General features: G+C 44.8%; 89 protein-coding genes (1 of these 89 only partly in view). 29 read left to right on the top strand and 60 right to left on the bottom strand.

The features are described 5' to 3' along the window. Positions 1–473: 473 nt before the first annotated feature. Positions 474–1,277 carry a CDP-diacylglycerol--serine O-phosphatidyltransferase gene (gene pssA, locus MHN00_RS07850; protein ID WP_014950059.1) on the bottom strand — a complete coding sequence of 268 codons (804 nt, stop codon included), beginning with the start codon at positions 1,275–1,277 and terminating at the stop codon, positions 474–476. A gap of 376 nt (positions 1,278–1,653) precedes the next feature. On the opposite strand from pssA, the gene xdp1 (MHN00_RS07845) reads away from it, so the two are divergent. From xdp1 (MHN00_RS07845) to prsT, 3 genes are all read left to right on the top strand, one after another. Next, a complete protein-coding gene (gene xdp1 / locus MHN00_RS07845; protein WP_239300845.1) occupies positions 1,654–2,589 on the top strand; it encodes an exosortase-dependent surface protein XDP1 in 936 nt (311 codons plus the stop codon). Positions 2,590–2,771: 182 nt separating this feature from the next. Next, positions 2,772–3,638, top strand: a complete 867-nt coding sequence (gene xdp1 / locus MHN00_RS07840; RefSeq protein WP_014950061.1) for an exosortase-dependent surface protein XDP1 — start codon at positions 2,772–2,774, stop codon at positions 3,636–3,638. A gap of 105 nt (positions 3,639–3,743) precedes the next feature. After that, positions 3,744–6,557 carry an XrtA/PEP-CTERM system TPR-repeat protein PrsT gene (gene prsT, locus MHN00_RS07835; RefSeq protein WP_239300844.1) on the top strand — a complete coding sequence of 938 codons (2,814 nt, stop codon included), beginning with the start codon at positions 3,744–3,746 and terminating at the stop codon, positions 6,555–6,557. Positions 6,558–6,575: 18 nt separating this feature from the next. Here prsT and dld read toward each other — a convergent pair whose 3' ends face one another. After that, on the bottom strand, positions 6,576–8,279 hold the full coding sequence (dld, locus tag MHN00_RS07830; RefSeq protein WP_202286121.1) for a D-lactate dehydrogenase: 1,704 nt from the start codon (positions 8,277–8,279) through the stop codon (positions 6,576–6,578). A 37-nt stretch (positions 8,280–8,316) separates the two neighbouring features. After that, positions 8,317–10,026 (bottom strand): L-lactate permease, encoded by a 1,710-nt coding sequence (locus MHN00_RS07825; protein ID WP_239300843.1) that lies wholly within the window; start codon positions 10,024–10,026, stop codon positions 8,317–8,319. A 160-nt stretch (positions 10,027–10,186) separates the two neighbouring features. On the opposite strand from MHN00_RS07825, the gene MHN00_RS07820 reads away from it, so the two are divergent. Beyond that, positions 10,187–11,092, top strand: coding sequence for a LysR family transcriptional regulator (locus MHN00_RS07820; RefSeq protein ID WP_014979761.1), 906 nt, complete (start codon positions 10,187–10,189; stop codon positions 11,090–11,092). A gap of 62 nt (positions 11,093–11,154) precedes the next feature. On the opposite strand, the gene MHN00_RS07815 is transcribed toward MHN00_RS07820, so the two are convergent. From MHN00_RS07815 to rluD, 5 genes are all read right to left on the bottom strand, one after another. Continuing rightward, positions 11,155–12,282 carry a DcaP family trimeric outer membrane transporter gene (locus tag MHN00_RS07815; protein WP_014976971.1) on the bottom strand — a complete coding sequence of 376 codons (1,128 nt, stop codon included), beginning with the start codon at positions 12,280–12,282 and terminating at the stop codon, positions 11,155–11,157. A gap of 180 nt (positions 12,283–12,462) precedes the next feature. Next, positions 12,463–12,783: a hypothetical protein gene (locus MHN00_RS07810; protein ID WP_014950067.1), complete on the bottom strand. Its 321-nt coding sequence runs from the start codon at positions 12,781–12,783 to the stop codon at positions 12,463–12,465. 231 nt (positions 12,784–13,014) lie between these two features. Next, positions 13,015–15,591: an ATP-dependent chaperone ClpB gene (gene clpB / locus MHN00_RS07805; RefSeq protein WP_014950068.1), complete on the bottom strand. Its 2,577-nt coding sequence runs from the start codon at positions 15,589–15,591 to the stop codon at positions 13,015–13,017. A 249-nt stretch (positions 15,592–15,840) separates the two neighbouring features. Beyond that, on the bottom strand, positions 15,841–16,596 hold the full coding sequence (gene pgeF / locus MHN00_RS07800) for a peptidoglycan editing factor PgeF (RefSeq protein ID WP_039228263.1): 756 nt from the start codon (positions 16,594–16,596) through the stop codon (positions 15,841–15,843). A gap of 16 nt (positions 16,597–16,612) precedes the next feature. Continuing rightward, entirely contained in the window at positions 16,613–17,596 is a 984-nt protein-coding gene (gene rluD / locus MHN00_RS07795) for a 23S rRNA pseudouridine(1911/1915/1917) synthase RluD (RefSeq protein ID WP_014950071.1), read from the bottom strand. A gap of 186 nt (positions 17,597–17,782) precedes the next feature. Between rluD and MHN00_RS07790 the strand changes: the two genes are divergently transcribed. Continuing rightward, entirely contained in the window at positions 17,783–18,547 is a 765-nt protein-coding gene (locus MHN00_RS07790) for an outer membrane protein assembly factor BamD (RefSeq protein WP_014950072.1), read from the top strand. A gap of 109 nt (positions 18,548–18,656) precedes the next feature. Here the strand turns inward: MHN00_RS07790 and MHN00_RS07785 are convergent, their stop codons facing one another. The 3 genes from MHN00_RS07785 to MHN00_RS07775 form a co-directional block, all read right to left on the bottom strand. After that, on the bottom strand, positions 18,657–19,400 hold the full coding sequence (locus MHN00_RS07785; protein WP_075177093.1) for a ChrR family anti-sigma-E factor: 744 nt from the start codon (positions 19,398–19,400) through the stop codon (positions 18,657–18,659). After that, complete coding sequence (locus MHN00_RS07780; protein WP_014950074.1) at positions 19,393–20,004, bottom strand: sigma-70 family RNA polymerase sigma factor; 612 nt, start codon at positions 20,002–20,004, stop codon at positions 19,393–19,395. Before MHN00_RS07780 ends, MHN00_RS07785 begins: the two co-directional genes overlap by 8 nt. Before the next feature lie 118 nt (positions 20,005–20,122). Beyond that, a complete protein-coding gene (locus MHN00_RS07775) occupies positions 20,123–20,698 on the bottom strand; it encodes an LON peptidase substrate-binding domain-containing protein (RefSeq protein ID WP_014950075.1) in 576 nt (191 codons plus the stop codon). Between the two features lie 256 nt (positions 20,699–20,954). Here MHN00_RS07775 and MHN00_RS07770 point away from each other — a divergent pair, with 256 nt between their 5' ends. From MHN00_RS07770 to MHN00_RS07750, 5 genes are read left to right on the top strand one after another with little or no spacing between them, the layout of a single operon-like run. Further along, positions 20,955–21,410, top strand: a complete 456-nt coding sequence (locus MHN00_RS07770) for a nuclear transport factor 2 family protein (RefSeq protein ID WP_239300841.1) — start codon at positions 20,955–20,957, stop codon at positions 21,408–21,410. Beyond that, positions 21,407–22,126 carry an SDR family NAD(P)-dependent oxidoreductase gene (locus tag MHN00_RS07765; protein WP_014976977.1) on the top strand — a complete coding sequence of 240 codons (720 nt, stop codon included), beginning with the start codon at positions 21,407–21,409 and terminating at the stop codon, positions 22,124–22,126. Before MHN00_RS07770 ends, MHN00_RS07765 begins: the two co-directional genes overlap by 4 nt. A 10-nt stretch (positions 22,127–22,136) precedes the next feature. Then, positions 22,137–23,402 carry an FAD-dependent oxidoreductase gene (locus MHN00_RS07760; protein WP_061486140.1) on the top strand — a complete coding sequence of 422 codons (1,266 nt, stop codon included), beginning with the start codon at positions 22,137–22,139 and terminating at the stop codon, positions 23,400–23,402. Beyond that, positions 23,399–24,142: a DUF1365 domain-containing protein gene (locus MHN00_RS07755; RefSeq protein ID WP_080752360.1), complete on the top strand. Its 744-nt coding sequence runs from the start codon at positions 23,399–23,401 to the stop codon at positions 24,140–24,142. The genes MHN00_RS07760 and MHN00_RS07755 overlap by 4 nt, the downstream gene beginning before the upstream one ends. Positions 24,143–24,144: 2 nt before the next feature. Next, the gene (locus MHN00_RS07750; protein ID WP_014976979.1) at positions 24,145–25,401 is read left to right on the top strand and encodes a cyclopropane-fatty-acyl-phospholipid synthase family protein; all 1,257 of its coding nucleotides are present in this window, start codon (positions 24,145–24,147) and stop codon (positions 25,399–25,401) included. An 87-nt stretch (positions 25,402–25,488) separates the two neighbouring features. Here MHN00_RS07750 and MHN00_RS07745 read toward each other — a convergent pair whose 3' ends face one another. Beyond that, entirely contained in the window at positions 25,489–26,418 is a 930-nt protein-coding gene (locus MHN00_RS07745; protein WP_239300839.1) for a flagellar motor protein MotB, read from the bottom strand. After that, on the bottom strand, positions 26,418–27,179 hold the full coding sequence (gene pomA, locus MHN00_RS07740; protein WP_014950082.1) for a flagellar motor protein PomA: 762 nt from the start codon (positions 27,177–27,179) through the stop codon (positions 26,418–26,420). The genes MHN00_RS07745 and pomA overlap by 1 nt, the downstream gene beginning before the upstream one ends. Before the next feature lie 412 nt (positions 27,180–27,591). Between pomA and xseB the strand changes: the two genes are divergently transcribed. The 3 genes from xseB to dxs are packed head-to-tail and all read left to right on the top strand — an operon-like array spanning position 27,592 to position 30,667. Beyond that, complete coding sequence (gene xseB, locus MHN00_RS07735; RefSeq protein WP_014976981.1) at positions 27,592–27,834, top strand: exodeoxyribonuclease VII small subunit; 243 nt, start codon at positions 27,592–27,594, stop codon at positions 27,832–27,834. Positions 27,835–27,863: 29 nt separating this feature from the next. After that, complete coding sequence (locus tag MHN00_RS07730) at positions 27,864–28,754, top strand: farnesyl diphosphate synthase (RefSeq protein WP_014950084.1); 891 nt, start codon at positions 27,864–27,866, stop codon at positions 28,752–28,754. Between the two features lie 32 nt (positions 28,755–28,786). Continuing rightward, the gene (dxs, locus tag MHN00_RS07725; RefSeq protein ID WP_014976982.1) at positions 28,787–30,667 is read left to right on the top strand and encodes a 1-deoxy-D-xylulose-5-phosphate synthase; all 1,881 of its coding nucleotides are present in this window, start codon (positions 28,787–28,789) and stop codon (positions 30,665–30,667) included. 135 nt (positions 30,668–30,802) lie between these two features. On the opposite strand, the gene MHN00_RS07720 is transcribed toward dxs, so the two are convergent. The 10 genes from MHN00_RS07720 to lpxD form a co-directional block, all read right to left on the bottom strand. After that, positions 30,803–31,303 carry a phosphatidylglycerophosphatase A gene (locus MHN00_RS07720; protein ID WP_014950085.1) on the bottom strand — a complete coding sequence of 167 codons (501 nt, stop codon included), beginning with the start codon at positions 31,301–31,303 and terminating at the stop codon, positions 30,803–30,805. Between the two features lie 41 nt (positions 31,304–31,344). Beyond that, a complete protein-coding gene (gene thiL, locus MHN00_RS07715) occupies positions 31,345–32,310 on the bottom strand; it encodes a thiamine-phosphate kinase (protein WP_014950086.1) in 966 nt (321 codons plus the stop codon). A gap of 48 nt (positions 32,311–32,358) precedes the next feature. Continuing rightward, the gene (gene nusB / locus MHN00_RS07710) at positions 32,359–32,781 is read right to left on the bottom strand and encodes a transcription antitermination factor NusB (protein WP_012518940.1); all 423 of its coding nucleotides are present in this window, start codon (positions 32,779–32,781) and stop codon (positions 32,359–32,361) included. 12 nt (positions 32,782–32,793) lie between these two features. Then, positions 32,794–33,267, bottom strand: a complete 474-nt coding sequence (gene ribE, locus MHN00_RS07705; protein ID WP_014950088.1) for a 6,7-dimethyl-8-ribityllumazine synthase — start codon at positions 33,265–33,267, stop codon at positions 32,794–32,796. A gap of 174 nt (positions 33,268–33,441) precedes the next feature. Next, entirely contained in the window at positions 33,442–34,542 is a 1,101-nt protein-coding gene (gene ribBA / locus MHN00_RS07700; RefSeq protein WP_014950089.1) for a bifunctional 3,4-dihydroxy-2-butanone-4-phosphate synthase/GTP cyclohydrolase II, read from the bottom strand. A gap of 20 nt (positions 34,543–34,562) precedes the next feature. After that, positions 34,563–35,225, bottom strand: a complete 663-nt coding sequence (locus tag MHN00_RS07695; protein ID WP_014950090.1) for a riboflavin synthase — start codon at positions 35,223–35,225, stop codon at positions 34,563–34,565. Positions 35,226–35,245: 20 nt separating this feature from the next. Beyond that, on the bottom strand, positions 35,246–36,385 hold the full coding sequence (gene ribD / locus MHN00_RS07690) for a bifunctional diaminohydroxyphosphoribosylaminopyrimidine deaminase/5-amino-6-(5-phosphoribosylamino)uracil reductase RibD (protein WP_101565220.1): 1,140 nt from the start codon (positions 36,383–36,385) through the stop codon (positions 35,246–35,248). 50 nt (positions 36,386–36,435) lie between these two features. Continuing rightward, entirely contained in the window at positions 36,436–36,885 is a 450-nt protein-coding gene (gene nrdR, locus MHN00_RS07685) for a transcriptional regulator NrdR (RefSeq protein WP_012517538.1), read from the bottom strand. Positions 36,886–36,983: 98 nt separating this feature from the next. Then, positions 36,984–38,240 (bottom strand): serine hydroxymethyltransferase, encoded by a 1,257-nt coding sequence (gene glyA, locus MHN00_RS07680; protein WP_101565222.1) that lies wholly within the window; start codon positions 38,238–38,240, stop codon positions 36,984–36,986. A gap of 154 nt (positions 38,241–38,394) precedes the next feature. Further along, positions 38,395–39,423 carry a UDP-3-O-(3-hydroxymyristoyl)glucosamine N-acyltransferase gene (gene lpxD / locus MHN00_RS07675; protein ID WP_239300837.1) on the bottom strand — a complete coding sequence of 343 codons (1,029 nt, stop codon included), beginning with the start codon at positions 39,421–39,423 and terminating at the stop codon, positions 38,395–38,397. A 292-nt stretch (positions 39,424–39,715) separates the two neighbouring features. Here lpxD and ettA point away from each other — a divergent pair, with 292 nt between their 5' ends. Together ettA and MHN00_RS07665 are read left to right on the top strand one after the other, a co-directional pair. Then, on the top strand, positions 39,716–41,383 hold the full coding sequence (gene ettA / locus MHN00_RS07670; protein ID WP_014950094.1) for an energy-dependent translational throttle protein EttA: 1,668 nt from the start codon (positions 39,716–39,718) through the stop codon (positions 41,381–41,383). 210 nt (positions 41,384–41,593) lie between these two features. Continuing rightward, on the top strand, positions 41,594–42,001 hold the full coding sequence (locus tag MHN00_RS07665; protein ID WP_014950095.1) for a PilZ domain-containing protein: 408 nt from the start codon (positions 41,594–41,596) through the stop codon (positions 41,999–42,001). Positions 42,002–42,109: 108 nt separating this feature from the next. On the opposite strand, the gene radA is transcribed toward MHN00_RS07665, so the two are convergent. Then, a complete protein-coding gene (gene radA / locus MHN00_RS07660) occupies positions 42,110–43,477 on the bottom strand; it encodes a DNA repair protein RadA (protein ID WP_239300835.1) in 1,368 nt (455 codons plus the stop codon). Positions 43,478–43,666: 189 nt separating this feature from the next. On the opposite strand from radA, the gene MHN00_RS07655 reads away from it, so the two are divergent. After that, on the top strand, positions 43,667–46,192 hold the full coding sequence (locus MHN00_RS07655; protein ID WP_039231636.1) for a PilZ domain-containing protein: 2,526 nt from the start codon (positions 43,667–43,669) through the stop codon (positions 46,190–46,192). 171 nt (positions 46,193–46,363) lie between these two features. On the opposite strand, the gene serB is transcribed toward MHN00_RS07655, so the two are convergent. Then, positions 46,364–47,347, bottom strand: a complete 984-nt coding sequence (gene serB / locus MHN00_RS07650) for a phosphoserine phosphatase SerB (RefSeq protein ID WP_039231744.1) — start codon at positions 47,345–47,347, stop codon at positions 46,364–46,366. A gap of 118 nt (positions 47,348–47,465) precedes the next feature. On the opposite strand from serB, the gene MHN00_RS07645 reads away from it, so the two are divergent. Next, complete coding sequence (locus tag MHN00_RS07645) at positions 47,466–48,182, top strand: hypothetical protein (RefSeq protein ID WP_014950099.1); 717 nt, start codon at positions 47,466–47,468, stop codon at positions 48,180–48,182. 17 nt (positions 48,183–48,199) lie between these two features. Here MHN00_RS07645 and MHN00_RS07640 read toward each other — a convergent pair whose 3' ends face one another. The 10 genes from MHN00_RS07640 to rpoE all read right to left on the bottom strand — a co-directional run bounded on the left by MHN00_RS07640 (position 48,200) and on the right by rpoE (position 57,689). Further along, complete coding sequence (locus MHN00_RS07640) at positions 48,200–49,021, bottom strand: TatD family hydrolase (protein WP_156078588.1); 822 nt, start codon at positions 49,019–49,021, stop codon at positions 48,200–48,202. Between the two features lie 115 nt (positions 49,022–49,136). After that, a complete protein-coding gene (gene pdxH, locus MHN00_RS07635) occupies positions 49,137–49,775 on the bottom strand; it encodes a pyridoxamine 5'-phosphate oxidase (protein WP_014950101.1) in 639 nt (212 codons plus the stop codon). 226 nt (positions 49,776–50,001) lie between these two features. Next, positions 50,002–50,913, bottom strand: coding sequence for a GTPase Era (gene era / locus MHN00_RS07630; RefSeq protein WP_239300861.1), 912 nt, complete (start codon positions 50,911–50,913; stop codon positions 50,002–50,004). Positions 50,914–50,932: 19 nt separating this feature from the next. Further along, positions 50,933–51,619 (bottom strand): ribonuclease III, encoded by a 687-nt coding sequence (gene rnc, locus MHN00_RS07625; RefSeq protein ID WP_239300833.1) that lies wholly within the window; start codon positions 51,617–51,619, stop codon positions 50,933–50,935. Further along, a complete protein-coding gene (gene lepB, locus MHN00_RS07620; protein WP_014950104.1) occupies positions 51,619–52,521 on the bottom strand; it encodes a signal peptidase I in 903 nt (300 codons plus the stop codon). The genes rnc and lepB overlap by 1 nt, the downstream gene beginning before the upstream one ends. Further along, positions 52,521–54,317, bottom strand: a complete 1,797-nt coding sequence (gene lepA / locus MHN00_RS07615; protein ID WP_014950105.1) for a translation elongation factor 4 — start codon at positions 54,315–54,317, stop codon at positions 52,521–52,523. Before lepA ends, lepB begins: the two co-directional genes overlap by 1 nt. A gap of 323 nt (positions 54,318–54,640) precedes the next feature. Beyond that, positions 54,641–55,102: a SoxR reducing system RseC family protein gene (locus MHN00_RS07610; RefSeq protein WP_239300831.1), complete on the bottom strand. Its 462-nt coding sequence runs from the start codon at positions 55,100–55,102 to the stop codon at positions 54,641–54,643. 18 nt (positions 55,103–55,120) lie between these two features. Next, on the bottom strand, positions 55,121–56,305 hold the full coding sequence (locus MHN00_RS07605) for a MucB/RseB C-terminal domain-containing protein (RefSeq protein ID WP_239300829.1): 1,185 nt from the start codon (positions 56,303–56,305) through the stop codon (positions 55,121–55,123). Positions 56,306–56,429: 124 nt separating this feature from the next. Further along, positions 56,430–57,011: an RseA family anti-sigma factor gene (locus MHN00_RS07600; RefSeq protein WP_110289209.1), complete on the bottom strand. Its 582-nt coding sequence runs from the start codon at positions 57,009–57,011 to the stop codon at positions 56,430–56,432. Between the two features lie 99 nt (positions 57,012–57,110). Beyond that, positions 57,111–57,689, bottom strand: coding sequence for an RNA polymerase sigma factor RpoE (gene rpoE / locus MHN00_RS07595; RefSeq protein ID WP_012518957.1), 579 nt, complete (start codon positions 57,687–57,689; stop codon positions 57,111–57,113). A 197-nt stretch (positions 57,690–57,886) separates the two neighbouring features. Here rpoE and nadB point away from each other — a divergent pair, with 197 nt between their 5' ends. Continuing rightward, positions 57,887–59,572 (top strand): L-aspartate oxidase, encoded by a 1,686-nt coding sequence (gene nadB, locus MHN00_RS07590; RefSeq protein WP_014976996.1) that lies wholly within the window; start codon positions 57,887–57,889, stop codon positions 59,570–59,572. 315 nt (positions 59,573–59,887) lie between these two features. On the opposite strand, the gene MHN00_RS07585 is transcribed toward nadB, so the two are convergent. The 3 genes from MHN00_RS07585 to MHN00_RS07575 all read right to left on the bottom strand — a co-directional run bounded on the left by MHN00_RS07585 (position 59,888) and on the right by MHN00_RS07575 (position 61,542). Then, on the bottom strand, positions 59,888–60,760 hold the full coding sequence (locus tag MHN00_RS07585) for a MaoC/PaaZ C-terminal domain-containing protein (protein ID WP_239300827.1): 873 nt from the start codon (positions 60,758–60,760) through the stop codon (positions 59,888–59,890). A gap of 13 nt (positions 60,761–60,773) precedes the next feature. Continuing rightward, positions 60,774–61,169: a hypothetical protein gene (locus MHN00_RS07580; RefSeq protein ID WP_239300825.1), complete on the bottom strand. Its 396-nt coding sequence runs from the start codon at positions 61,167–61,169 to the stop codon at positions 60,774–60,776. 121 nt (positions 61,170–61,290) lie between these two features. Continuing rightward, entirely contained in the window at positions 61,291–61,542 is a 252-nt protein-coding gene (locus tag MHN00_RS07575; RefSeq protein ID WP_014950112.1) for a succinate dehydrogenase assembly factor 2, read from the bottom strand. A 187-nt stretch (positions 61,543–61,729) separates the two neighbouring features. Between MHN00_RS07575 and MHN00_RS07570 the strand changes: the two genes are divergently transcribed. Next, on the top strand, positions 61,730–62,776 hold the full coding sequence (locus MHN00_RS07570; protein WP_239300823.1) for a glycine cleavage system protein T: 1,047 nt from the start codon (positions 61,730–61,732) through the stop codon (positions 62,774–62,776). A 59-nt stretch (positions 62,777–62,835) separates the two neighbouring features. Further along, positions 62,836–63,351 (top strand): peptidylprolyl isomerase, encoded by a 516-nt coding sequence (locus MHN00_RS07565; RefSeq protein ID WP_014979789.1) that lies wholly within the window; start codon positions 62,836–62,838, stop codon positions 63,349–63,351. 67 nt (positions 63,352–63,418) lie between these two features. Here MHN00_RS07565 and MHN00_RS07560 read toward each other — a convergent pair whose 3' ends face one another. Continuing rightward, a complete protein-coding gene (locus MHN00_RS07560; protein WP_014950115.1) occupies positions 63,419–63,757 on the bottom strand; it encodes a P-II family nitrogen regulator in 339 nt (112 codons plus the stop codon). A gap of 2 nt (positions 63,758–63,759) precedes the next feature. Then, the gene (nadE, locus tag MHN00_RS07555; protein WP_014950116.1) at positions 63,760–64,596 is read right to left on the bottom strand and encodes an ammonia-dependent NAD(+) synthetase; all 837 of its coding nucleotides are present in this window, start codon (positions 64,594–64,596) and stop codon (positions 63,760–63,762) included. A 413-nt stretch (positions 64,597–65,009) separates the two neighbouring features. Between nadE and MHN00_RS07550 the strand changes: the two genes are divergently transcribed. Continuing rightward, positions 65,010–65,555, top strand: coding sequence for a GspH/FimT family pseudopilin (locus tag MHN00_RS07550; RefSeq protein WP_039228301.1), 546 nt, complete (start codon positions 65,010–65,012; stop codon positions 65,553–65,555). Positions 65,556–65,593: 38 nt separating this feature from the next. Here the strand turns inward: MHN00_RS07550 and MHN00_RS07545 are convergent, their stop codons facing one another. Continuing rightward, on the bottom strand, positions 65,594–65,986 hold the full coding sequence (locus MHN00_RS07545; protein ID WP_039231609.1) for a prepilin-type N-terminal cleavage/methylation domain-containing protein: 393 nt from the start codon (positions 65,984–65,986) through the stop codon (positions 65,594–65,596). 78 nt (positions 65,987–66,064) lie between these two features. On the opposite strand from MHN00_RS07545, the gene MHN00_RS07540 reads away from it, so the two are divergent. From MHN00_RS07540 to MHN00_RS07525, 4 genes are read left to right on the top strand one after another with little or no spacing between them, the layout of a single operon-like run. Beyond that, a complete protein-coding gene (locus MHN00_RS07540; RefSeq protein WP_168463235.1) occupies positions 66,065–66,619 on the top strand; it encodes a prepilin-type N-terminal cleavage/methylation domain-containing protein in 555 nt (184 codons plus the stop codon). Further along, positions 66,613–67,248 (top strand): potassium:proton antiporter, encoded by a 636-nt coding sequence (locus tag MHN00_RS07535; RefSeq protein ID WP_239300821.1) that lies wholly within the window; start codon positions 66,613–66,615, stop codon positions 67,246–67,248. Before MHN00_RS07540 ends, MHN00_RS07535 begins: the two co-directional genes overlap by 7 nt. Then, positions 67,238–68,209, top strand: coding sequence for a hypothetical protein (locus MHN00_RS07530; RefSeq protein ID WP_239300819.1), 972 nt, complete (start codon positions 67,238–67,240; stop codon positions 68,207–68,209). The genes MHN00_RS07535 and MHN00_RS07530 overlap by 11 nt, the downstream gene beginning before the upstream one ends. A 47-nt stretch (positions 68,210–68,256) precedes the next feature. Beyond that, positions 68,257–68,517, top strand: coding sequence for a hypothetical protein (locus tag MHN00_RS07525; protein WP_014950122.1), 261 nt, complete (start codon positions 68,257–68,259; stop codon positions 68,515–68,517). Between the two features lie 81 nt (positions 68,518–68,598). Here the strand turns inward: MHN00_RS07525 and MHN00_RS07520 are convergent, their stop codons facing one another. The 11 genes from MHN00_RS07520 to murJ form a co-directional block, all read right to left on the bottom strand. Then, positions 68,599–69,063, bottom strand: a complete 465-nt coding sequence (locus MHN00_RS07520; RefSeq protein ID WP_014950123.1) for a type IV pilin protein — start codon at positions 69,061–69,063, stop codon at positions 68,599–68,601. A gap of 2 nt (positions 69,064–69,065) precedes the next feature. After that, positions 69,066–73,136: a PilC/PilY family type IV pilus protein gene (locus MHN00_RS07515; RefSeq protein WP_239300817.1), complete on the bottom strand. Its 4,071-nt coding sequence runs from the start codon at positions 73,134–73,136 to the stop codon at positions 69,066–69,068. A gap of 8 nt (positions 73,137–73,144) precedes the next feature. Continuing rightward, the gene (locus tag MHN00_RS07510) at positions 73,145–73,708 is read right to left on the bottom strand and encodes a PilX N-terminal domain-containing pilus assembly protein (RefSeq protein ID WP_239300816.1); all 564 of its coding nucleotides are present in this window, start codon (positions 73,706–73,708) and stop codon (positions 73,145–73,147) included. Beyond that, on the bottom strand, positions 73,705–74,562 hold the full coding sequence (locus MHN00_RS07505; RefSeq protein WP_014950126.1) for a PilW family protein: 858 nt from the start codon (positions 74,560–74,562) through the stop codon (positions 73,705–73,707). The genes MHN00_RS07510 and MHN00_RS07505 overlap by 4 nt, the downstream gene beginning before the upstream one ends. Beyond that, positions 74,559–75,209, bottom strand: a complete 651-nt coding sequence (locus tag MHN00_RS07500) for a pilus assembly protein PilV (protein WP_080590400.1) — start codon at positions 75,207–75,209, stop codon at positions 74,559–74,561. Before MHN00_RS07500 ends, MHN00_RS07505 begins: the two co-directional genes overlap by 4 nt. 395 nt (positions 75,210–75,604) lie before the next feature. Beyond that, positions 75,605–76,549 (bottom strand): 4-hydroxy-3-methylbut-2-enyl diphosphate reductase, encoded by a 945-nt coding sequence (gene ispH, locus MHN00_RS07495; protein ID WP_014977011.1) that lies wholly within the window; start codon positions 76,547–76,549, stop codon positions 75,605–75,607. Positions 76,550–76,551: 2 nt separating this feature from the next. Next, on the bottom strand, positions 76,552–77,019 hold the full coding sequence (gene fkpB, locus MHN00_RS07490; protein ID WP_014950129.1) for an FKBP-type peptidyl-prolyl cis-trans isomerase: 468 nt from the start codon (positions 77,017–77,019) through the stop codon (positions 76,552–76,554). A gap of 14 nt (positions 77,020–77,033) precedes the next feature. Next, positions 77,034–77,582 (bottom strand): signal peptidase II, encoded by a 549-nt coding sequence (gene lspA, locus MHN00_RS07485; protein WP_014977012.1) that lies wholly within the window; start codon positions 77,580–77,582, stop codon positions 77,034–77,036. After that, positions 77,575–80,394, bottom strand: a complete 2,820-nt coding sequence (ileS, locus tag MHN00_RS07480) for an isoleucine--tRNA ligase (RefSeq protein WP_239300815.1) — start codon at positions 80,392–80,394, stop codon at positions 77,575–77,577. The genes lspA and ileS overlap by 8 nt, the downstream gene beginning before the upstream one ends. Positions 80,395–80,663: 269 nt before the next feature. After that, on the bottom strand, positions 80,664–81,584 hold the full coding sequence (ribF, locus tag MHN00_RS07475) for a bifunctional riboflavin kinase/FAD synthetase (protein WP_239300814.1): 921 nt from the start codon (positions 81,582–81,584) through the stop codon (positions 80,664–80,666). A 116-nt stretch (positions 81,585–81,700) separates the two neighbouring features. Next, positions 81,701–83,260 carry a murein biosynthesis integral membrane protein MurJ gene (murJ, locus tag MHN00_RS07470; protein WP_239300813.1) on the bottom strand — a complete coding sequence of 520 codons (1,560 nt, stop codon included), beginning with the start codon at positions 83,258–83,260 and terminating at the stop codon, positions 81,701–81,703. 450 nt (positions 83,261–83,710) lie between these two features. Between murJ and rpsT the strand changes: the two genes are divergently transcribed. Then, positions 83,711–83,974, top strand: coding sequence for a 30S ribosomal protein S20 (rpsT, locus tag MHN00_RS07465; protein WP_014950134.1), 264 nt, complete (start codon positions 83,711–83,713; stop codon positions 83,972–83,974). A 183-nt stretch (positions 83,975–84,157) separates the two neighbouring features. Here the strand turns inward: rpsT and MHN00_RS07460 are convergent, their stop codons facing one another. The 4 genes from MHN00_RS07460 to MHN00_RS07445 form a co-directional block, all read right to left on the bottom strand. Next, positions 84,158–84,910 carry an SDR family oxidoreductase gene (locus MHN00_RS07460; RefSeq protein ID WP_239300812.1) on the bottom strand — a complete coding sequence of 251 codons (753 nt, stop codon included), beginning with the start codon at positions 84,908–84,910 and terminating at the stop codon, positions 84,158–84,160. Further along, positions 84,910–86,040: a phosphotransferase family protein gene (locus tag MHN00_RS07455; RefSeq protein WP_239300811.1), complete on the bottom strand. Its 1,131-nt coding sequence runs from the start codon at positions 86,038–86,040 to the stop codon at positions 84,910–84,912. Before MHN00_RS07455 ends, MHN00_RS07460 begins: the two co-directional genes overlap by 1 nt. A gap of 183 nt (positions 86,041–86,223) precedes the next feature. Further along, entirely contained in the window at positions 86,224–87,054 is an 831-nt protein-coding gene (locus tag MHN00_RS07450; protein ID WP_239300810.1) for an SDR family oxidoreductase, read from the bottom strand. A 127-nt stretch (positions 87,055–87,181) separates the two neighbouring features. Further along, positions 87,182–88,081 carry a bile acid:sodium symporter family protein gene (locus MHN00_RS07445; RefSeq protein WP_239300809.1) on the bottom strand — a complete coding sequence of 300 codons (900 nt, stop codon included), beginning with the start codon at positions 88,079–88,081 and terminating at the stop codon, positions 87,182–87,184. 119 nt (positions 88,082–88,200) lie between these two features. Between MHN00_RS07445 and MHN00_RS07440 the strand changes: the two genes are divergently transcribed. From MHN00_RS07440 to MHN00_RS07430, 3 genes are all read left to right on the top strand, one after another. Then, the gene (locus MHN00_RS07440) at positions 88,201–89,106 is read left to right on the top strand and encodes a LysR family transcriptional regulator (protein ID WP_239300808.1); all 906 of its coding nucleotides are present in this window, start codon (positions 88,201–88,203) and stop codon (positions 89,104–89,106) included. A gap of 103 nt (positions 89,107–89,209) precedes the next feature. After that, positions 89,210–90,007 carry a UDP-2,3-diacylglucosamine diphosphatase gene (locus MHN00_RS07435; protein WP_239300806.1) on the top strand — a complete coding sequence of 266 codons (798 nt, stop codon included), beginning with the start codon at positions 89,210–89,212 and terminating at the stop codon, positions 90,005–90,007. A 165-nt stretch (positions 90,008–90,172) separates the two neighbouring features. Beyond that, positions 90,173–91,960 (top strand): lysophospholipid acyltransferase family protein, encoded by a 1,788-nt coding sequence (locus MHN00_RS07430; RefSeq protein ID WP_275444204.1) that lies wholly within the window; start codon positions 90,173–90,175, stop codon positions 91,958–91,960. 76 nt (positions 91,961–92,036) lie between these two features. Here the strand turns inward: MHN00_RS07430 and dapE are convergent, their stop codons facing one another. The 4 genes from dapE to lon form a co-directional block, all read right to left on the bottom strand. Beyond that, positions 92,037–93,212 (bottom strand): succinyl-diaminopimelate desuccinylase, encoded by a 1,176-nt coding sequence (dapE, locus tag MHN00_RS07425; RefSeq protein WP_239300804.1) that lies wholly within the window; start codon positions 93,210–93,212, stop codon positions 92,037–92,039. A gap of 534 nt (positions 93,213–93,746) precedes the next feature. After that, positions 93,747–95,639 (bottom strand): SurA N-terminal domain-containing protein, encoded by a 1,893-nt coding sequence (locus MHN00_RS07420; RefSeq protein WP_239300802.1) that lies wholly within the window; start codon positions 95,637–95,639, stop codon positions 93,747–93,749. Between the two features lie 313 nt (positions 95,640–95,952). Next, a complete protein-coding gene (hupB, locus tag MHN00_RS07415) occupies positions 95,953–96,225 on the bottom strand; it encodes a nucleoid-associated protein HU-beta (protein WP_012518978.1) in 273 nt (90 codons plus the stop codon). A 322-nt stretch (positions 96,226–96,547) separates the two neighbouring features. Continuing rightward, a protein-coding gene (lon, locus tag MHN00_RS07410) for an endopeptidase La (protein WP_039228334.1) crosses the window boundary here: on the bottom strand, positions 96,548–97,515 show its 3' portion. 1,384 nt of this gene lie beyond the right edge of the window; 968 of the gene's 2,352 nt are visible here — the last part of the coding sequence; its start codon lies off the right edge, out of view; its stop codon occupies positions 96,548–96,550.

Genomic DNA, 97,515 nt, shown 5'->3' with positions numbered 1-97,515 from the left:
CCTGCCGCCAGCGTTCAATCTGAGCCATGATCAAACTCTTCAATTAAATATATCGAAATATGAATCGTCGTTGTGACACTCTTAACGAGTGCCCACACAGATTGTCTTGTCTAAATTTTTAAAGAACGTTACTAGCTTTTGCTAGCTGCCTCTCCCGAAGCGGATGCGTATCTTACAGCGCATCTTTTTTTTGTCAACAACTTTTGTTTATTTATTTTTAAACTTGGTTTTTGACATCCTCATCAGTTGTTAGCGTTTTGCTGTTCCCTGTTGAGGAGGCGCGCATTCTACGCATTCCTGTAGCATCGTCAACACCCTTTTTTAAATAAATATAAAAAAAGCGACCATTCGGTCGCTTTTTAATCTATTAGTACATTAAGCATGCGTTTACGCTTGTATATCCTTATTCTATCAGCTCAAAAAGGCATATCCTCTTTATTATTGAGCGAAGACATCTGATTATTGCTACGTAATCATTCCTGCTTATTGTCTACACTTTCATTGCTTTTCTTTTTATCGGCATTGAAGTCTGCATCTTCTTCATGATCGCCCACTACATCGTCTAACGTTACTTTCTCAACGGTACGAAACGTATTGATAGGTCCAGCTAACGCATATAGTGCAAAAACGAGGAACAATACTAAAGCGGGTTCTGTTGCCACAACAACGAATATCAGAAGAACTAAAAGAAGGCCTACAAATGGAACCTTACCGTGCCAATTAACTTCTTTGAAAGAATTGTATTTAAAGTTACTCACCATCAGCAAACCTGCCAAGCCAGTTACTGCAGCAACTATTAAACCATAGTCGGTACCAACAGCATCATACTCAACTCCAACCCATACAAGACCAGAGACAACAGCCGCAGCAGCCGGACTTGCGAGACCTTGGAAGAAACGCTTATCGGCAATACCAACTTGCGTATTGAAGCGAGCTAAACGAAGAGCTGCACCCGCTACATATATAAAGGCCGCTAACCAGCCTAACTTGCCCAGCTCAGTTAACCCCCAATTATAAGCAACAAGTGCAGGTGCCATTCCAAATGAAACCATATCTGCCATTGAGTCATACTCAGCACCAAAGTCGCTTTGCGTGTTCGTCATTCTTGCCACACGCCCATCTAAGCCATCAAAAATCATAGCAACAAAGATAGCCACTGCCGCGGCTTCGAACCTGCCGTTCATTGACGAAACCACAGCAAAGAAACCCGAAAACAACCCTGCTGTTGTTAATAAGTTGGGAAGTAAGTATATCCCTTTACGTTTTTGATCAGACATATGTCCTCATACTTCTACATATACAATTGCACTAATTATTTCATAGATATGCAGGAACGCATAGCAAAGTAAAAAGGCTGCCTCGTTCCTTTACATAACGCCGTTGCAAAACGTTATTAGCTTTGCATTGATTACACGTACTCCTACCACAATGCCGGCGCTTGGCTTCTATTTATTCAGGACCGCGTATGCTCACGATCAAACAAACAACTAATAACTAGGTATACGGTTACATACCTTAAATAGCTCACCGTTCATATATCATACAAGTCCATGTTGAAATTAGGTACTACCAAGTTTGTGTTCGCATAATGTGCGCACACATCACTCGGCGTGTACTTGAAGTGCTTTGCGCTTCATATATAGGAAAGCAATTATGCGAACGCTACAAAAAACGTTTTCTTTGCAAACTGTACTATTACTTTCCACAGCTTTGCTATCTACCCTGAGTGCTAATTCAGCATTCGCTACCTACTATAAAAAGCAAAGTTATTCTCACTGTGGGTCATCGAGCCAAAGCTACGAACAAAGCAATGTATGTAACTCTCCGTTGGGAGAATACACCTACGATCTAGTCGATGACAAAGTGACACAAACCAATCAGACGAATAATTCCTTTGTTCAAATAGACGGATTAAATATTAATATGTCCGCCTTTTCGGACACACAAGGAGTTACCGGCGAAACAGTCGTTGGCGCCAAGTTAGAAAAAATCTCAGATAAATGGGCTTACGGCATAACAAACAATGATGAAGCATACTATCGTGGCGACGCTGACCACGCTATTGACAATATCAACTATTACTCTCAAGGTAGCGCGAACGCTTATTATAGTGGTATGACTAACGTAGAACGTGACTATGACTTCGTGTTGTTATCTTTCGACTCTGCGGTGACACTAACGGGCGCAAGTTTTTCATGGTTTTACAGTGGCAGCGACAGCCAAGTATCTGTTGCAGCACTAAGTAATACTTCGAAACTAACCTCAGGTGTTAACACGTGGAGCGATATTGTCGCTAACGCCTTAACTTCAGCCTCATTTGATATTGAAAACTGTGAATATTTAGATCACCGCGCTGACTTTACTTTCACTGAGTCCGCTCAATATTGGTTGGTTGGCGCTTATAACACCGTATTCGGAAATATTGGCGGCCATGTAGGTAATGATGCCTTTAAGCTTGCTAATGTTGGCTTCTCTGTAACAGAGTCTGCCGGTACGCCAACGCCAACAGAAGTTTCTGAACCTGGCACCATTGGCTTACTCATGGCTTGTTCACTTCTCGTGATGTGGCGTCGCAAAAAATCCATTTGAAGAAATTAGACTTTAGATCACTGACAGGTTGGAAAATCTGTCAGTTTTTTTTACCCTCTCTCATATCGTCCCTTTTCAAATTATAACATTAACTTAAAAATCATAAACTTAAACAAACTGGCATGAAATAAGCATAACATTAGAAATAATCATCTAATTTTGCTTTTTGGGTAGTTCAAAATATGAAGTTTTCTACATCGCTGACAATACTATTACTTGCTGTTAGTTCATCAGTTTTCGCTACAGATTCAAGCCTCAACAGTGCAAAGTATGATGCACAATACACACTCGCCAATTCTAATGGCAGCGCTAATTACTCACAAACGACCAATGCGCAAAACAGCAATACCTCAATCGAGATCAACGGCGTTACAGTTGATGTAGGAATCACTGCTTGGTCAAACTCTGCAGGACACGCCGACGACAAACTTGCCCAGGGCAATATTCAAGGTTGGTGGAACTGTACGCTTGGTCATAATGGTTGTACTTTAGCAAATAGACACGTTGGCTACGGAATTAAAAATAGTGATTATTCTTGGGGAGGTGATAGTCACGCAGTTGATAATAGCGGTGACGGCGGTGGCAGAGATTTTGATATGTTCTTACTGTCATTTAGCGAGTCAGTGACTCTTGAAAATGCAGCCTTCACTTGGGTAGTCGGCGACAATGATAGTAAAGAAGTTACTGTTGCGGGTCTTAATAGTATTGCGGCATTTGAGAGCGGAGCCAACTCAACTTGGAACACTGTTACAAGCGCTATTGTTGAGAATACACTAGGTCACTATGGCGTAGGTTCAAAAGGCTCAAACGGTTTGTACGAATCAACATTTACGAAGCTAACTGGTAGTGCAAAATACTGGTTAATAGGTGCATACAATACCATTTTCGACGATAACGCTAAGAGTAACTTTAACAGCGTACAATTAAAACTGTCTTCCATTGGTGTGTCAATGACTCAACCAACCGCAGAAGTTAGTGAGCCTGGCGCCCTAGCACTGATGGGGTTGGGTTTAGGTCTTGTTCTTTATAGACGTAAGCGCCGCGTTTAATTGTTTAAAAACGCATAGAAAACACGTATCTTTAGAAGGTGGCTTAGGCCACCTTTTTTTATGCTATTTTTAAGCCAGCGGCTAGGCTAAGTTTCGAAGGTATATATGGATTTTTTTAATAATAAAAAGCGTGTTGTACAACGCGCTATTGTCTCTGCAGTTGCCTCATCATTAATCGCTTTTAACAGTTTTGCTTCTACGTCAGAAGACTACGAAAAAGCACTGACCGCGTTTAATCAAAACGAATACGACGAAGCCTATATCCACCTTAAAAACAGCTTACAAAAAGATCCTGAAAACCTTGCTGCAAAAATCCTAATGGGCGAAATACTGCTTATTAATGGCTACTTAACTGCAGCAGAAATGGAGTTTGTAGAAGCGTTGGAAATGGGTGCAGATATCAACCTTCTGGCAGAGCCTCTCGGCAACACTTGGTTGTTTTTGAACAGGTACCAAGAAATTGTAGACTTCTCTGATCTAAACAAACTGTCAGGTGATGCGGAGCGCGAGTGGCTGATGATACGTGCAACTGCGTGTATTAGACTGCAAGACGAGTCGTGTGCCCTACGTGATTACAATACAATTGTTTCACGCACGCCTAATTTTGTACCTGCAATAAATGGCTTAGCCTCCATAGCTCTTCAAAATGAAGATTTATCCAAAGCGACCTCGCTTATCAATAAAGCCATGTCGTTAGAACCAGAAAATGCAATAACATGGCGATTGAAGGGGCAACTCGCATACCGACAGGGTGATACAGACGCTGCAACCGCACACTTACAAAAAGCACTGACTTTTAATCGAGACGATCCCATTGCATTACGGAATCTTGTTGATTTGTATTTAGAAGCGAAAGACTACGACACGGCAAAACTGTTCGTAGATGAGATAATCCAAGATACACCCAATGATCCGCTGGCAATTTTACTTAATAGCTGGTTACAAAGCAGAGATAACCAGCAAGCTATCGATAACGAAAAACTAAAAGAACTTAACGACTTCATGGCTCAACTGGATCCTGAGCTTATTACCTCACAGCCCATGTTGCTTTACATAAGTGGTTTAACTAACTTCTTTAATAACAACATGGAGACAGCCGCGAAAGATTTTAACGCTTATTTGCAACAAGAGCCTGATGACTTACAGGCGGTATTGATGTTGAGCCAAGTTTACATGGCGACTCAACAAGATAAGCAGGCCCTTGCCCTGCTTGAACGTCATCAGGATGCGTTAATGGAAGACCCAGACTCAGCACTGCTTTTAGGTGACTTATTTATTCGCCAAAACAAAGCCTTTAAAGCCGAGCGACTTTTGCAAAATCTTGAATATAAATACCCGAATGAAAACAAGCTCCAGCTATTTAAGATTAAATTAATGGCTGCTAGAGGTAAGCAAGATGAAGCGCTATCGATTCTTGAAAATAACTTATCTACCTACAAGGATAATGCCGGCTTTCTTTTCACTTATTCATTGATGAATTTACAAGCTCAGCAGTTTAAGAATGCATTAAAAGGCGCTGACTTACTAAGCGCTTTGTTTCCAAACGAAGCAGAAGTTTTCAATCTTAAAGCCGGTATATTGATTAGACAGGGTCGATTAGAAGAAGCCAAGATCAACATAGAAAAAGCGCTAGCGCAAAACCCGACGCTTTTCCCTGCGAAATTCAATTTAGCAGCCACGGAAAGCCGTTTAGGAAATGTCGATAAATCTAACCTGCTAGTAGAAGAGTTACTTGCTCTGTCTCCCCAACATAATGAAACGCTGATGCTGAAAGCGTTCAATTTAAGCAAAGCAGGAAATCTAGAAGAAGCTAAGCAAATTTATCTCGATATATTGACGCTTACACCTTCAAATACTGGAGCGAGAGAGCGCGTTTCGTCTTTGTATCAACAACAAGGCGACACAAAAAATGCGCTCTATCACTTAGACCTCTTAATCAAAGACGATTTCGACAACGCCGATTATCTCCTTCGAAAAGCAGCGCTTCAGTTAGAAGCAGGTCAACGTGCCGATGCAGAAAAAACGCTAAGTATTGTGAGGAATTTTATCAATGACGATGCCGGCAAGCTTATCGCATATGCTGATCAAGCTCGGAGTGTTGATAATAATGAAAACGCCTTAGACGCCATGGCCCGAGCGTATGAAATAGCGAATACAAGTACGTTTGTCACGTTGCGCTATGTGAGCCTACTGCTCGACATGCAAAACAACGACAAAGCACAATCATTGCTAACAACCATTCCCGCAAACCAACAACAAAATCCGGTTTATTATTTCTTGAAAGGCCGTCTGGCAGCAAATAAGGGAAACAGTGAACAAGCTATCAAAGAGTTTGAAAAAGCGTTAGACGTAGACGCTACTTTTGCACAGGCTTTTGTTGCCATTTACAACTACGCACTGAACGATCAGTTTGTCGATGTATTCTTGAATACGGCAAGAAAACTGGTGAGCGAGAATGAAAACAATCTGCTGGCAAAAAACCTGTTGGCGCAATACTTATTCTTCATTCAAGAGTTCGATGAGTCGATAGCGCTTTACAAGGAGCTTGTTGAGCAACCAAACTTACTCAACCCTGCTGAGGCTTACAATCGCCTAGCGATCATGCATATCGAGGAATCGCTAGTCACTGCAAAAAACTATGCACGTCAGGCCTACGAGCTTCAACCAAACTCAGCAAAAATATTGGATACCTACGGTCACATCAAAGCGCTACAAGGAGACTATGAAGGCAGCCTTAAAATGCTGAGGGATGCGTTCGCCAGAGACGCCAACGACCCAAATATTCGCTATCACCTGGGCTACACGCTAGCCAAGCTCAATAGAATTGAAGAGGCGAAGAAAGAGCTAGAATATGCAGTAAAAGTGGAACGCCCTTTCTTTAAGCGTCCTCAAGCAAGAACGCTATTAGAGAGCCTATAAGGCTCTCTTCGCATGCAGCTATAGACAGCACGAACAGTTGCGTTTGTGCTTTTCCATTTTGCCAATACCAGGGTTAAACGTATTGGTTGGATCTAAGTCTTTGTAAAATTTCTGCAAGTTACTTTCGGCTTCATACAAATGACCTACATTGTGTTCAGCCGGATACTTAGCGCCACGACTGTCTAATAGTGCCAACATATCTGCTTTTACTTTTTTGGCGTCGCTGCCTTTTTTAAGTATATAATCTTGATGGAAGACATGGCAGAAGAAATGTCCATAATAAAGTGACTTTTCAACGTGTTTGGCGATGTGCTCAGGCAGGTTCTCGACCCATAAATCATCATTGCGGCGCAATGCGATGTCCAATGCTAAGATATCTCCTACTTGCTTATGGTGTAACGTTTGATAGCGAACCGCGGCGCCAGCTGCAGCAAAACGTAATAAAAACGCCTTAGACGCTTCTTCTTCATTACAAGTAATGAAGTCACCATCTAGCTTCTCTTCGTTAAACAGCTTGGCCAAAAGCGTTTTAACCTCTTCGATCCCACCATCGCTCATTTTAAGGATTAGATGATGCTCGTACTTGTCGCGGTAAGTTCTTATACTCGAGGGTATTTGGTCAGAAAAGAACTTACTACCGAACTGCATCAATCTATCGCTTAGGTAAGGAGGAAGCAGAGGTAACTTGTTGAGCACGGCATCCACCCGCCCTTTGAGTGCAAACATTTTAGGTAGCGAGTCAGTTCCCAAACGCTGAATACTTATGATGGTATCTTTTCCGTAAACATCTGCAATATCGAACATTTCTCTATGAAGATATTCACCCACCTCAGGAACGTTTTTACATTGAGTCAGTATGTCTCTGCGAATACGAGTAAGTACAGAGGCATCATTCGTACCGATATAAAACGTTTGTTCTTCATTAGGCACTTCGAATGTATCCAAACGCACCGCGAACACAGCAATTTTACCTGCGCATCCACTGGCTTCGTAAAGCCGTGTTGGATCGGCATTAAAGCGGCTCGGCGTATCAGCATTTACGTCTCTAACGATGTGTTCATAATCACTTGCCGACGCTTTCATACTGGTTTCAGGTAGAGATTTTGGAAAGTTGCCAGAAGAAAGGTTTCCGATAATTTCTTCTGGCGTGTCGCCTAAATCTATCCCTAGGTGATTAACAAGCTTTAGCTCTCCGCTTTTATCCACCTGAGCGAACAGCGATAACTCAGTATAGGCAGGTCCCCTTTTGACAAGTGCCCCACCTGAGTTGTTTGCAACACCACCGACAATAGACGCACCTAGGCATGACGAACCAATTACAGAGTGAGGCGCACGCCCGAGTGGCTTTAGTGCCTTTTCAAGTTTGAACAGTGTTGCTCCCGGAAAGCTCAATACTTGCGTTCCGTCGTTAACCAGAACAATATCGTCCATTGCTAACGTATTTATAACCACCACTGGTCTATCGTAGTCGCTTCCACTTGGTGTTGAGCCTTCGGTCAAGCCGGTTTTCGCGGCCTGCATAATAATGATGCAGTTATATTCAACGCAAACCTTTAGCACTTCCCAATATTGCATTAGCGTATGTGGAAAAAGTACAGCCAATGCTTCGCCCTCGCCTGACCGCCATCCCTTGCGATAGTGCTCAGTTTGACGCGTTCCTACGGCAAGGTTGCTTTCCCCTAGCACGCGTTTAAAAGCGTCAATAATTGGGGTTGTTTGCATGTATAACTCCTTAGAACAGTGCAATGCGTATTAAAAATTAGTTTGTGCCGACTAATGGACCGCCGACTTCAAACACATAAACCCCCAACCATACTAAAATACCTGCAAATGCAACGTAATATATAGTTGGGATAACAGTCTTTCTTAAAGTAGCTCCCTCTTGCCCCATTAATCCTACCGTTGCCGACGCAGCTACAACATTGTGTATTGCAATCATGTTTCCGGCAGCCGCCCCAACGGCTTGCGCTGCGATAATTAGTGCAGGTGACAATTGAAGGCTTAGTGCTGCTTCGAACTGAAACTGGCTGAACATCATATTTGATACTGTATTCGAGCCTGCGATAAATGCACCTAATGCACCAATAGTAGGGCTAATTAATGGGAAAGCTTCGCCAAACATATTGGCGAACAATTGCGCGCCAGCTATCGGCATACTGACGATGTCGGCGCCATTCACACCTGAGTTTATAAAAAGCCTAACCATAGGAATTGTGAACATCAATACAAAACCAGCACTTAGCAACGTTTTGCTGGAATCATTGAAAGCCTTAAACAACACTTCTCCCTTGGATACCTTTTTACTTTGAATGATTACTGCAACCAATGCACCTATTAACAACAACCCACCAGGAAGATATAGCGGACTGATTGATGCACTTACACCGGTTTCACCCAGTATGTTGTCAAATGAGAGTGTCAGCGACGTAGTAAATTCTTTTATTGTTGGAAACACTCTGGATATAACGAGCAAAAGTGCAACAACTAAATAAGGGACCCAAGCAGTAACCCAATGCATGGCCTTTTGTGACGTTATGTCGTCTGCTTTTATTTCCAAATTACCCAGCCAACCTTTGTCCCATGACGCTTTCGGCGGGAAATCCCATGTTGCTTTAGGCATCAAGAAACCATTTTTAGCTGCAGTAACAACCACTGCCAAGCTCACCAATCCTCCAATCAACGATGGAAATTCAGGGCCTAATACAATGCCGGTAAATACGTAAGGAATGGTAAAGCTGACGCCCGCGAATAAGGCGAAAGGTAGAATTTGTAACCCTTCGCGCCAAGATTTGTTGGAGCCAAAAAAGCGAGTGAGCATTACAGCCATTAAAACTGGCATAAATGAGCCAATAATTCCGTGGATAACTGCCACTTCAGAGGTGATTAGTTGAATAAACTGCTCCCATTGCCAGCCTTGAGCCTGCAAAGTCTGACTGATCGCTTGGCCGTCTAAGCCTTTGTTTACACCAATGACAATAGGCGTTCCCACCGCGCCGAAAGAGACGGGTGTGCTTTGGATCATCATACCAATAAGTACGGCAGCCAATGCTGGAAAACCGATGGCAACAAGCAAAGGAGCCGCTATAGCGGCCGGCGTGCCAAAACCAGAAGCACCTTCAATAAAAGTTCCGAAGCACCAAGCAATGATTATTGCCTGGACTCTTCTATCAGGTGAAATGTTGGTGAAACCCTGGCGGATAACATCAATTGCTCCAGTATATTTCAATGTGTTGAGCAGAAAAATTGCTCCAAATACAATCCACAAAACAGATACTGTAATCACTAAGCCTTGTAGAATTGAAGCGCCCACCCGTACTGCCGACATATCCCATGCTAAAAGTGCCATAAGTGCTGTACTTGCTAATACAACTGGCATTGCTCTTTTCGCAGACCACTGTAAACCCAATAGCAGCACTGCTGAAAGCGTTATAGGTAGCAACGCTAATAATCCAAGGGTTATCTCATTCATGAGTTTTCCTCTTATTATAATTAGTTAATTATTCGAGTTTCTAACGTTAGAAACTCGATGTTAATGCAGGGTTAAAATTTAGGTATGCGACTGTACTAATTTCTCACGTGTTGATATATATGCATTAAAGACAAAGTTTATTTCCATTTTTGGACTAATAGTGGCAAAAGCAGACGATATTATCCTTTTTGTGAACGTAGTTGATGAAGGCTCTTTTTCAAAGGTCGCTCAAAAACTCAACCTAACTAATTCTGTAGTAAGTAAGCGTATCGCACGATTAGAGTCAGATTTGAACGTTCAATTGCTTTACCGCTCTACACGAAAGCTCAATTTAACTGATGCAGGAAGAACACTGTACAATAAGGCGAGAATCGCCAATTTAGCCATTCAAGACGCAGAAGATGCCGTCAGTGGTTACAGTGATGAAGTGCGTGGAAAAATCCGAATTACTATGCCCAATGTATCAGCAAAACTGGTCTTAAATCGCGCAATTGCCGAGTTTTGCAATTTACACGAAGAGGTGGATGTAGAGCTTGCAATTACCAATCGCGTTACCAATATCATTGAAGAAGGCTACGATCTCGCCATTCGTACAGCCCACCTTGAGGACTCCTCTCTTATTGCTAAACGCCTTATAGATTCAAAATGGATAGTATGCGCAAGCCCCACATATCTTAAAAACAAAAGCCGCCCAAATCATCCTGATGACTTAACTGAACATAATTGTTTAATTTACAAGTACGATAGCACTGGCCCAGACTTCTGGCCGTTTCATATTGAAGGAGAGCTTCATAACGTTCAAATTGGCGGGCGAATACAGTCAAACAACTTGGATGCGTTAAGGCAAGCCGCTATTGCAGGTGTGGGGGTAGCATTTCTTCCCAAGGCATTAGTGCATGAAGATATCGAAGATGGGGCGCTTTCGCCTCTACTTGTCGAGTACGTAACTAAGACTATGGGTATTTATGCCGTTTATCCTCGTTCGCGTCAGCCTGACAAAAAGCTAAAGCTACTGGTCAACTACCTTCAAGAGGCGTTTAGCAATAGAAGCGCCTATTTTTATTGATAAACATTGAAGTAATCTCCGTTTACATCAAAAACATGGCGCTAAACATAATTGAAGCGATCTTAAAACGCGAACTTAGCTGACGCTTGGATGTAATTGGAGTCAATGCTGTCTATATTGTCATCATTGATAGAATAAGCACCAAACTCTAGGCCAACATCAAGGCGCGGCGCTACCGTATCAATAACATTCACCGCCCAGTGCGAACGTTTGCGCCCCAAAATATCTGTTTTAGCTGCTCCATAAAATACAGTGCTGCGGAGGGTTTCAGTCCAAAAATGGCGATACGCTACGGTATAAGCCAGCGTACTTTCCGTTTCCAATGTTTGAGTTGCAGGATCCTCAACAACATCAGCAGTCATGCCGGCCGCAGCATACCGACCGGGCTTACCCGCGGTTAATTGAAAACGTAGATCATCTTTTGCAAAAAGTGGTATTTTGCCTGCGATATTTACTGCTGCTGTAACTTCTTCAACCCCTCCTTGATCGACAAGTCGTATTACAGAGCCGAAAGCATATTGCCCATATTGACTATCTAAATTGTATCGTACAACAAAGTCGGGTGTAGACTCATCAGGGTCAGCGGCTACACCTGTAAGCCCTACAGCATTGGCAGGTGCGTCGGTATCACCATCCCCAATGGTCTCTGGGCTTTCGATGGCAAATTGCCAGTTTCCAGAGGTGTATCTAACCTGAACTTGCCTTGCAAACACTTCTCCTACATGAGGACCACCAAAATCTAACGACTCAGGAATAACGTGAAGCGGCATAAAGGTGCTCCAGTTTTGCCCCGCACTCCAGTTCTTATAGGTGATGAAGAAGTGACGTAATCTCAAGTTAGTAGAGTTACTTACCGCTTCGTTACCGCCTCCGCCATACATATCGACTTCTATAAAAGTACTCACCTCCCCTATAGAAACGCCCATATTTAAGCGTGACTCTCCTACATTGAAACCTGTGTGTGATGTCTCTATTGCTTCCCCGCCAGGAAAATTACCAATCCAATAATCCTGATAAGCAATATCCCCTTCAACATGCCTGACATCTACTTTGGCATAACCTCCAACACTAACCTTAACGTGTTCGTTACCGACCTTCCCGTTGAACAACTCTATGCCGTGAGAAGGGTTAAGAATTAGCGCTAATGCACAAGCAGATAAGCGTAGGGTGTATTTATTGTTTGTTTTCATTATTCGTCCTAATAGCTGAAACTATTTAACATGTCGTTAACGGGCGGATAATGTATTCGTTCGTGCTCAGAGGATAAACCGAGTTTAGAATATTAACTTTTTCCTAAATTCGCATAATCAGAGGTTTACTTTTTGAATGTTAATTGTGTAAAGAGATGAAGAATATTGAGCATAAATCGCTCAATAGAAAAATAATAAAAGGCTACTTGTTGCTAACACGATAAGTGAAAGTAATGATATTGATTGAAGTGTCTTACCCCAACTTTGCGAAAACCAACTTAAACACAAAGACAGAGAAAACACAGTAAGTGCAGACATAATAGTATCTGCAGGCGAGAATGTCGCTTGATTTACACTCAATGCAAATACGGCAAAACCAGTACCTATGGCACCGACTGCGCTCACAATCATGCATAATATGAAATGCGCACAAAGCTTAGCTATATCTCGGGGCATTGAGCGCGCAGAAACTACCGCTTCGTTTGAATTATATAACTGCATCGCAACCTCTTAACCCTCTCAATAATAAGGTAATGATAATCGTTATCATTATTAAATCAAGAAAATTAATTAGCTGTATTAGGAAAATTCATTAAACAAGAAAGCGTAATCTGTCGCTCTTCGACCAGTGGCTTTTTAGTAAATCGTTTTTTGTTATGAAGCTGCCGATTAATGGTCTTTCGCGGAATCTACTGGCAATAAAAAAGGCACTGTCTCCAGTGCCTTTTGGTTTTAATTGCTGACAACGAAAAGTCCGCTGTCATCTGCATCAATACGAATGGTTGATTCCGGTATTAATTCGCCAGCAAGTAATTGATGCGCGAGTGGATTTTCCACCTGCACTTGTATCGCTCGCTTAAGCGGACGTGCGCCAAACACTGGGTCGAAGCCCGCGTCGGCCAATTTATCCATAGCCGCGGCAGACAGAGTAAGCTTATATCCTTTTTCTGCGAGCCTAGCGCGAAGCGAGGCAAGCTGAATTTTAGCAATAGATTTTATTTGCTCCTTCCCTAATGGATGGAATACCACAATATCATCGACGCGGTTGATGAACTCCGGTCTGAAGTGTTGCCCTACAACACTCATTACCGACGCTTTCATATCGTCATACTGACTTTCGTTGTGCTTATCTTGAATGATATCTGAACCTAAGTTGGACGTCATGATCACAACGGTATTTTTAAAATCTACAGTACGTCCTTGTCCGTCAGTCAACCGGCCGTCATCTAGTACTTGAAGCAGAATATTGAATACATCTGGATGTGCCTTTTCAACCTCATCCAACAAAATGACCGAGTATGGTTTGCGACGCACCGCTTCGGTTAAGTAGCCACCTTCCTCGTAGCCAACATAGCCAGGAGGTGCACCCACTAAGCGTGCTACCGAGTGTTTTTCCATAAATTCTGACATATCGATACGCACCATGGCATCTTCAGTATCGAACATAAAGCCTGCCAAGGCTTTGCAGAGCTCAGTTTTGCCCACGCCAGTTGGCCCTAAAAATAAGAATGAGCCAATAGGTCGATTTGGATCCGCAAGCCCAGCACGTGAACGGCGAATTGCGTTTGAAACCGCTTCAACCGCTTCTTCTTGTCCAACAACCCGTTTGTGAAGTACGTCTTCCATACGCAACAGCTTCTCACGCTCACCCTCAAGCATTCGCGCTACAGGTATACCCGTCCATCGCGAAAGCACATCTGCAATTTCAACGTCCGTCACTTTATTTTTGAGTAACGTCGTCTCGCGAGTTTCGTTTTCAGCCGCTTGCTCTAACTTTGCTTCAAGCTCTGGAATACGGCCGTACTGAAGTTCCGACATACGATTTAAATCAGATGCACGTCGCGCTATCTCCAAGTCAAGTTTAGCCTGCTCAAGCTCCCCTTTAATGGTTTGAGTGCCCTGCATGGCGTCTTTCTCATCCAGCCACACTTTCTCAAGCTCTGCGTACTTGGTTTCCGCTTGCTCACGCTCTAACTCAATCATCTCAAGTCGCTTATGGCTCGCATCATCTGTTTCTTTGGCCAGAGCTTGCTCTTCCAATTTTAGCTGGATGATACGACGCTCTAGACGATCCATCTCTTCGGGCTTGGAGTCTATTTGCAATCGAATGCTAGACGCAGCCTCGTCTATAAGATCAATGGCTTTGTCAGGCAATTGGCGGTCGCTAATATAACGATGCGACAAACTTGCCGCTGCAACGATAGCGGGATCAGTAATATCTACCGAGTGATGGAGCTCATAGCGCTCTTTTAAGCCACGCAGAATAGCAATAGTGTCTTCAACGCTCGGTTCTTCAACTAATACTTTTTGGAAACGACGTTCAAGTGCTGCGTCTTTTTCAATGTACTGACGATATTCATCCAGTGTTGTAGCACCAACGCAGTGAAGTTCACCACGGGCTAACGCAGGTTTAAGCATATTACCTGCATCCATCGCTCCATCGCCCTTCCCTGCACCTACCATAGTGTGCAGTTCGTCAACGAATAAGATCACGCGGCCTTCTTCTTTAGCCAGCTCATTAAGCACTGCTTTAAGGCGTTCTTCAAACTCACCGCGATATTTAGCTCCCGCCACTAACGCGCCCATATCAAGGGCAAGAACACGCTTGTTCTTTAAGCCCTCAGGCACTTCGCCATTAATGATGCGCTGAGCCAACCCTTCAACAATAGCCGTTTTACCCACACCCGGCTCACCAATGAGTACTGGGTTGTTTTTGGTTCGACGCTGCAGTACTTGAACAGTTCGGCGAATCTCATCATCTCGACCAATGACCGGGTCGAGCTTGCCTTGTTCTGCTCGCTCGGTTAAATCTGTCGTGTATTTTTCAAGCGCTTGACGTACATCTTCAGCATTAGGATCCGTGACCTTCTGACCACCACGCATGTCGTCTATTGCGCTTTCAATAGCTTCTTTAGTGATATTCAGGCTTTTGAGGATTTCCCCCAAGCGCCCTTTATCTTGTAGCGCCGCTAGAACAAAGATTTCTGAAGTGATGTATTCGTCTTTTCGCTGCTGCGCTATCTTGTCACAAAGATTTAGCAAAATGCCGCTGTCTTTACTTAATTGAACATCTCCCCCAATGCCTTCAATACGAGGTAGGCGCTCAATAGCTTGGCTCAGTGCTGAGCGTAGCGCATTTACATTGATGTTTGCTTGGTCAAGCAAAGGGCGTACTGACCCGCCTTGCTGATTTAGCATGGCAGTCATTAAATGGACAGGTTCAATGTATTGATGATCTCGCCCCAATGCGAGTGATTGAGCATCGGATATTGCGAGCTGAAATTTACTGGTAAATCTATCTAGTCTCATAATCTCAACCTAATTAATGAACAACTATACCTGCGTTAACACGCCGCGATTACGAACATTTTAACTCTCGCTGAGTGGGTAATGATCTATGCGGAATGGTATTCTTTATGTTCTAGTTATGTAGGCTGCTCAATTGCGATTCAAGTATGAGATTAAAAAGTTAGCCAAAAAGATAACAAATAATGTATGAAGTTTGATCTAGCGCAACTGTTTGATCAGACTAAAACTGCCGCCTTTTTTCGAAACAATTTAAAGCAGGCCTATTACGCTAACTATACGCCCAGTCGTGCGCTTGTTTTGATGCGTAGCTCTTCGATGGGAGTAAAAACGCTGTTCGTCAGTGTAAGTGCACAAGTTACTTTGTGTAATATTCTCAACGCCAGCTTGCTGCAATTGCACCTGTGCCACTAGAGGCAGATCTAATAAGTACTTCCCTCTATTAGAGCTATTAGCAATGGCACCGTCTATATGGCGAAACTTACTCGCCAACTGTACATCAACTTCGTAGCAGGGCCCGCTGATTGCAGGACCAACCCAAGCGATGAGTTTTTTTGCATCGCTGCCAAAGTGTGAAACAGCACTTCCGATAATGTTAGTATCGAGACCTTTCCAACCAGCATGTACTGCCGCCACTTCTTGACCGCTTTCATCACACAATAAAATGGGCACGCAGTCTGCGGTCATCACCGCACAAAAATGCGATGTTGAAGAAGAATACGACGCATCAGCGGTGGTATCTGCGCTCGGCAATGACACCACGCGGTTGCTGTGCACTTGCTCCAACCATGTGATCTTTTCACTATGTGGAATTAGGCTTCTATTGGCTTTCACTAGTAGGAGGTCGTCCCCCACGTGGGCGCCAACGTTCAAACCTGCAAAATCACCTATGCTTGTACCTCCCATTCTTGTCGTTGTGTATGCAACAACATTTGCGGGACATGACCACGCTGGAGTAATCAAATCCAGCGTGGATGATATAGGTGAATTTGCAGCTGACAATGTCATAAGTTCGCCTTACTTATTAAAGCATATCTTGTGGATTGTCCGCGGTGTCCTTTTTCACGGCTTTAAGCAAGTCCTGCATATCTTGAGGTAGGGGAGCTTTCCACGTCATCCACTCTTCAGTTTCAGGGTGAAACAGCGAGAGCTGTGCGGCGTGCAACGCCTGACGTTGGAATCCGCGAAGCGCAGCGATAAATTCTTCTGACGCCCCTTTAGGAAGACGAGGACGCCCGCCATAAACTTGGTCGCCAAGCAAAGGATGCTTAATGTGGGCCATGTGTACGCGGATTTGGTGCGTACGGCCAGTTTCAAGCTTCAAACGCAGGTGCGTGTATGCGCGAAATTTTTCGATAACACGAAAATGAGTGACCGCTGGTTTGCCCATTTCACGTACTGCCATATGCGTACGTTTTGTTGCGTGTCTACCAATAGGCGCATCTACAATACCACCAGCGACCATCGTACCTAAGGCAACGGCTTCGTATTCACGACTCATTTCCCGACGTTGAAGTTGGTCAACAAGATGCGTTTGAGCAGGAATTGTTTTTGCTACTACCATTAACCCCGTCGTGTCTTTGTCAAGGCGATGGACAATGCCCGCACGTGGAACTTTGTCTATCTCTGGACAATGATTTAACAAGGCATTTAGCACGGTACCGCTTGGGTTCCCTGCACCTGGATGCACAACCAAATCTGCTGGTTTGTTTATGACTAGGATGTGTTCATCTTCATAAACAATGTTTAACGCGATGTCTTGCGCTTCGCTCGTTACTTGTACATCCATTTCGGCCTGTACAGTAACAAGTTCATCCATTTGCATTTTGTGGCGAGGCACGGTGATTACTTCACCGTTTACAGCAACATTCCCATCTTGGATCCAAGTTTTTAGCTTAGAACGAGAATATTCAGGGAACAAATCAGCCAAAACCTGATCTAACCGTAAACCAAAATGCGCAGCTTCCGTTGAAGCTTCTAATTGTATTGTGTTCGGCGACTGTGTCATAACACCATTGATTACGTCTAAAAAAGGGTATTATAACAAGTATTCACGCTGTACACTGCCTTGTTTACGTTTTTGTATGGTTTTTCTCATCGTTAGTACGTTAGAATGCAATTAAAGTGTTGTTGTTTAACACATGAGCTTAGACAGCGAAGTATTAAAACTGTTTAGCAGGAAAATAGAATTATTATGAAATCATTTCGTCTACTGGCCCCCGTTTTATTGGGTGCTATGGTATCTGTCGCAGGATGTAGCTCTTCAGATAATGAAGAAAAAGCCGTATTAGCTAACATGGGTGCGCAGCAACTGTACGACAGAGCAAAGCAGAGCATGGAAGTAGGTAACTTCAGCGCTGCAGCACAAACGTTAAGCGCGCTAGATTCGCGCTACCCGTTCGGTCCCCTATCCCATCAGGTACAGCTAGACCTTATTTATAGCTATTATAAGTCAGGTAAAAACGAAGAAACGCTTGCCACTATCGACAGATTTATTCGTCTGAATCCAAACCATTCAGATGTTGATTACGCGTATTACATGCGTGGATTAACTAACATGGAATCAGATAGCAACCTTTTCCAAGAGTTAATGAATATTGACCGTACGGATAGAGACCCGTCGAAGTCTCGTGCTGCGTTTGAAGATTTCCGCAGACTGATTCAACAATATCCAGATAGCAAATATGCCGCAGATGCGAAACAGCGCATGGTTCATATTAAAGACCGCTTGGCTCGCTATGAAATCGCTATTGCACGTTTCTACATGAGACGCCAGGCTTATGTCGCTGCAGCAAACCGTGGTCGCTATGTTATAGAGCACTTCCCGAATACCACTCAAGTGCAACAAGCACTCGAAATTATGGTTTCAAGTTATGAGCAGCTTGGCCTAGATGAATTGCGTAACAATGCGATGAAGACACTAAAGCTTAACTACCCTGACAGCGAATTTATTAGCTAGATTTGGCTATTCTGTTTTGCTAGAGCTTTATGCAACCAATAAAAAAACGCACATTTGTGCGTTTTTTTGTATCTAGATGTCACATATTGAGCGTTCGCTTGATAGATTACTAGCGGAAAAACAAGTGACTAAAAGGGTTTAACAATCTTGCAAGGCCCGAAGTAAAGTGCAATGGCTGATCGACAATGCTAAATACAAGGCAGCCTTCTTTACCTTCGGATTTTGGCGTGTGCGTTTTATCACCATCCATGAAAATAAAGTCGCCAGTATCATAACGACTTAGCCCATCACTGAACTCACCATCAATGACTAATGTATATTCCGTTCCACGGTGCGTGTGCTCAGGTACACTACCACCACTTCCCATAAAGATAAAATTAGCTACACCTTGGTTTCCAAGGTCAACTGGCGCCTGCCACAGCTTCCCGACCAAACTTGACCAGTTACCTGTCTTATCGATGTAGCGGTGAAGTGTTCTAGGTAAAGTGAATACCCTTCCATCTAACTCGATGGTATTTGCGCTTGCCTGCGCCTGCAAGGCCGCCCGCCTCTTTACGGGCTCACGATACGCTGTGGGCTGTTCCATCAAAGCATTATTTTGTTTCGATGATGGGAGCTGCGTAATTTGGGATAGCATGTCACCAAACTGAAGCGACATTTCAGCTCTGTCGCTTGCCGATGAATTGGCGTTCGAAACCATTTGAGCAGCAAGACTTTCCGTTTCAATTTCAACAAAACGCTGACATTTCTCACACATGTCACAATGTGCAGAGACCATCAGTGATATAGCAGGTGACAATGTGCCCTCAACAAAATCTTTAAGTTGCTGGGCACTTGGGTGAAACCTAATCATTATCGTTTAACATGACCTTTAATCGTTGAAGTGCCAAACGTGTCCGCGACTTTACTGTACCTAATGGAATTGAAAGCTCATCGGCGACTTCTTGTTGTGACTTGCCATCAATATAGATAGCTTCAACCACTGCTTTCTGTTTTACAGGTAGTGATTCGAACAAATAGCCAATCTGCTCTAAAGTAACTTGTTCGTCAAGTGGCGCCTCGTTTGCATCGGCTGTTTGTTCGCATAAAACCGGCCATAGATCGTCAGAACAAACATCCTCTTTTCTATTCTGCAGCTTTCGAAGCATATCAAAGCGAATGTTGCGTGCGATTGTGAAGATCCACGTTGACGGAGAACCTTTTTCTGCATTGAACAGGTGCGCTTTCTGCCATACATTCGACATAGTATCTTGTACCAGTTCCATGGCCAGTGCCTCATTACCCATCTGTTTCAGTGCATAAGAACGCAGCCGAGGCGCGAAGTAGTTAAACACTCTCGCAAATGAACGCTTGCATCGGGTGTCTGCAACCGCGACAAGGTAATCAGACATTTCAGTTGCACACTCTTTAGGCTTGATTGTGCTGTTACTTTGTTCCAAAGGAATTCCAACTAACATAAGATTCGTCCGCTTTTCCGTTTTGGTTGTATCATTCTACGGCGTTATGACTTAAAACGTTTGCGAAAATCGCTAATATTGGATTACGAATTTGTAATGTCTTTATCCGACTCAACGACTAAGCGATTAGTGCAGAGAGATAGTTCAGTAAACTGGTGCATTCTCTTTGCGCTAAAAAGTGCTGTTTTTGCGAGCCGTCTACTGGCAATAATTCTAACCACCGATTTAATACCCAATTAGGGCAATCAAACTTTGGTGATTCATAAAGCGATGCCAACTCTTCGTAATTTCCAAATATTTCTTTAAGTCGCTCGTCCATAGGCGCTATTTGTTGAGGAGCCAAATCGCACTGCCAAGGTTCTAACACCTTGCAACTACCGGTACGAAGACCATCTTTTTCAACTTCTATGCTACTTACCTCAACTAAATGAGAACCAGCAACCTTTATGCCAAGCAACCCATCATCGAGCATGTCGAAGTCAACAACCTGCGCATAAGTACCTATTTTATGAATATGCTCATTCAAATTTTTGTCACCGTTAGCATTAAGCATACACATCACAAAGCCTTTATTTTCAGCACATGCCTGCTTAACCATTCGCACGTATCGTGGCTCAAAAATGCGCAATGCCATTCTACCTTCCGGCAAAAGGTGCGCAGATAAAGGAAATAAAGGAAAACGTTCTACACTCATACTCAGCACTTCCGAAAACACGAAAATAATTACGCAAGTGAGAACAATTAGGATCGAATGGGAAAATTTTTCACATATAAATGGAAAAACATGATCTTTAGCACGACGATTAATGTAATTTAGTTTTTAAATAAAACATTAACAGATTTCATATCAGAGACTTGCAATTTGAACGTGAAAATAACCGCGAATTTTTTTAAGCGTCGACATTACCGATATGCAAATCTGATTTTGAATTATGAGTTAAGGAAAGGCCATGGACGTCATTGGACGCTTTTGTAAAATTTACACAGACATATGTCAAATTTCTCCAGACGACCTAGAACATATCTATGCCGACGACATACTGTTTATCGACCCAATCACTACACACCATGGCATTGATGAAGTAAAACGCTATTTTTCCAACTTATTGACGCAGGCCGAAAGCTGTAAGTTCGACATTGCGGACATTTTTACTTGCTCGCCCAATGGCACAAAAGAGCATCCATCAAGTCATTCAAAGGTTACCCATATCGCAAACTGGACGATGACCCTTACGCTGAAAGATAGTGATAAGCAAATTACGCTAGATGGCACCACGCAACTTGGTGTCAGCGATGACAGCATTATTTACCACAAAGATTATTACGACCTGGGCGAAATGGTCTATGAGCACGTACCCATCCTAGGTTTTGTCGTAAAAAAAATTAAAGGGAAGCTAGCAAAGTGAAAAGTATTCTAATTACTGGCGCCACCTCGGGTATTGGTAAAGCATTAGCAATAACTGCTGCAAACAGCGGTTATCAAGTGATTGCCTGTGGTCGAAATGAAGACACACTCAACGAGCTCAGTAAGTACAATAATATTAGCGCATGCCAGTTCGATGTCACTGATCTAGACGATACTCGACGGGCGCTAGCAACGGTTAAATTTGACATTGCTGTACTCAACGCTGGTACCTGCGAATATGTAGATATCGACGACTTCGAGCCAGACATGTTTCGCCGCGTATTCGAACCTAATTTCTTTGGCGTTGTTCATTGTGTAGACGCTCTTCTTCCACGACTTAAGCAAGGCGACAAGCTTGTGATTGTTGACAGCATGGCTCGCCTACTCCCTTTCACACGAACGCAAGCGTACGGTGCGAGCAAAGCTGCCCTACATTATTTTACTAAATCATTAGAAGTAGACCTTCACCACAAAGGCGTGAAAGTGCAAGCGGTGTCTCCTGGATTTGTAGAAACGCCCCTGACAGATAAAAACGATTTTGAAATGCCAATGAAAATTAGCGCTGAAGAAGCCGCTGACGCTATGCTTAAAGGAATAGAGGGCAACAAACAAACAGTTTTCTTCCCTCGGTTCTTTGGTTTTATTCTGCGCTTTATGCATATACTGCCAACCCCACTGCAAAAGCGATTGTCGTTGGCAATGAGAGAAAAACAATAAGAGAAGATGAATGAACAATAAGATTGCCATCATTGGCACAGGTATTTCTGGTTTGACCTGCGCGCACCTTCTAAATAGGCAGCACGATATCACAGTGTACGAAGCAAATGACTATATAGGTGGTCATACTGCAACGAAGAAAATAAGCGACAATGGGGAAACTTACCATATCGATACAGGCTTTATCGTTTTTAATGATTGGACCTACCCTAATTTTATAAAGCTCATTAATCAGTTAAATGTTGAGTATCAACCAACAGAGATGAGCTTCTCTGTAATGAGTAAAAAGGCAAACCTCGAATACAACGGCAATAACTTAAACAGTTTATTTGCACAGCGGCGTAATATTTTGAGGCCTAAATTTTGGCGCATCGTGAAAGATATATTGACGTTTAACAAAGCGTGTAAAGCGATGGTCGCAGAAAACCGTGATACTTCTTCACTTACGTTAGAAGACGTCATTAGAGAATTAAAACTCAGCGATGACTTTGCACGTTATTATATCTTGCCTATGTGCGCCGCAATTTGGTCCAGCAGCTTAGAGCAAACGAGAAAGTTTCCACTCACGTTCTTTTTGCAGTTTTTCAACAACCATGGCTTGCTCAATATTACCGACCGTCCTCAGTGGTACACAATTAAAGGTGGGTCAAGCCAATACATTCCGCCTTTAATCGCACCATTTGAGTCTAAGATAAAACTATCGACGGCCGTTCTGTCGGTAGCGAAAAGCGATGATAAGTGGCAGGTTACCGACTCTTCAGGCAACGCTGCGATGTATGATCATGTGGTATTTGCATGCCACAGTGACCAAGCGTTAAAAATGATTCACTCACCGACTTCGCTGCATCGAGATATCCTTGGAAATATCCCTTACGCAGAAAACGACGTGGTGATGCACAAAGATATTTCACAGCTGCCTAAAAGAAAATTAGCTTGGGCGAGTTGGAATTACAGCTTAAAAGAAGACGCAAGTGAGGAAGCCCGCCCCGCTTCTGTCACTTATAACATGAATATTCTTCAACGCCTTGAAGCACAAAGCACCTACTGTGTAACGTTAAATAATACTGCGGAAATAGACCAAAAGAGTATTCTTCGAAGCTATCAGTACGCACATCCGCAATACAGTGCCAGCATGGTCAACGCCCAAGCAAGAAGAAATGAAATTTGTGGCGTAGACAACTTACATTTTTGTGGAGCCTACTGGTATAACGGTTTTCATGAAGACGGCGTAACTAGCGCACTTGATGTTTGTTCTCGCTTTGGTGAAGCCCTGTGATAGAAAGTGCCATCTACAAGGGTAAGGTTTATCACCAACGGTTTAAGCCTACTCAGCATAAATTTGACTATGACATTTATTTATTTTGGCTAAAGCTTGAGAGCAACGAACTCGAAATCTTGTCCAGCTCGTTAAAACGCTTCTCTGCATACGACAAGGCTAGAGTGCGTTTCAAGCGTGAAGACTACTTAGGTGATCCCTCTTTACCTCTAGGTCAGGCAGTAATAGACAGAATGACAGAGTTAAACGGAGGGAAGACGCTTCAAGGCGATGTCTTTATGCTGGGACAACTTCGTATGTGGGGGCTGTATTTCAGCCCGGTGAATTTCTATTACCTACGCAATGCCGAAGGTAAGTATACACATATGCTTGCCGAAGTAAGTAACACGCCGTGGAATGAGCGTCATCACTACCTTGTAAATCTAGATACTCAAGACGATACGCCAAAAGCTTTTCATGTTTCCCCGTTTAATCCAATGGATATGACCTACAAATGGTCGATATCGCAGCCGTCGGCTAGACTGTCACTTGCGATGGACTGTGTAAGAGACGACAAAGAGTTCAGTGCAGGGATAAATTTGACTAAATTTACTTTAGATAATGCGAATCTATCTGCGGCACTTAAACGTATACCCAGTATGACAATAAAAACTGTGGCTGGAATTTATTGGCACGCGCTTAAACTATTGCTTAAACGAACGCCACTGTATACACACCCAGAAAAAAGTCAGGAACAATAACAATGTCTTTTGGTGAATCTGTACTACTGACCACCTCAGAGGTCTCCTTTGTAGATAAAGCGTGTAGAACTCTATTCCTACAATGCTTAAAACAACTGCCTTTTGGCAGTTTAACCATTCAAGAAAACGGCGATGTCGTTGCGCGTTTCGGCACAGACGAAAGCGATTTGCGAGCAACGGTAAATATCAAGGATGTACAAGCCTATCGACGCTTATTGCTTGGCGGAAGTGTGGGCGCCGGAGAAGCATTCATGGATGGGTTATGGGACAGTGACGACGTAACAGCCGTGGTAAGAGTGTTTGCTAGGAATTTATCTACCCTTGACGAATGGGAGAATAAATTTAAATGGGTGACTATGCCCATCAACAAGATTCAACACTTTGCACGTCGAAATACAAAGGACCAAGCCAAGAAAAATATCGAGGCGCATTACGATCTGGGTAATAAGCTTTATACCCGCTTCCTTGACCCAACAATGATGTATTCGTCAGCCATATACCCAGATCCGAATGCAACTCTCAATGATGCACAAAATTACAAGCTCAAAGCCATTTGCGACAAGTTACAGCTTAGCGAAACCGATCATCTTCTAGAGATTGGCACGGGCTGGGGCGGGCTAGCCGTCTATGCTGCTAAGCATTATGGTTGCCGCGTAACGACCACTACCATTTCAGAAGAGCAGCATGCATGGGCAAAAGAATGGATTGCCCGAGAAGGACTTGAAAGCAAAATCACTTTGCTGAAAAAGGATTATCGCCTACTTGAAGGCAAGTACGATAAGCTCGTATCTATCGAGATGATTGAAGCTGTAGGCAAACAATTTTTAGGAAATTTCTTTGAGAAATGCTCGTCACTTTTAAAAGACGACGGCCTAATGCTGCTTCAGTCAATAACCATTGATGACAGACGTTACGACAGCTATTCAAATAGTGTCGACTTTATTCAGAAATATATCTTTCCGGGTGGATTTTTACCTTCTCAGCACCAGCTTAACGCTCACCTGAAAAAGTATACTAATATGATGATTCGTGACTTACACGACATCGGGATTGACTATGCGAAAACATTGAACCATTGGTATGAAGCATTTATTTCTGCAAAAGATGAGCTTTTAAACGACGGTTATGACGAGCGTTTTATGCGAATGTGGACCTACTACCTGAAATATTGTGAAGGTGGTTTTTTAGAAAGAACAATCAGTACCGTTCAGCTTGTGATTTCAAAGCCTCATTACAGACTTGATTTGGCTCGTGTTTAACAACGCTAATTATCGATAGTAGTGACAAAAAAAGCGGCGCCCTTGTGGCGCCGCTTTCTTGTTTGAAGCTGACACTAGGTCAAAGCACTACTCATCTACAACTGATATAGGCTTCGACAGCATTGGCTTACCCTGATTGATATTAATTTCAACGCGGCGATTTTGCGCTCGGTCTGAAGGTGTAGTGGCATTTTCTACAATTGGATCGGTATCTGCCTTACCCACTACCGACATACGACTTTCGTCAAACCCTGGCGCGGTCCGCATGGCTTCAGCGACCGCGACAGCGCGCTGCGCTGACAAGTCCCAATTAGAACGATAGAGCTCATTAGCAATATGCTGGCCGTCACTGTGCCCTGAAATTTCGATTTCTCCAGGCACATCCGCCAACAGCGTACCTATTTTTCTCAACACCGGTTGGAATTGGGGCTGCAAAAAGGCCGAGCCCGCCGAGAAGGAACCGTTCTCACGAATTCGAATGGTTAACTGCTGACCCAACGATTCCATTTCCACCGAACCATCTAGAATTTGTTTTTCTAATTGCTGCGCTACTTTTTTCATCAGTTCAGCCATTTGCGACTGATCGGTGCTTTGCTCAGCCGATGAAGACGACTCAGTAGCCGTTTGTTGAGATTGTCCGCCACGCTGCTCGCCACGCTGCTTCTGCCTTCCGCCGGCAGAGTCTTCGTTACCAGCCTGAAATTCCAGCATTTGTTGGGTCATTTCGTTGGTTTGCTGCTGAATGGACTCAATAGGCGTAGGGTCAGGCTTGCCAGGTCGAAACTCCATTGCAATAACACTGGTACCCTTTGGAATATCTCTTACTTCAATTTTATTTTGCACACCAAAAGCAAACTTCATAGAGCCCGCAATTTGTTTAAACTTCAGTACGTCCATTTCCGAAAAAGAAAGAAGGAGTACGAAGAAGCACATAAGCAACGACATCAGGTCTGCGAAGGTTCCCATCCAGGCTGGAAGCCCCTCGGGGGGACATTTTGGGCATTCTTCTTCGGCCATTACTCTTCCTCTGCGCTTCCGCGTTTACTCGCCGCAAGGTAGTTCTTTAATACCCCTTCGATAACACGTGGGTTCTGGCCATCGGCTATACCCACAATACCGTCAAGAACAAGACTCTGGTTTAACTTCTCTTCACCGGCTCTTACCGCCAGTTTAAAGGCAATTGGCAAACACACGACGTTGGCAAAAAAGGCACCATAAAGCGTGGTTAATAGCGCTACCGCCATAGCAGGACCGATGGCTTTAGGGTCATCCATGTTTGAAAGCATGGCAACCAGACCGATCAAAGTACCAATCATACCCATCGCAGGCGCTACGTCGCCCATTCCTTTAAATATAGAAGCGCCGAACTCATGCCTTTCCGTTGTCATAGAAATATCTTTAGCTAACGTTTCTCTCACCACTTCAATGTCGTGGCCGTCAACCAACATGTCCACACCTTTTTGCATGAACTCATTTGAAATTTCCGCTTCTTCTAGTGCCAGAAACCCGCCTTTTCGCGCAGCGTCTGCCATTTCAACAATCTTCTCGATAAGCTCTTCAGGCGTTTCAATTTTGAACATGAATGCTTTGCCAGCAACTTTACCCGCACTGAAGAATTGGCCCAACGTAAACTGAGATAGGACAACAAATAGTGTTCCCCCGAATACAATAAGTATTGATTGCACGTCGATGAACATGCCCAAGCTGCCGCCCAGAATCATAGCCATCACTATGAAACCAATGGCGCCCAACATACCTATGACGGTTGCTAAATCCACTCACTCTTCCCCATTTATGCGCAGTCAGTGCTGTTAGTGTACAAATACCCTATCGGCAAAAGATAGAAATACTAAAACGACATTATTGAAAAATATCACATTTATTTGTTTATTATGAAGTAGGTTCTATGTAAAAGCGCTGCTTTGTCTGTTTTTATAAACTAAAAACATCTAGCGCTTTTTCAGCGCCTTACGTTTTCCTTCACAGTAAATAACACGGTTACTTCTGAAAGGTTACTGAGCCTTGCATCGAATATAGCACAATTTGCTTGCATGTTGCCTTTTGAACTGGATGAAAAAAAAGCTATGTTACTGTGATATAGGCGATATACGGACAAACCATTTGACCCTTGTGCAACCCTCGGTTAATGTGCGCGGTATACGTATTTTGGCCACTATATTGAGTGTTTTTATGACGACAGAAAAAGCATCAGCGTCTTTTGAAGAAACTTTATCAGAACTAGAAGCTATCGTTAACGAAATGGAAAGCGGTGATCTGCCTCTTAATAAAGCACTAGAAAAATTTGAACGCGGTATAGCACTTTCCCGCCAAGGCCAACAATCTCTTGAAAACGCCGAGCAAAAAGTAAAGATACTGCTCAGTGAACAAGGCGAAGAAACGCTCCACCCTCTTCCTGAAAGTGAACAGCCATAAATCGTTCATTTTTAACTAACAGGCAATCTATGAATTTTTCTGCTTTGCATCAGCAAGTTAAACAACAAACTGATGCATCTCTTCTTACATTAATTGACGAATTACCCGATTACGCGCCGCGCTTGAAAGACGCAATGCGTCACGCCTTGCTTGCTGGCGGTAAACGGATGCGGCCACTACTTGTTCAAGTGGTAGGTAACACCCTAGACGTGCCCAAAAAAGACCAAATGGCTATTAGTATGGCTATTGAATGTGTGCACGCCTACTCGTTAGTCCACGACGATTTACCAGCCATGGACGACGACGACTTGCGCCGCGGTATGCCAACCTGCCATATCGCCTTTGATGAGGCTACCGCTATTTTAGCTGGCGATGCGCTGCAGGCACTTGCATTTACAGTGTTAGCTGATGCGCCATTAAGCACGTATGCTGAAACAAAGCGTAGCCAGTTACTGTCTGTACTTGCGAAAAGTGCGGGTTACATAGGTATGTGCGGTGGGCAAGCTATCGATTTAGCCAGCACCGGCAAAACCATCTCGCTAGAAGAACTAAAACAGCTGCATAGATTGAAAACCGGTGCATTGTTAAAAGCCTGCGTAGAAATGGTCGCCATTGTTAGTGAAGGCTTACTGCCTCAAACTAAAATTGACTTAATGGCTTATGCCGCGGATATTGGGCTAGCTTTCCAAGTTCAAGACGATATTTTAGATGTGGAAGGCAGTAGCGAAAAATTAGGTAAACCCGCGGGGTCAGACGAAGCGTTAGGGAAAAATACCTTTCCAGCCAAACTTGGTATTACAGGCGCTAAACAAGAATTAGAAATGCTTCACGATAATGCACTTCAAGCATTGGCGCGTTTACCCTACAATACTGACAGTTTAATTGCGTTTAGCGAGCTTTTGGTAAAACGCGACCATTAGCCACGCGCCATGTTGAAAAAGATAATAAGTACATGAGTTTAGATCTCCAACATTACCCAACGCTTGCGCTTGCGCAAACACCCGATAAATTGAGGCAGTTGCCCCAAGACAAATTACGCGAGCTCGCCGATGAGTTGCGTGAGTACTTACTTAACAGCGTAAGCCAAACCAGTGGGCACTTTGCATCTGGTTTAGGCACAGTGGAACTGACCGTCGCTTTGCACTATGTGTACGACACCCCCTTCGATCGACTGCTGTGGGATGTAGGTCACCAAGCTTATCCGCACAAAATCCTTACAGGCCGTGCAGAGCGCATGAGCACCATTCGCCAAAAGAATGGTCTGCACCCTTTCCCATGGCCGCCTGAGAGCGACTACGACACCTTTGCAGTTGGTCATTCGTCTACATCGATTAGTGCAGGGCTGGGCATGGCTGTGGCTGCCGAAAAAGAAGGCAAAAACAGAAAGGTTGTAGCGGTAATTGGCGACGGTGCTATGACCGCTGGTATGGCGTTTGAAGCCCTTAATCACGCTGGTGATATCAAGAAAGACATGGTAGTTGTACTTAACGACAACGAAATGTCTATTTCTGAAAACGTAGGTGCGTTGAACAGTCACTTAGCTCGCTTGCTCACAGGCAACTTTTTCAACTCTATACGCGATGGCGGCAAAAAGCTGCTAAGCAATGTACCTCCTATTAAGGAGTTTGCCAGCCGTGCAGAAGAACACATTAAAGGCATGGTTGTCCCGGGCACGATATTTGAAGAGCTTGGCTTTAACTACATTGGCCCTATCGATGGCCACGACGTAAATGGTGTTGTCGATACTCTACGCAATATGCGCAAGTTTGACGGCCCGCAGCTACTTCACGTAGTCACCAAGAAAGGTAAAGGTTACGCGGTTGCTGAAGAAGACCCTATCAAGTTCCACGCGGTACCAAAATTCAATCCGGCTGACAATGCTTTGCCAAAATCTAAGCCTTCAGCCCCTACCTACTCTGCAATCTTTGGGAAATGGCTGTGTGATATGGCGGCACAAGACCCTAAGCTAATGGCGGTAACGCCAGCCATGCGCGAAGGTTCAGGCATGGTTGAGTTTTCTCAGCGTTTTCCAGAGCAGTATTTCGATGTTGCGATTGCTGAACAGCACGCGGTGACCTTTGGCGCGGGCCTTGCCAAAGACGGTATGAATGCGGTTGTTGCTATTTATTCGTCGTTCCTGCAGCGCGCCTACGACCAGCTCATTCACGATGTGGCGATTCAAGACTTACCCGTATTGTTTGCCATTGATAGAGCCGGTATTGTTGGCGCAGATGGCCCTACTCACCAGGGGGCGTTTGATATCGCTTTCCTGCGCTGTATTCCGAATATGGTGGTTATGGCGCCTTCAGATGAAAATGAATGTCGTCAAATGCTCTACACGGGCCACAAGCTACAAAAACCAGCTGCTGTTCGTTACCCTCGCGGTGCTGGCATGGGTGTCACGCCTGACGAAGCTATGACAGAGCTTGAGATTGGTAAATCTCGTACGTGTCGAGAATCATCAAAAGGCAAGTCTGAAAGTATCGCCATTTTAAACTTTGGCTGCCTACTGCCCTACGCGCTTGAAGCTGCAGAGGCGATTGACGCTACCGTTATCGACATGCGTTTCATTAAGCCGTTAGACGGCGACGCAGTATTAAAAGCTGCCAGTGAGCACAGTGCACTTATTACGTTGGAAGACGGCTGTATTATGGGTGGAGCTGGTAGTGCGGTGCTTGAACACTTGCAGCAAAATGGCGTATTAAAAGCGGTGAAGATGTTAGGTCTGCCTGATAGCTTTATATTACAAGGCACTCAGCAGGAAATGTACAAAGAGCACGGCTTAGATGCTGAAGGTATTATTGCGGCGGCTAGCAGTTTAAGTGCTAACTAATTAAGCTTTAAAATCATTACTAAGACATTAAAAAGCCCGCTATTTTGCGGGCTTTTTCGTAAATAGTTTGCTCACCGTCAACTGGCTTTCCTTTGAGGTAAGTCTAACAAAATGGCGGCGAATATTCGTAATGAATTAAAACAAAGCCAATGCGGCAGGCCAAAACGCTATGAGTAAATGTAGACAACCGCATGCCATGGCGCCAGCGATAAGATCATCAAGCATAATGCCTGTACCGCCGTGTAAGCGCTTATCTATGATACCTATTGGCCAAGGCTTCAAGATATCGAAAAGCCTGAATAGAACAAAGCCTACAAGTAAAGAGGACGCTGAAATAGGTACAAACAGAAAGGTCACAAACATGCCCGCTATTTCATCCCACACTATAGAGCCATGATCGTGAACCTGCATATCGTCAGCAGTCTTGCCACACAGGTAAATGCCTACAACTGAGAATATCAGCGTAAGCGCGATAAAGGAAATTAGGGAAATCTGGCTACAGGCAATAAGTAGGGGCAACGCAGCAAGTGAGCCAAAGGTTCCCGGCATGAAAGGAATAAGTCCACTGCCAAAACCTAGTGCAAGAAAATGCACGGGATTTTTCATACTCACTCTAGCGCGAAACTCAGCCTGCATGCTTTTTCCTTTTTATTGCTTTTGTCGGACAAATAGGCCGCCTAAAAGGCGTGCTCGTAACCTGACACGTTAACAGGTGTGTACTTTTCGTTGTCTTTGAGCAATGAAAGTGTGCCGTTATGACCGGTTAATTGGCCAATACATGTGGCTTTCACGTTTGTGCTTGCCAACGAGGTTTCAAGACTTCCGCGCTGCTCTTCACTTACAGTGAAGATAAGCTCATAGTCATCGCCTGCAGACAGCGCGTATTCGATAGCTTGCTCTGGTGTAACCGCACTTGTTAATGCTCGTGACAACGGTAAACGCTCTACATGAACATTTGCACCGCAATTAGACGCTTTTAGGATATGACCTAAATCTGAAATTAAACCATCAGAGATATCAATGCACGACGTTGCAATACGTCGGATAGCTGTGCCGACCGCTACGCGAGGAGTTGGGAAGTAATGACGATTTACCAAGACATCTTTCGCTTCACCACTTACACTCAGCTTATTTTGCAGGATGTCTAAACCTGCACCTGCGTCACCAAGCGTTCCCGTGACATAAAGCCAATCACCTGGCTTAGCGCCGCTACGCGTTAGCTCAGAACCTGGCGGTATAAAGCCTTGAGCTGTAATCGTGAACGCCATTGGGCCTTTAACCGTATCGCCACCGATAAGCTGTACAGAATAGTACTGAGTTAGCTCATAAAGGCCCGAAACAAAGTCATCTAGCCAAGCTTCGTCCACTTCCGGTAATGACAGAGATAAACTAATCCACGCTGGCTCTGCGCCCATTGCGGCAAGATCGCTTAAGTTTACCGCCACTGTTTTATACGCAACAGACTTCGCCGGTGCGTCTTTCAAAAAGTGCACACCTGCAACCAGAGTATCTGTGGTAACGGCAAGCTGTTGGTTTTCAGGAACCGTTGTTACAGCACAGTCATCACCAATACCAATAACAACGTCTTTGCGTTTGTGGCCGCTGTTTGAAAAGTAGCGGCCGATAAGATCAAATTCTTTCACGGTAATTTTTAAACCCTTTTAGCGGCAGTCCATGCCGCCACGGTAAGGTTAGTCGCGCTCGTCTTTGCGCAATGTGCGCACTGCTTTGTCCAGTGCACCATTAATGAATTTGTGACTTTCTTCAGCACCAAATGCTTTAGCAAGCTCAATCGCCTCATTAATAATTACGCGGTAAGGGACGTCAATGCGCTCGGTCAGTTCCAGCGTCGCAATGCGCAAGATTGCTTTTTCAATAGCGTCTAACTCTTCAGGCAAACGGCCAAGATAAGGCTTGATGGTCGCATCAAGTTTGCTTGCGTTGTGTGCAACACCGCGAAGCAGAGCTTGGAAATACGCCATATCTACCTTTTGCATGTCGTTACTGGTGGCTAGCGCCAGTTCAACCTGCTGAATATCGTTGTGACTCATTTGCCATGAATACACGCCTTGCAGAGCGAGTTCACGGGCTTTACGACGAGCTGAAACTTTCACTTAATGTTTACCTTAAAGCTTTTCAACAGCATCGATAACGTTAACCATTTCCAGCGCACCAAGTGCAGCTTCTGCACCTTTGTTGCCCGCTTTGGTTCCTGAACGCTCGATAGCCTGTTCAATTGAATCTGTTGTAATTACGCCAAATGATACGGGTACACCGTATTCAAGAGAAACTTGCGCAAGACCTTTGTTGCATTCGCCTGCTACAAAATCAAAGTGTGGCGTACCACCACGAATAACCGCACCTAGTGCGATGATGGCGTCAAATGACTTTTTCTCAGCTAATTTCTTAGCTACTACAGGTAACTCGTAAGCACCAGGTACACGTACTAACGTGATATCGTCATCACTCACTTCACCGTGACGCTCTAGTGTATCTAGTGCACCTTCAAGTAAGCTTTCAACTACAAAGCTATTAAAGCGTGATACAACGATAGCAAATTTCTTACCGGTTGCTCTGATATTACCTTCAATTACCTGCATGGATTCATTCCTCGAGAAAAAACGGCGCGAAGTATACCACAACTGCGCCCAAACTAAATCGATTGTTTCTTTAACTTCAACTATTCGTAAACGGGTAGGTTAGCTTGACTCAATGTGGGAAGGGAGTGCTCGTCGCAAACCCTATCCACTTTAGCTCCGCCCTACAGCTAAGTACTAGTCGTGCACGTACTCCACTACTTCAAGGCCGTAACCTGAAAGTGCGTGATATTTAATTGGCTTACTAAGAAGACGCATTTTGTGTACGCCCATTGATGCTAGAATTTGACTGCCTACACCAATAGTGCGTGACGATCCCTGCCAGTCAGCGCCAGTCGGGCGCTCGCCTCGATCTTCTGCGGCAAAGCGGCGTACCTGACTTTCAATATGCTCTTCTTTACCTAATAGCACCAATACGCCACCGTCTTCTGAAATTTTGCGCATGCCATCTGCAAGCGTCATCGAGCGATGAATACCGCGGGTAGATCCAAGAAGATCACTAAACGTATTGTGAAGATGTACACGTACAAGTGTCGGCTCATCTTCTTTAATTTCGCCTTTTTTAAGTGCGAAATGAAGTTGGTTGTCGATGCTGTCTTTAAACGTGTGAAGCTCGAAGTCACCATACTCGGTTGGCATATTGCATTGAGCGACCTTTTGAATGGTGGTTTCGTTGAGATTGCGATATTCAATTAAATCAGCAATGGTGCCGATTTTAAGATTATGTTTTTCAGCAAACTTTTCTAGTTCTGGACGACGGGCCATCGTGCCGTCTTCATTGAGGATTTCTACAATAACCCCAGCAGGCTCTAACCCTGCCAAACGCGGTAAATCTACACCAGCTTCAGTGTGACCTGCGCGGTTTAACACGCCACCGTCTTTAGCAATTAGCGGAAAAATATGACCCGGCTGTACAATGTCTGTCGCTTTCGCGTCTTTCGCTACAGCAGCTTTAATGGTTGTTGCGCGATCTGCCGCCGAAATGCCTGTAGTCACGCCGGTTGCCGCTTCAATAGACACAGTGAAGTTGGTAGAAAACTGTGCTTCGTTTTTATCCACCATAAGCGGAAGATTCAGGGTGCGACAGCGCTCTTGCGTCATTGGTAAACACACTAAACCGCGAGCGTGGGTTACCATAAAGTTAATGGCTTCAGGCGTCACATGCTCTGCCGCCATTATCAAATCGCCTTCATTTTCCCTGTCTTCGTCATCCATCAAGATAACCATTTTACCTTGGCGAATGTCTTCAATTATTTCTTGTGTAGTGTTAAATGCCATGTTGTGTGCTTCTTGTAGGGTTATTTTCTCAAAAATCCGTTCTCGGCAAGAAATGCCATGTCAATGCCTTTGCTTTTTGGCTCGGCGGCTTTGTCGCCCAACATCAATCGCTCTAAATAGCGCGCAATAACATCAACCTCTAAGTTCACCGCTGTGCCCACCTTATAGCTCCCCATAATGGTTTCTTGCAATGTATGAGGAATGATCCAAAGCATAAATTCTGCGCCATTAACTTCGTTAACAGTTAAGCTGATACCATCAACGGTGATACTACCTTTATGCGCAATATATTTAGCCAAGGCTTCTGGCGCTTTTACCCAGAACTCTACGTAGTCTGAGTGCTTAATGATTTGTGTAACCTCGCCTACACCATCAACGTGACCGGAAACGATATGACCACCTAAACGGTCGCTTGGACGCATCGCTTTCTCAAGATTCACCGTAGAGCCTGCGCTGTAATGTGCAAAGCCTGTTAATTTGATGGTCTCTGCCGACACATCTGCACAATAATAATCGGGGCCCATATCAGTAACTGTTAAGCAAACACCATTGGTCGCAATACTGTCGCCGAGTGCGACATCAGACATATCAAGCGTAGGCGATGAAACGGTAAGTCGAATATCGTTGCCACGGTTATCAAGCTTCTTGATTGTACCTAGCGCTTGAATAATTCCTGTAAACATAAAGTTCCTCTTTAATCGCGTTAACCACGGGTGTTGCTAACATCAGGACGGAAGATAAGCTTAATATCGTTACCCACTTGACGATTTTCAATAAGCGAAAGCGAAATACATTCATTTAGCGACGTGAACGCGGGTAAATTAACCATACTGACTCCCTTATCACCTAAAAGCTTAGGCGCTTGGTAGCAAATAAGTTCATCCACCAGCCCTTCTTGCAATAATGCACCGGCAAGGCCTGGGCCTGCTTCCACCCACACTTCATTATATTGCTTATCGCCTAGTGCTGACATAAGTGAATGTAAATTGAGTTTACCGTCTTTTTCGTCCAGTTGGAGATAGTGCTGAGTAGCGGTGTCTGGGTGAGCCTGTGACGTCGCCGTGAACGTAATATTGCCGTCGTTAAAAAGTGTGTAGTCTCTACTAAGCTTACTTTTGCTATCTACAACCACACGGGCTGGCTGGCGGATATGATCTAGTGGATACTTTTCAAACTGAGCCTCTTTTTCACGAACTAAGAGGCTAGGATTATCAGCTTGTACCGTACCCGAACCCGTCAATACTACGCAACTTTGTGCACGATACTGTTGCACATCCCGCCTTGCTTCTGCACCAGTAATCCACTGACTTACCCCATTTTGAAGGGCTATTTTTCCATCTAGGCTAATGCCTAATTTCACGCGAACAAAGGGCCTACCGGTAAGCATGCGTTTAATAAACCCAGGGTTTAGCGCTGCGGCCTCAGCAGCCATCACTTCGCTTACCACTTCGATGCCTGCTTCCTGCAGAATGCTAATACCGTTACCGCATACGTTTGGATTCGGGTCGGTCATAGCAATAACAACACGCGCTACCTTTGCTTCTACCAAGGCAATAGCGCAAGGCGGTGTGCGACCAAAATGACTACAAGGTTCAAGTGTAACGTATGCCGTCGCGCCCTTTGCGCCCTGCGGACGTGCGTTAGATGCTTGTCTTAATGCATGCACTTCGGCATGGGGTGTACCAGCTTGAATGTGATATCCCTGACCGAGCAATTGATTGTTTTCGTCAACAATTACACAGCCTACGCGAGGGTTAGGAGAAGTGGTAAAACGCCCTTGTTGGGCAAGCTGAATGGCTTTTGCCATCCAAAAATAATCGTTTTTAACCGTATCGTGGTTCACTTGGATTCCTGTTGTAGCCCTAAGTGTCTGATGTTTGGGAGGTCGCCGACTTAATCTCCTAATCGTGCAATCTCTTCTCCGAATTCACGAATATCTTCGAAAGAGCGATAAACGGAGGCGAACCGGACATAAGCAACTTTATCGAGTTCCTTGAGGGCTTTCATAATTAGGTTGCCGAGCAATTCACTGCTCACTTCGCGTTCACCGGTTGCGCGCAACTGTGACTTAAGTGAGAGGATACATTGTTCAACTTTTTCTGTGCTCACAGGGCGCTTTTCGAGTGCGCGTTGCAAGCCTGCACGAAGTTTATCTTCGTTAAACGGTTCACGAGAACCATCGCGTTTAATAACGCGAGGCATAACGAGTTCGGCACTTTCAAAGGTCGTGAAGCGCTCGTGACACACCATACATTCACGGCGTCTACGCACCTGTTGCCCTTCTGCAACCAAACGAGAATCAATGACTTTTGTTTCTTGTTCTGAACAAAACGGGCAAAACATGAATAATCCTTAAATATTGCGTACTTAGATATCTAAATTGAACCTAGACTAGTTAGTCCAGCATTAGTACCAAAGTACGCAATAAAACACAAACCTATTTATTTATAAACAGGGAATTGTGCGCAAAGTGCAACCACTTCGTCTTGAACACGTTTGATAACAGACTCATCGCCCATGTTATCTAGAACGTCGCAAATCCATGTTGCAACTTGCTTAGCTTGTTCTTCTTTGAAACCACGGCGAGTAATCGCTGGGCTACCAATACGAAGACCGCTGGTTACAAACGGTGAACGCGGGTCATTTGGCACTGAGTTTTTGTTTACCGTAATATTTGCGGCACCAAGCGCTGCGTCAGCATCTTTACCGGTAATGTCCTTGTCGATAAGGTCAAGAAGGAACAAGTGGTTGTCAGTACCGCCAGAAACGATGTTATAACCGCGCTCTTGCATTACAGAAACCATAGCTTTCGCATTTGCAACAACCTGCTGCTGATACACTTTAAATTCTGGCTGTAGTGCTTCTTTGAATGCAACCGCTTTAGCTGCGATCACGTGGCAAAGAGGGCCACCTTGGTTGCCTGGGAATACCGAGCTGTTTAGCTTTTTGTAAATCGCTTCATCGCCGCATGAAGAAAGGATTAAACCACTACGTGGGCCAGCAAGGGTTTTATGAGTAGTCGTTGTTACCACGTGAGCGTGAGGAAGCGGATTTGGATAAACGCCCGCTGCTACAAGACCTGCTACGTGCGCCATATCTACGAGCAAGTAAGCGCCAACGCTATCAGCGATTTCACGGAATTTTGCCCAATCAACAATGCCAGAATACGCAGAGAAACCACCGATAATCATTTTCGGCTTGTGCTCTTTAGCAAGTGCCTCAACCTGAGCGTAATCGATTTCACCGGTTTCTTTGTTCAGACCATACTGAACAGCATTGTAGGTTTTACCAGAGAAGTTTACGTGTGAACCGTGAGTAAGGTGACCACCTTCAGAAAGGCTCATTCCCAATACCGTATCGCCTGCGTCAAGTAGTGCCATGAATACGGCAGAGTTAGCTTGTGAACCAGCGTGCGGTTGAACGTTCGCGTAGTCTGCACCAAATAGTGCTTTTGCACGATCGATCGCAAGTTGTTCAACAACGTCTACGTGCTCACAACCACCGTAGTAACGCTTGCCTGGGTAGCCTTCCGCGTACTTGTTAGTAAGCTGCGAACCCTGTGCTTCCATTACACGTGGGCTACAGTAGTTCTCAGAGGCAATTAGCTCTATGTGATGTTCTTGACGCTCAACCTCTTTAGACATTGCATCGGCTAATTCAGGATCGAAGTCGGCTATATTCATTTCGCGAGAAAACATGGGGGCTCCTTAACTGCGGTTTTTATATGGCGTTACGCACTGATTGCTCAAATTCGAGCCATATTCTAGTCATTTTCGGGGGCTTGTATACCGCTTTGTGACCAAATTAATATAAATGGCGCAGGTTTAACGAAATACCTGCGCCAGCGCGAGATCAGACCTGTTTTTCCAGGGCTTTAACACGGTCAAATAAACTACCAATTTTGGCAAGGCGAACCGTATTTTTGCGCCAGTCACGGTTGGTTTGTGCTGGCTGGCCAGAAGAATAAACACCCGGTTCAGTGATATCTTGTACAATCATGGTATAGCCAGTCACCTGAACATTATCGCAAATGCTAATGTGGCCATTAATGCCCACTCCACCACCGATAATAACGTGCTTGCCGATATGACAGCTACCAGCAATACCTGTAGCGCCGCAAATACAAGAGTGATCACCAATAATACAGTTGTGGCCAATTTGTACTTGGTTATCGATAATAACGTTAGTGCCTAAGATCGTATCTTCCATGGCGCCGCGGTCAATGCTGCTGCTTGCGCCAATCTGACTGTCGTCACCAATGCGAACCGACCCTGTTTGTGGGATAGGGATCCAAACGCCTTTATCGTTTGCGTAACCAAAGCCTGCCGCACCAATAACTGTTTGGCTATGAATTGTCACGCGCTTACCAATCACAACGTCATGATAGATAGTTACGTTCGGGTGAATGGTACAGCCTTCACCAATATGGGTACCTCTACGAATAACCGTATTCGCGCCAACCGTAACTCTATCGCCTAAAACCACGTTCTCTTCAATGATTACATTGTGGCCTAGCGATACATCACTGCCGATGCGGGCAGATGGCGCAATAACCGCTGTATCAGCAATACCTGTCGCTACCGCTGGGGTAGTATCAAACAACTGAGCGATGAGGGCGAACGCTGCATGAGGGTTTGCCACAACCAACGCTGGAACTGGGCTATCATCTTTTAAGTTTTTGTGCAGAATTACCGCACCAGCCTGAGTATCTTTTAACTGCGGCTTGTATTTAGGATTTGTTAGAAACGAAATTTGGTGCGATGCTGCACCGGATAACGTACCTACTGCAGAGATAGTAATGTTTCCATCGCCCTGCACTTCCCCACTTACATGTTTGGCAAGCTCTTCCAGACTGTATGTGCGTTTATTCATAGCGGTCATCATAATTACCTGTTCAGAGATATGAATAGTGTTGAGTCTATCGCTTTGGGTTATTTATTGCTGTTTGCTAGCTCACCCTAAAGCCCATGTTTACTCATGCTTATAAAAACAAGTTTACCTTAAATCAACTCGCCAACCGATGCATAAATCGATCTTTTTGGCATGAGTGATTAAAATATCGCCAAGCACAAATACACTAAGCGTAAGTAACTGGCACAAACTACCCTGTTACGAGTAGAATAGACCACAATCACTTTTTTATTTTTCACCGCTTATTCAGCGAGGATAGAGCATGGCGCAATACGTTTACAGTATGCATCGCGTGGGCAAAATCGTCCCACCTAATAGACACATTCTAAAAAATATCTCACTTAGCTTTTTCCCAGGCGCCAAAATTGGTGTGCTAGGTCTAAACGGTGCAGGTAAATCTACCTTACTTCGCATTATGGCCGGCGTAGATACCGACATCGAAGGTGAAGCTCGTCCTCAACCGGGCTTAAAAGTGGGCTACCTTCCACAAGAGCCTCAGCTTGATGAAACAAAAGATGTTCGCGGCAATATAGAAGAAGCCGTCGCCGACGTTAAACACGCATTAACTCGCCTAGATGAAGTATATGCAGCTTATGCAGAAGCAGACGCTGATTTTGACGCCCTTGCTAAAGAGCAGGGCGAGTTAGAAGCTATTATTCAAGCCAAAGATGGCCACAACTTAGAAAATGCATTAGAGCGTGCTGCTGATGCCCTTCGCCTTCCAGCGTGGGATGCGGACGTTAGCAAACTATCTGGTGGTGAACGCCGCCGTGTAGCGCTGTGCCGCCTACTTCTAGAAAAGCCTGAAATGTTGCTTCTAGACGAACCCACTAACCACTTAGACGCAGAATCAGTCGCATGGCTAGAGCGTTTCCTTCACGATTATGAAGGTACGGTAGTCGCTATTACCCACGATAGATACTTCCTTGATAACGTTGCAGGTTGGATTTTAGAACTTGACCGTGGTGAAGGTATTCCGTGGGAAGGTAACTACTCTTCTTGGTTGGAGCAAAAAGAAAACCGACTTGAGCAAGAAGAGCGTACCGAAACGGCGCGGATGAAGAGCATGAAACAGGAACTTGAGTGGGTACGCTCAAACCCGAAAGGACGTCATGCTAAAAGTAAAGCTCGTATGGCCCGCTTTGAAGAACTATCTACCAGCGATTACCAAAAGCGTAATGAAACCAATGAGCTTTTCATTCCACCAGGTGAACGCTTAGGTGACAAGGTTATTGAAGTAAGCAACCTTAAAAAGTCGTATGGCGATCGCGTACTTATCGACGACTTAACGTTTAAAGTACCAAAGGGTGCCATTGTAGGTATCGTAGGCCCTAACGGCGCGGGTAAATCAACCTTGTTCAGAATGCTTACCGGTGCTGAGCAACCTGATTCAGGCACCATCGATTTAGGTGAAACCGTTCAAATTGCTGCGGTAGAACAGTTCCGCGACCACATGAACGAAAACAACACCGTGTGGAAAGAAATTTCTGACGAACAAGACATTATTCGCATTGGTAACTTTGAAATTAACAGCCGCGCCTACTGCAGCCGTTTTAACTTTAAAGGCACTGACCAGCAGAAGTTCATCAAAGACTTGTCAGGTGGTGAGCGTAACCGTGTTCACCTTGCGAAACTGCTTAAAGCAGGCGGTAACGTATTGCTACTGGATGAGCCAACCAACGACCTAGACGTAGAAACACTTCGCGCCTTGGAAAACGCGTTGTTGGAGTTCCCAGGCTGTGCCATGGTTATCTCGCACGACCGTTGGTTCCTAGACCGTGTAGCAACACACATTATGGACTACCGCGATGAAGGTAACATCAACTTCTTCGAAGGTAACTACTCAGACTACGAAAGCTGGTTGAAGCAAGAATTTGGACAAGATGTGGTTGAACCGCACCGCCTTAAATATAAGCGTATGTCTAAATAACACAAATTCAGAGATGTAAGATCTGTATCTCTGCTTTACGCCTAAAGCCGCTATCGCTGATAGCGGCTTTTTTATTTGTTCGCTTTTCATTGCGAACCCACGCAAATTAGCCAATACTAATACCAGTCCGCATAGGTCATTACCCACTCAGTGGGCAATTATCTACGCGGACTGATATAACAGCGTTAATGATAACTGGGTATTTGAAAAATGACGGATAAGCGCCAATTTCAACGGGTGTCACTGAATGTAAATGGCACACTGGCACACAATGACGTTAGTATTGATGTGGTAGTCAGCGACGTATCGCTTCAAGGCATTAAACTTCAAGCTACCGAAACGGCGTTGTCACACTTACCCTTCGACAGTCACGACCCTTACACTGCTACCTTCCAAGCAAATGAAGACAGTCCTGTAATAACCCTTTCTATTTCGCAGTTGTATCGTCATGCCGACAGTAGAAAAGAACGGGTTTCATTAGGCTGTAAAGTTGAGCGAATGGATGTAGACAGCATTAGCGCCCTTCGTCGTTTAATTACTTTAAACAGCGACGACGCCAGTATTGAAGAGAAAGACCTGAATGCATTAGTTGATGCGGTTTATCAGGCGCCACATTAACCTTTAAAAAACGCGTTTCACTCGTTTAATGCAGGAAAGGCCCATTTAATAGGCCTTTCAATTTAACAGGCACCGTCAACACTTTACTTAAATGTTGAGCCTTTCGCATTACTCAAGCGCGTCTAACGCCTCAGATAAGCGCGCTACCGGCACCACTTTCATACCATTAATGGCTTGCTTAGGCGCATTGGCTTTTGGCACGATCGCCCGCCTAAAACCATGTTTCGCTGCTTCGATAATGCGTTCCGTTCCGTTAGGAACCGGGCGAATCTCGCCGGCTAGCCCGACTTCGCCGAATACAATTAAATCTCTGGGCAGCGAGCGATTTCTAAAGCTTGAAATCATGGCCAATAATAAGGCTAAGTCTGCACTGGTCTCTGATACTCTTACACCACCTACCACGTTGACAAAAACGTCTTGATCGTTCATTTGCACATTGCCATGGCGATGCAAAACCGCGAGCAGCATAGACAAACGGTTCTGATCCAACCCTACAGCGATTCGCCTTGGGTTCGACATCTGCGAATAGTCTACCAACGCCTGTATTTCTACAAGTAACGGGCGGGTGCCCTCCCAAATAACCATAACGCTAGACCCTGGCGTTTCATTGTCACCTCGACTTAAGAATATGGCCGATGGGTTGCTTACTTCTTTAAGGCCTTTTTCTGTCATGGCAAACACGCCGAGCTCATTTACCGCACCAAAGCGGTTTTTATGACTTCGAAGCGTACGGTAGCGACCATCACTTTCTCCTTCCAGCATCATAGAGCTGTCGATACAGTGCTCAAGAACTTTCGGACCCGCCAAGTTACCGTCTTTTGTTACATGGCCAACAATGAACATAGCAATATGATTTTGCTTGGCAAAGCGTGTTAAATACGCCGCGCTTTCTCGTACTTGCGACACACTGCCTGGCGCAGACTGAACGTCTGACACGTGCATCACCTGAATAGAGTCGATAACCATAATTTTAGGCTTTTTCGTAAGGGCTAAATCGCAGATAGTTTCCACGTTTGTTTCGGCTAACATCATAAGCTTGTCGTCAGGTAGATTTAAGCGCTTTGCTCGCATAGCGACTTGCTGAAGCGACTCTTCCCCCGTGACATAAAGCGCGGTTTCACTTTTTGCCATCTGACACATTACTTGAAGCAGAAGCGTACTCTTTCCCGCTCCTGGCGAGCCACCAATTAACATAGCTGCCCCAGGGACTATTCCGCCCCCTAACACTCTATCTAGCTCTTTAAATGTTGACGAGAATCGCGGTAGTGATTCGAGATCTATTGCATTTAATGTCTCAATTTTGGCAGCGGTTTGCCCAGCATAGCCTGACGTGGTTTGGCGTGCGACACTTTTGGCACTTGCAACCACAAACTCACTTATCGTATTCCACGCTTTACACTCCGAACATTGACCTTGCCAGCGAGGGAACTCTGCACCGCAGTCAGAACACACATAAGCAGTTTTACGTTTTGCCATATTCCAGTTTTATCCATTGCTTAAAAAGAGTATTCTAACACTTAACAACGGTGAATTAAGCACAAACCTAAGGTCAGTTCTCCTCCGGTAAAACGGTACAAAAGTATAACGATTTTAGGGGTTAATGAGTTTTGCTGATTTGCCGATAACAACTAAAATAATGATACTAAACAACAAAGTTGCGCATTCATGAGTCAAGATTTAAAGCAATATGCTGATATTATTGAACAGCTAAAGCCCATGGTTAATGAGCCTGAGTTTAACCAGGTATTGCTTCAAACTGCATCTGATGTGCCGAAAGAAAAGCGCTTCCTCATCAAAATGGAAGTGAAACGCTTAGCCAAACCCTGTATGCGCACCATAGACTTGCGTGGTCATGTTGACGGAAAGTGCAATAAATATGTACACGAAGGACGTAGCCATTACATGGATGACGTCGCTGTTGACAAGTTTGAAGAGCAGTTGAGGGTATTTGGCCGATATACTTACGGTGTTTACGAAGCGGTACAAAACACCGAAAACAACTTTCGCTTAATGCGCGAAAAAGAACTCGCACAAGAACGCGCTGATAAAGAAAATCCTGAACTCAAAAAGCGCTCAGCAGTATTGGAGCAGTTTAAAGTTCCTACCGTAAACTTGCTTGATTACAGACAGCGCAACGCTGAACGCATGAACTTCGCTGTGGCGGTAGAATTATTCAATAGCGCCAATCAATCAATGCGCGGTTTGAGTGTTGATATATCTCTTGAAGGCTTACAGGTAAAACTCTCTAAAGACGCGTTTTTCAAAAAAGGAGAAACGCTGTTTATATTCTTTAGGGGCTTAGAGAATGAATTTGCCATGGACAAAAAGAATGGCATTGCATATAAGCTCGTAAAGATAATAACTAAAAACGATGTTAACTATCTTGCCTTGCAACGAGATAAAGAAAAGCCAAGCCCCGCATTCGACAAATTCTTAGAAAGCTTTATACACGGCAATAAACGCCGATATAAAGTTAATATGAGCAATACGATTGAGGCGATTACCAGTAAGATTTGTGAGCAGTACTTTTCGCCGCGTAGCCCCACGCTGCCGGTGTATATAGACGTCATTAATAAAACGCTGGTTCCCCGGTTTGCTATGGTTAACGAAGTGAACCGCGAAACCGTGCAGTATTGGCAAGACGAAGACGATAACTGTCGATTGAACTTCTTACTCACCCAGGAAAGGCTTATGCGCTTATTGCAGAAGTCAGAAGAAGTAAGAGAGATTTTCGTATTTAGTTTTACTCATTTGCAGAACGACAAGGTCTACTTTTACTCAGCGTCTTACGAGGAACTCTTGCAAAAAGACGTACTAACCCGAGTATTTTTAGGGTTTGGCTCTAAAAAAGCGAGTTGGCGGGTATTTAAAATAACCTTAACAGAGGTTGACCCTGAGCAGGCCCATATTCCGCTTTCCATTCCGGATTCTGTAGGTAATAAAGTTAAAAAACTGAACACTCCGCCATCGGCTCGACTAATGTCAAAGCTGAAAAACCTGCGATTCTTGGCACACGTAACCGATGTAACCTCAGTAACAGGGCAAGAGACCTACAACGAGTTTAAGTTTAATCGAGAAAACCTCTCTCATCTGCGAAATTTTGGGCATCCGCGCAATCGCGCTCCTTCGAATGTTCAGGTTGTCAGGTTTAAATATGAAGAGCAACGCATTGAAAGTCGCTATCAGCTGAGAACCCAAATTGAAGCTCGCTTCAATAATGAAGAACTGGTGCACAAAGGGATCAGCGAAGATATTTCGGTGCATGGACTTGGACTTCGTATAGAGTTGAGCAAAGAATATAAAGGTAATTTAGAGGGCAAAGTAGAAGTCGCCTTCCCTCGTCTGCAAGAAATTGCCAGTTCCTTTGATGTCATGCATTTGCAATACGAAATCATTTATCACAACGTCGACAAGAACATTCTTCATTTAAAAACTATGCCGGGCGACGAAGGCAAAAGTGCTAGAAACTTCTTTGAAGAACTGATTAAAAAGAACAAAGGCAGCCTTAAAGTAGAGAACGACGAAGAAGAAGTACCAGGCATGGGACAGGCGCTTCGTTGTATTAATGCGCGAAACGCTACTTCCCTATCCTTCTTAATGAGTAAGGAAGGTGTTCGCTACACTCCACAGGCTTGTATTGTCGGAAAGCAGGACGAACGCATAACCACGCTAACCACGCAATACGCCGAACGTGGTCAAGTGAATTTAGAGTTTCTCTTTAGAGACAGAAAACAAGATATACCTTTTGTACAAAGTGGCATTAAGGCCGTTAAGCTTGAAAATATGCCGTTGCGACAGGAATTATTTATCTCATTCGATGCATCACAAAAAGAGCCGCGAATGGCGATCATTCCTCGCTATTCCGATAAATTCGAAAATAACGAGCAGCGCCGAGCGTTTATTAGAGAAGCTATGGTTCGCGGCCAGTTCGTAGCTATTCATGTCATGCTAACCACAACCGGCAAGCCAGACATGACCATGCTGCAAACGGAAATCAATTACGTCACCATGTACGCCATGCACCGGGCCCGTGAGCTAGAGAAGAAAATGTGGAGTATTGCAGCGTGCTCTCACCTAGTCGATGTCACAGATGAAGTACTTATAAGATACGGCTTTACAGTGGAAGACATCACGGCAAATAAAACGTTAAAAAGTGCGGTTCAACCTAAAGCTATTGCGCGCAACGCGTAGTGAAATAGCAAAGCTTATCAATTTAAATGAGCCCGTAGGTTAAGACCCATCACGGGAGGATTTTAATCACAAGATTTTGGAAACTTGTGGCTGGTGAAAGGTAACCGATAAAGTGTGAAGCGCTAGTTTTATTGCCCCAAAACTAACGCTTGTATTACAGACTCTCGCTAACTACTTGTCTAGAAAATACAGAAGGCTATGTAAACTGCCAATGCGGATTGCCACATCTGCCTTTTCATTAACCAGTGGCTTACCGTGACACGCCACGCCTAGCGCTGATTCAGCCATCATGACCAAATCGTTAGCTCCATCACCCATAGCAACGGTTTGTTTGGCTGAAATTTGCCACTTCTCGGCAAGGGCGTTTACGGTTCGCGCCTTAACGTCTGCATTGACAATTTCACCCTCTACTTTTCCAGTCAGCTGCTCGTTTTTCACCGCAAGCGTGTTAGAAATGGCAAAATCGAGTCCAAGCCTTGCTTTTAGGTGGTCAGCGAAAAAGGTGAATCCACCTGAGGCGATCGCTAATTTCCAATTATGCTGTTTCAAGTGAGTAAGCAAGGCTTGAATGCCGGGCATGATAGGTATGCTGTCACGAATTTGATTAAGGTGACTAACTGGCACGCCTTCCAAGCAGGCCACTCTATGCGTTAAGCTATCATTAAACGCAATTTCTCCACGCATTGCCTTAGCGGTAACTTCTGCCACCTGCTCGCCAACACCCGCCAATTTAGCTATTTCATCGATACATTCAATCGCGATGACAGTGCTATCCATGTCCATGACCAGTAGTCCTGGCTCAGACAATGAGGGGCGAGAGCCCTGCAAACCAACATCAACATTATATGCCTTGGATACGTCGCCCAGCAGTGGCTTAATCTGCTCAAGTTCAGTGTTTTGCAAAGCACCTCTAATTTCTATTACATCATCCCCCATTTGCTTGTGTAAATGATGGAAAGCAGCGCTTGAAGGAGTAAACACATCGTTGAGTTTAATTAAAACGCTGTGCAGTAGATAAGGTGTTACAGCTTGACCAATAACGGTTAACGTATGTGAATACGCACTGTCGTTGTGACTATTGCTAACTACATGAGACAAAAAAGAAGCTAAATGGATATCGTCATTATCGATATTATTAAGAAGAGTGTCTTTCATAACGCACACAGAAACTGCGGTGATTGGCAAATGGTGCTCTAATGCTAACCAATTAGGCTAACTAATAAAATATCTCCTTTTAAATTATTTCGAATTATCCTACTGTTAGGCAACCCTCGTGACTTTATGGAAAAGCGAATTGGTAGACGGGCTAAGCAAAGCAGCTTCACAAACAAAGAATGACTCGCATTCGTTGTACACAGTTCTAAAGCGATTGTTCCACACAATAGTAGTGAGTGCGGTGTTTGCTTTGATAGTGGTATTGCTTCTGTTATTCCAACAATACCAAAACGACTGGCTTACCGTGCAAACTCGCTTCTCTGGTGAGAGCATAGCAAGGCAGTATGCAAAACTGCTACAACCTGCCTTTATCGCTGACGCACTTTCGAATCAGGAAACTGAGAACAATGTAGATTCCGCGCTATCTGATACTCTCACTCAACGGGAGTATATTGAAAGTGTCGCCTCTATTTTGGTCGACGAGCCACACATTCTTGCCTTGTCTGTGTTTGATAAGGACGGGAGGTATATTGCTCCTTTGCCTCAAATTGCCAGTGTGGTGTCGATGAGTCAGTCGCAAAGTGTAACGCCGCTAACCTATGTTGGCGTTATCACTGACGATAATGAAAATTTACTAGGTTATGTGAATATTCACATGAACACGCAGGCTGTCCTCGAGAGTCCACTGACATTGCGTTACCAGCTTGCTCTTATTGCGTGTATTCTCGTCTTTTTAGCGCTCATGCTAGGTATTTACCTAACCCGGGCCTTTTATAAATCTCGCCCATGGTTTATTCAGGTAATCGAATCAAAAAGAAATAAAGAGAAGCGCTAGATAGCTAATTTGGAAGTCTATGCTTCACTTCCAGCATCAATATCAAATAGTCGAGTGTAGTTCGCTGTGGTGGTGGACACTATTTCTTTATGTGACATGCCATAGCGGTCGCTTATAACATCAACGACATCTGATAAATAACGAGGTTCGTTTGCTTCTCCTTGTCTACCGCACATGGGCATATCAGGGGCATCCGTTTCTAAAAGCAATTTATCAAAATGGTGTTCTAACAAAAAACCAAGGGTGTTTCGTGTTTTTTGAGCACGCTCATAGGTAATCGTACCGCCTATACCTAGGTAAAACCCTCTTTCAATATACCCTTTGGCCGCTTCAATACTTCCTGAAAAAGCATGTACAACGCCTATACCTTGGTATTTGGTTTGCTTCAATGCTTCAACTAGCAGATGATGACTTTTTCTGTGATGTAAAATTACGGGTAACGATACTTTATCGGCAAGTTTCAAGTGGTTATGTAGCGCTTCCTTTTGAAGCGCTAATGGCACGCTTATATGCCCATCGATACCTGTTTCCCCCACGGCTTTTACCGAAGGGTGCAAGTTAGCCGTAGCGTCCTCAAGTTGACGAAGACTCTTCTTGAGTGTTTGCTCTGGCTTTTCAAGCTCACTGCCAGTTAAAAAATAAGGATGGAGTCCAAGCGCAGTATCAATAGATAAAAGGCTTTCATAGCGTTCATTGAGCGCTTGTAACGCCTGCCAAGATTCGGGGGTAATGCTAGGCGCCATGATGCGGGTAAGCCCTGCGGCTTTGGCGCTTTCTAATGCAACTCTAAGATCTTTCTTTTGTGCAAGTAAGTCGAGATGGCAATGACTATCAATCACGGTTTAGATGCCTCCTTGTTACTTATCTCGCCGCACGCTATCTACAAGCTCAATAGTTAAACGGGCTCACATTCTAGTGAAGTACTTTAGCGGGAACGAAAGGTGAACGTATTCCCTACGGCATAAGGCGCTGTGTTACCCACGCGCCATCTTCAGTTTTGTTGTATTCAAAGCGGTCATGTAGCCTATCTTCTCCACCTTGCCAAAACTCAATTTGATGAGGCACGATCCTGAAACCGCCCCAAAAGTCCGGCACGGGAAGCTCTTTGTTAGCAAACTTATCTTTTAACTGCTTAAACTGGGTCAGTAGAAGCTCCCTGCTGCCAATAGGTTTGCTTTGTTTTGACGCGTACGCTGCTAGCTGACTGTCTTTCGGTCGCGAAAAGAAATAAGCAGCATTCTCAGAAACAGAAAGCTTTTCAACGCTGCCACATACGCGAACCTGACGCTCCATAAAAAACCAGGGAAAGTGGCACGACACTTTAGGGTTTACCGCTAACTCTTGTGCCTTACGGCTGCCTAAGTTAGTGAAAAACACAAAGCCCTTTTCACTGACATCTTTTAACAAAACAATACGCTGAGAGGGTTGGCCGTTGGCATCGACGGTGGCAACCGTCATTGCAGTAGGATCAGGAATTCCGGCGTCTATGGCGTCTTTTAACCATTTATCGAACATGATAAATGGACTTGAAGTAATATCTGACTCACTCAAACTGCCCTTTGAGTACTGCCTGCGCATATCTGAAATTGCCATATACCGCTCCTAAAAAGAAGTTGTTGTGCCTGCTAGAGATGTTGAAACCGAGTAAATAAACCACCGTGTAAATGCTCACATAAGCGCATCTAACTGAGGTAGTTGTCCACAAGCCATCAGCTACACCACTTGGCGAAAATGCTGACTCACTATCTTTGCTAATATAACGTGCTAATATAACGCCAGTTACAGCTAACTAGCGTTATAAAGATAATATTAGCGTGAACTAGAAGTTACTGTCGTCTCCGTAACCTAGAGAGCGCAGAGCACGTTCATCGTCTGCCCAGCCTTGTTTCACTTTCACCCAAAGTTCTAGAAATACTTTGTTGTCGAACAAGTTTTCCATATCTTTACGCGCTTGCTCACCAATGGTTTTCAAATGCTTTCCGCCTTTGCCGATGATCATGCGTTTTTGGGTTTCACGCTCTACCAAAATCAGACCGCTGATACGATAAACACCATTGTCTGCCATTTTGAATTGCTCAATTTCCACAGTAGTAGAGTAAGGCAGTTCATCGCCGGTAAAGCGCATAAGCTTTTCGCGAATGATTTCAGCAGCCATAAAGCGGCTTGAGCGGTCAGTAATGTAATCTTCCGGGAAGAAAAACTCACTTTTAGGTAGCGACTTGGCCACTAACTCTCTAATTTCGTCAACCATTCGGCCCTGTTTAGCACTGATAGGGATCATGTGCTCAAACGGGTGCTTTTCGCCAAGCTTTTTAAGGTGAACCATAAAGTTTTCTTTATCTTCAACCTTATCCATCTTGTTTACGATGAGATAGCAAGGAAGGTTTGCTTGTTTAACCTTACTTAATACCATTTCATCTTCGGCGTTGAATCGATCGCCTTCAACAACGAAAAGCACAAGACCAACCTCAGCCAAAGAGCTTGATGCCGCGCGGTTCATGTAGCGATTAATCGCGCGCTTTTCGTCTTGGTGAAGTCCAGGGGTATCAACGTAAATCGCTTGATAGTCACCATCGCTGTCTATACCGAGAATGCGGTGGCGCGTGGTTTGCGGCTTACGCGACGTAATGCTTACTTTTTGACCTAGCAAGCGATTGAGCAAGGTCGATTTACCCACATTAGGGCGACCTACTATGGCAACTAGGCCACAGCGAGTTTGAATATCAGGCATTTCTGGCAAATTCGATTCATCATGCGTTGTCATCAAGCTTCTCCAATGTTAAACGAGCAGCTTCTTGTTCTGCTTTTCGGCGGCTATTGCCAGACGCCACTACCGCTTCTGGTAGACTTTCTACCTGACAGCTAACTTCAAAAGTCTGAGCATGATCTTTCCCTGAAATAGATAGCACTTCATAGGTTGGCAGCGCTTGTTTACGACCTTGTAAAAACTCTTGAAGACGAGTTTTGCTGTCTTTAGGGTGGGCATTAGGGTCTAGTTTGTTTATGCGGGTTTCCCATAAACGGTCTATAACGCCTCGAACCTCGTCCATACCGGAATCGAGGTAAATAGCCCCTAAAATAGCTTCAACTGCATCGGCTAAAATCGAACTTCTGCGATGACCACCGCTTTTGAGCTCACCGGGCCCTAAGTTAAGTAGTTCACCCACACTGGCTTCCTTTGCAAGTTCTGCCAGTGTGTCTCCTTTAACCAAAGTAGAGCGCATTCGTGTGAGTTTGCCTTCTGGCACAGTTGGGAATCGCTTAAACAGCGTTTCCCCAACAATCATGCCTAAAATAGCGTCACCCAGAAATTCTAGTCGCTCATTGTGCTGTTTAGCCGCACTGCGATGAGTAAGTGCTTGTTCCAATAGAGCTTCATTGGTAAATGTGTAGCCTATCGCCCTGTACAGACGACGATATTTATCAATTCCCTGCATTAATGAATGCCACCTGCTCGCTCAAATCGAACACCTGTTGGTACCCAAGTTGGAAGGAAGTCTGACGGGCTGCGCTCAAATTCAAATGAAATCCAAATCGCCACCGCTTTTCCAACCAAGTTTGCATCTGGCACAAAACCCCAAAAACGGCTGTCGCGGCTGTTGTCACGGTTATCGCCTAGCACGAAATACTGACCTTCTGGCACAATCCACTCATTGCTGCGCGTTCCAGGCTGGGTATAAAAATTAACCGGCGATATCTCGCGTACTGGGTGGCGCAAAATGTCGTGCTCTACTGTGCCTAAATCTTCGGTGTAACGCATAAGCTGCGCCATGTCCTGTACGAACTCACCACGCTCTTGGAACGTAAGCGGTACGGCTTTCAATTTAGGACAGTTGTTGCCAGTCTCACACTTCGGTTTGATATAAACCTGTTTGTTTTGATAAACCACAGTATCGCCCGGTAAACCGATCACGCGCTTAATGTAGTCTATTGAAGGCTCTTCAGGGTACTTGAAAACCACCACATCACCACGCTCTGGAACGCCAGTTTCAATAAGCTTACTTCTGAAAACCGGGTCTTTCACGCCATAGGCAAACTTTTCAACCAAAATGAAGTCACCCACTAACAGAGTGGGCATCATTGAGCCTGAAGGAATTTGAAATGGTTCATATAAAAACGAACGTAATACCAATACGAAAGCAATAACAGGAAAAATCTGTTGCGAAGTATCAACAAGGTACGGCAGTTGAGGATCTTCTCCATAGCCCGCTCCTTCTGCGGTTGCCGCAGCCTGTAAACGTGCTTTTCGCTTTGGTGCAAACACTAGGCTATCCACTAGCCAGATTAATCCTGTTATTAAGGTGAGTGCCACCAAAATCAAGGAGAAGTAATTCGCCATTATTTGCCCACCTTCAATACTGCAAGGAACGCATCTTGTGGCAATTCAACATTACCCACTTGCTTCATTCGCTTTTTACCTTCTTTCTGCTTTTGAAGTAGTTTCTTCTTACGGCTTACGTCACCGCCGTAACACTTCGCGATTACGTTTTTACGTAGCTGTTTAACTGTACTTCTTGCAACAATATGGTTACCGATAGCCGCCTGAATAGCGATATCGAACATTTGTCGTGGAATAAGCTCGCGAAGCTTTTCGACCAGCTCACGACCACGGCCTTGAGAGTTTTCTCTGTGCGTAATTACCGCTAACGCGTCTACACGTTCACCGTTAATAAGAATATCAACACGCACCATGTCTGATGTCTGGAAACGTTTAAAGTTGTAGTCAAGCGATGCAAAACCACGGCTCGTAGATTTCAAACGGTCGAAGAAATCGAGCACCACTTCTGCCATTGGCAGTTCATAAGTTACCGCCACTTGCTTACCGTGGTATGTCATGTTGGTTTGCATACCGCGCTTTTCAACGCAAAGTGTAATTACGTTGCCTAGATACTCTTGTGGCACAAGAATATTGGCTTCAACCATAGGCTCACGAATTTCAGCGATATCATTTACCGGAGGCAATTTAGCTGGGCTATCTACGGTAAGGGTTTCGCCCTTGGTCGTTTCTACTTCGTATATTACGGTAGGCGCAGTAGTGATAAGACCCAAGTCATATTCACGCTCTAAACGCTCTTGAATGATTTCCATGTGCAGCATGCCAAGGAAACCAATACGGAATCCAAAACCTAGCGCTGCAGAGCTTTCTGGCTCATAGAATAGTGAAGCGTCGTTCAGGCTTAATTTCGCCAGGGCGTCACGGAAATCTTCATAATCGTCTGAGCTTATTGGGAAAATACCGGCATAAACCTGAGGTTTAACCTTTTTAAAGCCCGGCAGCATCGCATCAGCTGGCTCGCGAGCCAAGGTAATGGTGTCGCCCACAGGCGCGCCTTGGATATCTTTAATCCCTGCAATGATAAAGCCTACTTCACCGGCTCTTAATGTGCCTGTATCGAGTGGCTTAGGCGTAAATACACCAATTTTGTCAACCTGATGCGTTTGACCGTTTGACATAATTTGAATTTTGTCTTTCTTAGTCAACTGGCCTTCGACAATACGTACCAGTGAAACAACGCCTTGATAGTTGTCAAACCAAGAATCGATAATCAACGCCTTAAGTGGCGCTTCGCGGTCACCTTCTGGCGGCGGAATTTTATTTACAATAACTTCAAGTACATCTTCAATACCGATACCGGTTTTTGCTGAGCAGCGCACAGCGTCCAGCGCATCGATACCAACAATATCTTCAATTTCTTCTGCAACGCGGTCTGGTTCAGCCTGAGGCAGGTCGATTTTATTTAGTACAGGCACCACTTCCATATCCATCTCGATGGCGGTATAGCAGTTTGCCAATGTCTGTGCTTCTACGCCCTGACCTGCATCAACAACCAAAAGCGCACCTTCACAGGCAGCAAGAGAACGAGATACTTCATAGGTAAAGTCAACGTGTCCGGGAGTGTCGATGAAGTTAAGCTGATAAGTTTCACCGTCGCGCGCTTCGTAGTTCAGCGTTACGCTTTGCGCTTTGATAGTAATACCGCGCTCTTTTTCCAGGTCCATTGAGTCGAGAACCTGTTCAGCCATTTCACGGTCTGTTAGCCCTCCACAATGCTGGATTAGACGGTCTGACAGCGTAGACTTACCGTGGTCGATGTGGGCGATAATACTGAAGTTACGAATGTGCGATTGTTGCATAATGCTGGAAATTACCTGCAGAAAAATTCATTAAACAAAAAATGCTGCTTGCCTTGCTTAAAGGGTTATACGCAGCGCGTGCGGATTTTACCCATTTCTTGCGCGAAAAGCGAATTGGCGTGGTGGAAAATTTATTACTTTCAAGAAACATAACGAATGGAAGTGGCAACCTGACGTGACTTCCTCGGCCTATCTCAAAACTTGGCTACATTGATGAGCGTGAGTTAACACTATAATCTCGTATAAATTAGCCTCGTATAAAACGGCCTCGTATGGAGCAGTCCTGTATTAAACCATTGAGCAGCGTAAAGCCCTTCAAAAAATCAATGTTCTACTACACTGTGCTCTTGTTGACCCAATAGGACAGGTTGATATTTCGTACGTTCTACACGACGCAACTTGTAAGCAATTAGCTTATAGGTAAAGAAGGTTGCTAACCCACTTGGCAGCATGGCCCATAACTCGTGAGTAAATCCGTTACTACTAAGTAATGATATCGACACCGAATATGCCCCGATAAACGCTATAAGCGGTAGTAAATACAACCAAGCCGATGCACTTAAAATACCGGCTTCCGGTATGCCTACAGTCACTTCTTGGCCAACCCGCACAGGCATGGGAGTACGCAGCGTCAACTGCTGCGTTTTCGGTGCAAGCGCACGAGAAATAACGCCGGTACCACAATCACTTTGTGCTTGGCATGCGTTACAGGTCGATTTAATCGCTGCTTCTACGGTGACCGTATCACCATTAACGGCAACTACGGTGGCGGTTTCTCTTATCATTGTTACTCAATTGCGCGGTTATTCACTTACACTGCTGACGGGGCGTAAAGACGTAGCAATAGCGTTAGCGGTTTGCAAAGGTATTTCTCCCACCACTGTCACCTGGGCTTTGCCGTCTGTCAACGTTAAGAACGTACTCACTTCATTGCGCAGCGCCAGCGTTTCACCTAACGCATCTTCCGCAGGCTGAACATACACAGATACGTCAACCAATCCATCTGAAAAGAGTTTATATTCTACAATTTGCCCTGTTAAGGCCAATCGTCTTGTATCTTGCTTTATTTCTCGCATGCCAGCCGGCAAATAGGTGACATCCCATTTGTGTGCACGATTTGGCGTGTTGCTCAGCGCCATGGGCGCGGGTAACGACGCAGAATTAATTCGTGAGAAATAATCAGCAGGCTCTGGCGATATCGCAAAGGCCGTGACCTGAATCTGCTCTAATAGCGCCCCTTGCAAATCAAGCATGTTCAGTTTGAGCAACATACCAGACGACTCATCCAGCCACAGTTGATAACCAAATCGCGTGTTATCTCGGCTGACTATTCGAATTTGTTGCGCTGAACGTCCTGCCACCCGCGCTCTTCCCACAGCGACGAACTCATAGGCTTCGGCAAGCTGTTCAGGATGATACAATAATACACTTGGTATTGGGCCGTTGATATGCTTTGAACGCAAGCTATAGGGTTGTACATCTGGCTCAAATACACTCACCACATCGTTCACACGAATAAGCTCGCGGCCTGGTCCATTTTGAAGATTTAACTGCTCTAATTCAGAGCCATCTTCCATAATCCCGTGGCGCCATAAATATGGAACGGTTTCCTTTCCTGCAATAGTTTGCACAAAAGACACTTGGAAATTGGCATTGGTTATAATGTTTTGAAGTTCAGCTAACCACTGGTTGGCCGATTGAGGCTCTCGTGTGCGAGAAGCAGATGTATTTTGCTCGCTTCGACTTTGTTCAAGTTGCTCTTGAATCACATCGTCTCGCACTGCTTCTTCTTGCTCAGCTTCATCTAGTCGGCCAGCCCTCGTGTTTGATTCTGAGTTAGCGTCTAATTCAACGGTGCCATCATTCACGTTTTGGACTGGGGCAATAGGAGCTTTTGTTTCTTCGCTCGGCGAAGTAGTTTGGGCAACAGTGGGCTGAATAGCCGCGCCCGAAATGAAAAAAAGTGCAAGGATAGAACTACAGCGCATTTTTTCCCGCCTTAAAACAAACATACCAGCAGTATATGCTGGTATGATTAAAATATAAAATGTATGTCAGTCGCAATTTACTTGCGAAAGCACATTCCAACTAATGTTGACTGGCTGCGATAACTTATGGGCGCTCTGGTCCACTTGTTTCGCTTTCACCCTCTTCCTCTTGCGCTTGCTTAAGCTTTATTTGCTGCTCATGATCAGCAATCAATGCGTTAATTTTGCGCTTTTTCTCAAGCATTTCATTCATGTCGTTACGTGGTAACGTTCTGGTTTGTTCCAAACTCACTGGAGACAATCCACCTTGAGGAGCAATCGTTGGCGCTGTCATAAATGGCTCGGTAGGCGCTTCTTGATTAGTGTATTGAACACCAAAGATAACTGCCACTGCCACCGACGCGGCTACTGCAAACTGGCCTGACTGCTTCGCAAAAGGAACAACATTGCCAATCAATGGTATCGACTGCCAGCGCGAGCGTTTAGGTGCGACTATAGCTGGCTCGTTTTCAAGCGCAGCTGCTACGCTTGCGGTGATGTCCAACTGTGGAGCAACACTTGCTTCTTTTCGCATTGCACCGCGATACACATGGTAACGTTGCCATTTGGCCTGAAGCGCTTCATCTTGCTTAATCGCATCGATGATGTCATTGCCTTCTATCTCACCATCCATGAATGCGGACAATTTTTCTTGCTGTTGCGTCATATATTCATTTCCAGATCAAAGTGATCGTTAACTACCCTAACACAGCTGTTAGTCATCGTGGAAAAAAGAAAGTTCATCTTTTTTTGATTTTATTTCTTTTTAATTTTCTAACAACGGTTGAATAACTTTATCAATCGCCTCGCGAGCCCTAAAAATACGGGATCTCACCGTACCCACAGGACACGACATTACGTTCGCGATTTCTTCATAGCTCAACCCTTCAATTTCACGCAGCGTTATCGCCATACGTAAATCGTCCGGCAGCTTCTCAACTACCTTAAACAGGGTTTCTTCAATTTCCTCAGATAACAGGCTTCGCTCGGGTGTAGATTGCTCTTTTAATGCATCACTACCTTCGTAGAAATCTGCTTCGTCAGCATCGACATCGCTTGCAGGCGGCTTGCGACCTTGAGATACAAGATAGTTCTTGGCACTGTTTACCGCAATGCGATAAAGCCAAGTATAAAATGCACTGTCGCCACGAAAATTAGGTAAGGCGCGGTATGCTTTAATGAACGCTTCTTGCGTTACATCAGCAACGTCACCGGTATTTTTCACATAGCGAGAAACGAGATGCATCACTTTATGTTGGTAACGAGTTACCAACAAGTTGAACGCATTTTTATCGCCACGCTGTACTTTTTCGACCAGTTGTTGGTCGGTTATCTGCTCGCTCATTCGAGCCATTACTCCCTACTTCAACTACACAATAGCTCTAACAAGCATGTGTATAGACGCGTTCTTTTTACAAAAGTTCTGTAAAAGCATTAAATATTTTAAAAAATGCTTAGGCCAGGGGGCAAGAATGATTGTGTTTTGCTACTCATCCTTTAGACTTGCCGAACCTTTGCTCGTTTGAATTGATATAAAAATACATGAAATCTGTATCGTCTTCACTAACTTCCACATCAAATGCAATAGAACACCGTTGTGACGTATTGATTATTGGGAGTGGCGCGGCAGGATTGAGCTTAGCGCTTAAGCTTGCCGACCATTGTCAGGTTATTGTACTTAGTAAAAGTGACCGCAATGAAGGCTCTACCCGCTATGCACAAGGTGGTATTGCCGCAGTATTCGATGAACAAGACTCCATAGACGCACACGTAAAAGACACGCTTGCTGCAGGTGCTGGGCTTTGCGAAGAGCCAGCCGTAAGATTTACTGCAGAACGAGCAAAGGCGTCACTTGAGTGGCTTATCAGCTACGGTGTACCGTTTGATACAGAAAAAAGTGAATCTGGTGAGGAGCGCTTTCACCTTACCCGTGAGGGCGGACACAGCCACCGGCGAATTCTTCACGCTGCAGATGCCACAGGCGAAGCGCTTCAAATTACATTAAACGACGCGGTATCGACCCATCCAAACATTCACATATTTGAGCGCTATAACGCCATTGATCTCATACCTTCAAAGGAAGAAAAGAACAGCGTGGTGGGTGCTTATGTTTGGAATAGACAACAAGAGCACGTTGAAGTAATTCGCGCCCCTTTCGTTGCGCTAGCGACTGGCGGTGGTAGTAAGGTGTACCAGTATACATCGAACCCCGATGTGTCGAGCGGTGACGGCATTGCCATGGCATGGCGAGCGGGTTGTCGAGTGGCCAACATGGAATTCAATCAATTTCATCCGACTTGCTTATTCCACCCGCAGGCACGTAACTTTTTGATTACAGAAGCGCTGCGCGGCGAAGGCGCAAACCTATGCCACGCCGATGGTACCCGCTTTATGCACAAATTTGATGAGCGTGGCGATCTTGCGCCGCGCGACGTAGTCGCTCGCGCAATCGACTATGAAATGAAGCGATTGGGCGCTGACTGTATGTACTTGGATATCAGTCATAAGCCTGCTGACTTTATCGTTAAGCATTTCCCTAATATTTACCGAAAGTGCCGCTCGCTTGGTATCGATATAACCCGTGAACCTATCCCAGTCGTGCCTGCTGCGCACTACAGCTGCGGCGGAGTGATGACCGACTTTAATGCCAAAACCGACTTGAATAATGTATACGCAATCGGTGAAGTGGCCTACACAGGTCTGCATGGCGCCAACCGCATGGCATCTAACTCTTTACTTGAGTGTGTGGTTTTTGCCAGCGCTGCAGCGGAAGATATTATTAAAAATCTTCCCAGTGCAGACTGTGAAGAGTCTATTGCGCCTTGGGATGAGAGCCAAGTGTCTAACTCTGACGAAGAAGTCATCATTCAACATAACTGGCACGAACTTAGGCTGTTTATGTGGGATTACGTAGGTATTGTACGCACGGATAAGCGCCTTGAACGGGCCATGCGTCGCATTAAGCTATTAGAGCAAGAGATTACTGAGTATTACTCACACTTCAGGGTAAGTAACAACCTGCTAGAGCTTCGAAACCTTGTTACGGTTGCAGAACTCATTGTGCGATGCGCGATGGAGCGAAAGGAAAGCAGAGGGTTACATTTTAATTTGGATTACCCTGAACAGTTAGACAACCCCGTTCCTACAATACTTATTCCCAGAAAACAGCTGTCAGGCGCTGACGTTGGCTCGCTAATTACTCAAGACAGCTTCGCCGATGCCGACTAGTGCATAAAGTAAGATCTGTATCAGTCTAAAGAAGGCGCTAATATTAATGCGCCTTTTTTTAATAACTGGACAATACATTCACACAGCATCATTTAGCGCTCAATAAAACACGTCAAACAAAAAGAGAGCATCACAGCATGCTCTCTTTTCACCGTCCACAGGGTATTTTACCAGTCTGTTCCCTTTCAAATTCACACGCTTTGCTAGGAAACTCGCCAGCGCCTTCTGAGTGAGCAATGATCTATGCGGATTGGTATTAACCTTAGGTTATCTCCCGCTTATCTTTTGCTTATCTGCACCTGATTAAACGTTAATTCAGGCCTGATTAAACACTAAACTAGCCGATAAGTGCACAAGGCTGTCATTACTATCGGTAACTTCTATTAGCACACTATTATCTGTTTTACAGTGTTGTTGAATATGAATGTCACAGGGCAAAAACACGGGTTTTCTAAAGCGGCAATTTACTTCTTTTACGCTCATAGATTGTCTGAAGTCTTGATGACTTACAAACGCCGACACAGCGCGTGACAATGTCCACATGCCGTGCGCTATAGGCTGTTTAAACCCAAATGCTTTGGCAGATATTGCAGACAAGTGAATAGGGTTATAGTCGCCAGAAAGCTTTGCATAGCGGCGACCTGTATTAGCCGAAGCACTAATTTCGCCGATGAGCGCCCTATTCTCTAATTCACAATCGTCATGCAAGTCATTTTTAGCACCAAGTGGAGCTACATGAACGGCTTTCACCTTCACTAAGTAACTACTTATCGCCCTATAAACCAGGTTCCCTGCCTGCAGCGCCTCTAACATCACATCCACTTCCCAACCTCGGTTATGCGGTCTCACATCGTGAAAGCGCACGCGACATTCAAAGGGTTCGCTTAAATCGCAATGGTCTATTACCGATACTTTGTTAGCGGCGTGAATAAGGCCAAGCAATGGAAATGGGCTTTGTTTGTCCAGCAAACACTGCATTTGCAATGGTAAGGAAAGCATCTGCAAATAAAGTGGATGGACATGCTCATTTGCCGGCCAGTCAACTTCCTGACAAAAAGAAGCGTAGTGCACATTGTCGACATTGAGCGTTTTGGTATAGATGCGCTGAGGCAACGTAGGCGGTTTAAACTGCATAAGCTGCCTGGCGTCAACGCGTTTAAATAACGCTTTGGTATACTCACGAAACATCTTTTTAATTCCTTTAAGGCGTTGCTTTTCGGGCCAAGATAATGGCTCTAGCCAACCGGCGATAGTCTGCTTCGCAGCACTCACCTTTTAAGATCCAAGCGAGATGGCTATGATCTTTTTCAAACCATCTGCGTTTTTGGCGCAGCACATTGATACACAGCCCCCAAGTAAAGAGCTGGGAAGAATGATGAATGTTCATTGATGTGCCGTCGACCTGAGCATCAACTAACAAGCTACCTTTTGGCATGCTTTGCAAATCCAGTGGGAGCGTGTTGTCGTCAACAACCCGGATAATACCATCGCTGGTCAAAGAGAGAGCGTATTGAGTAGCAGAAATTTTGTTACTAAACGCGTCATAAAGACGCCAGAAAATAACTAACGTGGTTGCAACAGCAACAAGCGCTATCAATTTTGAGAAGCTCAGCCAAGACCACAAGTATTGAGGAAGGCTGCACAATGCTGCGAAAAGACAAACAGCAACGCATACTTCCCCAAATAACCTTCTAAACCTATTGTGCGTAATGCAAATTCTATACTTTGACACGGTTGACGATAGTCGCCACCATGGCGGCTAGTTCAGGGTCTTCGCACTTCTGGTGTCCCATGATCCATGCAAACAAATCAGGATCATCACTGGTAAGTAAACGTTCAAATGTTTCTTGATCTTCATAACTTAAAGAATCGAAGGCTTCTTCCACAAAAGGAAGTAAAAGTACGTCTAATTCTAGCATGCCTCTGCGACACGCCCACTTTAATCGCGCTAATCTTTTTGGTTCAAACATATGTCTTTCATACCGTTTTTTATTCGCTAACAATAATACCATGCCCTATGCGTGGGGATCACTGCTCTTTTGGTCAGATAGGCAAACTAAATAGAACTTAATCTGCGCACATTCCCATGTATTGCCCTTGAATATTGGTGGTTTTACCATACCTTGAGTACATACAGCGAATTTTACAGTGGTGAATATGACATCTATCGCATCATTACAAAGTCTTCCAAGTGAATTTGTGGTCAAGCTTTCAAATGCCATGATAATTTCTTTGGAAGGAGAACAGGCCGACAGTTACCTGCAAGGGCAAATTACGGTCAACATTAATAAGCTAACCGAGAATACTGCCAGGCATTTCGCCCATTGTGATAATAAAGGCAAAACGTGGTCTACCGGGTACGTAACTCGCCACCAAAACAAATTATTGTTGGTTACCAATGAAGATGCGGGTAGTCATTCATTAGCACAGCTTAATAAGTATGGTGTGTTCTCTAAGGTTGATATTCTCGACGACACACAAACATACAGCGCTTATTTTATTTCGCTTGATGCAGTGAAAACTAACGAAGTAAAGGCAGCGTTAAGCCAGCTTTTCTCCGAAAACGAAGTGGAACGCCTTCTTGAGAGCGATACTCCTGACAATGGTTCTCTTAAAAAGGTCGAGAGCGAACACGGCGTCGCCTATTTTGCCAATACTAGCTGCAAAGGAATTATTGTTCTTTTAGATGATAATGGCGCAAAGCAAATAAATTCGTTAATAGAGGCGCAAACCCTTTCTTGCTATCCCCAAACCGTGTTTGACGCTATACAAATTCAAAGCGTACACGCTTTAGTGCAAGGCGACGCAGTGGCGGAATACGTGCCCCAGATGATTAATGTGCAGGCGCTCAACGGTATCGACTTTGATAAAGGCTGCTATATGGGGCAAGAGGTGGTTGCGCGAACCCGCTTTCTGGGTAAAAACAAACGCGCCGCCTACAGCTTTAAGCTTGAAGGTAACGTAAATATTAGACCTGGCGATGCATTAGAAAAGCAGTTGGGCGAAAATTGGCGTATAGCGGGCAAAATACTCAATGTTGCATCGCTTGATAATGAAACCTGGTTTATTGCAGTGCTCAACAACGATACCACCAGCGAAGATTTACACAGATTGGCTGATAATAACGCCATTACCTGTTACCCTAATACTTTGCCGTACAGTATTGAGCAGAAAGCTAGCAATATTGTGAAAAAACGTCGATAAGCAGTTTTTACTGCATTACATTTATTGCCCTTTATTAAAGGGCCAAGATAGGATTTGTTATGACAATTACTTCTGACAGCGTTGTAACGCTACACTACACCGTATCTACCGAAGACGGCACAACGCTAGACTCTTCAGAAGGGAAATCGCCACTAGTAGTACTACTAGGCCGTCGCTTCTTAATTGAAGGACTAGAAGATGCACTTATTGGTAAATCGAAGGAAGATAGCTTCAACGTTTCAGTAAACCCTGAAAAAGCATACGGTGAACGTGCTGACGAACTTGTACAAACTGTACCACGCTCAATGTTTGACGGTATGGATGTTGAAGTGGGTATGTCTTTCCGCGCAACTACGCCACAAGGTGAGCAATCGGTCATTATCATTGAAACAACTGACGAAGAGGTTGTTGTTGACGGTAACCACCCTCTTGCCGGTATTCCGTTAACTTTTGACGTAACTGTTGTTGACGTACGAGAAGCAACGAAAGAAGAGCTTGAGCACGGTCATGTGCACCAAGCAGAAAGCAGCTGCTGTGATCCTAAAACAGGTGAATGCTCTGACGATAAACACTAACGTGTGATAATCATCCAAAAAAGGGAGCCAGCGGCTCCCTTTTTTATGCTTGATAAAAACAGATTAGTTAAATCGCGTCTTCGTTTTGTTCACCGGTACGAATACGTACGGCGGTCTCAACGTTGTAAACGAAGATTTTCCCGTCGCCAATTTTGCCTGTCTTAGCTGACGTTTGAATAGCTTCAACCGCTTGCTCAACGCGGTCATCGTCCAATACAAGCTCAATTTTGATCTTGGGTAGGAAGTCAACTTGGTACTCAGCACCGCGATAAAGTTCAGTATGGCCTTTTTGACGACCAAACCCTTTCACTTCTGACACTGTCATCCCTGCGATACCGACTTCAGCTAGCGCTTCCCTAACATCGTCCATTTTGAACGGTTTAATGATAGCTTCAATTTTTTTCATGACTACAACTCATCGTAAATTGTTGGAATTGGCACACGTTTATGCTGTGTACGCTCATAAATATAGAGCAATTTCTCTTCCACTTCCGCAGAAACTGGCTTTCCTTCCAAAAAGTCATCAATTTGGTCGTAAGACATGCCCAATGCTTGCTCATCGGCTTTTTGCGGAGACAGGCTTTCCAAGTCAGCAGTTGGCGCTTTAGTGATGACATTATGTGGTGCACCCAAATGGGCTGCCACTGCACGTACTTGGCGCTTACTGAGACCAAACAACGGCGCAAGGTCACAGGCACCATCACCATACTTGGTATAAAACCCTGTAATATTTTCAGCCGAATGATCGGTACCTAAAACGAGGCCATCAACCATCCCAGCAATTTCATACTGGATAACCATACGAGTACGTGCTTTAACATTTCCTTTCACAAAGTCTTGTTTCGCTTCATTGTCGGGAAGAAGGTTAGCACTGGCAAGCGCTTGTGAAGTAGACGCATGAATAGCATCTGCGCCAGGTTTTACATTCACTGCAAGAGAATGAGAGGGCTGGATAAAGTCGATAGATTTCTGTGCATCGTCTTCATCGGCTTGGGTATCATAAGGTAAACGAACCGCGATAAATTGGTATTTTTCGTGGTGCTCATCGTTTAATTCATTTACTGCTAATTGAGCTAACCGACCCAATGTGCATGAATCAATGCCGCCACTAATACCCAGTACCAGCGAATTTAAACCAGAAGTAAGTAACTGCTTTTTTATGAACGAGACTCGACGTGCGACTTCGTACTCTACGTCAATTTCAGGCAGCACTTTCATTTCATCAATAACTGCTTGTTTTTGCATCATTATATCCACGTATTTTTGGGGCGTCCTGGAACTTGATTCTACGACAATCTGACCGCAGATGTTAGTGGTATCCGCGCATCTATTTGGATTTACTCTTCTGGTATTGCAGTTGTGCAGCACTTAAGGTCAGCAATTTATTTATTATTAAGTTGAGATTCAAGCACAGCAGAACGACAAGCCATTAAACGTAAGGCGTATGGCCAAATATGCGGTTGCGCGGTAAAACATACCTTTGCCAACTCAAATTAGTTTACCCTAAAATATGAGTAAGTAGCGTAAAATTATGGCGCTACAACATTACATTGGAGAAAGGCGGCGCAAAAGCAAACCCTCCTGTTTCTCTTTATAGCAACGCGTGGAATCGAATACCGTTTATGACAAACACTAGGCTTACAGCACGACTATCCATAATGTCGAGACAGCAAGGACTAACCCTTCTAGAAATGCTTGTTGCCGTCGCTATTCTTGCCATTATTCTCACCACAGTTGCGCCTGGCATTCAAAATATCGTAATCAAAAATAGAATTACCTCTGACTTAAACAATTTAAGTGCAGTGGTTCAACGCGCTCGCTTTTCTGCGGTAGACGAACAAACCAACGTAGTGCTGTGCCCTACGCAAAACTATACAGCCTGCACGTCGAGTTGGCGCAATGCAAAAATGGTGTTTATAGATGCAAATGGAAACGGCGGCCGGGATAACAATGAGGTCTTAATTGTAGCAAGCGATCCACTTAGTAATGCCAATACCATCTCCGGTATAACCGGCAGCCTTATCTTCGACGAGCAAGGCGGAATAGACCGCGCCGCAACCATCACCTTATGTCCCAATAACAACGATGCAAACTATGCATCAGCACTTTTATTATCGCTTTACGGAAGAATATCTGTTGCCGTAGACAGTGATGACAACGGCAAAAAAGAAGACCTAGAAGGTAATGAGTTAAGCTGTAGCTAACCGTTCACTTTTCGTATCGTTAAGTTTCGAGCATTTTCTTACCAACATTCTGTGGGCGTCAGTGCGTCTTCACGTATTTTTATTACTCTACAGCTGTCCGTAGATGCTCTAGATGTCAGTGTAGCACTAATTTCATACATTCCCGTGTCGCTGATGGTTTGTGAGATGCGTACGCTGGCTATTCCAGAAGGTGGCAACGCATCGTGTGTTACGTACTCGCCTGTAAGTAGCCAACTTCGCGACTGAATTGCTTGGGCAGACAGAAGGTACGCTTTGACCTTGTTGAGCTGACTTAGTTGTTTGCTAGCGGTAATTGCCGACGTAGTCGCAACGCACAATATGCCTGCTATAGCCGTTGCAACCAGTATTTCTACAAGCGAAAACCCTTCAGTCAGATGATGTTGTATGTACGCCTTATCATTCCCTTCCATGGTACAGCTATCTCTCTAATTGAATTTCGGTACATTGAGATTACCAATATGAACTAAGCAGGGTAACTGGACTTACGCATGGCTTTTCACGCTTACACATCCAACAACAAGCTAAGCATTCCACAACGGAGATTGAATGGGTTTACGCTTTTAGAAATGCTAGTTGTACTGGCAGTAATCAGTCTCCTATCGTTAATTGCTATTCCTTCATTTGATGCATGGAATGAGCGAAATGCCTTTAAACATGCTGCCACCGGAATAGCCTCACTCGCAAAACAGGCGAGAATGAAAGCATTAATAAACAAAAAGAACATGTTCCTGATTGCGCAAATTGAACATAATAGCTGTGTACTCGTGAGCGAAGAAAACTCGTGCTCTTGCGCCACCCGCCAAAGCTGTGCCTTGACTGAGTCGAGTTTCTTGTCACTGCCTTCGCGGTGGAATACAGAATTGAGCACAACCAATAATGAGGACAAGATTGTCGCGTTCAATAAAAACGGTACCCTCAATTTTGCGAGTAATACGACGCTAACGCTTTCAAGCCAGCGTTTCAGGGCAAAGTTAGTTATTAATACATTGGGACGGGTAAAGCTATGTAGCGTTCCGTCTATTTCTGGAATAGCGCCATGCTAAAACATGTAATGCGTCGTGGCGCAATCAAGCCGTATTGTGGATATAGTCTCACCGAACTGCTGGTGGCCTGTGGCTTGGCAAGTATAGTGATTTCAGCCGTTGCAACTCAAGCGGCGCGGTCGCACATTGCACACTCATCAATTCAACACGCTACCAGCGTAGAAGACGACATACGTGCGTTACAAAGTACAATTACACAACACCTAAGCAAAGCGGGTTTTGTTTACTCCCCTAACACCCTATCACCTTTCGGTGCGACCACAATCGAAAATACGATATTCGAAGTAACCACTGGCCACCGCGCAAATGAACCTGAAAATAGCTGTGTTACCTTTTCTTATGATAAGAACAAGGACGGCGTGGTATCGCAGGCTCAGGGGGAGTTTTTTGGATACCGATTGCACGACAATGCCATCGAGTACCGAGTAGCGGGACATTCCTGTATACAAAGCGGTTGGTACGACTTAACCGATACGCAAACTACCGTTGCCACCAAATTCACGGTTAACCGAAGGAACAGCAGTAGCTGGGGAAGTGCCTATGAAATTGAAATAGAGTTGCACAGTAAAGTTGATCCTACCGTCAAAAGCGCCAGAACGTTCATAGTTGAGGCTGTCAATGCCTACTAATAATACCGAAATGCAGTGGCCTCAAAGAGGCAACAGAAAAACTGAGTTTAGAACAAGCCATGGAGGGGTTGTACCTACACGCCCTACTGCACCGCTTCGTTTTCAGCAAGGCATCGCCGTGTTGGGAATTGTGGCCATATTATTAAGCGCTATTACCTTCTCAGCTATAAGTACATCACAGCAGGTTCAACAATTTTATACGATTGAAAAGACAAAGCGGGATACCGAGAAGGCGCATGTTACACACATGCAGCAAGTCAAAGAAATCGCCACGTTGTTACGAAGTCATTCGGTCTCGCAAACGTTGAATAGGATAGACACATCCAATGCAACGATACTTATTGAGCAGACCGATTTAGTTGGTGAAGAACAGCAGTCTTTGCAACACTTTGACGTGCGGGTTTCCCAAGACGAAAGTAATACGATTTTTACAGCTAAATTTCTGCGCTATCCGTCACTGTTAAGGCTACCTACTTCAACTCAACAATTATCATGGGACAATCAGCTTACCGAATGGCTGTTTAATCGAAGCATAGAGCACCTGAGTGCGACGTATTTTCCTCAAAGCGTTGCTAAACAGGATTGTGTGAACCTTCCGCCTGCCAGTATTTTCTGGATAGAGGGAGATTGCCAATTGGATAACGAAGATATAGCACACTCAGACGAAAACCAGCCTTTAATGCTACTGATAGTGGATGGCGACCTTTCACTTCACGCCGATACGCAATTCCATGGTTTGATAGTTATGCTTTCCACCACGCCATATACGCACACTTTGCATGTTTCACCTGAGGCATCTATAAAAGGCGCTTACGTTTCCAACCACCCCTTGAACACGAATCTTGATGGGCCATTAACACCGTCCACCGCGGTGCTAAAAAACCTTCAATCGCACACTACACTCGCTAAAATTATCCCTATCCCGGGTTCATGGTATAGGAATAACTCAACAAACGATTGAGCTGAATATTAGGTAAACGAAAAACCAGAAATAGAGGATCCTCAAAGATGCCTAAATTGAAAAATACAGGAAGTATTTTAATTGAAGTGTTGCTGGCACTGCTTATTTTAACAAGCACTACCACCTATCTACTTGCCACTCGCATTGATTCTAGGCTTCTCTTTCAAGTGACTTTGGATGAAAACGCTGAGCACAATGTCTCATTGAATTCGGATCGACTCGCTCTAGTTAACGACCCGGTTGACCAACGTTGGGATGACATCGCAATATTTGGTGAACCGTCATTACTGGTAATTTCAGCCCAATAGCACATCAACGCCACGTTTTTTTAAGGCGTCAAAACGACCTGTGGCATTAATCGGTTTACGAATATCTACCAGTATTAATAATTAACATGACCAGCAATATTCATCGGACTCAAGGGATCCATTGTTATTTTTATCCCAACCCTTTCTCCCATCACTGAAGTAAAACAACGTGCCATCTGATGCTTGACCTGTACCGCTGACTGGCGTTGCCCTCAACTCATAAGCTGTTGCGCTGGCCGCTTGTATAGTTAAATTATAACGGCGATTTGCTTGGGGCTCAGAAGACGGAGAGTAAGTAGAAAAAACGGCTGGCGCGCCGGTGTTTGCGCCACCACTTGCCGCACCTTCATAACTGAAAGAACCACTGTGATGACGTTCCATTGCAGATGCGAACCCCAACAAGTCAGCCTGCCCTGTGCCGCGGTATCCATCGGCAATAACACCTTGGTAAGAAGGGTATGCAATGGCGGCAATAATGCCCACTATCGCCACAACTATCATAAGCTCAATTAATGAAAATCCGCTCTCTGTTTTTTTATGCTTCACAATTATTCCCTCTCTGTTTCTGAGTGCCAACTACCACGCTGAATTCGCTCGAATCTTCCGTAAATATTTTCAGCTAAGCACTCAAATGCGTTAGTACATGCCTCGTCGTTGCCATCTTCATCAACGTCAATCACTGCTGAGACACATTCAGTACCCAAGCAAACCACTGGGCTCACAATATCTTCTATAAGAATTTTGGTCTCTGGTGCGATGCCAGTTTGTTTTAATTCTGCTGAGCGGTCAGCGTCGTTAACTTCTCCGTCATTATTTACATCTGTGACGGCGTTGCCATTAAACATACTGACTAAATAAGCGCGACTATTACCCGTGGGCGGAGCACATGCACTGGTACTACTCGCCGCCGGAACATAGGTCGTAAAGAACACCTTGTAATCGATAATTAGCGGAGAAGACAGTACCTTTTCACCGTTAGTGGTTAAATTCAAATACCACCCAGCCTTGTTAGCAAAGTCCTGTGAAGCCAACTCACGCTCCCCCTCGTCACTACTATTTAAGGCATGACTCGTGGCGTTGTACATTCCACTCTCATAAACCGTTTGCATAAATGTGTAATTCCCATTTACATCACGGTTAAATACGCCGCTGTCTTTAAGCATATAAAAGTTGTCTTCAACTACGGTATCTAGCGGAGATGCACGCCATCCACTGCCAAGGGCTATGCCATAATACAACTCATCGCCTAGCGCTATCTCTGTTACGTCTGGCCCATAGTAGAAATGTCGGTTGGTTTCTGCTGTGTCGCCACCGAAGTCGGCAATGCGCGCGCCTTTTATAAAATTCGTACCTGAATTTCCATTATAGATGTCTAACCTGAATAACTGGCCGCCCATATCGGCCACATACATATGGTCCGCAAACCCATCGTTATCCCTATCAATAACTGAAATTCGCCCTGGAACGCTGTATGTCATATTCGTTAAGTTTAAATCCGCATCTTCATTACTTGCATGCCACAAGAGGCTGCCAGTATCAGCGTCGAACATAAACACAGCATTGCCAACGACATCATTTGCTCGAATAGCACGATCATCTTGTGCGTCATCGTAGCCACCGCCAACAATCATGACATTTTTAACTTGTCCGCCCATGTTTACTTTAGTGATTGTTGGTCTCGACCACGTCTGGCCCAACTTTGCCAGCGTCCCCGCCCCGCCTTCAATTTTGAATTTCAGCGTGGGTGAGGCCTTTTGCGTCACATCAAAGACATAATAATTACGTCCCCCCCTGCGCATACCAACATAAAGGTACTTGTTGTCTCCAACTGTTCTTAGGATCATGTCACCATCTAAGCCATATTTGTGCTCTAGCGATGATGTGTCTTTATAAAAATGATGTAGATTCTGCAGCAATGTTTTAGGCATGATGGCAAAGTTCTCTTCGCCAGTTGAAGTGTCAAATGAATGCAACATTCCTTGGTTGGTGGCGACAAAAATGGCCGAGTCGTCAGTACCGTAGTTAACAATTATAGGCTGAGAGTGAATGGGATCGCCCATTTGAGAGCGATAGTCAGTTGTACTTCCATCGCCGTTACTGTCTTTTACGTCCACGCCCCGAGTCCACTTTAAGATGGCATCTCTTAGTGCATTCGCATCAGTTTCATCCTGAATGGCAAGATCAGCATTCGTTATATTCGTATTGTTTTCGTGTAATTCATTGGCACTTCTTACAATGCTACCCGTATCATTAAACACGTATATATTTCGGTTCCCGCCCAAGCGACTGGCTGCACCACCTTCACTTACCTCACTACCGTCAGCAAGGGTTGACCAATAGCTGTGTGCATTTTCAGCGAAGAATCCCGTAACACTATCCACCGCATTTAGGCTGTTTTTGTCGAGAATTTCATCACCACTTAAGCGATAACGTTTAAGGTTCCCTGGCCAAATCGCCCCCTCGCTCGGCTTAAATAATGCGAAGTATAATTCATCTCTATGGGTTAGACGGTTGAGCTGGTTAACCGCCACACCAGGCGACACAAAGGTTGCATTAATATCTTTTACAGAACGCAAAATAGTATTAAACGCCTCGAGCAAATCCGTACTGTTATCAGCCTGATAGAAACCACCACCACTTTGCAAAGCAAGCTGATTAAGGAAGTTGTTGGCGTTATTGTTCGCCGCAAACCCGATGGTGTGTGTAATAACCCTTGGGCCTATTACTGACGTTGACGCTTCACTGATATTTCTCACTAAATCTAGGCCGCACTTCTCACCGCTACTTCCGGTACAGCTTTTACCAAGTAACGTCTGAATTTTCGAAACACTGTGGTTGTTGTTCGCTTCACCGTCGGACAATAAAACAATGTGGTTGTTCGTTTGGCACTGTAGGTCAGACACCGGTGAAATGTAACTTGCCGGTGTTGGGATCTGCTCAGTGATACAGTCGCTGTCTGACAAGTTGTCTTCCGAGCAGCCCGAAGGCAAAATTGAATCTGCACCTATGTAAGAGCTTCTGTGGCTCACACGAGTACTTCTTCGCACAGAGCTGCTAACGTCACTTTCCCCACGTTTTCGCCCATAATCTACGTCTCTACCGCCATAATAGTTAGCCGCTTCCAACAATGTGTCTACTATAGGGGTTAGACCGTTGGCGCTAAGCTCATCTATTTTACTGATTAAATGTTCACGGACCGTTGCTGAAGCGCCAGGTGTCGCCGAGCCGTTAAACTTCACAATAAGCTTCGGTGCTTTAGATGGCGAGTTGTTATACGTATGCGCACCGCGGTACGACACAAAATCATCAAGAACAAAAGCCATATCGTTACCTGACCGCCACCCTGAACGATCCACAATTTGCTTAACAATGTTACTCACGTCAGGCGTACGGTAGGTATAATTGTTGTAAAAATCAGGCATGGACCAGGTAATACCCGATGTTTTAGGCAAATTTCGTAAGCGGTTACGACGGTCTGGATGAAAATCAGACGCATCATCATCAGCTACGCCCCTAATACGCATGCTCGGGTTACCATAGGTCACCGTACTGTAAGCAGTAAACTCAAGATACGCTTCTGTTACTACCGCCCCTTGAGGAATGTTCACATTGCGAAATCGAACGCCTATGTAATCATTGTAAGATGGGTGGAAGGTCAGTTCACTGCCGGTATTCGGGTAGCCGTTTACGTTCTCTTCCAAGTTATCTCGTGAACTGGCTACTTGATAAATTGCTTCGCCTTGAACACAGCCCGTAGCGGTAGAGTCATCATAAGTTACCACCAACTGTGGCGCACCACTTTGGCCTACGTCGCTGGCTCTTACCTCACGAGAGCTTGCTGAATCGGTGCTAGAGCCTTCTATTAAAATGTTAAGGTTCTTGCCGCCACACCATGCCGATAAATCGACGACTTCTTGAATGACTGCGCTTATGTCAGGTGTAGTTATCACCTCGCCTGAGGCGGGAAAGCTATTATCGGTTACCCACTCAACGTTAGCCGCGGTCTTCGTTCGCGCACTCAAATTGTTCGAAGACGAAGCAAAGGCTGTACTTGATGCCGATGCTTCAGCTGATATGACAAGGGATGTACCCGCCACATTGAATTTTTCTGAAGTAAACCTAATACTGGCATTAACGATTGTCGCGCCTTGAGGTATGTTTAACTCGGTAAAACGCAGACCAGAGGTTACGGTTTGGGTACCGCTGCTTAATACAAGGTCATTGCTGTCAGTGGTAACGCTACCGTCTATTTCATGTGCGTCGTGATCGTCGTCGTTGGTTGAAATGATAATTTCAGGTCTTACCGCTTCATCTATATTGCGAACCGGATAGAGGATTGGGCCACCGTAATCCGAAAAACGCATCAAACCTGCGTTAATATTGGTCGCCGAACCGAGCGCTTCTTTTAGTGCATTCTGTACGCGCAACATTCGAGTTTGGCTGGTGTTATCGTACGATCCCATACTTCCCGATGAGTCCATGATAAACAGCACATTCGGGTTATAGGTTACGGCGTTATTTGCGTTGCCTAGGTAAATATCGAGGTCGTCACCAAACGCAGAGAAACCGATACAGCTAAATAGTGTAATAGAGGCAAGGTAAGTCGAGAGTTTCTTCATATTAATACCTATTGAGACGCAGGGCCAAATACAGAGGCAGCCAAGCTGTTCGCCACAACAGAAGATTTACCCGCCACTTTCCCACATCCTCTGATAATGAATACATGGCAATTGACGTTGCTTCCACCAATCACGTTACTCGAGCCTCGACAAGCCTGCTCTCTGATAAAGGCAGTGCGCGACCAACTCTTTGACGAGGCCTCACTTTGATACGTGCCATCCACCACATGTCTGTCACCAACAGCAAGGCCGTCTTCAGTCATGTATCTGTCAGTCCACTCCCCGTCATCGAAACAGCTCATTGAATCTGCTTCAGGGTCAAACACGTTACCCTGCCGAGCTTCCGAGAGCGGGTCTGTCTTATTCGGGTCGGTAAGTAGGGTTTCATCTTCAGATTCAAAGAAAACGCCCGCGATCGCTGCTTCAGCAGCATCAAAAGCCAAACCACTTTGCTGCATAGACACTGCCATTTTAGACTGAGACAAGCTACTGGTTACCGCGCTTACCCCTAAAACAGTGATTGAAAGCAACACAAGAAGTGCGAATACCATCACTAAGCCTTGTTGTTTCATCGCGAACTCCTGACAAAATTTTTCATATTTCGAAGTGCCAACGTTTTTGAGAACACTTGATAATAATGGGCCGTGTCCATCGTTTTAGATGCTTCGTTTAACAGCGCATATTTCTGAGACTGTGTTTGTCTCACTTCATTTTGATAGCTTTTAAGCATTAGCGCCCAGCGCAGTGACACAACTTGTTGATTAAGCGCTCTTAAATCTTCAATTTCATCTGCGGTTACATACGAAACAGCTTGCCCTTGAGAATTGGTAATGCTGCTTGAAACGCCGAACTGCACTTGGAAACTTTCGACGTTATCGAGCAATGTTACGGTAAGGGGCGATACTGTCTGCACCTTTAGGCCACGAAGTACCCGACCATCATATCCTGTGCACTTAAGTGTACTGCCGCTTACAAAGTAGTGATTAACAACGTGAAACTCTAGACCGCCATAGCCGTGCTGGTTTCCAGTACAATCTTCGTCACTTAGTAGGCTCACAACCAGCTTATCACTGCCGCCACTAGAGGTTTGTATACTGCCTAGTGTCGCGTTAGTAGCGAAATCCCCTGCTACAGCGATGGGGTGATTTTCCACATAGGCCGCTTCGGCAACGATATCAACGGATGTATCCACATCCGCGACTATCTGATCATAACGGCCGACTTCATAGAATTCTGCTGAGAGGCGAGCCATGATAAAGCGGCCTGACTCTTGTACTTGAGCCACGGCTTGATTGAGCTTATTCGTCACACTACTACTGACGAGCACTTGAATAATCGCGCCTGATATCACTAACCCCAGCGTTAACGTAATCATTAACTCGACAAGGGAGAAACCCTGCTGTGGGCGGTGGCGACGTGCATTCATAATGTAATGTCCTTAAACACACATGCGTTACTGTCACCTTCAGATTCGTTACATCGCGCATTAAGGGTATAGGTCTGATTTCCCGAAGAAGCGACAGGCCACGTCAACAACACTTCTACACGAGAACCTGCACTACAGCTGTAAATATCTGCCGTATTGTTGTCGTCACACGATACCGACACTTTAGTTTGAGGATTGGTTTGTACCGCTGAACACGATAGCGCCCAACCATCGTACTCAGCCATCTGTGCTTCAGTACAAGCCTGGCCTTCGCAATTTGGGATCCCTGCCGGCCTTGCCAGACAGTAGCAGTGATAAGGATGAGACGAGCCAGAACAACTTAACGTGGCAAAATTATAGGTATCGCTAGAGAAGTACGCATTGTTGACTACCATGCCGTCTCCCACTGTTGCTGGGCGAGCGGCGGCTCTCAATCGTTCTGCAACTTGTGCTGCCACCATTTCGGCCTGAGTTCGGCTTATTGCGTCTTTATTGGCAAAAGAGCCCGTAAACTGGAGCGCAGCAACACCCAGTAAGCCCACAGCTAATATAAATAAGGTGATTAAGATCTCTATAAGACCTGCACCGCGTTGTGCGCGAATATGACTTCCCTTCACTCGCTTCATTATCACCTTTTCAGCAATCATCTTTTTTTGCCATATACCTAACATTCAAATTGGTGTTATCACCAATGTAGTATAGTAAGACAAAAGCGTATAACACTGGGTATCAATGGTTATTAAAACGTATAATTTTCTGTGACCTGTTCTAGCAAGCAAGTACAAGGCAGACTGTTCAACCATTTTATCTTTAAAGTAACAGGCTCTAAATGGTTAGCGTGCAATAACACCGCTTTACAATGTACGTTTACGGCATAAAAGGTGCTACCTTAAAGCCGAACCGTGTAGCCTGTTCATGTTAAAATACCCAGTTCTAAAGGTATTATTATCCATTCGCAACTTGTTGAATTTCCAGTAGACAAAAGCATAAAAAAACACCGCAACTAGGTGCGGTGTTTTTTTATTTTGATAGTGCGGATAAATTAAACGACCTGTTTAACACGCAGCTCTTTAGGTACAGCAAATTCCACATTCTCTTCGCGTCCAGCACGCTCAGAAGCTGAAACAGCACCCCACGCTTTGAGCTTGTTTACCACACCTTGCACTAACACTTCCGGTGCAGACGCGCCTGCAGTAACGCCAATATGCTCTACACCTTCTAGCCATTCCTCTTGAATGCAATTAGCGTCAGCAATCAAATACGCTTTTGCGCCAATTTTTTCAGCCAACTCGCGAAGACGGTTCGAGTTTGAGCTATTCTGTGCCCCAACAACCAGTAAAACCTGACAATCTTGGGCTAGGTCACGCACCGCGTCTTGGCGATTCTGCGTGGCATAGCAAATGTCGTCTTTTCTCGGACCATTGATTTTGGGGAACTTAGCGCGAAGTGCGTCAATAACATCGGCGGTATCATCAACAGACAGCGTAGTTTGGCTGCAATAATAAAGATTGGTCGGATCTTTAACTTCAAGCGTTGCCACATCAGCTTCAGATTCAACTAAATAAATACCGCCATCTTCGTTGCTGTACTGACCCATGGTGCCCTCTACTTCAGGGTGACCAGCATGACCAATCAAGATACATTCAGTACCCGTTTTGCTAGCGCGGGTAACTTCCATATGTACTTTCGTCACTAAGGGGCACGTGGCATCAAAGACCTTTAAACCGCGATTTTCCGCTTCTTTTCTTACCGCTTGCGATACGCCATGGGCAGAAAATATTACTATGCTGTCGTCTGGTACTTCGTGAAGCTCATCAACAAATAGCGCACCACGCTCACGTAGCCCATCTACCACAAATTTATTGTGTACCACTTCGTGGCGTACATAAATGGGCGGCTCGAACATTTCAAGCGCGCGTTCAACGATGGTGATAGCTCTATCAACGCCCGCGCAGAAGCCACGAGGGTTAGCTAAATGAATTTGCATAACTAGTTTCCACCTTGTGCTGACACGCCAGGTTTAACATCAATAATTTCAACGTCAAAGATAACCGTTTGCCCTGCTAGCGGGTGATTGAAGTCTACCGTAACAGAGTCTCCAGCGGCACTTCGAATAATCCCCGGAATCTCTGAACCGTCAGGCTGAGCAAACGCTAAAATCATGCCTTCCTCAACCTGTAAATCTGCACCAAAGCGGCTTCTATCCATATAGTGAATATTATTCGGATCAGACTGGCCGAATGCATCTTCAGGGCCTAATTTAAATGACTTTTTGTCACCTTTTTTAAGCCCAAGTAAACACGCTTCAAAATTCGGCGTAAGGCTACCGTCACCCATCACCATTTTGGCAGGTTTGTTGTTTACACGAGTACTGTCAGCGGCAGAGCCATCTTCTAGCTTTAAATCAAAGTGAAGAATAACTTCGTTGTCAGCACCAATTATCAATGAGTCTGTCATAACCTTTCCGAATACTACTTAATGGTTTCGCTATTGTCCGCGGCACTGGCTCGCGCGTCTGCACCGTTCCCTTCACTTTTTTTGTCGCCATTTTTAAACATGTCGATAATAAGTAAGGCAGCGCCTATAAATATTGCGCTGTCAGCAATGTTAAACGCTGGCCAGTGGTAGTTGTTTACGTAAAAATCTAAGAAGTCGATGACATAACCATGGACTAAACGGTCGTAAACATTACCTAGTGCACCACCTAGAATAAAGGCAAACGCAACGGGCAGCATTTTTTGCGAACGGGGTGACTGCTTCAGCCACCACAAAATCACTACACTTACTACAACAGCAATGGCAGTGAAGAACCAGCGCTGCCAGCCACCTGCATTTTCTAAAAAGCTAAATGCGGCGCCGTAATTATGTACGTAAGTAAAGTTAAAAAACGGCAATACCTGTATCGACTGATACAAAGACATACTGTCGATAACCGTGTACTTACTCCATTGGTCGAGGATAAACGCAATTGCGCTTATCCACAAAAAACGCAAGCCTGTTTCGCGAAAAAGCTTAAGCATAGTGGCGCTCTTCTCCATCACCATCAATGTTTGTCACACAGCGACCACAAAGCTCTTCGTGGCCTTCATGTGAGCCTACATCTTCACGGTGATGCCAGCAGCGAACACACTTTTCACCGCTTGCTTTATCAACGCTCAACCATAAACCTTCAACGTCTGTGGCTTTCGCATCAGACGGTGCACTGTCAACTTTCGTTAGCGTAACGCCTGATGTAATAAGTACGAAGCGTAGCTCGTCTTCAAGCTTTGCAAGTACGTTGTACAACGACTCGGTAGCATAAAGCGAAATACTCGCTTCTAGTGAGCCACCTAGCTCGCCATCTTTACGCGCCTGTTCCATCGCCTGGTTTGCGGCATCTTTTACGCTTAGCACTTGATGCCATAGGGCATCGTTAAACGTATCGCTTTGCGTGAAGTTGTTAAACCCTTCGTACCAGGTTTCAGTAAATACAAACTCGCTGCGCTCACCTGGTAACGTTTCCCAGATTTCTTGTGCAGTAAAGCTGGTAATCGGCGCCATCCAGCGAACCAATGCTTCAATGATATGATACATGGCCGTTTGGCATGAGCGACGGGCTAGCCCATCTGCTTTAGCGGTGTACTGGCGGTCTTTAATCACGTCTAAGTAGAATGAGCCCAGCTCGATTGAACAGAAATGCGTAAGCTTCTGTGACACTACCAGCAAGTCGTAGTTGTCATACGCTTCGATAAGCTCTTCTTGAAGTGCCTTAGCACGAGCAACAATCCAGCGGTCAAGCGCGACCATATCTTCTTCTGCAACCGCATCTTCAACCGAGAAACCGTTCAGGTTCGCTAGCAAGAAGCGTGCAGTGTTACGTACGCGGCGGTAGCCATCTGCAGCACGCTTTAAGATTTCATCCGATACCGCAATCTCGCCGCGATAGTCAGTAGATGCTACCCATAGACGAAGGATGTCTGCGCCTAATTTGTTAGTGACTTCCTGAGGCGCCACAACGTTACCTACCGACTTCGACATTTTTCTGCCGTGGGCATCTACCGTAAAGCCGTGTGTTAGCACTTCTTTATAAGGCGCGTGACCGTGCATGGCAGTTGATGACATAAGCGAAGACATAAACCAACCACGATGCTGGTCAGAACCTTCAAGATATAAATCGGCAGGGGCCGGAATGTCATCGCGACGATCGACAACGAAGTAATGCGTTACACCCGAGTCGAACCAAACGTCTAGGGTATCGGTCACTTTTTCATAGTTGTCTAATTCGCTACCAAGCAGGGCTGCATCGTCGAGATCCCACCACGCTTGAATGCCTTTAGCTTCAACTTCTTGTGCCACCTTTTCCATTAACGCCGCAGACTCTGGGTGGATTTCACCGGTAAGTTTGTGCACATACAAAGGAATAGGCACGCCCCACGTACGTTGACGAGAGATACACCAATCTGGACGGCCCTCAACCATTTTCTCAATGCGGTTTTGGCCCCAGTCCGGGATCCATTTGGTTTGCTTAATTTGTTCAAGTGATTCAGCGCGAAGGCCTTTTTTATCCATGCTTACAAACCACTGAGGCGTAGCGCGGAAAATAATTGGCGTTTTGTGGCGCCAGCAATGCGGGTAGCTGTGCTCGTATTTTACGTTTAGGACAAGGTTGCCCTTCTCTTTAACCGTTTCGATAATTTCATCGTTGGCTTTAAATACAAACTGACCTGCAAACAGCGGTGTGTTTTCGAGGTACACGCCATTGTTACCTACCGGATTGTACACTTCGATATCGTATTGCTTGCCCACGTTAAAATCGTCAACACCATGAGCTGGCGCTGTGTGTACACAACCTGTACCAGAATCAGTTGTAACGTGGTCGCCTAGAATTAACGGTACTTCAAGATCTAAGAATGGGTGATTAACCTTAAGCTTATCAAGCGCAGCACCAGTACAGGTTGCCACTTCGCGGAATTCCTCAACGCCGTAACGGTTCATGCAGCTTTCAAGCAGGTCCTGCGCTACCACTAGCCATTCATTTGAAGGCTGAGCTTCAACAATCGCATAAGTAAGCTCTGGGTGTAAGCTGATTGCACGGTTGGCTGGCAGTGTCCACGGTGTGGTAGTCCAAATAACTACACCTGCTTTATGTGAGGTTAAATCACCTTCAGACACACCAAACGCTTCTGCGATAGCGGCCACATCAGCCACTGGGAACTTAACGTCGATTGCCGGTGATACTTTGTCTTTGTATTCAACTTCTGCTTCAGCAAGTGCTGAACCACAATCTGTACACCAGTGAACAGGTTTGAAGCCCTTTTCTAAGTGACCAGAGTCTACAATTTTACTTAATGCACGAATGATGTCGGCTTCAGATTTGAAGTCCATTGTTTTGTATGGGTTATCCCACTCACCAAACACACCTAAGCGTTTAAAGTCAGCCATTTGGCCGTCAATTTGCTTTTGTGCATATTCGCGACACTTTTGACGAAATTCAGCCGCCGTAACTTTCTTACCTGGCTTACCAACTTTCTTTTCTACCATCAATTCTATCGGCAAACCGTGGCAGTCCCACCCAGGAACGTACGGAGAATCGAAGTCAGAAAGGTTTTTCGACTTTACAATAATGTCTTTAAGAATTTTGTTAACCGCGTGACCAATGTGAATATCGCCATTTGCATAAGGAGGGCCATCGTGAAGAATAAACGGCTTTTTGCCTTTTTTCGCTTCACGAATTTTGCTGTATACCCCTTTTTCCTGCCAGTCTTTAAGCATTTTCGGCTCGCGCTGAGCAAGGTTACCGCGCATAGGAAACGCAGTTTCTGGAAGGTTCAGTGTGGCTTTGTAATCACTCATAAAATTGTATTATCCGGTTACCTTAATTTTCACCCAATGCACTAACACATTGTGAAGGCGATATTCATTTTGCGATGTTCAAATTAAAACGCTGAATGTAAAAGGTTCAACGTAAAACTGTGTGTCGTTCTTACTAGCGCAAGGCTGACGTTATATGTTCTAGCACAGTGACTTACTTACGCGTTTCGCGAACAAGGATCCACGTTTAAAAAATCAAGCTCAATAAAATTAATACGCGCAGAAACTTCTCGTGACTTTATCACGTTTAACTATGCTAATAACAGACGCGCTTGTGCTGCATCTGCTTGAATTTGATCTTTCAACGCCTCAAAAGAATCAAATTTAATTTCATCTCTTATTTTTGCCATCGGAAACACCGTAATAGGCTTGCCGTATAGGTCAGATGACAAATCAAAAATATGGACTTCCAGCTGGTTTCTTACCCCGTTAACAGTAGGGCGGGTGCCAATGTTCGCAACGCCGTTATAGTGTTTTCCATCTACGTCGACACGAACCGCGAACACGCCGTGAATCGGCGTCTTTTGGCGTTTTAGCATGACATTCGCGGTGGGGAAACCAATGGTGCGACCTTTTTTCTCGCCGTGAACCACCCTACCGTGAATAGCAAACGGGCGCCCTAGCATTTCGGTAGACAAACCAAAGTCGCTGTCAGCCAACGCTTCTCGCACCGCGGTAGAGCTTATGCGGTGAGCGTGCATGGTAAAACTGTGGGTGCTTACTACTTCGAAACCGTATTGGCGACCTGCCGCCTCGAGCATTTCGAAATCCCCTTCGCGGCCATTGCCAAAACGGAAATCGTCGCCAACAACGAGAAATTTAACACCCAGTTTGTCCACCAATAAATCGTGAACGAAAGTATCGGCACTTTGCTTAGCAAACTCCGCGTTAAATCGCACGGCAAGCAGTCTGTCCACACCTTGTTGGCGCAGCAATTCGTATTTTTCCCGAAGAGGGCTTATACGCGCTGGCGCTTTATCAGGCATAAAGACTTCTTCAGGCTGCGGTTCGAACACCATTACGGTGGCAGGAAGTGATAGCGATTTCGCTTTTTCAAGCACGTTAGCCAACACAGCTTGATGACCACGGTGTACGCCGTCGAACTTGCCAATAGTGAGCACACACCCTTTATGGTGCGGTTTTACATTGTTTAGCCCGCGGATAAATTCCACTGTTAGCCACTACCTTTTAACTGCTAGAAAATCAAAGCTCGCGATTATAGCCGACCGCGAGCACAATACCAAGCACACGGGCCATTCTCACATGCCGCCTTTAGTTATACTGAATATTACTCGCCGCCGCTTTTGAAATGCCTGGGTCGCATGCCCAGCACAACCATGGTTGTCACGAACAGTATGACCGACAGCGATATGGTTATTCCTACTTCTACCATTTGGGCGGAAAGAGACAAATCAAAGAAAGCTAAGCCTTGATCTCGGTAATAAATGAGCCCGCCCATGGCTGCACTTGCAATAACTACACGGGCAATAAACAGAACCGATGTGCGGCTTAACGCAAACACGCCTTGGCGATGCAGCGTTATATAGAGCAAAGCGGCATTAAGCGTAGCTGACATACTGGTAGCAACAGCAAGCCCTACATAACCAAACGGAATCGCTAATATAAGGTTAAACACCATGTTTGCGACCATACACCAAATACCAAATTTCACTGGCGTCTTAGTGTCTTGGCGGGAGTAAAACCCTGGCGCGAGAATTTTTACCAGCATAAAGCTGAGCAAGCCAAACGAGTACGCGGTAAGCGAGTAAGACGCCATAATGGCGGTTTCTGCGGTAAACGCGCCGCGCTGAAAAATAACGGTCAGAATAGGCCTTGCCATCACGCCAAGTCCCACTGCAGCAGGTATGCCCAATAAACACACCATGCGAAACGCCCAATCGATATTCGCAGCAAACGCTTTGGGGTTGTTACTGACGTGATTTCGGGAAAGCGTAGGTAAAATGACTGTTGCGATGGCAATACCAAACAACCCTAGGGGAAATTCAAGCAGCCTGTCTGAATAGTACAACCAGCTTATTGAACCGGTAACTAAAAAGCTGGCGATGAAGGTATCAAACAACAAATTGATTTGCCCTACTGACACACCGAATAAGGCAGGGATCATCAGGGTGCGTACTTTTACCACATTTTCGTCATGCCAGCCCCACTTTGGCTTTACCAAGAGCCCTGCCCTGAACAAAAACGGCAGTTGAAACAAGAACTGTACAATACCGCCGATAAACACGCCCCACGCTAGGGCGTATGCGGGTTGATTAAGCGTAGGAGCTAAGTATATAGCGCATGCAATAATGCACACGTTAAGTAAAACGGGGGTGAAGGCAGCAACCGCAAACTTATTTAGCGTATTGAGTATCGCCCCTGCCAACCCAGTCAGAGAGATAAACGCCAAATAAGGAAAGGTAATTTTTAACATGGTCGACGCGAGCACAAACTTATCTCCGGCCTCGTCCCCTTCGAGCCACGCCACAAACCAGCCTGTACCAAATAAAGCCGCCAAAACAGGAGATGCTATTACCCCTATAATAGAAACTACAAAAACAATAGCGCCTAATGTACCGCTGACTTTTGCAACGAACTCTCTAAGCTGCTTTTTATCGTCATTCTCGTGGACTTCGGTTAATACCGGAATAAACGCTTGTGCAAATGCACCTTCAGCGAATAGACGACGAAGAAAATTAGGAATTTTGTTAGCAAAGAAAAATACGTCAGCGGCTGCTCCATCGCCCATAAGCTTGGCAACAACAACATCACGTACCAAGCCTAATACTCGCGAGACCAAGGTCATAATACTGACGATAAGACCAGATTTTATTAACTTCCGTGACACGTCACACTTCCAATAAGAGGTAAAGAATAGGCTGAATAGCATCAGCCATTTGAAAGATAGTCAAAGGCATCTGCTAAGCGCAAAGCGGCAACGCTAGGTTGCAAGCGAGCCATAATAACTAAAGGCTATCGCAGGCGAAACGATTTCTTCAAAATAGTTGTGCATCTTTAACAACTTTCTTGTTATAATCCGCGCCCGGTATGGGGTGCTGTCGTTTATGCATGTCTATCGCTAAAATGTCTTGAAAGAATATCACTACGAATCTCTTTCAAAAAATGTCGCAGAGAAATGTCGCAAAGAATGTGCAACGTGTTGAGCATACTTTGTGTTCAATAGCTTGCGCGTTTTAACGCGGAACGATTTAAGTTTTAAATCGTTTGACATTTGGGCGTTTGGTAGGCACAATCCGCACCCTCGTTTTTGACATGAATTTATTTTGGGAGTTACACCTTGGCTAACATTAAGTCTGCTAAGAAGCGTGCAATCCAAGCCGAAAAGCGTCGTCAGCACAACGCTAGCCGTCGTTCAATGACTCGTACAAGCATCAAGAAAGTTATCGCTGCAATTGCAAGCGGTGACAAAGAAGCGGCACAAGCTGCACTTACTGCTGCTACTCCAGTACTTGACAGAATGGCTACTAAAGGCTTGATTCACAAGAACAAAGCTGCTCGTCATAAGAGCCGTCTAGCTGCACAAATCAAAGCACTAGGTTAATCTTTACGATTAGTAGTTAAAAAAGCGCCCTTCGGCGCTTTTTTTGTATCTGCAATCGACGCTAATTAGCATGGGTTACTGATTCCAAATTTAGACTTAAAGGCTTAAAGCCCACCACTAGGCGAGCTTTGTCACTAGATAAAAAGTCTTTGCGGTGTGTTCTTCCCCCCAGCTATCCACTTATCAGCTCATCTTCCTTATTGAGCTTGCCGGTGCAATACGCATGATCCAGTGAAGGATGGTCCAAGGCCAGCTTGGCACAAACGCATTCGCTTTTTCTTTATTGATTGCATTGACCATCGCACGACAGCCCACATCGGTATCAACAATAAACGGTACTTTCTCTACTTTTTCGTTTATTTCGCTGCGAATAAAACCGGGGTGAATACAGGTGACGTTAATTGGCGTATTCATTACATCCATTCGAATGCCTTCGGTCATTGATGTAAGCCCTGCTTTTGTTGCCGCGTATACAGTCATGGCGCGTCTAAACCCGCGCACCGCGCTTATAGATGAAATCGTCACAAGATGACCACTATTTTGTGCCCTAAAGATAGCCATTGCCGCTTCACATTGTGCTAGCGCCGACACAAAGTTAGTCACCGCCGTTTGCTTGTTAGCGTGGAAATACCCCGTGCCAATAGACGCGCCCTTGCCCATGCCTGCGTTTACAATAACTCTATCAAGGGTTCCCATGTCGGCTTTGAATGCGTCGAATACTTCAAAAACCGCATCGTGATCATTGACATCCAGCGAGCGAATATACACATCAATGTTTGGGTTAATTGAATGCAATTCGTCTTTCAATTTTTCTAAATTCTCAAAGCGTCTTGCGCATAGGGCTAGGTTACAACCCTGTTTGGCAAACTCAATCGCCATTCCCTTGCCTAGGCCTGAACTCGCGCCTGTGATCAGAATATTGCGTCTTGTTGTCATTATCGTTTTCCTGATGCTTTTATGGCCTTATTACAACGCCACATTAAGTAATGAATGAAGATCCAAAAGTTTTTAAACGCTGGATTATTGGTTTGCTTGTGGTGGTATCGATAGTAGATTTGCTGGGCAATACCGGCTAAACGGAAAAGCCCGTATACCTCGTAAAAGGTAAAATCATCTACATCTATTTCCATCTCTTTGCAGTAGTACGCAACCACCTGCTTTCGAGTTAGCATACCGGGTAAGTGAGTAGGCTGGCGGCGTGTTGATTGGGCCAAAAAGTCATCATCCGCTTGTACCCAATACGCCAAGGTATTACCCAAGTCCATAAGCGGGTCCCCCAAGGTCGCCAGTTCCCAGTCCAACACACCAATAATTTGCGTATAGTTATCTGGCTTTAACACCACGTTGTCGAATCGGAAGTCATTGTGGGTAATACAAATGCGTTCATTAGCGGGCATGTGGTTTTCTAGCCAGCGCATTATTTTTTTACCCGAGGGGACATTCCAGGTTTTTGCTTTACTATAGCGTTCGCTCCACCCGCTTATTTGGCGTTCTATGTAGCCAGCACCTTTACCTAAGTGCTCAAGCCCCGCTTTCTTATAATCCACTTTATGAAGCTCGATTAAGCTATCAAGTACATTAGTGCAGAGTTGTTTGGTTTGCTGCTCAGACGTGTTTAAGCCTTTGGGTAAGTTCTTACGTGGTATCACGCCGGTAAACTTCTCCATTACGTAAAACTCTGTGCCTATAGCGCTCTCGTCTTCACAAAGTCCAAGCATTTCTGGCACATAGCGGTAAACAGGTTTTAACGCATGCTGTAACCGGTACTCCCGCCCCATATCGTGAGCACCTTTCGCTTTAGTACCTGCCGGTGCCCTTCGCAAAATTAACGACGTTTGCTCGCTCTGGTTTTGTTTACTGCCTTGATAGTCCAAGCAGTACGTCCAATTAGAAGCGCCCCCAGAATACTGGGTGACTTGAGGCAAATTATCGCTACTTTGTATCGTGGCCTCCAATGATGGATTCGAGGCACTAATATTTCCTTTAAGCCAATTGTGTACAGCGCTGACGTCTAGCTCTTCGCCTGCACGTACGCTGTCAGCTTTATCTACGACCTGTTGTTGCATATTTCATTCTTCTTGTAATTCTGTTTCAAAGGGCCTATTCAAAGTGCTAACTCACAATCTTTGGCTAGAAGATACTTCTGTTTGTGCCTGTACAAAAGCAGCTCGACAATTATCTTCAGATAGCTTGGCGACAAACAGAGGTGAGCCCAATTCTGTTTTACCTAATTTTGCTTTAAATTTGCTTTAACTTTGCTTTTCCATTGCACGCTTCATCATCTTCGTTTGATTGAGCATATTTTTGATATAACGCTGGGTTGGCAGCAGCTTCTTTAACAGGAAAGCGCGTTTACCCAGTTTATGGGTAAGAATTAGAAACTGCTTCTTATCGACTTGCTGAAATATGGACTCAGCCACGTCTTCTTTCGTCATGTCTGCTTTGGCAAAGAATTTATTGAGCATCTTGTGCGACGCTGGGTTGCTGCTTCGCATCGACTCATCTAAATTCGTTTTGAAGAAGCTTGGACAAACTACACTAACGTCAATATTGTCAGGTGCTAATTCCAACTTCATGGTTTCAGAAAACGACACGACAGCGGCTTTAACCGCGTTATAACTTCCCATGTAAGGAATAGGCGTTAGCCCCGCTTGTGATGCAATATTAATGAAATAGCCACCGCCTTGCTCTCGCATTATAGGTAAGAGTGCACGACTGACTCTCACCATGCCTAACACATTAATATCAAACACCCACTGCCACTGCTCAATGCTCTCATCTAAAAGGCTGCCACCAGAAGCAACACCCGCATTGTTAAATACGATATCAACACCGCCCCAGCGATTTTCCAAGGTGTTCGCTAACGTTTGAACATCATTTTCAGAGGTTATATCGCAATGGATGTAAAACGCGTTGGCACCTTGGGCGGATAGCGTATTTACTGTTTCATCACCTCTTTCTTGGTTAATATCGGCAATGCAAATATCTAACCCCTCGTCTTTGCCTGCCCACTTTTCCGCCCACTTAAGGGCAATGGCCTGACCTAAGCCGGTAGCGCCACCGGTAATCAATACGCGCATGATGTGTTTCCTAACTGTTCTTGTTTCATTATTCTTGTATCGGCGTTTATGTTTAGTTGCGCTTTATTGTGTTAAGCGCTAATCAGTACTTCACTATTCTCTCTAATTGACCGCCTTATCAATCCAATCAAACTGATTCCGTCTTTTGCAGTGACACTGATGGCTGTTCGTTACGCATTTTTCGTTTTGCCCACAGGGCCAATAGTGCGGGCCCGATGTACATTGCTACGCCATATACACCAGGTGCAATCGCGTAATCAGGCGCATCTAAAAAGGTAATACATATCAGCATTGCAAGCGCCGCGTTTTGCACGCCTATTTCAATGGCCAGCGTGAGCGAGTCTTTAAATACTAGGTTTGAAAGCTTAGCAAGCCCGAGTCCTAACAATACCGATGATAAATTTAACGTTAAGCAAACCAAAAACGCGCCTTCAAAGGACGCGGCCAAATTGTTTCTTTCTGAAACCAGCACGCCCACAATCATAAGCAACATGAAGTACATAGAAAACTGCCTGAAGAAGCTCTCAGTTTTAGTAGCAAACCTGCTGTTAAAGCGACGAATGGTCATGCCTAAAATGACCGGTACAATTGATATACCAACCAGCCCGATCACTGTTTGAATAATAGAAAAGTCTGGCGCGTTTTCTTTTACAAAGTAATCAAGAGCAAATTGAATGATAAAGGGCGTTGAGAAAACGCAAGCGATGGTAGAAATAGCGGTTAAGCTGACAGAAAGGGCCAGATTTGCTTTTGCAATGTGGCTGATTAAATTACTGGTCGTGCCGCCTGGGCATGCCGCTAAAACCATGACACCAACCGCAATATAATCGGGTAGACCAAAAACAAAGCACAGTCCTAGCGCCAACACAGGCAGCAATATAATTTGCCCTATAAAACCCGTTATTACCGCTTTAGGTGCTTTAAGTAGTCGGGCAAAGTCTGCAAGGGTTAGCGTTAGCCCCATACCAAACATAACAAATGCCAACGCTAGAGGTAACAACACCTCGGTAAGTACAGATGCCTGCATACACACGCCCCTTACAAAAGAAGCCTCTATAAAAGAAACCTTTTATTAACATTTAAGCCAGTGTACCCTGTTTAATAATAAATAAAAATGATGCCTTATTATGGAAACCCATAAATGATATGCATGGAAAATTAGACCTAAATTTGTTTGTTGTGCTGCGCGCGGTCTACGATCAGGGCAGCATTACGAAAGCCGCCAACGCACTGCATATTACTCAACCTGCGGTGAGTCACGCCTTAGGTCGTCTGCGAGAGAAATTTGATGATCCGCTGTTTATTCGTCATGGACGACAAGTCGTGCCTACCCCATTTTGCCAAGGCATTATTGCATCGGTTGTGAAATCAATCGAAACCCTTGAAAGTACGTTAAAAGGTAAAGTGAGCTTTGATATAAGTGATAAACCCCGTCAGGTGAACCTTGGCTTGAGAGATGTTTTAGAATCTATATTTTTTCCCGTGCTTATTCCTGAGCTTGTTAAACATACTCCCAACATCACGGTGAATAGCAGACAGGTTACCTGGCCCGAGCTTGCTCCCGCGTTAGCCGCTAAAGAACTTGATATCGTAATTGACGCATTAGTTCCCACCAGCCGTGACATTCGTTCACAGTTTATCTGCGAAGAAACGTTTGTCGTGGTATGCGCGCCTTGCAATAGCTACATAGATAACCCGAGTATCAAGAGCTACTCAGTTGCACAGCATGCGCTTGTATCTTTAAAAGACTCGAAATTAGATACGGTAGATCTAGCCCTTGCTCAGCACAATTTACATCGAAACATCGCATTGCAGTGTGAACACTACTTTGCCGCCGTTAACGTAGTTAGCCAATGCGATCTTTTGCTGACCATGCCAACGCGATTCGCCCAACAATTCAGTAATAAATTCGATATCGAAGTTCTGCCCCTTCCATTTGACGTCCCCCCACTCCCCGTACACATGTACTGGCACAAACACGCCGATGAAGACTTAGTGAATGTATGGATGCGAGAGAAGCTTTTAGACGTGGCGAATAAGTTGGGGTTATAGCGCTTATTTGTGTTGCTGTAACACAATGGTCAAGCAAGCGTCACGGTAGTGTCAATTAGCAAACCTATAGTGATGGTCCAAGGCATCGCTTTGGGAAACCGCTATGAAAAAGACACACTATCGAACACTTTGGCTTTCTGATATCCATTTAGGAAATCGCGACTGCAAAGCTGAATACTTACTTTCCTTTCTTAATAGCATCACTGTAGACACCCTCTATTTGGTGGGAGATATCGTTGACATGTGGCAAATGACCAAGCAATTTCGCTGGCCACAGGCGCACAATCAAGTGATGCACAAATTCATGCAAATGAGCCAAGACGGCACGCGTGTGGTGTACTTACCCGGCAACCACGATGAACCAATTCAGTCTTATTCTGGTATGGTCTTCGGTGATATAGAAATAGAGCGAGAGTTGGTTCACACCACAGCACAAGGGAAGCGTTATTTAGTCTTACATGGCGATCAGTTCGATGGCGATGTAACTATGGGCAAATTCCATGCGTGGATTGGCGATAAAGGTTACGACCTTTTGCTTTTTCTAAATAGAGAGTTTAATCGCCTACGCGCGTGGCGCAAGCGAGAATACTGGTCACTTGCGGGCTATATTAAAAAACACATTAAGGGAGCGAATGAAGCCATCGCCCGTTATCGAGAAGCATGCTGCAGGCGCGCCGATGAAATGGGGCTCGACGGTGTTGTGTGTGGCCATATTCATCACCCTGAAAGCAGTTTTGAAAACGGCATTCACTACATTAATGATGGGGACTGGATAGAAAACTGCAGTGCACTGTCAGAAGACGTGAACGGTAACTTATCTCTTATTCATTACCTTGATTCATTAGAGTCAGCCACCGTAACACCAATTACAACCAAAACCTCTCGCTCAGAAGCAGCATAGCTGGCATTACACAAATGGGGCTGTAACGGCCCCTGACTTTTGCTATTCACCAAGCAACAGGTGAAGTCCAACCCCATCCATCAAGGTTAGGGCCTGTTGACCTGTGCCTCATAGATTGGTCAGCAGGACATAGTTACAACTTTTTAACACTGTCAAATAACTGCCATGAAACTGTGTGAAAAGCGTCACATTGCCCTGCTATTGTTCGCCAAAACCGGAAGAGAAACAGGTTCTATGTTTACTGTAAACGACGTACTGAACAAGCATTACCCTCAAGTAGCAAATAACCCCATTCTATTTAAGTCGCTGTCTTTCGTATTAAGGCACCTTCTTCACGAACGTGAAATTACCGAATTTGGTGAAGCCTATCCGCATTACGAAGATATCGATTTCGTAGAGCAAGTGCTTGAATATTTTAATATCAGCTACTCCACCCGCGATGTAGAAAAAGAGCGCATTCCAAGTGAAGGTAGAGTGGTGATTATTGCTAACCATCCGATTGGCTCACTCGACGCACTTGCGCTTATAAAGCTGGTTAGTGAAGTACGTCACGACTTGAAAGTGGTCGCCAATGAAATGCTTATGGCCATTGAACCGCTTCACGATATGCTGTTACCTGTAAACAATATGCAGGGAGGCACACCAAAACAGCATTTATCGGCAATTCAAAAACACCTTAACAGCGACGGCGCCATACTGATTTTTCCTGCCGGTGAAGTTTCTCGATTACGCCCACAAGGTGTTCGCGACACCAGATGGCACACAGGTTTTTTACGCATTGCAAAGCAAGCAAAAGCACCGATATTGCCGGTTTATATAGACGCGAAAAATAGCCCGCTTTTTTACGGCGTGTCCATGGTGTACAAGCCATTAGCCACCGCGCTGCTCGTCAAAGAGATGTTCAAACAGCGTAAGAAGCATTTACCTATGCGCATTGGCGAACTTATTCCATTTGAAGCGTACCAGCAAACCAACATACCGTTAAAAGAGCAGGTAAAGCTGTTTAAGCGCCACTTGTATCGCATTGGCAGTAACAAGAAAGGCGTATTTGAAACCCAGGCTTCCATTGCCATGCCAGAAGACAGAAAAGAACTGGCCCGCGCTATGCGAGACTGCGAACATTTAGGTGAAACTGGCGACGGAAAATCTATTTACCTATACCAACACAAAAGCTGTTCACCGATTATGCGAGAGATTGGCCGCCTGCGAGAAGTGGCGTTTCGAGCCGTGGGCGAAGGTACCAACAAGCGTAGAGACATCGATCAATACGACTCCCACTATTATCACCTTGTACTTTGGGATGACAACGATTTAGAAATTGTGGGTGCCTACCGCTTTGGCGATGCTGAGCTTTTGACAGCGCCAGACCACCCTACCGGACTCTACTCTGCCACCTTATTTAATTACGGTAAGGACAACGATAAACTCTTCAAAGAAGGCTTAGAGCTAGGGCGAAGCTTTGTCCAGCCTCGCTATTGGGGAAAGCGTAGTTTAGATTATTTGTGGTTTGGTATCGGGGCATTTTTAAGCCGCTACCCAAAGTATCGCTATCTGTTTGGTGCGGTGTCACTCAGTAATGCCTACCCTGAACCCGCTAAAGATTTATTGGTACAATTCTATTCCACGTACTTTCCTGCCAAGTTTGGCGAAGCGACCTGCAAGCGACCTTATCAAATGGCGAACGACGCGTTACATCAATTTACAGGTAACGATTATAAGGCTGAATTTACCCAGCTAAAACACTTACTGGCTAACATGGGCGTAAACGTACCAACACTGTACAAGCAATACTCTGAAGTGGCTAAAGACGGCGGGGTGGCATTTTTAGGCTTTAATGTCGACCCAGATTTTAACGACTGTATCGACGGACTGGTGGTGGTTGACATGCAAACACTTACTGAGAAAAAGCGCAAACGCTATCTAACCGATATTCAGCTTAAAGCCACAGCCTAAGCGAGGGGGGAGCATATGACAAACGCTCCCTTTCTCATTCTACGGCCTTCCGCTTTACTGAAAATTTCAGAAGTCGTTATCGCTCGCCAACATACTTAAGAATGTCGGTATAAATATCTTCAAGAGTGAGCAAATCAGACACATGAATGTGTTCGTTTATTTGGTGAATGGTGGTGTTTGGCACACCCACTTCAACTACTTGTGTGTGCTCACTAGCAAAAAAACGCCCGTCAGAAGTACCACCAGATGTACTGATAACAGGGTAACGCCCTGTAGCGCCCTTTATCGCTTTTTCTACGCAGGCAATTAAGCAGTGCTCCGCATTACTGTTAGGCTTGCTCAAGTAAGCTTCACAGGGTCTTGAAAAGCTAACTTCGGCTTCTGTATCAATACTATTGATAATACTGCGCAGCAATACCGATAAACTGTTTTGATTAAACTGCCACGAATATCTGACATTAAACTCTATACGAACAGCACTAGGCACTATGTTATCAGTGAAGCTTCCCGTGTCCATATGTGTTATTTGAAGCGAAGTACCAGGGAAATCATCACTCCCCTCGTCAAATGGGTACTGTGTTAGCGCATTAATCACGTTACTCGCTTTGTGGATAGCATTTACCGCTGTCTTTGGATAAGCCACGTGACCTTGCTTTCCTGCAATATGGATAGTGCCGGAAAGTGAGCCTCTGCGTCCAATCTTAATCGTATCGCCGGTTGATGCAGATGCAGAAGGTTCACCTACTAGGCACATATCAAGCTGGACATTTTTAGATGCCAAATACTCAGCTATCCATTTAGAGCCCCACTCCGCCTCCCCTTCTTCATCACTGGTGATTAGCCACCAGAAAGAGACCTTTTCCTTATCTAACGAGGCAATGGTTCGCTCTGTTGCCGCTAGCATGGCTGCGATGCCTGTTTTCATATCGGCAGCACCACGTCCATATAATTTATTTTTGCTAATTACGGGACTAAAAGGCGGTGACTTCCACTTATCAAGAGGACCTGGGGGCACAACATCAGTATGGCCGCTAAATGCAAAGTGATTCGGGCCCTGCCCCCACCTCGCGATGAGGTTGCTCACTCCATTAATTGTGTATTTCTCACAAAAGAAACCGAGTTTTTCGAGCTTGTATATCAGGTAACTTTGGCAACCAGCGTCCTGCGGGGTAATCGACGCTCTTGCCATAAGCACTTCGGCAAAATAAATACTGCGAGCTGGCGCTATGGAAGGTAAAGGCTGAATTGACATGCATAAGAAACCTTTATGAAACGTGAGTCTATTACACAAATGTAAAGTGACACGGCAATAACAGATTTACGACAATGCCATGACAGCGGACAAAGTAACCTGAAGCTAAAAATAATAAAGGGTGATAACAAGGAAGGCGACAATGGGTGAGTTGGCGACTAGGACTGGCTCGTTAAGATTTGTCTAAATCAACGCGCGTTGTTATAACTAGAACATAACTTAAAGAAAGGCATTACTGTGTTAAAAATCATTGTTTTAATACCCCTTATTTTGTCACTACTCTGGTTTGGCTATTTACAAGCCAACAAATACACTCTGGAGCAAGGCAAGCAAGGGTTTCTGTACATATTCGTGTTATCTGGTGTTATTGCGGCATTTTATACACTGATGCTGTTCTTAACGAACTAACGCACTTCAAACAAACACCCCATCACTGTGTTGTATAAAAAAAGCCAGCATCTATGAAAGAAGCTGGCTTTTTAGTAATTACCGGTGTCACTTGTAGTCGCAGCGACAGCTTTTACGCAGCAGTGCTTATAGCGTCTGTGAGATAGTCACTTCTGCATTTGCGCGAAGCGCATCAATATATTGTTGATAAACGCGCTGGCCTTGTACCTGAGCAAGGCGCTGCTTCAGGCTTTCACCCAACTCATTCTCAAGCTCTGGTGCTGCGTTAACGTTTTCAAGCATAACAACAGCAACGTCACCGTTTACCGTTGTTGCAACATCAACTTTATCTTCGCCTTCAAGGGCAAGAGAGAAAAGCGTGTCAACGAGTGCACGTGCAAGTGTACCGCCCGCTCTCGGAACAGCAGCTGCTGTCTCCCAAGACACAGACTTTTCAGCTAGCTCGCTTTCAACGCTTTCTCCAGCACGCACTTTTTGTGCGATATCAAACGCCCAAGCTTCTGCAGCTTCTTTTGACTTTTCAGCCTTAACAGAGGCTTCGATGCCTTCGCGTACTTCTTCAAGAGATTGAGTACGCTGAGGCTGATGCTCAATAACACGCGCAACAACAACGGTTTCGTCGTCTAGTTCTATAATATCGCTATTAAGCCCTTCATCAATAAGTTCAGAAGAGAAAGCAACGTCTAGTAAACCAGGGAAGCTTAGATCAGCGGGTGCGGTGTTGCGACTAAATACCACTGACTCTTGCACAGGCAAATCAACCGCGTTCGCTGCATCTTCTAACGTATCAGGTACTTCAAACGCAATTTCAGCTAACGTATTTTGAAGCTCAAAGTACTTTTCCATAGCTGCGTCATAAAGAAGCGTATCGCGAATCTCACCCGCTACTTCATCGAAAGATTTAACTTGTGCTTCTTTTAAGTCTGTCAATTTGATGATGTGAAAACCAAACTCGGTTTCAACTACGTCGGATACATCGCCAACATTTTGTAAAGCAAAAGCTGCTTCATCAAACGCTGGGTCCATCATTTCTGGCGTAATGAAGTCTAGGTCACCACCGTTTTCGGCAGAGAATGTGTCATCAGAGTTTGCTTCTGCAAGAGCCGCAAAGTCTGCACCGTTGTCGAGTTCTGCTTTTAATGATTCTGCTTTTGCTTTCGCTGCATCGGCATCATCGCCCGCTTCGATAAGAATATGAGAAACACGGCGCTCTTCTTCTTTGCCGTAGCTTCCCAGGTTATTTTCGTAGTACGTGCGAACCGCTTCTTCATCAACCGAAACGCGATCTTTCAAGTCATCGACACTTAACTTAACGTAAGCAAGTTTAACCTGCTCGTCAGTATCGAAAGAGGCGATGCTGTTATTATAAAAAGCTTCAACATCCGCATCTGTCACTTCAATTGAGCCGGCAAATTCATCAGAGCTCACTAGCACGTATTTCGCATCACGAGTTTGGCGCTGTAGCGCATTCGCTTGCTGTACTTCACCGTCCAACGCAAATGAAGAATTCGTTAGCGCTGCAGCCAACTGGTTTTGTGTCATTTGAACGCGCAGATAATCACGGAAATCGGCTACTTGAAAACCGTTTTGACGAAGAATGGCTTGGAAACGTTCGTTATCGAACTGACCACCAAACTGGAATTCAGGCATTTGTGTTATGGTTTCGCGAATTTGTTTATCACTTACGCGCAATCCCATGTCCGTCGCTTGTTGCTGAATTAATTTTTCAGCAATAAGTCTGTCCAGTACATTTCTTCTGAAATCTGCGAGGTATTGCTCACTAGAGAAAAGCTGTGCGATGCTTTCGCCGTATTGTGACTCCATTTGTGCACGCTGATTCTGATATGCACGCTCTAGTTCTTGTGCCGAAATTTCTTCGCCATTAACAGTAGCTACTGCAGTAGTACCTGATGATGTTAGGTAGCTACCTACACCTGCGAATACGAAACTTAAAACGATAAGCGCGATAATCGCCATCGCCCATGGGCCTTGAGAACCTTCTCTGATTCTTTCTAGCATGATTGTTCTTCAACTCCGTTGCTTACTACAGTTACCTCAAACCATCACAAATCCGTGAGTGCGAGATAAAATAAGCGCTGATTATAACCCAATGCTGCCGAATATAAACGACCAAAACACACTATTTGTACTGTCTTTCGTTAAGTTCGAACGTTGCGAGGACATGTATAAAACTCATCAAGCCTCGTAGGGTTATTTCTACTCTTAAAATATTGGGGTCAGAGTCATTACTCTGACCCCAATATTGAATTCTCTGTTTTAGAAATAAAAAAGGCGATGGACTAGCCATCGCCTTTTTCTATAATTTTTGTGCTTAGTTACAAGCGTCTTTCAGTGCTTTACCAGCTTTGAAAGATGGAACTTTCGCTGCTGAAATCTGAATAGTCTCACCAGTTTGTGGGTTACGGCCACTGCGAGCTGAACGTTCGCGAACTGAGAAAGTACCAAAGCCTACTAGTGCAACTTGGTCGCCGTCTTTTAGCGCCGCAGTTACTGAGTCAGTGAATGCGTCAAGAGCGCGGCCAGCAGCTGCTTTAGAAATGTCTGCACCAGCAGCGATTTGGTCGATAAGTTGAGACTTGTTCACAATTATGATCCCCTTCGATTGTTATTATACTGTTTGTCCAAAACGATTTTGCTTGAACGTTATAGCAAGCTTGATTGTTAACATCAAGCTTCAGTCACAAATAATTAACTTTATTAATGAATCGCTGCAATCCCTTTTGTGGCAAGGCTTCAAGCGAATACCACTTAAAGGTAACACAACTTTTGCGACTTGAAAGCCCTAATTTTAAAAAAATCAGGTTTTCTTTCGCTCAATGCACATTTTTTGTTCAATTATTGCAATTTTATAGCAAAAAAACGGCTACACGCCTTTAAAAACAAAGGATTGTAGCCAGTCGATTAAGTTATTTTTTAACCACCTTGACGCTTTCTACAGGTTCCTGCAGTGCAATATCAAGAACTTCATCAATCCACTTAACCGGATGGATTGATAAATCTTTCTTCACGTTGTCTGGAATTTCTTCCAAATCACGCTCGTTATCTTTTGGAATAACGACAGTTTTAATGCCGCCTCGATGCGCAGCTAATAGTTTTTCTTTAAGTCCACCAATAGCAAGCACCTCACCACGTAGGGTGATTTCACCGGTCATAGCTACATCGCACTTCACAGGGTTACCCGTGAGTGACGAGACAAGTGCAGTGCACATAGCAATACCTGCGCTAGGGCCATCTTTCGGCGTAGCACCTTCAGGTACGTGCACGTGAATATCACGTTTCTCGTAGAAGTCATCGTTTATGCGAAGCTTTTCTGCACGACTTCTTACCACCGTCATAGCAGCCTTAATAGACTCTTGCATGACATCACCTAAAGAACCCGTTGATGTCATTTTGCCTTTGCCGGGAACCGACGTTGTTTCAATGGTCAGTAAGTCACCACCTACCTGCGTCCAGGCAAGTCCTGTAACTTGGCCAATTTGATTGTCTTTGTCCGCTTTACCGTAGTCAAAGCGTTGAACGCCAAGATAGTCCTTAAGGTTATCCTGTGTTACGACTACTTTGTCTTTGCTTTTCTTAAGCAAAATATCTTTCACGGCTTTACGGCATACTTTCGACACTTCGCGCTCTAAGCTACGAACCCCGGCTTCACGGGTATAGTATCGAATCATACCGATAACGGCAGAATCGGTAATTTCCAACTCCTTCGCTTTAAGCCCATTGCGTTCCATTTGCTTACCAATTAAATGGTTCTTTGCAATGTTGAGTTTTTCATCTTCTGTGTAGCCAGATAGACGAATCACTTCCATACGGTCAAGTAATGGGCCTGGAATATTCATGCTATTAGAGGTGGCTACGAACATAACGTCTGACAGGT

Source organism: Alteromonas sp. Cnat2-8 (assembly GCF_022348355.1).
Taxonomy (GTDB): domain Bacteria; phylum Pseudomonadota; class Gammaproteobacteria; order Enterobacterales; family Alteromonadaceae; genus Alteromonas; species Alteromonas macleodii.
This window is presented reverse-complemented; position numbering and strand designations above follow the sequence as displayed.

Coding starts and splice junctions, on each gene's coding strand:
- pssA (WP_014950059.1), bottom strand. CDS start 1,277: ATGTCTGATCAAAAACGTAAAGGGATATACTTACTTCCCAACTTATTA.
- xdp1 (WP_239300845.1), top strand. CDS start 1,654: ATGCGAACGCTACAAAAAACGTTTTCTTTGCAAACTGTACTATTACTT.
- xdp1 (WP_014950061.1), top strand. CDS start 2,772: ATGAAGTTTTCTACATCGCTGACAATACTATTACTTGCTGTTAGTTCA.
- prsT (WP_239300844.1), top strand. CDS start 3,744: ATGGATTTTTTTAATAATAAAAAGCGTGTTGTACAACGCGCTATTGTC.
- dld (WP_202286121.1), bottom strand. CDS start 8,279: ATGCAAACAACCCCAATTATTGACGCTTTTAAACGCGTGCTAGGGGAA.
- MHN00_RS07825 (WP_239300843.1), bottom strand. CDS start 10,026: ATGAATGAGATAACCCTTGGATTATTAGCGTTGCTACCTATAACGCTT.
- MHN00_RS07815 (WP_014976971.1), bottom strand. CDS start 12,282: ATGAAAACAAACAATAAATACACCCTACGCTTATCTGCTTGTGCATTA.
- MHN00_RS07810 (WP_014950067.1), bottom strand. CDS start 12,783: ATGCAGTTATATAATTCAAACGAAGCGGTAGTTTCTGCGCGCTCAATG.
- clpB (WP_014950068.1), bottom strand. CDS start 15,591: ATGAGACTAGATAGATTTACCAGTAAATTTCAGCTCGCAATATCCGAT.
- pgeF (WP_039228263.1), bottom strand. CDS start 16,596: ATGACATTGTCAGCTGCAAATTCACCTATATCATCCACGCTGGATTTG.
- rluD (WP_014950071.1), bottom strand. CDS start 17,596: ATGACACAGTCGCCGAACACAATACAATTAGAAGCTTCAACGGAAGCT.
- MHN00_RS07790 (WP_014950072.1), top strand. CDS start 17,783: ATGAAATCATTTCGTCTACTGGCCCCCGTTTTATTGGGTGCTATGGTA.
- MHN00_RS07785 (WP_075177093.1), bottom strand. CDS start 19,400: ATGATTAGGTTTCACCCAAGTGCCCAGCAACTTAAAGATTTTGTTGAG.
- MHN00_RS07780 (WP_014950074.1), bottom strand. CDS start 20,004: ATGTTAGTTGGAATTCCTTTGGAACAAAGTAACAGCACAATCAAGCCT.
- MHN00_RS07775 (WP_014950075.1), bottom strand. CDS start 20,698: ATGAGTGTAGAACGTTTTCCTTTATTTCCTTTATCTGCGCACCTTTTG.
- MHN00_RS07770 (WP_239300841.1), top strand. CDS start 20,955: ATGGACGTCATTGGACGCTTTTGTAAAATTTACACAGACATATGTCAA.
- MHN00_RS07760 (WP_061486140.1), top strand. CDS start 22,137: ATGAACAATAAGATTGCCATCATTGGCACAGGTATTTCTGGTTTGACC.
- MHN00_RS07750 (WP_014976979.1), top strand. CDS start 24,145: ATGTCTTTTGGTGAATCTGTACTACTGACCACCTCAGAGGTCTCCTTT.
- MHN00_RS07745 (WP_239300839.1), bottom strand. CDS start 26,418: ATGGCCGAAGAAGAATGCCCAAAATGTCCCCCCGAGGGGCTTCCAGCC.
- xseB (WP_014976981.1), top strand. CDS start 27,592: ATGACGACAGAAAAAGCATCAGCGTCTTTTGAAGAAACTTTATCAGAA.
- MHN00_RS07730 (WP_014950084.1), top strand. CDS start 27,864: ATGAATTTTTCTGCTTTGCATCAGCAAGTTAAACAACAAACTGATGCA.
- dxs (WP_014976982.1), top strand. CDS start 28,787: ATGAGTTTAGATCTCCAACATTACCCAACGCTTGCGCTTGCGCAAACA.
- MHN00_RS07720 (WP_014950085.1), bottom strand. CDS start 31,303: ATGCAGGCTGAGTTTCGCGCTAGAGTGAGTATGAAAAATCCCGTGCAT.
- ribE (WP_014950088.1), bottom strand. CDS start 33,267: ATGCAGGTAATTGAAGGTAATATCAGAGCAACCGGTAAGAAATTTGCT.
- ribBA (WP_014950089.1), bottom strand. CDS start 34,542: ATGGCATTTAACACTACACAAGAAATAATTGAAGACATTCGCCAAGGT.
- MHN00_RS07695 (WP_014950090.1), bottom strand. CDS start 35,225: ATGTTTACAGGAATTATTCAAGCGCTAGGTACAATCAAGAAGCTTGAT.
- nrdR (WP_012517538.1), bottom strand. CDS start 36,885: ATGTTTTGCCCGTTTTGTTCAGAACAAGAAACAAAAGTCATTGATTCT.
- glyA (WP_101565222.1), bottom strand. CDS start 38,240: ATGTTTTCTCGCGAAATGAATATAGCCGACTTCGATCCTGAATTAGCC.
- lpxD (WP_239300837.1), bottom strand. CDS start 39,423: ATGACCGCTATGAATAAACGCACATACAGTCTGGAAGAGCTTGCCAAA.
- ettA (WP_014950094.1), top strand. CDS start 39,716: ATGGCGCAATACGTTTACAGTATGCATCGCGTGGGCAAAATCGTCCCA.
- MHN00_RS07665 (WP_014950095.1), top strand. CDS start 41,594: ATGACGGATAAGCGCCAATTTCAACGGGTGTCACTGAATGTAAATGGC.
- radA (WP_239300835.1), bottom strand. CDS start 43,477: ATGGCAAAACGTAAAACTGCTTATGTGTGTTCTGACTGCGGTGCAGAG.
- MHN00_RS07655 (WP_039231636.1), top strand. CDS start 43,667: ATGAGTCAAGATTTAAAGCAATATGCTGATATTATTGAACAGCTAAAG.
- serB (WP_039231744.1), bottom strand. CDS start 47,347: ATGAAAGACACTCTTCTTAATAATATCGATAATGACGATATCCATTTA.
- pdxH (WP_014950101.1), bottom strand. CDS start 49,775: ATGGCAATTTCAGATATGCGCAGGCAGTACTCAAAGGGCAGTTTGAGT.
- era (WP_239300861.1), bottom strand. CDS start 50,913: ATGCCTGATATTCAAACTCGCTGTGGCCTAGTTGCCATAGTAGGTCGC.
- rnc (WP_239300833.1), bottom strand. CDS start 51,619: ATGCAGGGAATTGATAAATATCGTCGTCTGTACAGGGCGATAGGCTAC.
- lepB (WP_014950104.1), bottom strand. CDS start 52,521: ATGGCGAATTACTTCTCCTTGATTTTGGTGGCACTCACCTTAATAACA.
- lepA (WP_014950105.1), bottom strand. CDS start 54,317: ATGCAACAATCGCACATTCGTAACTTCAGTATTATCGCCCACATCGAC.
- MHN00_RS07610 (WP_239300831.1), bottom strand. CDS start 55,102: ATGATAAGAGAAACCGCCACCGTAGTTGCCGTTAATGGTGATACGGTC.
- MHN00_RS07605 (WP_239300829.1), bottom strand. CDS start 56,305: ATGCGCTGTAGTTCTATCCTTGCACTTTTTTTCATTTCGGGCGCGGCT.
- MHN00_RS07600 (WP_110289209.1), bottom strand. CDS start 57,011: ATGACGCAACAGCAAGAAAAATTGTCCGCATTCATGGATGGTGAGATA.
- rpoE (WP_012518957.1), bottom strand. CDS start 57,689: ATGAGCGAGCAGATAACCGACCAACAACTGGTCGAAAAAGTACAGCGT.
- nadB (WP_014976996.1), top strand. CDS start 57,887: ATGAAATCTGTATCGTCTTCACTAACTTCCACATCAAATGCAATAGAA.
- MHN00_RS07585 (WP_239300827.1), bottom strand. CDS start 60,760: ATGTTTCGTGAGTATACCAAAGCGTTATTTAAACGCGTTGACGCCAGG.
- MHN00_RS07575 (WP_014950112.1), bottom strand. CDS start 61,542: ATGTTTGAACCAAAAAGATTAGCGCGATTAAAGTGGGCGTGTCGCAGA.
- MHN00_RS07570 (WP_239300823.1), top strand. CDS start 61,730: ATGACATCTATCGCATCATTACAAAGTCTTCCAAGTGAATTTGTGGTC.
- MHN00_RS07565 (WP_014979789.1), top strand. CDS start 62,836: ATGACAATTACTTCTGACAGCGTTGTAACGCTACACTACACCGTATCT.
- MHN00_RS07560 (WP_014950115.1), bottom strand. CDS start 63,757: ATGAAAAAAATTGAAGCTATCATTAAACCGTTCAAAATGGACGATGTT.
- nadE (WP_014950116.1), bottom strand. CDS start 64,596: ATGCAAAAACAAGCAGTTATTGATGAAATGAAAGTGCTGCCTGAAATT.
- MHN00_RS07550 (WP_039228301.1), top strand. CDS start 65,010: ATGTCGAGACAGCAAGGACTAACCCTTCTAGAAATGCTTGTTGCCGTC.
- MHN00_RS07545 (WP_039231609.1), bottom strand. CDS start 65,986: ATGGAAGGGAATGATAAGGCGTACATACAACATCATCTGACTGAAGGG.
- MHN00_RS07540 (WP_168463235.1), top strand. CDS start 66,065: ATGGCTTTTCACGCTTACACATCCAACAACAAGCTAAGCATTCCACAA.
- MHN00_RS07535 (WP_239300821.1), top strand. CDS start 66,613: ATGCTAAAACATGTAATGCGTCGTGGCGCAATCAAGCCGTATTGTGGA.
- MHN00_RS07530 (WP_239300819.1), top strand. CDS start 67,238: ATGCCTACTAATAATACCGAAATGCAGTGGCCTCAAAGAGGCAACAGA.
- MHN00_RS07525 (WP_014950122.1), top strand. CDS start 68,257: ATGCCTAAATTGAAAAATACAGGAAGTATTTTAATTGAAGTGTTGCTG.
- MHN00_RS07515 (WP_239300817.1), bottom strand. CDS start 73,136: ATGAAGAAACTCTCGACTTACCTTGCCTCTATTACACTATTTAGCTGT.
- MHN00_RS07510 (WP_239300816.1), bottom strand. CDS start 73,708: ATGAAACAACAAGGCTTAGTGATGGTATTCGCACTTCTTGTGTTGCTT.
- MHN00_RS07505 (WP_014950126.1), bottom strand. CDS start 74,562: ATGAATGCACGTCGCCACCGCCCACAGCAGGGTTTCTCCCTTGTCGAG.
- MHN00_RS07500 (WP_080590400.1), bottom strand. CDS start 75,209: ATGATTGCTGAAAAGGTGATAATGAAGCGAGTGAAGGGAAGTCATATT.
- ispH (WP_014977011.1), bottom strand. CDS start 76,549: ATGCAAATTCATTTAGCTAACCCTCGTGGCTTCTGCGCGGGCGTTGAT.
- fkpB (WP_014950129.1), bottom strand. CDS start 77,019: ATGACAGACTCATTGATAATTGGTGCTGACAACGAAGTTATTCTTCAC.
- lspA (WP_014977012.1), bottom strand. CDS start 77,582: ATGCTTAAGCTTTTTCGCGAAACAGGCTTGCGTTTTTTGTGGATAAGC.
- ileS (WP_239300815.1), bottom strand. CDS start 80,394: ATGAGTGATTACAAAGCCACACTGAACCTTCCAGAAACTGCGTTTCCT.
- MHN00_RS07460 (WP_239300812.1), bottom strand. CDS start 84,910: ATGACAACAAGACGCAATATTCTGATCACAGGCGCGAGTTCAGGCCTA.
- MHN00_RS07455 (WP_239300811.1), bottom strand. CDS start 86,040: ATGCAACAACAGGTCGTAGATAAAGCTGACAGCGTACGTGCAGGCGAA.
- MHN00_RS07450 (WP_239300810.1), bottom strand. CDS start 87,054: ATGCGCGTATTGATTACCGGTGGCGCTACCGGCTTAGGTCAGGCCATT.
- MHN00_RS07445 (WP_239300809.1), bottom strand. CDS start 88,081: ATGCAGGCATCTGTACTTACCGAGGTGTTGTTACCTCTAGCGTTGGCA.
- MHN00_RS07440 (WP_239300808.1), top strand. CDS start 88,201: ATGCATGGAAAATTAGACCTAAATTTGTTTGTTGTGCTGCGCGCGGTC.
- MHN00_RS07435 (WP_239300806.1), top strand. CDS start 89,210: ATGAAAAAGACACACTATCGAACACTTTGGCTTTCTGATATCCATTTA.
- MHN00_RS07430 (WP_275444204.1), top strand. CDS start 90,173: ATGAAACTGTGTGAAAAGCGTCACATTGCCCTGCTATTGTTCGCCAAA.
- dapE (WP_239300804.1), bottom strand. CDS start 93,212: ATGTCAATTCAGCCTTTACCTTCCATAGCGCCAGCTCGCAGTATTTAT.
- MHN00_RS07420 (WP_239300802.1), bottom strand. CDS start 95,639: ATGCTAGAAAGAATCAGAGAAGGTTCTCAAGGCCCATGGGCGATGGCG.